Raw genomic sequence first — 111100 nt, forward strand, 5'->3', positions numbered from 1 at the left:
GAAATTCCACAATGGCGTCGCCTTCGACAGTTCGGTCGCCAAGTTCACGCTCGACCGCGCCCGCGGTGCCGACAGCGTCAATCCGCAGAAGCGTTATTTCACCTCGATCGACACGATCGAGACGCCGGATGCCTCGACGCTGGTGCTCAAGCTGAAACATCCGACCGGAAGCCTGCTCTACTGGCTCGGCTGGCCCGCGGCCGTGATGGTGGAGCCTTCGACGGCTGCGGAGAACAAGTCCAACCCGGTGGGTACCGGGCCGTTCACCTTCGGCAGCTGGGCCAAGGGTGTGAAGGTCGACCTGAAGAAGAGTGCCGACTACTGGAACAAGCAGGTTTCGGTGAAGCTGGAGACGGCCTCGTTCCGCTTCATCAACGATCCGCAGGGGCAGTCGGCGGCGCTGACGGCAGGCGACGTCGATGCGTTTCCGGAATTCGGCGCGCCGGAACTCGTCTCCTCCTTCGAGGGCAGCGACAAGCTGGCGACCGTGATCGGCAATACCGAGCTCAAGGTCGTGGCGGGGATGAACAATGCCCGCAAGCCTTTCTCCGACAAGAAGGTTCGCCAGGCGCTGATGATGGCGGTCGACCGGGCGATGGTGGTGGAAGGCGCGTGGTCCGGCCTCGGCACGCCGATCGGCAGTCACTACACGCCGAACGATCGCGGCTACAAGGACCTGACCGGCGTCTACCCCTATGATGCCGAAAAGGCCAAGGCGCTGCTGGCGGAGGCCGGTTATCCCGACGGCTTCTCTTTTACCATCAAGGCGCCGCAGATGGCCTATGCGCAGCGGTCGTCGCAGATCCTGCAGGCGCTGTTTGCCGAGATCGGCGTGACGATGGACATCCAGACCACCGAGTTTCCGGCGAAATGGGTGGCGGACGTGCTGAAGGCGGCCGATTACGACATGACCATCGTCGCCCATGCCGAGCCAATGGACATCGATATCTACGCCCGCGATCCCTACTACTTCAACTACAAGAATCCGGCCTTCAACGAAGTGCTGGAAAAGGTCGAGGCGACGGCCGACCCGGCGGAGCAGGACAAGCTCTACGGCGAGGCACAGACCATTCTCGCCGACGACGTGCCGGCGCTGTTCCTGTTCGTCATGCCGAAGCTCGGCATATGGGACAAGAAGCTGAAGGGTCTGTGGGAAAACGAACCGATCCCGTCGAACGTGCTGACCGAGGTGCATTGGGAAGAGTGAGGGCGTTGGCTTCATTCACGTCTGCCAGCCGGCGGATGAGGGGCAGGGGCATGTCGGAAGTTGCTGCGCAAGCTTTTCAATGGCTGAAAGGAACTGATGTCGGCGCGGCATACCGATCTCCCCCCTTGTGGGGGAGATGCCCGGCAGGGCAGAGGGGGGTGTCGCCTCATACTCGCACGCCGAATTCGCTGGACCACCCCCCTCTGTCGGCTCTGCCGACATCTCCCCCACAAGGGGGGAGATCGGGAGTGCGCGTTTTATGATCTCCATCCTCATCCGCCGCATCGTCAGCCTTGTCGTCACGCTGCTCGTCGTGTCGCTCATGATCTTTTCCGTCATGAACCTTCTGCCCGGTGATCCGGCGGCGATCATGCTGGGGACCTCGGCGACGCCGGAGACGTTGGCGGCGTTGAGGGCGCAGATGGGGCTCGATGAGCCGATCGTCGTGCGATATGTCGCGTGGCTCACGGGCATGGCGCAGGGCGATCTCGGGCAGTCCTATACCTATGGCGTGCCGGTGGCCGGCCTGATCGCCGAACGGCTGGTCGTGACGCTACCGTTGGCCTTGATGGCGGTCGTCATTTCGGTCGGCATCGCTGTGCCGCTCGGCGTTGCGGCTGCGCGGCGGCATAACGGGCTGTTCGACCATATTGCCGGGGCGATTTCCTATGCCTCTATCGCGGTGCCAGCCTTCTGGGTGGGGCTGCTCCTGATCATCGCCTTTTCCACCAATCTCGGCTGGATGCCGGCCGGCGGGTTTCCGGGCTGGGACGCCGGATTGCTCGCCGGGCTGCAGGCATTGCTGATGCCGGCGATTGCGCTGGCGTTGCCGCAGGCAGGCGTGCTGACGCGGGTGGCGCGCAGTGCCGTGCTGGAGGTGATGAACGAGGATTTTGTCCGCACCGCGCGCGCCAAGGGCCTGAGCGAGCGGCTTGCTGTGTGGCGCCATGCGCTGCCCAATGCGCTGGTTCCGGTCGTCACCATGATCGGCCTGCAGTTCACATTCCTGATTGCCGGCGCGGTGCTGGTGGAGAATGTCTTCAACCTGCCGGGGCTCGGACGGCTTGCCTATCAGGCGCTGTCGCAGCGCGACATCATCGTCATGCAGGATGTGGTGCTGTTCTTCTCCGCGCTTGTCATCATCATCAACTTCCTCGTCGACCTTGCCTATCTGGTGATCGACCCGCGGCTGAGGGTGGCGACGTGATGGCAGGCATCTTCCGCCGTCCGGTGCTCGCGATCGGTCTCGTCATCACGCTTTCGCTGGTTGCCGTGGCGTTGCTCTCGCTCGTCTGGACGCCGTCGCTGCCCTCGAAGATGAACATCGTGCAGCGGCTGAAACCGCCGCTTGGGCCGGGAGGGCTGCTCGGCACCGACCAGTTCGGCCGCGATGTCATGTCCATGCTGATGGTGGGCGCGTGGAATTCGTTGTCCACCTCGTTCCTGGCGGTGGCGCTCGGGGCGACGGTCGGCTCGGCGATCGGGGTGCTTGTCGCGATGAAGCGCGGCTGGCTGGAGCTCATCACGATGCGCGGCTGCGACATCATCTTCGCCGTGCCGCCCATCCTTTCGGCGATGATGCTCGGGGCCTTTCTCGGCTCCGGCCGGTTTACCGCCGTCATCGCGATTGCCGTCTTCATGGTGCCGGTCTTCGCACGCCTGACGCTTGCCGCCGCCAAGCAGATCTGGGCGCGCGACTATGTGATGGCGGCGATCGGCATCGGCCGGTCGAACGGCAGGATCACGCTGGTCCACATCCTGCCGAATATTTCCAACCAGATCATCGTGCAGGTGGCGATCCAGCTTGGTCTCGCAATTCTCACCGAAGCAGGTTTGTCCTTCCTCGGGCTCGGCATGCCGCCGCCGGCGCCAACATGGGGGCGGATGCTTGCGGACAGCCAGACTTTCTTTGCGCAGGCGCCCTGGCTTGCGATCCTGCCGGGCCTTGCGATCGCGCTTGCCGTGCTTGGCCTCAACATGCTGGGCGACGGTCTGCGCGACGTGCTCGACCCGCGCACGAGGACCTGATTACAGACAAAAAATACTCCGGGAACATTGCCATGCACGAGCTTTTGAAACTGAGCATTCGAGATGTCCTCGCCCTATATCGCGGGCGCAAGCTCTCGCCCTCGGAATATTGGGAGGTGGTGGAGGCACGCGTCGCGGCTTTCGAGCCGGACGTCAGGGCGCTCTATCTCTACGATCCGGAAAGCGCACGCGTCCAGGCAAAGGCTTCGACCGAACGCTGGATGAAGGGTGCGACCCTCGGCGTGCTGGACGGCATTCCCGTCACCATCAAGGAACTGATCGCCACCAAGGGCGATCCGGTGCCGATGGGGACGGCGGCGGTCGAGCTGAAGCCGGCCGAGGTGGATGCGCCGATCACGACGCGGCTGAAGGAAGACGGCGCGGTGATCTTCGCCAAGACGACATGTCCGGACTACGGCATGCTGAGCTCGGGCCTGTCGAGTTTTCATCCGCTCAGCCGCAACCCCTGGGACCTGACGCAGAATCCGGGCGGATCGAGCGCCGGCGCTGCGGCTGCCGCCGCGGCGAGTTTCGGGTCGCTGCATATCGGTACGGATATCGGCGGATCCGTGCGCCTGCCGGCAGGCTGGACGGGTATTTTCGGCTTCAAGCCGAGCCATGGGCGCATTCCGGTCGATCCCTATTTCGTCGGCCGCTGCGCCGGGCCGATGACGCGCACCGTCGAGGATTCGGCGATCGCGATGGCGACGCTCTCGCGCACTGATCTGCGCGACGGCACCTGCATGGAGCCCAACGCGCTCGACTGGCTGGATTTCGACATCGACGTGAAGGGCATGAAGATCGGGTTGATGCTCGATGCCGGCGTCGGCCTGCCGCTCGACGACGAGGTGCGCGGCGCGGTGGTCGCTGCAGCCAAGCGTTTCGAGGAGGCCGGGGCCGAAATCATTCCAGTTGCGCCGGTCATGACGCGGGCGATGCTCGACGGGCTCGACAATTTCTGGCGCGCGCGCTTCTGGGGCGATATCGAGAACCTGCCGGGAGAGCGGATGGCGCTGATCCTCCCTTATATTTTCGAATGGGCGAAAGGCGGCGCCCATGTCTCCGGCGTCGATGCGGTGCGGGGCTTCAATCAGACGATCGAGATGCGCAAGGCCTGCGGCAAGCTATTCTCCACTGTGGATGCAGTGATTTCGCCGACCAACCCGATCGTCTCCTATCCGGCCGACTGGGCATCGCCCACCAACGACCCGGCGCGGCCATTCGAACATATCGGTTTCACCGTGCCGTGGAACATGTCGGAACAGCCGGCCACCTCGATCAATTGCGGTTTCTCGCGCTCCGGCATGCCGATCGGCCTGCAGATCGTCGGGCCGCGTTTCAACGACCTGCGGGTGCTGAAACTGTCGCGCGCCTTCGAGCAATGGATCGGTGGCGTGGCGAATTGGCCGGAGCCTTGCGGTCGAGCCTAAATGGGCTCCTACCGCTAATATAAAATACTCTCAGATGGGAACAATCGCGGTATCGCCGCGTTCCCCGGATGCAGCCGAATTATCGGTCATCGGGCGCTGCATCGAGTTGCGCGCCGCACAAGGAGACGAAGAATGAGAGGCATCCTTTTGTGGGCCGTGGGAGTTCCGATCCCCATCATCCTTCTTCTCTACGTATTCCACTGGATTTGACCCTTCGCAAAGCCGAGGGTCCGCAAGTTCGCAACAATCATTCGACCAATCAGGAGATCGTTATGCCCGCAACGTCATCGACCACCGAATTTTCCCGCACCGGCAACGGCTCTTCCTCTGCCTCGACCAAAGATATCGAAGTGCAGCTGCAGCAGCTGCGTGAAGACATTTCCGCGCTCGCCAAGACCGTTGCCGCCGTCGGCAACGAGAAGGCGACCGAAGTGAAGGGCAAGGCAAAGCGCGCCGCAGCCGACGCCACCGACGCGTCCTATCAGATGGTTGAAGCCGCCAAGAGCCAGGCTGTCAGCCTCGAGCGTGACCTTGAGCGCCAGATCCGCGCCAACCCGATCCAGTCGGTCGCCATTGCCGCCGGCGCCGGCTTCCTCTTCGCGCTTCTGTCCCGCCGCTAATGCTGACGGCACTGGGACCGCTGCTGGCATCCTTCATAGCGACGGATGTGGCGGCGATGAAGCGGAAGTTCAGGCGCAACGCGATCCTTTACGGGATCGCGCTCGTGCTTTTCCTGACGACCTACGTGCTGCTGGTCGCAGCGCTTGCCGTCTATCTCGGCACGTTGTGGGGTACGCTTGCAGCACTTCTCGTGATGGCGGGCGGTGCTCTGCTGCTGGGGCTGATCATGCTGATCAGCGTGGCGATCGCCAACAGCGCCGAGGAAAAGCGCCGGCGCGAGGCTGCGGCCGCCAACAGCAACCGGGCACTCGTAATGACCGCTGCCGTTTCCGCACTGCCCATCCTGATGAAGTCGAAACCCCTGCTGCTGCTTGCCGCAGTGGGCGGGCTCGGTTTCCTGGCGATGAAGGGAACGGGATCCAAGCAAGGTCCGCCGCCTGCGGAGTGATCAGGTGGGAAACCGAGCCTGCCGAAATGATAGGAAAGCCGCCTCAACGGGCGGCTTTTTCATTGGGCGGAAGGGCTACTCGGTCTCGTCCCAGAAATCCCAATTGTCGTTTGCCGGTTCTTCGGTGTCCGACTGAGCGGAAGAAGGTGCGTCCGTCTTCACCACCCTAGAGGGTGTGCGAAGGATGGGGCGGCTGTTTTCGGGTACGTTCTTCACCCCTTCCTTGGGGCGCTGGCGATAGGTTCGCCTACATGATCGAAGCGTGTTTATCCTGCGTCTGCCCATGTCTTGCCCTCAAGTGTGGGGCAGTTGTCCGATGCCAGGTGAGCGACGGCAAGCGAATGCTTACCAGGTGGTTATGAGGTAAGGTTAATGGGGCTTCAGGCGTGCCACGCTGATACGCAAAGGGAAGGCTGTGCCACTGCGTGCAACAAAAAGGCCGCGGAAACCGCGGCCTTTTCGAATTTTCATGAATCGGAGATCAGCTGCCGAAAGCGCGGGCAGTGATGGCGGCGTCGCCGGCATCGGGGCCGTAATCGCCTTCGCCGGAAACGCCCAGCACTTCCTGCAGGCGGCTGCGGGCGCGGGAGACACGGCTCTTGATCGTGCCGACGGCGCATCCGCAGATCTCGGCGGCCTCCTCATAGGCAAAGCCCGCGGCACCGACTAGGATGATCGCTTCGCGCTGGTCATCCGGCAGCTTGTCAAGCGCCTTGCGGAAGTCCTGAAGGTCGAGGCGGCCATACTGTTCCGGATGAACCGAGAACCGTTCCGAGAAGAGGCCGTCCGTATCCTGCACCTCACGGCCGCGCTTGCGCATCTGGCTGTAGAACTCGTTGCGCAGGATCGTGAACAGCCAGGCCCGCATGTTGGTGCCGGCGGTGAAGCTCTTCTGGTTTGCCCAGGCCTTCATGATCGTGTCCTGAACCAGATCGTCAGCCTTGTCGTGGCGTCCGGTCAGGGACACCGCGAAAGCGCGCAGGTTCGGCAACGATGCAAGAAGGTCGCGCTTGAAAACGCGATCGTCAGTCTCTTGCTGGGTGCTCATTTTGCATCCACCGCCTTGGCTGCGCTGGCCTTGTGCGCATTTTCGGCTTCTTCGAGACGTTCGAGCAGGTCCAGAAAGCGATCCGGGATGCCTTCTTCCTGTACGGCTTCATAGAATTCCTTGAGCTTCCGAGAGATAGAAGCATTCGGGGCCAAGGATCCTGGCTTTATCTGAGGGGTCTGGGCTGTGGTCATATCATGCTTTTTTCTGGTCTCGTCACTCATCACGCGGGCGCCTGCTTGCAATTCGTCGGGAGGAAAATGCTCGAGACGAAAAAAAGTTCCGTCTTGCGGAACTTATTTTGCACCCCCACGTTAATGACAGGTCAATTGCCCGTTGGGCCTAGGGGAGAATTTGTATGTCACTCACCACACGCGTTGCGTCTCACCTTCCGTATCTGCGGCGGTATGCTCGTGCAGTAACCGGATCGCAGACGTCAGGAGACGCATATGTGGCGGCAGTTCTGGAAGCGCTAATCGCGGATGTTTCCATATTTCCGGAATCGTCCAAGGATCGCGTTTCGCTTTATAAACTCTTTGTCGCAATTTTTGGTTCCACCGCCATCGAGATTCGTCCGATCGAATCGCCGTTCGCGTGGGAACAGCGAGCCGCCGCCAACCTGTCGTCCATCCCCTCGCAGGCGCGCCATGCGTTCCTTCTGGTCTCGGTCGAAGGCTTCACCGTCGATGAAGCCGCTGAAGTGCTGGATGTCAGTGTTTCCGACGTGAACCGTCTGCTGGACGAGGCGTCGCGTGAAATCTCCCGCCAGGTCGCGACCGATATCATGATCATCGAGGACGAGCCGCTGATCGCGCTCGACATCGAGCAGATGGTTCAGGATCTCGGCCACCGCGTGACCGGCATTGCCCGCACCCACAAGGAAGCGGTGTCGCTGTTCCAGTCTTCCAAGCCGAAGATGGTTCTGGCCGACATCCAGCTTGCCGATGGCAGCTCGGGCATCGACGCCGTCAACGAGATCCTGAAGGCTTCCAGCGTTCCGGTGATCTTCATCACCGCGTTCCCTGAAAGGCTGCTGACCGGCGAGCGGCCGGAGCCGGCATTCCTGGTCACGAAGCCGTTCAACCCGGATATGGTCAAGGCGTTGATCAGCCAGGCGCTGTTCTTCAACGAAGCGGTCAAGGCGGCAGCGTGAGCTGCCCCTTGTCGTGGCGTTTTTCTGGAACATATTCATCGAGGCGGGGTTCTGCCGTGACCGTGAAAGCGGCACGCAGGCTCTCGTCTCAAACCTTTGTATTCTATCCCTTGATGATGGTCTGAGGTTGCGGGAATGGGCGTCATGAGGCGCCGCCCGGCGTGTTCGGTACTCCCTGAAGGGTATCGGTAGCGCGAAGGCATCGGACCGCCCCGGTTGTCGACACGGCCGGGGGAAAATTGTAAGGGCATGAGCATCCGGCGCTGCCATCGGGGCGCCACGATGGGCCGGTAGATGGAGTGGCTAAATTGGCGCATCCGCTGACATGGCAGCAAGCTGGTCAGAGTGATGACAAGCTGCGGGAGTTTTTCATGCCCGCGCTTATCGACCTCGGCGCCAGCATCATCATCCAGGACCAGAATCTGAACTATCTCTATCTCGCCAATCTTCCGGAGGCCTGGGCCTGCGGCGAGATCAGCGCGCCGACCGACGCGACGCTTTTCGGCGAGGAAGTTGCGGCCAAGCTGACGACGGTCAAGAGCTCCATGACCGAGAGCGGCAAGAAGGGTCATATCGAGGTTACCGTCGGCTCCGACCAGGTATTCGAATTTCGCGTCCAGGCGGTGCAGTTCGAGGCCGGCGGCATTCACCTCGTCACGACGATCATCGACCGCTCGGAAGAGCGGCATCGCGAGCGATTGCTGCGCGCGCTGCTGCGGGAAGTAAGCCACCGGTCGAAGAACCTGCTCGCGATCATTCAGAGCATCGCGCTGCAGACGGCCCGCTATTCCGGTTCGCTCGACCTTTTCCTGCACAAGTTTCGCGGCAGGCTCTATTCGCTGTCGCAGTCCCAGGACCTGATCACCGATTCCAGCTGGCGCGGCGCCTATTTCTACGATCTCGTGCGCCAGCAGACGGAAAAGTACCTGCCGGACAATACGCATTTGGTGAAAGTGTCGGGCGACAACATGCTCCTCACCCCGAATGCGTCGCTGCATCTTGGGCTGGCGCTGCACGAGCTGATCGTCAACGCGGTCAGCCACGGCTCGCTGTTGCGCGGCGTTCGGCCGGTCGAGGTGACCTGCACGCGCATTCATCTGGATGGTCACGACTGGCTGGAAATGCATTGGCACGAAAAGCTCAGCAACCGCGCCGGTGACGATTCGACCGAGGACAGCCTGAAAGCGCATTTCGGCAGCACGGTTTTGGAACGCGTCGTGCCTGCCTCGGTGAACGGCAAGGCAAAATACATAATCTCCAACGAAGAGATCAGCTACGAGCTGCGGTTCCCGCTCGATATCGGCGACTGACGCCATCCAAGTGGCCGAAGTGACGGCCTAGCATGGTCGATGCAGGTGAAGATCTTGGCCCGGCAGGTGCCGATGCGGTCTTGTGGGGTTTTCAGATGCCCAAAACAGACCCGGGTCGGTTCCTGATGGAACCGACCCGGCTCGTCTCTTCGAGGGGGATTGAAGAGTTGTCCGAAGGCTCTTGTAGGGCGGGGGACGGGGGGTCGCCTTCAGACACTCGAATAACGGACGGCCGGAAATTAAGTTCCGAACTTTTTCGAATTTTTTTCAAGATTCCTTTGAATGGCTTCTTCGAGCAGAAGCCCGCCGTCCGGAAGGTTCTTCGGCACCTTGATCGGCACGGGCCTTTCGCCTGCCGATGCGACGTAGCCCTTCACGCCCGCCCTCAAGAGGTCGCCGGCTTCGTCCTCGCCGCGCATCGACGATGCGATGGAGCGGGTGATGAGATCGAGCGCATCGGCCGGCGGCAATGTCGTCAACCTGTCGCGTGCGGCCTTGAACCATGGCCATGTGACCGCAAACGGGTAGCCTGTCTCAACCAGACTCTCGAGCTGCAGCAGCATGCTCTTGTTGACGCCCGGCTGGAACAGCGGGCTGACACCAAGCGCTGCCGCCTCATAGATGGACGCAAGACCGGGCGTCAGGATCTGGAAGCGGGAGCATCGCAGCAGTTCCATATAGCTGCGCCGCCCGACGCCGCCTGCGGCGTGGACGCGCGCGTCGCCGAGCGCGTTGACGATTGCCGCAAGGTTGGGGCTTCCGCCGACGATGCAGAGGGGGAAGGCCTCCGGCGTGTCTTTCAGCGCCGACAGGATCTGCGACAGAAGCCAGCGCGCATGGCTGTCTCCGGCGGTCGGATCGCCGGCGATCGCCATTCCTCCAAGACCGATGACCGTACCGATAGCATCGAGCCGGTTGGCGCTGGAGAGCGCGGAAGGGGTCACGATGGGGCGGATCACGATTGCGCCAGGAGCCCGTGCCTTGCCGTTTTCCTTGCCGAAATAATACTGGACGAGATGCAGATCGACCTGGTCGATCCCCTCGGGATAGGCCGGCCACATCCAGTCCAGCTGATCGACGAGATGGACGCTGTAGCCCCGCTGCGCGGCATAGGCGGCGAAACCGGGATTGGAGAAGGTGACGAGCGGGGCATCAGCCGGTACGAAATTGGAAAGCTGCGGCCAGATGGATCTGTCGAAACCGTTGAACGGGATGAGGTCTATTTCCGGCCGCTCCTTCTTGATGTAGGCCGCGGCATTGCCCGCCGCCAGAACATGCCATCGATAGCGATGCGCGAATTTCTCGGTAATATCCAGGAAACCGCAGGCCGGGCCGAACCCGAAATCATGCACTTCAACAAATACGTCCGTGGTCATCCAACCATCCTCACACTGCTGAGAGAGGTCTCGGACGATAGTGCCGCGTCAGCGGGGCGGGATTTCAGGAAGAGGTGTTGAGGCTACAGCCGTAACGATGCCGCACTTGGATGAGGATCCGGCGGGTTGCCCGCCGGATCCGGTCTCCTATCAGCGCTTGACGGCGCGGGGGTCGAGCGCGTCACGGATGGCGTCGCCCATGTAGTTGACGCTGAGCACCGTCAGCGAGATGGCAAGTCCCGGCCACAACACGCGCGAAGGCGTGAGCGTCATGAAATTCGCGCCGTCGAACAGAAGGCGGCCCCAGGTCGGGAAGTCCGATGGGAAGCCCAGGCCAAGGAAGCTCAGCGACGATTCCGTAATGATGGCGGAAGCAATGCCGAGCGTCGCCGAGACCATGATCGAGGACAGGACGTTGGGCAGGATATGCCTGAGCACGATGCGATATTCCATCATGCCGCTCGATTTGGCCGCCAGCACGAATTCCTGGCTCTTCACCGCCAGCACGTCGCCGCGGACGATGCGGGCCGTGTGCATCCAACTGGTGATGCCGATGACGAAGACGATCAGGATGAAGATGCCGGTCTCCGGGCCGAAGGCGGCGCGCAGGCTGTCGCGGAACAGCAGGATGATGACGAGCAGCAGCGGCAGCAGCGGCAGCGCCAGGAACAGGTCGGTGAGGCGCATCAGCGGTCCGTCGAGGCGACGGAAATAGCCCGAGAGCACGCCGACCAGCGTTCCGAGGAAAAGCGCCAGCAGCATGGCGGTGATGCCGACGGCGAGCGATATGCGTCCTCCGGCCAGAACCTGCGCCAGCATGTCCTTGCCGAGATTGTCGGTGCCGAAGGGATGGGCGAGCGACGGCCACTGGTTCTTGGCGCGGATATCGAGCTTGTTCGGCGCCACGGTGTGGATCAGCGGGCCGACATAGACGGCAAGCACGATGAAGGTGAAGACGACAAGCCCGGCGACGCCGCCCTTGTGAGCGCGAAACTGGTGCCACATGTCGCTGAGGGCCGAACGTGTCGGGGTCGAGGCGACGGCGGGAGGAGCGGTTGTCATGGTCGCATCAGTCATAACGGATCCTCGGGTCAAGAAGGCCGTAAAGCACGTCGGCGATCAGGTTGAAGAGGACGATCAGCACCGCGAAGATGAAGGTGAGCGTCTGGATGAGCGGGATATCCGCACCCTGGACGGCGGTGATGAGCAGCTGGCCGAGGCCGTTCACGCGGAAGACCTGTTCGGTGATGATGGCGCCGGAGAAGACCGTCGGGACACCAAGCGCAATCACGGTGACGACCGGGATCAGGCTGTTGCGCAGGACGTGGACGAGCAGCACGACCTTTTCCTTGACGCCCTTGGCGCGGGCGGTGCGGACATAATCCTGATGCAGGTTGTCGAGCATGGAGGCGCGCACGAAGCGGGCGATCTGGGATGCGTTGTAGAGCGCCAGAACCGCGACGGGCAGGGCCATCTGCTTGATCTGCGCGACGAAGGTCGCAAAGTCGGTCACCCTGAGATTGGTGTCATAAACCGACGGGAACCATTGCAGGTAGGACGAGAAGATGACGATCAGCAGCACGCCGGTGAAGAAGGTCGGGACCGAATAGCCGACCATCGAGACGAAGGTGCCGATCTGGTCGAAGATCGAATACTGCTTGTAGGCGGAGATGACGCCGATCGGGATGGCGATGAGGATGCCGAAGACATAGGCGAGACCGACGACCCAGAGCGTCTGCGGCAGGCGCTGGACGATGAGGTCGACGACCGGACTACGGGTGGCCCAGGAGAGCACGCGCATGCGCTCTCCGTCGCCGAACTGCCAGCCGGTCAGGCTTTCGAGGATGTTCAGCGGCTCGTTGACGAAAAACTGGTTGAGCCATGCCAGGTAGCGGATGAAGAAGGGTTGATCGAGGCCGAGCGAGGCGCGGATCTGCTCGCGCACTTCAGGCGGGATGGTCAGCGGCAGGTCGCCGGTCGGATCGTTGGGCGCCAGGTCGAGCAGCGCGAAAATGACGAAGCTGATGATCAGCAGCGTCGGAATTGCGAAGAACAATCGTCGCAACGTATAGGTGAACATATAGGAACTCTCCGGGCTACGCGCTCGTGCGCCACGGCTGCAGCACGGCGACGATGACGTAGGATTCTCGATGTCTATGTCATTTGAACCGCCACAATATCGCCGGGCGGGTCGCGATGCTGTCGGGAAGCGATGAGGGTGCCGGGCCGCCGTTCATGCGGCCCGGCGACCGGCATTACTTCTTGCGGGACCAGTCGGCGATGTTCCAGACCTGGCTATCCCACGAGTTCATCCTCACGCCTTCCAGCGTGACCGCGAAGGAAGACTGATCGCCGCGATGGACGAGCGGGATATGGGCGCCTTCCTCGGTCAGCATGTCGTTGAGCTGCTTGGAAAGCTCGGCGCGCTTTTCGAGATCGGCGGTCTTGGAGAGCTCGCCGACGAGCTTGTCATAGGCCGGGTTGCAGTAACGCGGGATGTTCTGGCCCTGCCAGCCGTTCTTCGGTCCCGGCATCTTGTCGCAAAGCCATTCCGCCAGGTACTTTTCCGGGTCCGTGCCGTCGAAGTTGTTGGTATACATCAGGACGTCGGCATAGAATTTCTGGAACGTGTCCGGGCTTGCCGGATCGCCACCGAAGAAGACGGAGGCAGAGGCGTTACGCAGTTCGGCATCGACGCCGATTTCCGCCCACATGGCCTTGACCAGTTCCTGGGTCGCCTGACGAACCGAGTTGGTGGAGGTGGAGTAGAGGAAGGATAGCTTTACGCCATCCTTGGCGCGGATGCCGTCTCCGCCCTTCACCCAGCCGGCGTCGTCGAGCAGCTTGTTGGCGCCTTCGATATCCTGCTTCAGGCACCAGCTGTCGTTCTTGGTGGATGCGACGGCTTCCGGGGCCGGCACGATGTTGCAGGTGGGCTTGCCCGACTGGCCGTAGCCGGCTTCAACGATGATGTCGCGGTCGATTGCAAGCGACAGAGCGCGGCGGACGGCCGGGTCCTTCAGCGCCGGATGCGGACCGGCTTCGGTGGTGGAGCGCTTGTCGCCCAGTGCCGGGTCCGGGTTGGTCCAGTTGAGGTTGATACGCTCGGTCTGGGTACCGAAGGAGATTTCTAGACGGCCCTTGCCGGCGGCCATCATGGTCTGCAGCACTTCCGGCTCGACCTGGGCGTTCCAGGCATAGTCGTATTCGCCGGTTTCGAGCACGGCGCGCGCAGCAGACGCAGCGTCACCGCCGCCCTTCAGCGTGATCGAGGCGAAGGCGGGCTTGGCGGCATCGCGATAGTTCGGGTTGGCCGCGAAGGTGATGACGTCGTTCGGCTTGAAATCCTTGACGACGAAAGAGCCGGTGCCGATCGGGCCGAAATTGGCCGCTGTGCAGCCCGGAGCCTTGGCACCGACGCAATCCTTGAACTGGGCAGCCTGGATGATCGGCGACTGGGGGCCGACGAAGGCGGAATAGGGATAGGGCTTCGGCTCTTCGAAGGTGATCTTGACCGTGTGCGGGTCGATCGCCTCGACATTCTTGACGCCCTCATACTGGGCAGCCTGGGCGCAGCCGCCATCCGGCGCAGTGCAGTATTTCCAGGTGAAGATCACGTCCTCGGCGGTAAAATCCGTGCCGTCGGACCACTTGACGTCCGGCTTCAGCTTCCAGGTCATGCTCAGCAGATCCTTGGCGACGCCGCCGTTTTCCAGCGTCGGGATCTCAGTCACCAGCCACGGCACCAGCTCGCCCTTTTCGTCGGTGCGCGCCAGGGGCTCGATGACGATTGAGGATGCCAGAACTTCCTTCGTACCACCCGAAAGATACGGGTTCATAGTGGAGACGGCCTGCCAGAACAGGATCTTCAAGTCTCCGTCCGTACCGCGCTCCGCGTGCGCCGCCGGGCCCGAAAGCGCCAGCGCGGCCGCGGTGCCGGCCAAAAGAAGTTTCAGTTTGTGCATGCTGCTGTTCCCCTTTGTGGTTCTCTTGACGAGTTGTTGTGATTGGTTCGGGCAGGCTCCGGTCGGATTTCCCAAGCTGCGACTTTGCGTCTGTCAGCTCCTCCGCCGGGCGTGATTATCGGTGCCCGTGATCCTTGTGTTCAGTCGCTCTAAGACACGTCCATCCCTTCACGTCAGGCGTGTGTGACCAAATTTTGAGCCATCTAAGCATAGGCCTATTTTTCGTTCAAGAGACAAAATTGAAGCTTGCAAAAGGGGACCAATGCGTCGCAATATCCCCCTACGCCAGAGTGGGAAACATAGAAAAAACAATGGGGTGCCTTAATGCCGGTTATCAATCGCGTCGCAGAAATGCAGGAACAGGTGGCCGAGTGGCGTCGCCACATCCACCAGAATCCGGAACTGCTCTACGACGTTCATGAAACCTCCAGTTTCGTTGCCGAGAAGCTTCGCTCCTTCGGCTGCGACGTGGTCGAGACCGGTGTCGGGCGCACGGGCGTCGTCGGCATCATCAAGGGGCGTCACGGCGACGGCCCGGTGATCGGCTTCCGCGCCGACATGGATGCGCTTCCGATCTACGAGACGAGCGGCAAGCCCTGGGCATCGAAGACGCCGGGCAAGGCGCATTCCTGCGGTCACGACGGTCACACGGCGATGCTGCTGGGTGCCGCGCAATACCTTGCCGAGACCCGTAACTTCAAAGGCTCGATCGCGGTGATCTTCCAGCCGGCGGAAGAGGGGGGCGCGGGCGCGCTCGCGATGATCAACGACGGCATGATGGACAAGTTCGCCATCAAGGAAGTCTATGGCATGCATAACGAGCCGCGGCTTCCGGTCGGCAATTTCGCCATCCGCAAGGGCGGCATCATGGCGGCGGCCGACGTGTTCGAGATCACCGTAAACGGTCGAGGCAGCCATGCAGCCCAGCCGCACAACTCGATCGATCCGGTTCTGACCGCCTCGCATATCGTCGTGGCGCTGCAGTCGATCGTGTCGCGCGAGATGGATCCGCTGAAGTCGCTGGTGGTGACGGTCGCTTCCATTCATGGCGGCGATGCGAACAACGTCATTCCAGGGTCGGTAAAGCTGGCCGGCACGGTGCGCACGCTTCTGCCGGAAACCCGTGATTTCGCCGAGAAGCGGGTGAAGGAAGTCGCCGAGGCGACGGCGAGTATCCATGGCGCCACCGTGGATGTCCTCTATCGCCGCGGTTATCCCGTGACCATGAACCACGAGGACGAGACGGACTTCGCCATCGAGATCGCCTCCAAGGTCGCCGGGCCGAAGCAGGTCAATGGCGTCGTGCAGCCGCATATGGGTGCGGAAGACTTTTCCTACATGCTGGAGAAGCGTCCCGGAGCCTTCATCTTCATCGGCAATGGCGACACCGCGAGCCTGCACAATGCGGCGTATGACTTCAACGACGAGGCGATCCCCTATGGCATCAGCTACTGGGTAACGCTTGCAGAAACCGCACTCGCCGCCCAGGATCTGGCCGCGTAACGATAGGATAGATCGATGCTGCTTTCCGGAACTGCAATGGAACAGACGGGAGGATCGGTTTCTCCCATTCTCTCGGTCAAGAACCTCTCGACCTCCTTCCGCGTCAACGACGAGTGGAAGACCGTGGTGCGCAACATGTCCTTCGACATCGCCCCGCGGGAAACCGTCGCCATCGTCGGTGAATCGGGCTCGGGCAAGTCCGTCACCTCGCTCTCGATCATGCGGCTCCTGCCGAAGCGGACGAGCCGGATCGAGGGCCAGGTCTTCCTCGACGGCAGGGAGCTGATGGCGCTGCCGGAAGAGCAGATGCGGCAGGTGCGCGGCAACGAGATCTCGATGATCTTCCAGGAGCCGATGACCTCGCTCAACCCGATCTTCCCGATCGGCAAGCAGATCGCCGAGGCGCTGACCGTTCACAAGAACATTTCCAAGGCCGAGGCGAAGGCGGAGGTCATCCGCCTGCTGGAAAAGGTCCGCATCCCGAACGCAAAGGGGCGGTTCGACGAATATCCGCACCAGTTTTCCGGCGGCATGCGCCAGCGCGTGATGATCGCCATGGCGCTTGCGTCGAAGCCTAAGCTTCTGATCGCCGACGAGCCGACGACCGCTCTCGACGTGACGATCCAGGGCCAGATCCTCGACCTGATCAAGACGCTCCAGGAAGAGGAGGGCATGTCGGTCCTGTTCATCACCCACGACATGGGCGTGGTGGCTGAGGTGGCCGACCGGACGATCGTGATGTTCCGCGGCGATCAGGTGGAGACCGGGCCAACCGACGACATTTTTCATCGCGGCCAGCATCCCTATACGCGGGCACTGCTTTCGGCCGTGCCTCGGCTCGGCTCGATGGGCGATCGCAAGCTGCCGCTGCGCTTCCCGAGCATCGACATCAAGACCGGCGAACAGCAGGTTCTGGCCGACGTGAAGGACACGGTTGCCAAGGGCAAGACGCCGATCCTCGATGTGAAGGACCTGACGACTCGCTTCGACATTCATTCCGGCCTGTTCGGCCGCAAGACCGGCGCTGTCCATGCCGTCGAGAAAGTTTCGTTCGACCTTTTCGAAGGCGAGACGTTGTCGCTGGTGGGCGAATCAGGTTGCGGCAAGTCGACGACCGGCCGCTCGGTGACGCGGCTGATCAATCCGACGAGCGGCAAGGTGCAGCTCGATGGTTATGACGTGATGAGCCTCGACCAGCCGACGCTGCGCAAGATGCGCCGGTCGATCCAGATGGTGTTCCAGGATCCGTTCGCATCGCTCAATCCGCGCATGAGCATCGGTTCCGCGGTGATGGAGCCTTTCGTCGAGCACGGGCTCGGCACCAAGGCGCAGGCGCGGGAGAAGACGGCCGAGCTGCTCGACAAGGTCGGCCTCTCCGCGGACATGATGAAGCGGTTCCCGCACGAGTTTTCCGGCGGCCAGCGGCAGCGTATCGCGATTGCGCGTGCGCTGATGCTCGACCCGAAGGTGATCGTGGCGGACGAGGCGGTATCGGCGCTCGACGTGTCGATCAAGGCACAGGTCTGCAACCTGCTGCTTGACCTGCAGCAGAGCCTGAAGCTCGCCTTCCTGTTCATCTCCCACGACATGGCGGTGGTCGAGCGCGTCAGCCATCGCGTGGCGGTCATGTATCTCGGCGAGATCGTGGAGATCGGCCCGCGCGCGGCAGTGTTCGAAAATCCGCAGCATCCCTATACGAAGAAGCTGATGTCGGCCGTGCCGGTACCGGATCCGTCGCGCCGCTCGATCAAGCGCAACATGTCGACCGACGAGATCAAAAGCCCGATCCGCCCGGCCGATTACGTGCCGCCGGTGAGGGAATATCGCGAGGTGTCCGCCGGGCATATCGTCCAGGTGGCGTGAGGCTTTTTCAGCCTCTCGCATTTGCTGAATATCCGCGTTTCTGGTAGTTTCGAAGGCTGCCGGGGACGCGGATTTTTCGTCTTTCCGGCATCTCATGGAAGGCAGGCGATGAGCGACAAGGACCTGATTCGGCAGCGCACACTCGAGGCAGCGCATCTGCAGGCGATCGAGAGCAATCCGCTTGATGCGGAGCAGGTGGCGATGTTCGAAATGTTCGACCGCAAGGGCTGGCCGGAAGAAAAGCAGCTTGCCTATATACTCGAACGCGCCCGTGCCCAGGCATCCGACGCCGCAGAATGAACGGTGATCCTTACGTCTATCCGGGAAGCCATGTGCTGAGAAACAAGCTCGGCATTCAGGACGCCGAGAAATTCGACTATCACGAGCGCGAAATTGTCGTCTTTCGCAGCCGTCAGGGCATTCCCATTGGGAATTTCGATCTAAAACATCTCCGCGCCATTCATCGCCATCTTTTCCAGGATATTTTCGATTGGGCCGGTGAGATCCGCACCGTCGAGATCTCGAAGGGCGGCAGCCAGTTCCAGTTCCATCAATATATCGAAATCGGCATGGCCGACGTGCACCGACGCCTGATGTTCGATGGATTTTCTGCGTGGCTTGAATTGCGAAGAATTTGCCGTGAAGGCCGCGTCGATCATGGGGGACGTGAACTACGTACACCCTTTTCGCGAGGGAAACGGACGGACGCAATTGCAGTATTTCAAGCTGCTCTGTGAGCATGCGCGGCACCCGCTCGACCTGACGAAAATTGTGGCTGCAGACTGGATGAAAGCCTTGATTGCAGCGCATCGCGGGGATTATGACGGCATGGCCGGAGTGATTGCGGCGGCGCTGAAATCCGACTGAGCAGCGTGCAGCCTGCTGATGGCAGCCGCATTTTTCATCGTTTGACAGACCCTCGGAAAAAATGTCAGCAAATTGCCAGAGGAGATTTCTGCATGGCAAAACGGTCTGACACCCAGGGGCGGCTGGATGATGCGGCGAGAGCTGGATGGCTCTACTATGTCGCGGGCCGGACGCAGGACGAGATCGCGTCCGCCATGGGGATCTCCAGGCAATCGGCGCAGCGCCTCGTGTCGCTTGCCGTTGCCGAGCGGCTGATCAAGGTCAGGCTCGACCATCCGATCGCTGCCTGCCTGGAGCTTGCCGAACGGCTCAAGGAAAAATATGGGCTGAAGCAGGCCGAAGTGGTGCCGAGCGATCCGGAGGGCGGATCTTCCACGACCGGCATCGCGGAAGCGGCGGCGGCGGAAATCGAGCGCTGGCTGAAGCGGCCGGATCCGATCATCATCGCCGTTGGCACGGGCAGGACCCTGAAGGCCGCCGTCGACCAGCTGCCGCCGATGGAATGCCCGCAGCACCGGATCGTGTCGCTCACGGGCAATATCGGGCCGGACGGCTCGGCCGCCTTCTACAACGTCATCTTCTCCATGGCCGATGCGATCAAGGCGCGGCATTTCCCGATGCCGCTTCCGGTCCTCTGTTCATCCGCGGAGGAGCGCGAGACCCTGCACGACCAGGCGCTGGTGCGCTCGACCCTGGCGCTTGCCGCGCAGGCGGACGCCACCTTCGTCGGGATCGGCGAGCTTGGCGTGGAAGCGCCGCTCTGCGTCGACGGGTTCCTCGACCGGGAAGAAATGCTGCGTCTGGTCGAAAGCGGTGCCACGGGCGAGATATGCGGCTGGATCTACGACCGGGACGGACGGCTGATCGACAATGCCGTCAACGAGCGCGTGGCCAGCGTGCCGATCCCGTCGCGGCAGACCAGCGCGGTCGTCGGCATAGCCCAGGGGAAGCGCAAGATCCCGGCCATGGCCGCTGCGCTCAAGGGTGGCCTGATCAATGGCGTGATCACCGACGAAGCATCCGCTGAGCAGCTGCTCTCCCTGTGAGCAAAAAATTATTATAATAAAATCAATATATTAAAACGTTTTAACCGCAGTGCAGCGACGAATCTGTGTTGACTTCTGAGGGGCGTTGGTAAGTAATTGCCCATGAGCAAAGCGAATGCTCGCCAACATCTTCTCGGGAGGAAGATATGACATTGAAGACCTTTTTGCTGGGCGCCTGCTCGGCCATGGCTTTTGTTGCCAACGCGGCTTCTGCCGAAACCCTCACCATCGCCACCGTCAACAATTCCGACATGATCCGCATGCAGGGTCTGACGTCTGAATTCACGAAGGCCAACCCGGATATCCAGGTCAACTGGGTCACGCTCGAAGAAAACGTTCTTCGCGAGCGCGTCACGACCGATATCGCTGCCAATGGCGGCCAGTACGACATCGTCACCATCGGCAACTACGAAGTTCCGATCTGGGCCAAGCAGCAGTGGCTGCTGCCGCTCGACGGTCTTGGCGACAATTACGACATGGACGACCTGCTGCCGGCGATCCGCGGTGGCCTCTCCGTCGACAGCAAGCTTTATGCTGCACCGTTCTACGGCGAATCCGCGATGATCATGTATCGCACCGACCTTCTCGAAAAGGCCGGCCTGAAGATGCCTGAAAACCCGACCTGGGAATTCATTGCCGATGCGGCCAAGAAGATGACCGACCGCGGCAACGACATCAACGGCATCTGCCTGCGCGGCAAGGCCGGCTGGGGCGAGAACATGGCGTTCCTTTCGGCGCTCAACAACTCCTTCGGCGGCCGCTGGTTCGACGAAAACTGGAAGCCGCAGTTCGACCAGCCGGAGTGGAAGGAAGCGCTCACGTTCTATGCCGACCTGATGAAGGAAGCCGGTCCGGCCGGTGCGTCCTCCAACGGCTTCAACGAAAACCTGACGCTGTTCCAGCAGGGCAAGTGCGGCATGTGGATGGATGCCACCGTGGCAGCCTCCATGGTCTCCAACCCGAAGGAATCGACGGTCGCCGACAAGGTCAACTACGCGATCTTCCCGTCCAAGGAAGGCGTCAACAATCACGGCAACTGGCTGTGGTCGTGGAACCTTGCCGTTCCGGCCTCTTCGCAGAAGGCTGAAGCCGCGCAGAAGTTCATCGCCTGGGCAACCAGCAAGGAATATACCGCGCTCGTCGCTTCCAAGGAAGGCTGGGCCAACGTTCCTCCGGGCACGCGCACCTCGCTCTACGAAAACGCGGATTACAAGAAGGCTGCAGCCTTTGCCGAGCCGACGCTCGCTGCCATGACTGCTGCCGACATCACCAAGCCGACCGTCAAGCCGGTGCCCTACACGGGCGGCCAGTTCGTCGCGATCCCTGAATTCCAGGCTCTCGGCACCACGGTCGGTCAGCTGTTCTCGGCTGTCATCGCCGGCCAGTCCACGGTCGACGACGCGCTTGCCGCCGCCCAGGCGACGGCAACCCGCGACATGACCCGCGCCGGCTACATCAAGTAACCTCCCAAGAAGAAACTGCCCGGTCGCCGATGCGGCCGGGCAGTCTACCTGACGGGAACATTCCGCCTGCGCACATCTCGTCGTGTTCGCCGGCTACCCTATAAAAACAAGATCATGCTCCCGCGCCGCGGTTCCCGCCCGAACACAAGGCACGGCAATTAGAGCTGAAATGGCTCCGGGGAGGGTCGCTCAAGATGGCAACGCAAAACACCAAGACGTTGGCTCGCCTGATGATGGCGCCCTCCGTCATCGTTCTTCTCGTCTGGATGGTCGTACCGCTCGCAATGACGCTGTACTATTCGTTCCAGAACTACAACCTGCTGACGCCGATGAACGTCTCGTTCGCAGGCTTCTTCAATTACCAGTATTTCTACACCGATCCGGCCTTCTTCCAGTCGATCTGGAACACGCTGGTCCTGGTGCTCGGCGTGCTCGCCATCACCGTCATCGGCGGTACCGCGATCGCACTGCTGATCGACCAGCCGATCTTCGGCCAGGGGATCGTGCGCATCCTCGTCATCTCGCCCTTCTTCGTCATGCCGCCGGTGGCAGCGCTGATCTGGAAGAACATGATCATGCATCCCGGCTACGGCGTGTTTGCCGATATCGCCAAGTTCTTCGGCATGCAGCCGATCGACTGGTTCGCGCAATATCCGCTGTTCTCGGTCATCATCATCGTTGCCTGGCAGTGGTTGCCGTTTGCGACGCTCATCCTGCTCACCGCGCTCCAGTCGCTCGACAGCGAGCAGAAGGAAGCCGCAGAGATGGACGGCGCGAACTTCATCAACCGCTTCATCTACCTGACGATCCCGCATCTTTCGCGCGCCGTCACGGTCGTCATCCTGATCCAGACGATCTTCCTGCTCGGCATCTATGCGGAAATCCTCGTCACCACCAATGGCGGCCCGGGTTACGCGTCCACCAACCTCACCTTCCTCATCTACCGCACGGCACGTCTCGGCTATGACGTCGGCGGCGGGGCTGCAGGTGGCATCATCGCCGTCGTTCTCGCCAATATCGTTGCCATCTTCCTGATGCGCGCCGTTGGCAAGAACCTGGACAAGTAGGAGAGAAGATCATGGCTCGCAAAGTTACCACCGGAGCTAAGATCGGCTGGACCATCGCCGCCTGGGTCGTGGCGCTGTTGATCTTCTTCCCGATCCTCTACGCTCTGATCACCAGCCTCAAGACGGAGCAGGAAGCCATTGCCGGCTTCTCGCTCATCCCGTCGGGCACGTTCGAGAACTATGTCACGGTGCAGACGCAGCGCGACTATTTCAAGCCGTTCATGAACTCGGTGATCCTGTCGCTCGGCTCGACCATCCTGGCGCTGATCATCGCGATCCCGTCCGCCTGGGCGATGGCGTTCGCGCCGACCAAGCGGACCAAGGACATCCTGATGTGGATGCTTTCGACCAAGATGATGCCGTCAGTGGCCGTGCTGCTGCCGATCTTCATCATCTTCCGCACCTTTGGCCTGCTCGACAGCCGCGTCGGCCTCACCGTCATGTTGACGCTGATCAACCTGCCAATCGTGGTGTGGATGCTCTACACCTATTTCCGCGAAATTCCGGGCGAGATCCTGGAAGCGGCGCGGATGGACGGAGCGAGCCTCTGGAAAGAGATCGTCTACGTGCTGACGCCGATGGCCGTGCCGGGCATCGCCTCGACGCTGCTCCTGAACATCATCCTTGCCTGGAACGAAGCGTTCTGGACCATTCAGCTGACGACGACCAATGCGGCGCCGCTGACGGCCTTCATCGCCTCGTTCTCGTCACCGCAGGGGCTGTTCTGGGCAAAGCTTTCGGCGGCCTCGACCATGGCGATCGCACCCATCCTCATCCTCGGCTGGTTCAGCCAGAAGCAACTCGTTCGCGGCCTCACGTTTGGCGCGGTTAAGTAAGGAATTCGTCTCATGGGCAGCATTACCCTCAAGAACGTGCAGAAGACCTTCGGCGAAGCCAAGGTCATTCCATCCGTCGATCTCGAAATCAAGGATGGCGAATTCGTCGTCTTCGTCGGTCCGTCGGGCAGCGGCAAGTCGACGCTGCTGCGGCTGATCGCCGGTCTCGAAGACGTCACCGGCGGTTCGATCACCATCGACGGCAAGGACGTGACCGAGGCTGCACCGGCTGCCCGCGGGCTTGCCATGGTGTTCCAGTCCTACGCGCTCTATCCGCATATGAGCGTGCGCAAGAACATCGCCTTCCCGTTGAAGATGGCGAAGATGGAGCAGGCGAAGATCGACAAGAAGGTCGAGGATGCGGCCCGCGTGCTTAATCTCACCGACTATCTGGAGCGCCGCCCGTCGCAGCTTTCCGGCGGCCAGCGCCAGCGCGTGGCGATCGGCCGTGCGATCGTGCGCGAACCTTCGGCCTTCCTGTTCGACGAGCCGCTGTCCAATCTGGACGCCGCTCTGCGCGGCACGATGCGTCTCGAAATCAGCGACCTCCACAACCAGCTCAAGACGACGATGATCTACGTCACGCACGACCAGATCGAAGCCATGACCATGGCCGATAAAATCGTCGTGCTCAATCGCGGCAATATCGAGCAGGTCGGTTCGCCGATGGAACTCTACAACACGCCGCGCAACCTGTTCGTCGCCGGCTTCATCGGCTCGCCGCGGATGAACATGATCACCGGCGCCTATGCCCAGTCCAAGGGTGCCGCCACAGCCGGCATCCGTCCCGAGCACCTGACGCTGTCGAAGGAAAGCGGCACCTGGAAAGGCACCGTCTCGGTCGCCGAGCATCTCGGCGCCGACACGTTCCTGCATCTCGACGTCGAGGGCATCGGACAGATGACCGCGCGTGCCGGCGGCGAGTTCGGCGCCCGTCACGGCGATACGGTCTACCTGACGCCGGATGAGAGCAGACTGCACCGTTTCGACGACAAGGGCCTTGCCATCAAGGCCTGATTATCCAATCGGCCTGGGAGTTCAGGCCAACCGGAGTATGAGAAAATGACTGTGAAGCTTTCGTTGGCAAGCCTCAAGGATGCCGCTGCAACCGCTGCTGTGCCGGCCTACGACCCGAAGAGCCTGAAGCCGGGCATCATCCATTTCGGCGTCGGCAACTTTCACCGTGCCCATCAGGCGATCTATCTCGATGACCTGTTCAACACCGGCAAGGGCCACGACTGGGCGATCATCGGTGCCGGCGTCATGCCGTCGGATGCCGCCATGCGCGACAAGTTGAAGACGCAGGACTACCTGACGACCGTCGTCGAGCAGGATAATAACAAGACCGGCGCGCGCGTCACGGCACCGATGATCGATATCATCGGGCCGGACCAGAAGGATGTGCTGGTCGAGAAGCTGGCCGATCCGGCGATCCGCATCGTTTCGATGACGATCACCGAAGGCGGTTATTTCATCGACGCGGCCGGCCATTTCAATCCGGCGCATCCGGCAATGGTCGAAGACGGCAAGAACCCGACGGCGCCGAAGACGGTGTTCGGCCTGATCCTCGCCGGTCTCAAGCTTCGCCGCGAGCGCGGCGTGCCGCCGTTCACGATCATGTCCTGCGACAACATTCCCGGCAACGGCCACGTGACGGAAAACACCGTCATCGGCCTCGCCAAGATGTCCGACCCGGCGTTCGCCACCTGGATCCATGAAAACGTCGCCTTCCCGAATTCCATGGTCGACCGCATCACGCCGGCAACCGGCCAGCGCGAAGTCGACATCCTGAAGAACGACTTCAACATCGACGACAACTGGCCGGTGTTCTGCGAAGAGTTCAAGCAGTGGGTGATGGAAGACAATTTCCCGGCCGGCCGTCCGCGCCTGGAAGAGGTCGGCGTGCAGTTCGTGCCCGATGTCGCGCCCTATGAGCTGATGAAGATCCGCATCCTCAACGGCGGCCATGCGACGATCGCCTATCCGGGCGAGCTGCTCGACATACACTTCGTCCACGAGGCGATGGAACATCCGCTGATCCGCGCCTTCCTCGCCAAGCTCGAGAAGGAAGAGATCATCCCGATCGTGCCGCCGGTGCCGGATACCAATCTCGATGAATATTTCGACCTGATCGAGCGTCGTTTCCTCAACCCGAAGATCGGCGACACCATTCCGCGCCTGGCGCAGGACGGTTCCAACCGCCAGCCGAAATTCATCCTGCCGTCGACGCGCGATCGTCTGGCCAAGGGCGACGACATTATCGGCCTGTCGCTGGTTTCCGCACTCTGGTGCCGCTACTTCGCCGGCACATCGGACTCGGGCCGCAAGATCGTGTTCAACGACACGAGCGCCGAGAAGCTGCAGGCGGCAGCCTTGAAGGCCAAGGACGATCCGGATGCCTTCCTGGTGTTCGACGAGATCTTCGGCGAAGTGTCGAAGAACGAGCTGTTCCGCAAGCGTTTTGCGCATGCGCTGAAGACGCTGTGGAGCGAGGGCACGGCGAAGACGCTGCAGCTCTATCTTGACGACAAGCTTGTTCAGGAATGAGGTGACACGTGGCTGACCATGCCGGACCATTGGTGATCTTCGACTGCGACGGCGTTCTCGTCGATAGCGAGCCGCTTTCGGTTCGCGTCCTTGTCGAAGCTCTTAACCGGCATGGCGTCGACATGGCCGAGGAGGAAGCCTATCGCCGCTTCCTCGGCCGCAGCCTCGCCACGATGAAGCAGGTGATGGACGAGGAATACGGGTTCCATACGGGCCCGGAATTCCTCGAGGCCATGCGGCTCGATCTCTACAGCCGTTTCAAGAAGGAACTGCAGCCGATACCCGGCATTGCCGAGACGCTCGATCGACTCCAGACGCCGCGCTGCGTGGCCTCGTCCAGCAATCCCGACCGTATTCGTCTTTCCCTGACGATCACCGGGCTGATCGACAAGCTGGAACCGCATATCTTCAGCGCCACGATGGTCAAGAACGGCAAGCCGGCGCCGGACCTGTTCCTGCATGCGGCAAGCCAGATGGGGATGGATCCGAAGGACTGCATCGTCATCGAGGACAGTCCCGCCGGGATCGAAGCGGCCCAGCGCGCCGGCATGACGGTCTTCGGCTTTGCCGGCGGATCTCACGCCGCCGTTCCCGGTTATCGGGAGCGGATCGACGCGCTTTCCCCGGATGTGGTGTTTGACGCCATGCCTGATTTGCTCCACCTTGTGCAAAACTATATGGAGGGCCGCGGCGGCCCGATGTCCCGGCAAGCGCTCTGATTGCGCGTCGGGGATCGGCCGCAGCGAGCGACACAGGGACAGGAAACAGATCCGGATGCGTGATCACATCGTTGCGGTCGATATCGGCACGACCAGTGCGCGTGCCGGCGTCTTCGACCGCGAGGGGCGATTGCTCGCCAAGGCAAAGCATCCGATCCTGATGTTCCGTCCCCGGGACAACCACGCCGAACACGATTCCGAAGACATATGGGCCGCGACCTGCATTGCCGTGAAGGCGGCGATGGCAGAGGCCGGTCTCGTCACATCACGCATCGCCGCGATCGGCTTCGACGCGACCTGCTCGCTCGTCGTGCGCGATACCGAGGGGAAGCCGCTCAGCGTGTCTACGACCGGCGAGGCTCGGCAGGACACGATCGTCTGGCTCGATCATCGGGCGATCCGGCAGGCCGGAGAGCTTTCCGCCACCGGCCATGCGGTGCTGCAATATTCCGGCGGTTCGCTGTCTCCAGAAATGGAGATGCCGAAGCTGAAGTGGCTGAAGGAGAAGCTGCCGCAGAGCTGGGCAAAGGCCGGCTTCATTTTCGATCTTGCGGACTTTCTCACCTGGAAGGCGACGGGCTCGACGGCGCGGTCGCGCTGTACGGTGACGGCCAAGTGGAATTACGTGGCGCATGAGATGCCGGGCTGGAAGAGCGATTATCTGGCGCTTGCCGGCCTCGACGACCTGATGGAGCGGGCAGGGCTGCCGGACGAGACCGCGCCGGTCGGAACGAGCCTGGGACGGCTGACGGCTGAGGCGGCGCAGGCGCTGGGGTTGGACGAGGGCGTCGAAGTGGCGCCCGGCCTGATCGATGCTTATGCCGGTGCCTTCGGGGCGCTCGGCAGTGCCGCCAGCGGATCGCGGCTGGAAACGAGCGTGGCGCTGATCGGCGGCACGTCGAGCTGCATCGTTGCCCTGACCAAGGACGAGAAGCCCGGCCGCAGCCTCTGGGGACCCTATTACGAGGCGGTGTTGCCCGATCACTGGCTGGTGGAGGGCGGGCAGTCAGCCGCCGGCGCGCTGCTTGACCATATCGTGCGCATGCATGCGGCGGGTGGCGAGCCGACGTCGGAGCTTCATGGCCGCATCATCGACCGGATCGGCCAATTGCGCGCCGAACCGGGAGAGGACGAGGCGCATGATATCGGCGCGAACCTTCACATCCTGCCGGACTTCCACGGCAACCGTTCGCCGCTTGCCGATCCCCATGCCACCGGCGTTATCAGCGGCCTGACGCTCGACACGTCCTTCGACGGGCTCTGCCGGCTCTATTGGCGTGCCTGCGTGGCGATCGCGCTCGGCATTCGCCACATCCTCGATGCGATGGCCGGTTTCGGCTACCGGTTCGAAACGCTGCATGTCACCGGCGGGCATGTGAACAACCCGCTTTTGATCGAGCTTTATGCCGATGTCACCGGCTGCAGGGTGGTGCTGCCGGAAATGCGCGATGCCGTGTTGCTCGGCACGGCGATGACCGCTGCGGTTGCCGGCGGCCTGCACGGCTCGCTGTTCGATGCGGGCAAGGCGATGGATGCGGGCGGCGAGGAGCGTATGCCGGATCCGTCCCGCAAGGTCGGTTACGACCGCGATTACCGTGTTTTCCTGACGATGATCAGGCATCGGGAAGAGTTGAAGGGAACGGAGTAGGCCGTCCCTCGTCGGTAATCAGATGCGCTCTACGGCTGCTGGTCGAAGAAGAGGTAGACCGCTTCGATCTTTCCGTCCCGCGCCACGATGATATCCGTTCCCGCATAGGCCGGCGGCTCTCCCGGCCGGCCGGAGACCCACTGGATCCTGCCCGCCGTTTCATGCAGCTGTTCCGGCGGGCGCACGACCGTATAGCGGAAATCCGGATGGGTGTTGCGGATGATGCCGGCGATATTGGCAATCTCGTCCCTGCCGCGATGAATGCTGTCCTGTTCGTAGAAGACCGCCTCCTCGGCAAAGATTTCATCAATTGCCTTTCGCCGGCGATCGGCATCCCCCTCGCCGAACACGTCATGCAGGTTGCGCGTCATCAATGTCGTTATGTCATGGGCCATGTGTGTCTCCGCAGTCCGTTGCGGGCGTGAACAGACATGATCCCGCATGCGGCTGTCTTGTCGGAATTTTCGGCTGTCGGGGGGAGGCGTGTGGTGCTGCCGATCCGATATCTAAGCCTGGTCGGCTGCGGCAAGCGAGCCGTTCAGCTCGAAGTGCAGGCCCTCGGGCTGGTAGTCCGTCTCGGCCCTGCCACGGAAGTAGGAGGCGACGATCTGGTTGTTCAGCCGTGAACCGAAGCCCGTGCGGGATGGTACTGAGACTGCCGGGCCGCCGCTTTCGCGCCACTTGAAGCGAAGCGCCTTTTTCTCGTCGATGGTCCAGCGGATTGCGACATGGCCCTGCTCGACGGAAAGGGCGCCATATTTCAACGCATTGGTCGCCAGCTCATAGATGGCCAGCGACATGCCGGTCGCCTGCTCGGATGTCAGTTCTGCTGCAGGCCCGGAAATCGTGGCGCGTTCATCCCTGTCGAGATGGGGCGCAAGCGCGTTGACCACCACATCATGCAGGAGGACGCCGTCGTCCGACGCGGAGATGAGGTTCTGGGCTTTTCCGAGTGCGTCGATGCGCCGGGTGATGGTGTCGCGTGCTTCGGCGAGGTTTGTCGCATGGCGCATGGAGGCGCTGACGACCGCGTTGGTGACGGCCATGGTATTCTTGACCCGATGGACGAGTTCGCGACGCAAGACGTCCTGGATCTGCTTTGCGCGCACCGTGTCGGTGGTCTCGATGACCGTATCGACCATGCCGGCGACCTTGCCCTCATCGTCGCGCAGGGGGCTGTAGCAGAAGGTGAAATGGGCGAGCTCATCGAAACTCTTGCGTCTTATCCGCAACGGAAAGTTCTCGATATAGGTCGGTTCTCCCGTATAGGCCTTTTCGGCGATCGGACCGATCTCGCTCCAGGCTTCCGCCCAGACATCGGCAAATGAGCGTCCGATTGCCAGCGGCTTGTTGCCGAGAATGGGCAGGAAGGCGTCGTTGTGAATGGTGATGAATTCAGGTCCCCAGATGACCGCCTGGGGGAATTTAGAACTGAGCGTCACGTCGACGATGGTCTTCAGTGAAGTCGGCCAGCTCTCGATCGGGCCAAGCGGGTTCTTCGACCAGTCGAATTCCGCGACGATGCGGCCCATCCGGCTTTCGGCCCAAGTCAATTCACTCAACCGCACGCGCCTCTCCATCAATACCGCCACCGCTGAATTCCGCTGCAGGCTGTTTCCTCATCCTCGACGGCAGAACTTGCGCATTTGCGAAATAATATGGATCGCAGTCCTGTAAAGGCCAGTGCTTGCATGCACTCTGCCGCGGAGATGATGCGCTGGCTTCACCATGCAATTTCCCGCGTCCATGAAAGTGCTGGACACCGAATGAATTGCTCGATACATGGCAGGTAATGTTATTACGTAACTTAAGCTATGATGAACCTGCCCCACATATTCCCGCTTGGCCGCACCGCCTGCAATGCCGACCTTCCGCTTGACGCCCGTGGTCTGTTCAGCCTAACTGCGAGCCGATGGTTCCCCGATGATGACTCGGAAGGGATTAATAGGGAACACGGTGAGGCCGATTTGGCCGAGGCCGTGGCTGCCCCCGCAACTGTAGGCGGATTGCCGTCCATCCCTGGGTGCCGAGAGGCGCCATGCCACTGTGCGAGACCGCACGGGAAGGCAGATGGAAGGCAGACATTCGCGAGCCAGGAGACCTGCCATCATAGACCATCCAATCAGCCGGGCGGGGATGCCCGGGAAGGAACAGACATGATTGACCTGCACCTCGGCCGAAAGGCTTTCCTCCGTCTCGATTGGGCTCTCCGCCGCTAGCATCCGTTCGCCGGTGCCTGCGCCGCCGACGATGCCTGCTCTTCTTCCTCCAGATCGAGATTTTTCATGCGTCAAATTCTTACCAGCATTGCCTTTGCATTCGGGGTGGCCGGCCTTGCCGCACCCGCTTTTTCAGCCACGCAATATCCCCTGACGATCGAAAATTGCGGCCAGTCGGTGACCTTCGACAAGGCGCCGGAAAAGATCGTGTCGATCGGCCAGGGCATGACCGAGATCCTGTTCTCGCTCGGCCTTGCCGACAAAATAGCCGGCACGGGCGTCTGGGTCGGTCCGGTCCTGCCGCAATATGCAGAGGCGAATGCCGGGATCAAACGTCTATCCGACAACGATCCGAGCTTCGAATCCGTCGTCGGCGAAGAGCCCGATCTGGTGGCGGCCGAATTCGAATGGCATGTCGGCACGCAAGGTTCGGTCGGCAAGCGCGAGCAGTTTTCCGGGTTGGGCATCAACACATATGTCTCGCCGGCCGATTGCGTCGCCAAGATCAACGCCGATGGCGGTGACGGCGTTCGCAAGGAGCTTTTCACCATGGAGCTCGTCTACCAGGAGATCGAAGAACTTGCGCAGATCTTCGACATCAAGGATCGCGGCGACGCCCTGGTTGCCGACCTGAAGAAGCGCGAGGCCGAGGCCGTGGCATCCGTCTCGGGCGCTGCGGCCAAGAACCTGCCGATCGTCTTCTGGTTTTCCAGCAAGGAAGTGAAGGGCGATGCCTTCATTGCCGGCAAGAACAGCGCGCCGGCCTATATTCTGAAGACGCTCGGCGCGAAGAACGTCGTGACCACCGAGGAAGAATGGCCGCTGGTCGGTTGGGAGACGATCTCGCAGTCCAATCCCTCAGTCATCGTCATCGCCACCATGGATCGCCGCCGTTATGCCGCCGACGATCCGGAAGTGAAGATCGATTTCCTCAAGACCGATCCGGTGACCAGGGAACTCGATGCGGTCAAGAACGAGCGCTTCGTGATGATGGACGCCCAGTCGATGAACCCGACGATCCGCACGATCGACGGCATCGAGACGCTGGCCAAGGGCATCAAGTCCTTCGGGCTGTCGCAGTGAACCAGGCATATCCGATACGTCCGGCATGGTGGGCGCTGTCCGCGCTCACCATTGCCGCAATCGTCATACTCGCGGTGATGGTCAGCCTCGCCGTATCGATCGGCGAGATCGCCATACCGGTGGCCACCACGGCGAAGGCTGTCGCCAACCGGCTGTTCGGCGCGGAATTCGAACTGAGCCGCATCCACCAGGGCATCGTCTGGGACTATCGCCTCAGCCGGGCGCTGGTCGCGGCCAGTGCCGGCGCGTCGCTTGCGCTCTGCGGCGCGATCCTGCAGGCACTGCTGCGCAATCCGCTGGCCGAACCCTATGTGCTCGGCATATCGGCCGGCGCCTCGACGGGCGCCGTCGCCGTGATGGTGCTGGGCCTCGGTTACGGGGTGCTGACGCTGTCCGGTGGCACCTTCATCGGCGCGGTCGTCGCCTTCCTGCTGGTCGGCGTGCTTGCCGCGGGCACCGGCGGCACGAGCGAGCGCATCATTCTGTGCGGCGTGGCGATCTCGCAGCTGTTCAACGCGCTGACCTCCTATGTGGTCACTACCTCTGCCAATGCCGAACAGGCGCGCGGCGTGCTGTTCTGGCTGCTCGGGTCGCTGAGCGGCGTGCGCTGGCCGGATGTCTATCTGTCGGCGCCGATTACGCTTGCGGGCTTCCTCATCTGCCTCGCCCATGTGCGGGCGCTCGATGCCTTCGCCTTCGGTATGGATGCTGCAGCCTCGCTCGGCATTGCGGTGCGGCGCACCCAGATCGTGCTGCTTGCCACGACGGCTGCGATGACGGCGGGTGTCGTCTCCATGGTCGGTTCGATCGGTTTCGTCGGTCTCGTCATTCCGCATGCAGCGCGCTTCATTGTCGGACCCGGCCATGCGCGGCTGCTGCCGGCCGTGGCGCTCGGCGGCGCGATCTTCATGGTCGGCGCGGATATCGTCTCGCGCATCATCGTGCCGCAGCAGATCCTGCCGATCGGCGTGGTGACGGCGCTGTTCGGCGCACCGGCCTTCGCGATCATCCTCTATCGGGCGCGGAGGACGGCATGAGCATCGCGATCGACAATGTCAGTTATGCCGCCGGCGAGACTCTGATCGTCAACGGCGTCAGCCTCTCGGTCGGGAAAGGCAGGATCCTCGGACTGCTCGGCCCCAACGGATCGGGAAAATCCAGCCTGCTCAGGCTGATCTGCCGCCTGAGGAAAGTGAAGAGCGGCGTCATCCGGCTCGGCGACGACGATATCGCCGCCATTCCGCGCGCAGCACTTGCAAGGCGCATCGCCTTCGTTGAGCAGCAATCGACCACCGATACGCAATTGACGGTGCGGGACGTGGTGCGGCTTGGCCGCACGCCGCATCGCGGGCTGTTGTCGACCTGGAATGCGGGCGACGAGGCGGCGATCGACGAGGCGCTTGGCCGTGTGGATATGCGCGAGCGGGCCGACCAGTTGTGGCAGACGCTGTCCGGCGGCGAAAGGCAACGGGTGCATATTGCCCGCGCGCTGGCGCAGGCGCCGAGCGAGCTTCTGCTCGACGAGCCGACCAACCATCTCGATATCCAGCATCAGCTCGACATTCTCTCGCTGGTTTCGAAGCTCGGCGTGACCTCGGTCGTGGCGCTGCACGACCTCAATCTCGCGGCGATGTTCTGCGACAGCCTGGCGGTGATGCGCAAGGGCGAGATCGTTGCCGCGGGCGCGCCGGAAGAGGTGCTGACGGAAGCCCTGATCGGCGACGTGTTCGGCGTCAACGCGCATATCGAACGGTCTGCGGTGCATGGCCGCTTCAACATCCAGTATAGGATGGCTTGAGCGATGGATGGCAGCAGACATGACGGGGCTAATTTCGACCTGAAGGAAGAGATCCGCGCCTACTGGTCGAAACGGTCGGAGACCTTCGATCTCGCTTTCGGCCATCGCATTCCGGCGGGTCCGGAGGCCGATGCATGGCAGGCGCCGATCCGGGCGCTTCTAGGCGACGAGCCGAAGCGGGTGCTGGAGCTTGCCTGCGGCACCGGCGAGGTGACGCGGCTGATTCACGATCTCGGCCATGACGTCACCGCGCTCGATTTTTCCGAGGCGATGCTCAAGGTCGCGCGGGCAAAGCATGCCGGCAAACAGCGGCTGCGCTTCATCTTGGCCGATGCCGAAAACACGATGGAGCCGGACGGGCTTTACGATGCGATCATCTGCCGGCATCTGGTCTGGACGCTGACTGCGCCGCAGCAGGCATTCGCCGACTGGCACCGGGTGCTGAAGCCGGGCGGCAGGGTGCTCTTCTTCGACGGCGACTGGGCCGAGCCGAAACCCTCCGGGCGGATCGCGCGACTGCTGATCTCCTGGATCGATCAGCTGGTCGGCGCGGACGGAAATTACGACGGCGCCCTGAGCGAGCGGCATGGCCGGATCATGCAGGCACTGCCCTTCGGCAAGGGGCTTCGCCCGGAGATGGTGATGCCGCTACTGAAAGATGCAGGCTTTGCCGATATCGCCATTCATCCGCACGGGCCGATCTCCCGCGCGCAGCGCAGGCAGGCCGATTTCAGGAACCGGCTGCGCACCTTCGTCTACCGGCGCTTCGTCATGACGTGTGGGAAGGTGTAGTCGCCGCGCGGGAGCGCTTGTTCCGGGGGGCATCATTGCCTAAATGTCTCCCGCCAACCGCCGGAGACCTTTCATGATCCTCGACGCCGCCCGCCTTGCGCTCGTCAATCTCTTTGCCCCCGAGACACGTTCCGCCTTCTGGAAGATGCTGGGGCTGACACTGCTCATTCTCGCCGGGCTCTGGTTCACGCTGAGAGAAGCCTTCGCCTATTACGTCTGGCCATGGTTTGCGGCGTTTCTTCCCGCAATGCCGGAATGGACGGGCTGGCTGACGCTGATTGCGGCGGTTGCAGCCAGCATCGGTCTTGCGCTCGGGTTGGCGCTGCTGATCGCGCCGATCACGGCGCTCATCGCCGGCCTGTTTCTCGACGATGTCGCGGCGGTGGTGGAAAAGCGGGATTATCCAAACGACCCGCCGGGCCGTGAACTGCCGCTCGGCCAGGCGATCATGGGCTCGATCCAGTTCCTCGGCGTCGTCATCGTCGGCAATTTCATCGCGCTGCTTCTCTTGTTCATTCCGGGCGTCAACCTGATCGCCTTCTTCATGGTCAACGGCTACCTGCTCGGCCGGGAATTCTTCGAGTTCGCCGCGATGCGCTCTCGCCCGCCGGCAGAGGCCCGCGCGTTCCGGGCGAAACACGGCTCGACCGTGATGCTTGCCGGCATGGTGATCGCCGGTTTCCTGGCGATCCCCTTCGTCAACCTCCTGACCCCGCTCTTCGCCGCCGGCCTGATGGTGCATCTGCACAAGGCGATCTCGAAGCGGGATCCGGGTTTCACGATCTAATCCGGCAGGGCCGAGGCGTCGTACATCGCGGCAAACTCGGCACTCGGCGGGATCGGCTTGATGATGTCGATCAGCACGCCGTTCGGGTCGGCGGTGATGAAATGCCGCTGGCCGAAATCCTCGTCCCTCAGATCGAGCCGGATCGGCAGGCCGGCGGCCTTCAGCCGGTCGTAGATCGCATCGACATCCTCCACCTCGAAATTGAGGAGCAGGCCGGCAACCGTGCCGCGGCCCGATGCCGGGATCGTGCCGTGGCTGCCGTCAAGGATAGCAAGCGTCACATGCTGGTTGTCGCGCGACTGCAGATGGACATACCAATCTGCCGAGAACAGCGCCTCGAAGCCGAAATGCTCGATATAGAAGGCCGCCGTGCCGGTGACGTTGTCCGTCATGATAACGGGATAGTAGCTGGTGACTTTCATCGCTTTCACTCCTCCAACTAATCAGATACGTTCAGGCTGTATGTATTTATATAGATACATTCTGTCTGTATGTAAATGAGAGGAATGCGATGCCGCGCAGCAATCGCGAGCGGACAGATCTGACCCGCACGGCGCTACTGGACGCTGCGCGAGCGCTGTTCATCGAGAAGGGTTATGCCGAGACGGCGACGCCGGAGATCGTCGCTGAAGCGCAGGTGACACGAGGGGCGCTCTATCACCACTTTGCCGACAAGCAGGCGCTGTTCCGGGCAGTGATCGAGCGCGAGGCGGAACATGTCGCCGCCGATATCGATGCGCACTCGGCGGAGGCCTCATCAGCACGCGAAGCGCTGCTGCAGGGGGCATCGGCCTATTTCGACGCGATGGCCGTGCCGGGGCGAACGCGGCTGCTTTTGAAGGAGGCGCCGGCGCAGTTTGCCGGCGACAGCGGCGAAGGCGGGGACCCGGCGGAAGAGGGGCTCAAGGTTGGGCTTTCGCATCTGCTTGCGGGGTCGGGCCATCTGGCGCTGCTCGATCCGCTGACGGCGCTCATCTCCTCGGCTTTCGAGCGCGCGGCGATCGCGATCGACTGCGGCGGCAGGCGGGAGGATTACGAGGCAGCGATCGCGGTTCTGCTGGACGGTCTTACTGCGCAGCCGCGCCGATAATCTGCGGTGGCAGTTCGACCAGCGGCGCCGGGATGTCAAAAGTCTTTTCCGGCGAGCGACAGAGATCGGCGATGACGCAATGCTCGCATTCGGGCTTGCGCGCCTTGCAGGTATAGCGACCGTGCAGGATCAGCCAGTGATGGGCATGATAGAGATACTGCTCAGGGATGACCTTGAGGAACTGTTCCTCGACCTCATCCGGCGTCTTGCCCGGCGCCATGAGACAGCGGTTGCCGATGCGGAAGACATGGGTGTCGACCGCGAGCGTCGGAATGCCGAAGGCCATGGACATCACGACATTCGCCGTCTTGCGGCCCACACCCGGCAGGCGTACCAGTTCTTCGCGGGTCTTCGGAACCTCGGAGCCGAATTCGTCGATCAGCATGCGACAGAGGGCGATGACGTTCTTCGCCTTGTTGCGGTAAAGCCCGATCGTCTTGATATGCGCGATCACACCTTCCTCGCCGAGCGCCAGCATCTTTTCCGGCGTGTCGGCGATCCTGAACAGCGCGCGGGTCGCCTTGTTGACGCCGGCATCGGTTGCCTGCGCAGACAGCGCCACTGCGACGACCAGCGTGAAGGGGTTCACATGCTCGAGCTCGCCTTTCGGCTCCGGCCGCTGGATGGAGAAGCGGCGAAATATCTCGACCATTTCCTCTTTCGAATAGGCGGGCTTGAAGCGCTTCGGCTTGCGCGGAGCGGCGGTCTTCGTGGCGGTGCTGGATTTGATTTTCGGATTGGCCATCAGACTGTATAGTCACGCCCGATGACGGAAATCAACGCGCAGATAGTGGACGACCAGCCGGTCTTTGCCGCCGAACTGACGCCCTACCGATCACTCGGCAGGACAGGGTTTCGGGTCGTGCTCATGCTTTCGGGGATCGTCTGCCTGTTCTACGGCATTTTCTTCATGGTGACCGGCGCGTGGCCGATCGGACTGTTTCTCGGCCTCGACTTTCTCGGCCTCTATGTGGCGCTGAAACTGAGCTATCGTTCGGGCCGGCAGCGAGAAGAAGTCACCGTCTCGCGCAGCAACGTGTCGATCCGAAAATTCTCGCCCGCGGGGCGCATGGTGGAGCATCGGTTCAATCCGTTCTGGGCACGATTTAAGGTCAATCGTCACGCGGAATTCGGGATCACCTCCATGCATGTGTCGGGAGAGGGCCGGGGCACGGATGTCGGCTCCTTCCTCAATCCCGATGACCGGGAGAGTTTTGCCAAGGCGTTTCGGGGCGCGCTGGCAAGTGTGACACGCAGGCTCTAGCGAGATCGTTCCAATGGTCAAGAAACGGGTGGTTTCAGCAATGCGAAAGAGGCACATATGAGCGAAAGGAGACAGACCATGAACGCTCTCGCTCAGTTTTCCACGCCCGCCACCGACGTGACGCCGGAAGGCTCCGATTACGAAACCGTACGCCGGGTGATCGAGATGATCACACTCGACTATCGCGACCAGCCGTCGCTGGAGGCGATCGCTGCCGAGATCGGCCAGTCGCCGACGCAGCTGCAGAAGCTGTTCACCCGCTGGGCGGGCCTGTCGCCGAAAGCTTTCCTGCAGGCGGTGACGATCGATCATGCCAAGCGGTTGCTCGGGCAGGAAGGCCTGCCGCTGCTCGAAACCTCCTATGAGGTTGGGCTGTCCGGCCCGGGGCGTCTGCATGATCTCTTCGTCACCCACGAGGCGATGTCGCCGGGCGAATGGAAGGCGAAGGGCGGCGGGCTGACGATCCGCTATGGTTTCCACCGCTCACCCTTTGGGATTGCGCTCGTGATGGCGACCGATCGCGGGCTCGCGGGTCTTGCCTTCGCGGATGAGGCGGGCGAGGCAGATGCGCTTGAAGACATGACGCGACGCTGGCCGAATGCGACCTATGTGGAAGACCGGGAGGCGACACTGCCCTATGTCGGCCGGGTCTTCGATCGGTCGAAATGGCAGTGCGACCGCCCGCTGCGCGTCGTGTTGATCGGCACGGATTTCCAGGTGAAGGTCTGGCAGAGCCTGTTGAAGATCCCCTATGGCAAGGCCGTCACCTATTCCCACGTCGCCAACGATATCGGCCAGCCGACCGCAAGTCGGGCGGTCGGGGCGGCTGTCGGCGCCAACCCGATCTCCTTCGTCGTTCCCTGCCACCGGGCCGTTGCCAAGAATGGCGCATTGACCGGCTATCACTGGGGGCTGACCCGCAAGCGCGCGATGCTGGGCTGGGAGACGGGCGGCTGACGCCCGATCTGCCGGAGCAGAACAGCGCATTCTTTCCCATTCAGGTGCGTGTCAGCTTGAAAAGCGATCCGTGAACTGAGGCAGGCGTGACCTGTCTGGTTTTTTCGGGCGGATCGACATGCTGACAATCACGCGAATGAAGAAGTGGTTTCGTAACGGCGCAGCCGCCATTGGTCTCGGTGTGCTCACGGTCGGAGCCTATCTCGGCTTCCTGCAGCTTTCCGGCAATTTTCACACAGTAATCCCCGGAGAGCTTTATCGCTCGGCGCAGCCGACGGCCGGGCAGATCGAGGACTATGCCCGCCGTTACGGCATCCAGACGATCGTCAACCTGAGGGGCGCCTCGGACGATGCGAGCTGGTACGCGGATGAGGTCGCGACGGCCAGGCGGCTCGGCATCAATCACATGGATTTCCGCATGCTCGCTTCCAGGCAACTGACGGCGCAGGAGGCCGAGGCGCTCGTTGCGATGCTGCGGGATGCGCCGAAGCCGATTCTCATCCATTGCCGTGGCGGGGCCGACCGCACTGGCCTTGCTTCGGTGCTCTACAGCCAGCGCATCGCCGGTATTCCGACGAGTAAGGCCGAGCAGCAGCTGTCGCTCTATTTCGGCCATGTCGGAGTGCCGATGCTTTCGGCCGCATACGCCATGGACCTGACCTGGGAAATGCTGGAACGGCACTACGGGCTGGAGCAGGCCCGAGGTGATCTCAAACAGGCACAACCGGCCGTCGAGGGCTAGGCGCCCTCGGCAAGCCGCAGCAATTCCTTTGCCGCCGTCTCGTCGGTGATCAGCGTGTTGCAGCCGATGCGGCGGATGGTGGCGCGGATGGCGGTGGCGCGGTGAGCTCCGCCTGACGAAAGCACGATGTGCTTTGCCTTCTTCAGCGTATCGAGATCGACCGACATGACGCGGTCATTGAGGGCCGTGTCGACGGAACGGCCTGCCTCGTCCAGGAAGTTGAACATCGTATCGCAGACGCAGCCCGAGGCGATCAGCCGCTCCAGTTCCGTCTTCGAGATGAAACCCTCCGACAGCGACGTCGAGTGCGGTCCGATGTCGCCGCAGCTGACGACCGCGAGGTCCAGGTTTTCGGCGAGATCATAGATCGTGTTCAGGCCGCATTTGTCGATCAGCGCCCGCTTGGTGGCGACGGTATCGACAAGCAGCGGTGCGAGGAACATGAAACATTCGGCGCCGAGCTGACCGGCGAAGCGCCAGGTGAAGTCGATCGGATTGGTCTGGTGGACGGCCACGATGCCGCCGAGCAGCGAGACGACCTTGCAGTTTTCCCGGCGCGGCGGGCGGAAGCTCGCAAGCGACGCCGTCATGGTGCGGCCCCATCCTACGCCGATCGTCATTTCGTCCTGGATGACATCGGAGAGGAACCGGCCGAGTGCCAGGCCGACGGCACCCGCCAGCGCATCGGCACTGCCGTCGCGCGGGGCGGGCACGACCACGGCCTCGTCCAGCCCATAGGCCTTTTCCAGCCCGATCGCCAGTTCGACGCAGGCGTCGACACCTTCGGAGATCCAGATCTGCACCTCGGAGCGTTTCATCGCCTCGTCGAGCATGCGGATGACCGTCGAGCGACTGACGCCGAGTTTTTCGGCGACATCCTTTTGCGTCAGGCCCTGATTGTAATACAGCCAGGCGGCGCGCAGCCGGATCGAGGCCGCGTCTGAATAGCTTATATGGGTTTCGCGTCTCAGTCTCGCCAACGGCCCTCATCCTCCCGGCGGCTAAAACATCCAATCTTCCGACCGCCTGCCATGATATTGTCGCGGTTGAAACATATGTCAATTCCGAAGGACAAATGTCTTGACTTCTTTACCATCCAGGGATGTTATCTAGATAACATGCCAGAGGAGCAAAATCGGCGCCGGGGGCGTTGATCAGCAAATAGCGAGGAACATTCGGATGACGTCGAAACTAGAGCAACTTCGTTCCATGACCACTGTCGTCGCCGATACCGGCGATATCGAAGCGGTGGCTCGTCTGAAGCCGGTCGATTGCACGACCAACCCGTCCATCGTCCTGAAGGCCCTCGGTACCGACGCTTTTGCCGACAAGGTGAAGGAAGCAATCGCCTGGGGCCGCAAGCAGGGTGGCCAGGACGACGCTGTCGTCGCTGCCGTTGCCGACCGTATGGCGATCGACGTGGGTGCTGCGCTTTCCGCGCTGGTTCCGGGCCGCGTCTCGACCGAGGTCGACGCCGACCTTTCCTTCGATACGGAAGCCTCCATCGCCAAGGCCCGCCAGATCATCGCCGCCTACAAGGAGCGTGGCATCGAGCGTGACCGCATCCTGATCAAGCTTGCCTCCACCTGGGAAGGCATCAAGGCAGCCGAAGTGCTGCAGGCCGAAGGCGTCGACTGCAACCTGACGCTGCTGTTCAGCCACGCCCAGGCCGTCGCCTGCGCCGATGCCAAGGCATTCCTGATCTCGCCCTTCGTCGGCCGCATCCTCGACTGGTACAAGAAGTCGACCGGCCAGGACTACACGGCCGAGACCGATCCGGGCGTCGTATCGGTCCGCGCGATCTACAATTACTACAAGGCCAACGGTATCAACACGATCGTCATGGGTGCCTCGTTCCGCAATATCGGCGAGATCGAAGCCCTTGCCGGTTGCGACCGCCTGACGATCGCGCCGAACCTGCTCGACGAGCTGGACAAGGCAGACGGCAAGCTGGAGCGCAAGCTTTCGCCGGAGAAGTTCGAGGCTGCCGCCCCGATCAAGATGGACGAAAAGACCTTCCGCTGGATGCTGAACGAAGACCAGATGGCAACCGAGAAGTTGTCGGACGGCATCCGTGCATTCGCCAAGGACCTGGCGACGCTGCGCGCTAACGTCAAGAAGGAACTGCAGCTCGCTGCCGCGTAACTTCGCGCTTCATTGCTTAGGAAGGGCCCGCCATCGGCGGGCTTTTCTTTGCCTATTCATTTAAGAGAATTAGGCCTTGCTAAATCTATTAGTGATTGAGTTTAGCGGATTTCTTATTTAACTAAAACTTTAACATGACTGGATAATCTTCGCGCTAATCATTTCAGAGCTGGAGATTACTATGGTCGGCATTCCCTTCGGCCACATTCAGTCCAATGCTTCGCTGGTCGAAGCGTTGAATCGTTCGCAAGCCATTATCGAATTCAATCTCGACGGCACGATCCTCACGGCCAACGAAAACTTCTGCAAGACGGTCGGCTATTCGCTCTCCGAAATCGTCGGCAAGCATCACTGCATCTTCGTCGACCCGGCAGAAGCCGCGTCGCGGGACTATGCGGATTTCTGGGCACGGCTCGCCAAGGGCACGTTCGACCAGGGCAAGTACAAGCGCTTCGGCAAAGGTGGCCGCGAGGTCTGGATCGAGGCGAGTTACAACCCGCTCATGCGTCGCGGTAAGCCCTACAAGGTGGTCAAGCTTGCAACCGATATTACCGAGGCGCGCAAGGTGGCGCTGGAAAACCGCGGCAAGCTGGACGCGCTGTCGCGAGCCCAGGCGGTGATCGAGTTCACGCCCAACGGCGAGATCATCACCGCCAACGAGAATTTCCTGGCCGGGCTCGGCTATTCGCTCGGTGAGATCGTCGGCAAGCATCATGCGATGTTCTGCGAGCCGGACTATGCGCGCTCGGCCGAATACCGGCAGTTCTGGGCCGATCTGTCCGCTGGTCAATTTTCAGCGGGGCAATATACCCGCATCACCAAGAGCGGTGCGCCGATCTATATCCAGGCCTCCTACAATCCGATCATCGATGACAGCGGCAAGGTGTTCAAGGTCGTGAAATTCGCGACCGACGTTTCGGACCGCGTCAAGGTTGTCAACGAGCTTGGTGCCGGCCTCGGGCGGCTTGCCCAGTGCAATATCCGCCAGACGATCGATACTCCGTTCGGAGCGGAGTTCGAGCCGCTGCGGCGGGATTTCAACGCGTCGATCGGCGCTTTCCAGGAGACGCTGGTCGGCGTCCTGCAGCAGACCACCGTGCTGAACGGTTCCAGCCAGGAAATGCACGAGGCGGCCGATCAGATGTCGGTCCGCACCAAGGAGCAGGCTGCCTCTTTGGAAGAAACGTCGGCGGCGCTGGAAGAGGTGACGTCGACCGTTCAGGCATCGACGGCCAATACGGAAGAGACGCGCAAGCTGGTGAAGAACGCGCTGGAGGCGGCGACCAACTCATCCTCCGTCGTGCGCGAGACGATTACCGCGATGAAGCGCATCGAGGGAGCTTCGACGGAGATCACCAAGATCATCGGCGTGATTGACGAGATCGCTTTCCAGACCAATCTTTTGGCGCTGAATGCCGGCGTCGAGGCTGCCCGCGCCGGCGAGGCAGGCAAGGGCTTTGCGGTCGTCGCGCAGGAAGTGCGCGAGCTTGCCCAGCGCTCGGCCAATGCGGCAAAGGAAATCAAGGCGCTGATCGACAATTCGGGCCGCGAGGTGACGGAAGGCGTGCGTCTCGTCGACGAGACGGGCGCGGCGCTGCACGAGATCGAAGCTTTCGTCGCCTCGATCGACCAGAATGTCCAGTCGCTGGCAACGGCGGCGCAGGAACAGTCGGTCGGCCTGTCGGAAATCAACAACACGGTGGCACAGCTCGACCGGATGACGCAGCAGAACGCGGCCATGGTGGAGAACACGACCCAGGTCAGCCAGGCGTTGGCGAGCGGGGCGGCGCGGCTTGCCGAACTGGTGCAGCAGTTCAAGCTGAACCGGCGCACACAGATCCGCGAGCCGGAAGTTCCCGCAGCAGGTGGTCACTCCGCACCGAGACGGGCGGCCTGATCCCTCGCGATCAGCGTCTGCCCGCCGGCGCCGACATAATCTGAAACAAAGCTGAAAACACCGGTGCAAAACCCGCGCGTAGTTTCGATCCGATCAAGACGGATTGGAGACAGAGACAATGGACGCTTTTCACACCTATGCCGGCATGCTCAACGCGGTTGCCATGGCGCTGCTGCTGGTGATTATCGCAGGCTTCTACCTGAGCCTGACGATGGAGGCTTTCCGGGGCGCAAGCGACAGTCGCGCGTCCACCGGCGGGCTGCGTCGTGGTGGTGCCGGCACCGACTGCCGATCGGATGAGGACGACGTCAGGCCGACGGCAAGGCGGGGCCGCCGGAACCGGGCCTTATCAGTAGCGTGACGGTCATCGTGCCGGCCTTCGGATCAGGGCTTCCAGCCGAGATTGGTGCTGATCGCGCGGGTCGTGTCGAGAAGCGCCGGAAGGTGCTCCTGCAGGTCCTCGATGTTCACCCGTGACCTGAACGAGGTGATCGAGACTGCACCCACCGCCGCGTTGGCATGGTCACGCACCGGTGCCGCGATACAGTTGGACAGGGAATCGTATTCCCCGTCGTCGAAGGCCCAGCCGCGCGCCCTGACGTCGTCGAGCACCCGCTCATAAGCGTCGATATCGGTGATGGTGCGATCGGTGTAGCGCTCGAAGCTCGCGCGCTGCAGAATCGGGGTTCTTTCGGCATCCGGCAGGAAGGCCAAAATCGCCTTGGCAACGCCGGCCGTATTGACCACCACATCGCCGCCGATGATCGTGTTCAGCACGATCGATTCCTTCGGCTCGACCTTGTCGACATAGGTGATCCGGTCGCGATTGGGCACGGCGAACTGGATCGTCAGGCGAAGGTCGCCGCCAAGGGCTGCAAGATGCGGATGGGCGATGGAACGCAGGTCGAAGTGTTCCATGGCCGAACGTGCGAGTGCGGCCAGCCGGAAGCCGGTGCCGAAGACGCCCGGCGACGTCTGCCGGACGAAGCCGGCATCCTGCAGCGTCAGAAGTGTTCTCAGTATGGTGGTGCGATGAACACCAAGAACGGCGGCAATATCTGCCGCCGTACGCGGGCTTGCACTGCAGAGTTCGAGAATTTCGATGGCGCGTGAAACAGTGGTGCTCATACGCCTTCTTTAGCTTCTCTTCAGGGACGCGTCACCCCGACGCGCAGGATGGCATTGGCAAATCTGCGCGTGTCCCCGGTGACGATGCAGAGCGCCACGTCGGCGGAGCGCGTGAGCGCCACGAAGGCGGCACGGTCCACGGCGGAGCGCTCGATACCTTCCGGCAGGAGCGAGGCGACTTCGTCAGCGACGGCACAGAGCGATGGTTCGCTCGGGCTCATCGCCGTCACCGCCTCGATCGCGATGGTGCGGGAGATCAGATCCACGACTTCCGGCACCAGCGGCGTTTCCGGCCGCAGTGCCGCGTGAACCACGGTTGCTCCCTTCGCGATATTGGTTGCCGCCGCGAAATGGGCATCCGCGACGACGATGAGTGACTTGTGTCCCGCCGATGCCAGCGCGGACAGGACCTGGGGGTGGATGATGGGAACGCGCAACATCAGCTGAAATGCTGTCCGCCATTGATGTCGATCACCACACCGGTGATGAAGGACGCACCGGGGGAGGCGAGCCAGGTCACGGAGGAGGCGACATCGGCCGGATTACCCGCCCGGCCGAGCGGGATGGTGGCGATCGTCTGCTGCTTGGATTGTTCCGTGGTGAACGTGTCGTGGAAGGGCGTCGCCTCGATGAAGCCCGGTGCCACGGCATTGACCGTGATGCGCCGGTCGGCGACCTCCTTCGACAGTCCACGGGTGAAGCCGAACAGGGCAGCTTTTGCGGTGGCATAGGCCGTCGCGCCGGCGTGACCGCCGGAGCGGCCGGCAAGCGAGGCGACGATGACGATGCGCCCGTCATCGGACAGGATCGGAAGTATGCGCTTGGTGACGAGGAAGACACTATCGACATTGAGTGTCTGGACCCTGCGGAACAGGTCGTAGGGCATGTCCTCGATCTTGGAGCGCTCGATCAGGCCGCCGGCATTGTGGACCAATATGTCCACCTTGCCGACCTGTCGCTCGACTTCCGCGCCGAACTTTTCCACTTCCGCCTCGAGTGTCAGGTCAACGGGAAGGGCGATCGCGTCCCGGCCATCGGCGGATCGGAGGCGGTCAAGCGCCTCGCTGGAGGGCTCGTGGCTGCGATAGGTGACGATCACCCGCGCGCCGCGCGATGCGAGGCTCTCGGCAATGCCCGCGCCGATGCCGACGCCTCCGCCCGTGACGATCGCAACCTTGCCCGTCAAATCCTGATCCGACATCAAATCATTTCCTTTCGCTTTTCTGCAGTTCTTACGAGAGAGGTGTTTCCCTCCGGGCGGCGGCCGGCATAGACGAAGGTGACGAACGCGGTGATCGCGAGCGACGCCGAGAGGAAAATCAGCCCGGCCTTGGTCGAGCCGGTCGTGTCCGTCAGCCAGCCGACCACGAAGGGCGACACGAAGCCGCCGACATTGCCGATGGCATTGACGAGGCCGATGCCTGCCGCGGCGGCTGCGCCCTTGAACAGGCTTGCCGGCATGGAGAGCATCGGGCCGATCGCGGTGAAGATGCCGACTGCTGCGAGCGACAGCAGGGCAAGCGCGAGCACCGGATTGATGGTGAGCGTATAGCCGGCGCCGAGCAGGCCGATCGCGGCGAGTGCGAGGCTGACCGCCACATGGGCTGCGCGCTTGCCGGTGCGGTCGGCCCTACGGCTCCACCAGATGATGAAGCAGCTCGCGACCAGATAGGGGACGGCGACGATCAGGCCACGATGGAAGTCGCTGAAATGGCCCATCTCGTCGACGATGGTGGGCAACCAGAAGCCGAGCCCGTAGATGCCGAGCACCATGCCGAAATTGAGGAACGAGTAGGCGAGCGCCGCCGGGTCCTTCAAGGTGCTGAGGAAGGAATGCTCCCGGTTGCTGGTGATGACCGTGTCGTCATGATCGATGGCTGTCTGCAGGACCTGCTTTTCCTCTGCCGTCAGCCACTTCGCTTCCGACGGACGGTCGGTCAGCAGGAAGGGCGTCAGGACGCCGAGAATGACTGCCGGCAGGCCCTCGATCAGATAGAGCCACTGCCAACCGTCCAAGCCGCCGATGCCGTGCATTTCGAGAATGAGACCGCTCAGCGGGGCGCCGAGCATATTGGCCACCGGCTGCGACAGGACGAAGATGCCGAGCATAGCGGCGCGCTGCCGGGCCGGGAACCAGAGGGTGAAATAGAAGACGACGGCCGGGAAGAAGCCTGCCTCGGCAAAGCCGAGCAGGAAGCGGACCGTATAGAACGACGCCGTTCCCGTGACGAAGGCCATGCCCATGGCGAGCAGGCCCCATGGGATCAGGATGCGGGCGATCCAGCGCCGCGCGCCGAAGCGATACATGCCGGCATTGCTGGGTATCTCGAACAGGGTGTAGCCGATGAAGAAGAGACCGGCACCGAGCCCGAAGACCTGGGCTGAGAAGCCTAGATCGGCGCTCATCTGGTCCTTGGCGAAGGCGACATTGTTCCGGTCGAGATAGGCGATGAAATAGAGAAGGACGATGAGCGGCAATATCCGCCAGCGAACCTTCGAGAGCGCCTGCTCCAGAACGAGCGCGCTGTTTTGAACCTGCTGCAACATGAACCTCCCCTTCACTGCATGCGAATACCGCCATTAAAGTAAGTCGCAATATGTGCACATCAAGTGCAATAAATGCACAAAACCGTGAGGGGAGGATTGGAGAATATCATTGTGCTCCGAGGCGAGACCCGGAGCACAAGCGTCAGGCGGCCTGCGGCACCATGGTGGCGGAGCCCGGCTTCTTCAGCAGCATTACGGCGATTGCCGCGATCATGCACATGACGCCGGCGATCTGCAGGGCGGGCATGTAGGTGTCGAAATCGCTCTTGAAGAAACCGGCGCCGAAGGCGGCGGTGGCGGCGCCCAGCTGATGGCCGGCAAAGACCCAGCCGAAGACGAGGCCGGCCTTCTCACGGCCAAAGTTTTCGGCGGCGAGCTTGACCGTCGGCGGCACGGTCGCGACCCAGTCGAGGCCGTAGAAGACGGCGAAGACGGAAAGTTCGACGAAGCTGAAACCGGAGAAAGACAGGTAGATCAGCGACAGTCCGCGCAGTCCGTAGAACCAGAAAAGCAGGACGCGGTTGTCGAACCGGTCCGAGAGCCAGCCTGCGAAGATCGTGCCGAAGAAATCGAATATGCCGATGACGGCGAGCGTGCTTGCGGCGGTAACCGCAGCCATGCCGAAATCGCCGCAGATCGAGATCCAGTGGGTCTGGATCAGGCCGTTGGTGGAGAGGCCGCAGACGAAGAAGGTGCCGAACAGGACCCAGAAGACCGGATTGCCGGAGACACTTTTCAGCGTGACGAGCGGCGAGACAAGCGTGGCAAGCAGCTTGTGGTCCTGCTTCGGCGGCCTGGACACCACCGTCTCGCCATAGGCGGGAAGGCCGACATCGGCCGGGTGGTCGCGCATCAGCAGGAAGACGAGTGCGAAGGCCGCGGCGAGCACGGCAACCGTCAGGGTCAGCGCCGTGCGCCAGCCATAGGCTTCGGTAAGGCTTGCGAGGATCGGCAGGAAGATCAATTGGCCGGTGGCATTGCTGGCCGTCATCAGGCCGACGACAAGGCCGCGGCGCTTGGTGAACCAGCGGCTGGCGACAGTGGCGCCGAGCACCAGCGCGGTCATGCCGGTGCCGACGCCGATGACGAGGCCCCAGAGCAGCAGCAATTGCCAGACCTCGGTCATGAACAGCGAGGCGACGATGCCGGACATAATCATGGCGAGCGCGGTGGAGACGACCTGCCGGACGCCGAAATGGTTCATGAAGGCGGCGGCAAAGGGGCCGAGCAGGCCGAAGAGCACGAGACGCACGGCCATGGCGGTGGAAATGTCGGCGATATCCCAGCCGAATTCCTGGTGCAGCGGCTGGATCATCACGCCGGCAGAGCCCATCGAGCCGGCCGTTGCGAGCATGGTGAGGAAGGTGGTCGCGGCAACCACCCAGCCGTAGTGCAGGTTTCTCTTCGCCATCCAGGCGGCGACGCCATTGGAGATCATGCTTTGGTCCTCTTTCGTCGCCCGTTCCATGGGCCGGGTCTGCCTAAAATGTGCGGGTATATGCCCGTATATGGTTCAAAAGATCACAGGGCTGCGAGCAGTTCCTGCAGCTGTCTCGCCTTGCCGGCGCCAAGGCGGGCATCGATCTCGTCCTGAACACCATCCCAGAGGGGGGCGCCCTTTTCGAGAACCTCATGACCCTTCGGCGCTATGGTCAGGACAGCCTCACGCTGGTCTTCCCCATGGCCGATCTCGACCAGTTCCATTCGGGCCAGAACCTTGGCATTACGCCCGACGGTAGAGCGGTCGAGATCCAGCCGATGCGCGAGATCGGTGAGCGATACCGGTTCCGTGCGGCGGATGTTTCTCAACATGCTGAACTGGCCGATATTGACGCCAAGCGGAGCCAGCGCCTCGTCATAATAGGACGAGACCTTGCGGGTCGCCTTGCGCAGCAGGACACAGTGACATGCATCGTTCGACATTGTCGTGGGTATATACCCGGATCCGGCAAAAGACAAGCGGGCATATGCCCGCTTGTTCAGGTCGGCTGTCTCAGGTGGTGGCGCGTCTGGCCTGCAGCATGGTGCGGATGAAGGTTACGATGAAGGTCGCGGTCATCAGCAGCACGATGGTGGGAGCAGGGGCGCTGTCGAGGAAGAAGGCGATATAGATGCCGGCGAGCGAGCAGCCGAACGCCACGGCGATGGCAGTCAGCATCATCGCAGTGAAGCGGCGGGTGAGCAGGAAGGCGATCGCGCCGGGGGCAACGAGAAGCGCCACCGACAGGATGATGCCGATCGCCTTCAACGCGCCGACCACGGTCAGCGACAGGACGGTCAGCAGCCCGTAATGGAGGATGCGGGTCGGTAGGCCGATCGCCTTCGCATGCTGCTCGTCGAAGGCGTGCACCAGCAGGTCCTTGCGGAAGATGACGAGGAAGATCGTCGAGGCGAGCGCGATCAGCCCGGTCTCGATCAGGTCCGATGGAAGAATGCCGAGCATGTCGCCGAACAGGATGTGGTCGAGATGCACGTCAGCCTGGACGTTGACGTAAAGCACCAGACCGAGACCGAACATGCCGGAGAAGACGATGCCGAGCACGGTGTCTTCCTTGATGCGGCTGTTCTCCTTGAGGAAGCCGGTCGCGAGCGCGCAGAACATGCCGGCGACGAAGGCGCCGATGGAGAATGGGATCGCCAGCATATAGGCGATGACGACGCCCGGCAGCACGGCGTGGGAGACCGCGTCGCCCATCAGCGACCAGCCCTTGAGCACCAGGAAGCAGGAGAGGATCGCCATCGGCAGCGCGATCATCAGCGTCACCAGAAAAGCGGTCCGCATGAAGTCGATCTGGAAGGGGAAGAGGAGGAGATCGATCGTATCGCTCATGCGGCGCTCTCCTGTGGCGTGGCCTCGGGCGCGGTCTCTTCCAGCGATGCCTTGAGCCGGCGGCGGGAGGCGAGCATGCCGTGCTTGGGGGCGAAGACGAAGGCTGTCAGGAAGATCGCCGTCTGCAGCACGACAATGATGCCGCCGGTGGCGCCGTCGAGGAAATAGCTCAGGTATGCGCCGAGAAAACTGGTCGCAGCGCCGATGCCGAGGCCCATCAGGATGACGCGCTGGAAGCGGTCGGTCAGCAGATAGGCGGTGGCTCCAGGCGTCACCACCATGGCGATGACGAGGAAGGCGCCGACGGTCTGCATAGCGGCGACGGTGGAGGCGGCGAGCAGGGCGAAGAACATCACCTTCAGGGCATCGGGTTTCAGGCCGATGGTGCGGGCGTGGTTCTCGTCGAAGAAGGCGACCATCAGGTCCTTCCACTTGAGCGCCAGCACGACGAGGCTGACGCCGCCGATGATGACAAGCTGCAGCGTATCGGCCGGCGAGATGGCGAGGATGTTGCCGAGCACGATGGTCTGAATATCGACTGCGGTCGGCGACAGCGACACCATGAACAGGCCGAGGCCGAAGAAGGAGGTGAAGATCAGGCCGATTATCGCGTCTTCCTTCAGCCGTGTGCGCTGGTTGAGGAAGAGCATGGCGAGTGCCGCGAGACCGCCTGACATGAAGGCGCCGATGGAAAAGGGCAGGCCCAGCATATAGGCGCCGGCAACGCCCGGCACGATGGAGTGGGACAGCGCGTCGCCGATCAGCGACCAGCCCTTCAGCATCAGATAGGCGGAGAGAAAGCCGCAGACGCCGCCGACCAGGGCCGAGACCCAGATGGCGTTCAGCATGTAGCCGTAGGTGAAAGGCTCAAGAAGCGTCTGGAGCATCGACGCTTTCCTTCTTCTTGTCCGTGCCGCCATTGCCATAGGTGACGAAGGGGCGCTCGTCGTCGGTGAAGACCTTCACATGGCGTGGATCTTCGTCGTCATGCAGGTCGCGGCCGCCGAGGATGAAGTGGCGCAGCACGCCGCCGAAGGCCTTTTCGAGATTGGCTTCGTTGAACGTGTCCTCGGTCTTGCCATAGGCCAGGACCGTGCCCTTGACGAACACGGTGCGGTCGCAGAAATCCGGCACGCTGCCCAGATTGTGGGTGGAGACCAGCATAACGCGGCCTTCGTCGCGCAGAGCCTTAAGGAGCGCGATGATCTGCTCCTCGGTCGTGACATCGACCCCGGTAAAGGGCTCGTCGAGCAGGATGACCTGGCCTTCCTGGGCCAGTGCGCGGGCAAGGAAGACGCGCTTGCGCTGGCCGCCGGAAAGCTCGCCGATCTGGCGCTTGCGGTATTCCAGCATGTTGACCCGCTTCAGCGCCTCGGTGACCATCTCATGATCGCGGCGGGACGGGATGCGCAGGAAATTCATGTGGCCGTAACGGCCCATCATCACAACGTCCTCGACGAGGACGGGGAAATTCCAGTCGACCTCTTCCGACTGCGGCACATAGGCGACGAGGTTCTTCTTCAGCGCCTCGCGGGCGGGAAGGCCGAGGATCTCGACCGAGCCTTCGTTCAGCGTGACGAAGCCCATGATCGCCTTGAACAGCGTCGACTTGCCGGCGCCGTTGACGCCCACGAGTGCGGTGATCGTGCCCTTCGGCACTTCGAAGCTCGCATGTTTCAGCGCCGTGTGGCCGTTGCGATAGGCGACGCTGACATTGTCCAGCTTCAGTCCGGCGCTAACCGGTTTCGTCTTGCCCATCATCATTGTGCGAGACCTTTCGCGATGGTTTCGCTGGTGACGCGCAGGAGGTCGAGATAGGTCGGAACCGGACCGTCCGCTTCGCTGAGCGAATCCACGTAGAGGAGGCCGCCATAGGATGCGCCGGTTTCCGACGCGACCTGCTTTGCCGGCTTGTCGGAGACGGTGCTTTCGGAAAAGATCACCTTCACGTCATGCTCGCGCATGGCGTCGATGACGGCGCGCACCTGCTGCGGCGTTCCCTGGCTGTCGGCATTGACCGGCCAAAGATAGAGTTCCTTCAGGCCGAAATCGCGGGCGAGATAGGAAAAGGCGCCTTCGCTCGTCACCAGCCAGCGATGGGCTTCCGGCAGTTTTGCGAGTTCGTCGCGGATAGGCTGTACCTCGGCGCGGATCTTGTCCGTATAGGCCTTGGCATTGGCGGCATAGGTCTCGGCATTGATCGGGTCGATCTCGGTCAGGCCCTTGCGAATGTTCTCCACGTAGATGATCGCGTTTTCCGGCGACATCCACGCATGCGGGTTCGGCCGCCCCTGATAGGCGCCGCCGGCGATCGCCATCGGCGCGACGCCATCGGAGACGGTGACATTCTTCACGTCGCCGAGATTCTGCAAGAAACGCTCGAACCAGAGTTCTAGGTTGAGGCCGTTGCGCAGCACGAGATCGGCATCGCGGGCACGCAGAAGGTCGCGCGGCGTCGGCTGGTAGTTATGGATCTCGGCGCCGGGCTTGGTGATGCTTTCCACCGTCGCGGCATCGCCTGCAACATTCTTCGCCATGTCGGCGATGATGGTGAAGGTGGTGACGACCTTGGGCTTTTCGACGGACGATCCTTGGGCCTGGGCCGTTAGCGGCAGGGCGACCAGACAGGTCGCGAGACCGGTCACAAGGCATGCAATTCTCAAAAGGGACATGAGTAGCCATTTCTGCTGTTGCAAGTCATTTGCAATCTAACCTAGCGAGAAAAATGACGCTGTCAACGCTATTGCAAATCATTCGCAACAAGATTCGTTTCGAGATGGCACTGGCTAGCAAGGTCAGGGAGAGGCGAGCTGTATCCGCCAGCCGGTCCCGCTTAAAGCTTCCTCAATAGGATTGGACGATAGTGCTTCCCGGTATTCCATGACTTGTATTGTGTGAGTGGAGTTGAGCATGCCGGGTTGCGGCGAATGAAGATCCGGCTGTCGAAGAAATTCGTGCTCATCCTGGGCGGTGGGCTGCTTTTGTGCGGCGCAAGCGGCGCGGCTGCCGTGCTGATCGGCGCCGACCGTATCCTCGGGCCCTCCTATCGCGATCTGAACGGGCTTTCCTGCACCACGCTTCAGACGGTCAAGAGCAAGAAGGACCAGCGCTACTGGGTGCGCAAATACGTGACCAGCAACGAGGCGGGCGACGGGATGTCCCGCATCCGGACCGCGTTGCGTGTCGCGCGCGCCGTCCAGGCCAAGGAAAAGGCCGATCTCGTGCAGATCGCCATGGTCGACAAGGCAGGTCCGAAGGACCGCGCCGCGATGCGCGGCCGGATGATCGCCGCGCAGGTCGTGTATATTCCTGATCTCGCTAAGGTGCCGGAAGGGGCTGCCGCCGTAAACTATTCCGCCTATTATCTCGATGGCGCGCCCACCGCCAAGGGCGAGTATTTCGGCATGCGTGTCGATCTTCCGCTGGAGGATGTCGAGCATCTGGAAGCCAAGCTGACCGACAAGGCCGATTGCATCGATCTCGAGCCGGCCGAAGGCGCACATCCGGTGACCAAGAGCGGCCACGGTGTTCGCAAGCCGGCCGAACATGGCGAGGCTGCCGGCGGTCACGGCGAAGCGCCGGCAGGCCATGGCGAGGCACCGGAGCACGGTGAGACGCCTGTCGCAGAAGGGCAAGAAGCTGCGCCGGCCGAAGGGCATGGCGAAGAAGTGGCTGCGAAAGAAAGCGGCGGCTTCCTGAGTTCGGTTACCGGGATGATCTTCGGATCGAAAGAAGAGCCGAAGGCGGAACACGGCGCCGCGAAACCGACCGCCGGGGAACATGGTGCTGCGGCAGAGGCGGGTCATGCGGCCCCCGACGCAAAGGCCAATGCTTCGCATGATGCGCCGAAGACTTCGGAACCGGCTGCGGAGGGACATGCGACAGCCGCCGAGACCAGTGACGATCACGGCGAGCAGGCTGCCAAGCCCGCGGAGGCCGAAAAAACGGCAGACGCCGCACATGCCGAGACAGCAGCAGACGCGGAAAAGCCGGCCGAGGAGCAGGGTTTTCTCGATCAGGTCAAGGGCATGATCTTTGGCGGTTCGTCCGACAAGGCCGATGGCGCCTCGCATGAGGAAGCCAAGGCCGATGCCGGCCACGAGGCCAAGCAGGCCAGCGAACAGGCGCATGAGCCCGCGCCGGAGCCGAGAACCTCAGCCGAAGGCGGCAAGCGCTGGTCGAATTCCGACGAGAAGGACGAGATCCGGTCCGAGGATACTGCAGGCCATGATACATCCGAAGCCAAGCCGGAGGACGAGCACGCGGAGGCGAAGGCTGATGGCCCGAACGAGGCCGATGCGGCCGGTGCCGCTTGGCTGGAGAAGTTCAGAGCTCAACAGGCTGAGCCCGAATCGGAAGGTGCCGATCATTGATATCCGATTTGACGGATATCGCGCGTAGGCGAGCGGGATTTTTATCCCTCGCTGAAACCGCGGCACTCGTCGAGAAGGGTGTTGTTGTCCTCGATCCGTGCTCTACGCTGATTTCCCCAGACGTCATCCTGTCCACCGGGGTAACCATCTGGCCATCGGTCGTCATTGAAATCCATGATGGCGCTCATGTCGCCATCGGTGAAGGCACGCAGCTCTTTTGGGCACGCGGATCGTTGCCGGAGGCGGAAAAATTATCGTCGGCAGGGATGCGGAAATAGGCGAAGAGGGCGGGTTTACCATCAAGGCCGAATGCAAGGCCTGCGTAACCGAGATCGGTGAAAGTGCGAGACTGCTTGGCGGAGGATCGCTCACGCTCGACAATACGATCGGTAGCGGTGCTCAGGTTCTCGGCCCGATCCGAATGCAGAACTGCAGGCTCGGAGCGGGCGGCACATACAGAGAGCCGGATCCCGATCTGCGCGGCGCGGTTCTCAAGGGAAGCGGGGTCGCGCGCAATATCGACCTTGCTGCCGGCAAGGTCATCCAGGCTTTCGGCCTATTCGCGGAAGCCGTGGTTCGCGACCAATCTTATTTTCATCCGAAACCGGCTTAGTTTCCTGAATGCCCGAATAGAAAATGCCGCCGAGGTCGATCGGCGGCATTTTTTGTGTCATTCGATATGCTCAATCCGCCTTGGCCTTGCGGGCCGGGAACAGAATGACGTCGCGGATCGACGGGGCGTTGGTCAGAAGCATGGTCAGACGGTCGACGCCGATGCCGAGGCCGCCGGCCGGCGGCATGCCCTGGTCGATTGCGTCCAAAAACTCGTCGTCCAGCTGCTTGTCCTTTTCGCCGCGGGCATGGGCCTGTTCCAGCTGCTCGACCATGCGCTTGCGCTGTTCTTCCGGATCGTTCAGTTCGGAGAAGGCATTGCCCAGTTCCCAGGCGTTGCAATAGGTCTCGAAACGCTCGACAAGGCGCGGCTCGCCCGGAACTTCCTTGGCGAAGGGCGAGATGTCCTTCGGGAAATGCGTGACATGGCTCGGCTGGATCAGCGTGCCCTCGACCTTTTCCTCGAAGATGAAGGCAAGGCATTCGCCCCAGGTCCAGTCCTTCTCGACTTCGAAACCGGCAGCCTTGGCGGCGGTGCGGGCTTCCTCGTCGGTCTTCATGGCGAGGAAATCGATGCCGGTGACTTCCTTGACGGCGTCGGGCATGGGCACACGCTTGAACGGACCCTTGAAGGACATTTCCTTGTCGCCGTACATGAACTCGGTCGAGCCGTGGATCTTCATTGCCAGTTCGGCGAACAGGCGCTCGACGAGGTCCATAATGTCCTCGTAATCGGCATAGGCCCAGTAGCATTCCATCATGGTGAATTCAGGATTGTGCCGGGTGGAGACGCCTTCGTTTCGGAAGTTACGGTTGATCTCGAACACCTTGTCGGTGAGGCCCGAGACCAGCGTGCGCTTCAGGAACAGTTCCGGCGCGATGCGCAGGTACATGTCCTGCTTCAGCGTGTTGTGGTGGGTCTTGAACGGATCGGCCGTGGCGCCGCCATAGACGGAATGCAGCATCGGCGTCTCGACTTCCATGAAGCCATCTTCTTCCATGAAGCGGCGGATTCCGGAGACGATCTTCGAACGCTGCTGGAAGCGCAGCTTGGATTCCTCGTTGCTGAGGATGTCGAGGTGGCGCTTGCGATACCGGATCTCGACATCGGCAATGCCGTTCCACTTCTCAGGCATGGGGAGAAGCGACTTGGTCAGCATGGTGATTTCGCGGGCGCTGATCGACAGTTCGCCGCGCTTGGTGCGGCGAACGATGCCGGTGACGCCGATGATGTCGCCGAGATCGATCATCGGCAGCATGTTGCGGGCTTCTTCCGGGGTGACGTCCTTGTGGGAAAAGATCTGGATTTTGCCGGATGCATCATGGATGTCCATGAACATGCCAGAATTGCGCGAGGAATAGACTCGGCCTGCGACGGTGACGACATCGGTGGTCTCGACGTCGGCCTCCAGATCCTTGTATTTTTCGGCCAGTTCCGCATTGGTCATGGTGCGGTGGAAATGCGCCGGATAGACGTCGCCGATGGTTTCTCGCAGCTTGGCAAGCTTCTGGGCGCGCACTTCGGTGGCGTCGGAGGAGAGGGCGGTTTCGGTCTTGGTGTCGGTCATCGTGTTCGCCTTTAAGGGCAGAGGTTGCCTTGGTTCACCCCCCTCTGTCACTTTCGTGACATATCCCCCACAAGGGGGGAGATCATTGGGAATTTGCCGCTCCGCCACTTGCCGATCTCCCCCCTTGTTGGGGAGATGCCCGGCAGGGCAGAGGGGGGTATCCTGAATTTCGACCTTCAATATGAAGGCATTTCAATCTTACTTCCCGTCGCCCACCATGGAGGCGACGACCGTTGCTGCGATCTTCAGACGCTGGCGTACGACCGAACGGCCGAGGATTGCCATCGAGTCGAACAGCGGCAGCGAACGCTGCGAGCCAGACATGGCGATGAAGAGTGGTGGGGTGACGACGCGCAGTTTCTTCTCCAGCTTGTCGGCAACGGCGCGCAGTTCGGCGTCGATCGCTTCCACGTTCCACTCGATCATCTTTTCGATGTCGGCCTGGACCATGTTGATGATCGCAAGCGTTTCTTCCGGCGAGGTCTTTAGGCCCGCGAACGAAGCCGGTGTCAGGTTGACGTCGGCGGCGAGCAGGAAGCCCGCGAGGTTCGGCAGGTCGCCGAGCTTGGAGACGCGGCTCTGCGAATGTTTCAGGCCTTCGGTCAGGCGGCTGTTTTCCATCGCCCATTCCAGCGTGCGGGCAATGAATTCTTCCGGCGTGAGTTTTTCGCGCAGCCAGCGGCCGTTCAGCCAGTCGAGTTTCTGCAGGTCGAAGATCGCGCCGGCCTTGGAGAGTGCTTCGGGATCGAATTTTTCCGTCAGCTCTTCCATGGTCAGAAGCTCTTCGCCTTCGGCGATCTGGACGAAGAACAGGCCGAGGAAGTTCATCAGCGCTTCCGGCAGGTAACCGAGCGCCGAGTAATAGCTGATCGAGGTCGGGTTCTTGCGCTTCGACAGCTTGGACTTGTCTGCATTGCGCATCAGCGACAGGTGCATCCAGACGGGCGCTTCCCAGCCGAAATAGCGATAGAGCAGGATGTGCTTCGGCACCGATGCGAGCCACTCCTCGCCGCGGGCGACGTGGGTGATCTTCATCAGGTGGTCGTCGATGACATTGGCCATGTGATAGGTCGGCATGCCGTCGCCCTTGATGAGCACCTGCATGTCAACCGAATCCCACGGGATCGACACATCGCCGTAGACGCCGTCGGTGAAATCGCAGGATCCTTCGGTCGGGATCTTCATGCGCACGACGGAGCTTTCGCCGGCCGCCATTTTGGAGGTGACTTCTTCAGCCGTCAGGTGCAGGCAGAGACCGTCATATTTCGGCGGCTTGCCGGCGGCGCGCTGGCCTTCGCGCATCTGCTCGAGCCGCTCGGGCGTGCAGAAGCAGCGGAAGGCGTGGCCCTTGTCGAGCAGGTCCTGCGCGAAAGGCTGGTACATGTCCTTGCGCTCGGACTGGCGGTACGGACCGTAGGGGCCGCCGACATCCGGGCCTTCCGCCCAGGTGAGGCCGGTCCATTTCAGCGCATCCAGAACGCGCTCCTCGAATTCCAGCGTCGAGCGGGTGGCATCGGTATCCTCGATGCGCAGGATGAACTCGCCGCCATGCTTCTTGGCAAAGAGATAGTTGAAAAGCGCGATATAGGCGGTGCCGACATGGGGCTCGCCGGTCGGCGACGGGGCGATGCGGACGCGTGGGGTCGGATTGATCATCTTGAACTGCTCTTTTTCACGGCGCGCATAGCTGCGCCAAGCCTGTGCCTGCGTATAGGGATTGGCGCAGGCTTAGGCCATATTCAGGCTAAAGCGTCAAGGTTTTTGGGCGCAACCCTAGCTCACCGGCCAGACATAGAGCAGCGCCGGAATGCTGACGAGGATAATGAGGAAGGAAAGCGGCAGGCCGAGCCTCGGATAATCGGAGAACTTATAGCCGCCCGGACCGAAGACCAGCGTGTTGCACTGGTGGCCGACGGGGGTGAGGAAATCGCAGCCGGCGCCGATCGCAACCGCCATCAAAAAGGCTTCCGGCTTGAAGCCGAGATTGGTGGCGAAGCTTGCCGCGATCGGCCCCATGACGAGCACGGTCGCGGCATTGTTGAGGAAGGGCGTGACGGCCATGGCGGTGACGAGGATCAGGCCGAGCGCGCCCCAGGCGGGCAGTGTTGCGGCGACATTACCAAGCCAGCCGGCGATCAGATCGCTGCCGCCGGTGGTGCGCAAGCTGTCCGAAACCGGGATCAGCGCTGCCAGCATGACGAGGATCGGTCCATCGACCGACTTGTAGAAATCGGTCAGCGGGATGCAGCGGAAGACGACCATGCCGAGGGCGGCGGCAAAGAAGGCGACCGGAACCGGCGCCCAGCCGACGGCGGTGGCGGCCATTGCGAGCGCCAGGATGACCAGCGGTATGAAGGCGCGCCTACGGGTGCCAAGCAGGACTTCGCGCTGGGCAAGCGGCAGGAGGGAAAAGTCCTGCATCACGGTCGGCATGGTTTTGCGGGACCCCTGCAGCACCAGCACGTCGCCGGCCGCGAGCGTCAGGCTGCCGAGGCGCTCGCGCACCCTTTCGCCGTGACGGCTGATCGCCAGCAGGTTGACGCCGCGGGTGTAGGACAGCGCCAGTTCCTTGGCGGAAAGACCGCGCAGGGGCGAATCCTGGCCGATGATCGCCTCGATAGAAATGACGTCGCCCTGAGCCTGTTCGCCGGTCAGCGGCTTGCCGGAGAGTTTGAGCTTTGCACCGGAGATGATCCGGTCGAGCGCAGCAGACGGACCTTCGAGCAGAACCACGTCACCTTCGCGCAGCTTCAGGTCCGGAAAGGGCGACATGCGGCGGGCACCACGCAGGACCGCGGTGGCGATGACTTCGCCATCACCGAGCTTCAAAAGGTCACCAATCGATTTCTCGAGGACCGTCGATTCTGCGACCACCGATGCTTCTGACGTATAGTTCTTGATTTCGACCGCTTCCTCGATCGAGCTGGTCTCCTTCGTCCGGCTCGGCACCAACCAGTGGAAGAACAGCAGGAAGGTGATGCCGACGACGCAGAGGATGACGCCCATCGGGGTGAAGTCGAACATGGTGAAGGACTGGCCGGTCAGCTCTTCGCGGATGCGCGAGACGACGATGTTCGGCGATGTGCCGATCTGCGTCATCAATCCGCCGAGCAGGGCGGAAAAGGCCATCGGCATCAGGTATTTCGACGGCGAGGCGCCGGATTTCTTGGCGAACTGAAAGGCGACCGGCATCATGATCGCCAGCGCGCCGATATTCTTGATGAAGGCCGAGAGCACGGCCACGACGATCATCAGCAGCGCAAGCTGGGTGTGCAGCGTGTTGAGGTTGGGAAAGAACTTCTTGATCGCCATGTCTACGATGCCGGAGCGGGCGACGCCGGCCGACACGATGAGCGCGCTTCCGACGATGATGACGATATCGTCGGAGAAGCCGGAGAATGCCTGGTCCGTCGGTACCACGCCGAGCACAACCGCCAGCACGAGCGCGCAGCAGGCGACGACGTCGTAGCGGAAACGGTCCCAGATAAAGACGGCCATCATCGCAGCGATGACGGCAAAAGAGAGGATCTGCGGGGTGGTCATGCTGCTCCGGCGGGATGTGAGAATGCGTATGGTGGGCGCCTGCGGAAATTATGCCGCTCTGGCGCGGCGTATCAATCCCGATCGCGGCACAAAGTTCCTAAAGCGGCATCATGACTGGACAATCTCGATGCCGGGAATAGGGTTGCCGCCTGCCATAATCATTCCGGAGACAGACCGATGACCGACATTCTGACCATTCCCGTCACCCGTACCGACGGGCAACAGACCACGCTTGCCGAACACAAGGGCAAGGTGATGCTGGTCGTCAATGTCGCCTCCAAATGCGGCCTGACCAAGCAGTATGAGGGGCTTGAAAAACTCTACGAGGACAAGCGCGAGCATGGCTTCGTCATTGCCGCCTTCCCGGCCAATGATTTCATGGGGCAGGAGCCGGGTACGGATGCGGAGATCGTCGAGTTCTGCCAACTGACCTATGACGTGAAATTCCCGATCTACTCGAAGATTTCGGTAAAGGGCGACACCAAGCATCCGCTCTATACGGAATTGACCGGCGCAGCGGTGCCGACGACCGGTGACGGTCCGATGAAGGAAAGACTGAAGGCCTATGGCGTCGAGGTTCCCGCCGGCGAGATCGTGTGGAATTTCGAGAAGTTTCTAATTGGCCGGGACGGCAAGGTCGTCGCCCGCTTCGCACCGGACGTAACGGCAGAGGACGGCCGCCTGGTCGAGGCAGTGGACCGGGAGCTGGCGAAGGCCTAGTGCCGCTGCGAGGTTGTCGTTGCATAGCGAAAATGCTATATATCGTAAATGAGATGGATCGTCGAGACGCATGATGCTGCAGATCCCGAGATCGAGGCTTTGCCGCCCGGTCTGCAGGCGCGTCTGATCCGTCTATTGGAAGCCATAGAGAGCGTTGGCTTGGACAGTCTTCGCGAGCCGCATGTGAAGCATCTTGAAGGCAAGCTTTGGGAGCTTCGCGCCAAAGCCAGCGAAGGAATCGCCCGAGGAGTCTACGTGACAATGACTGGCCGCAGAGTGATCGTGCTGCACGTCTTCGTCAAAAAGAGCCAGAAGACGCCAGCCCGCGCGCTCGAAATTGCCAGGCAACGGATGAAGGAGATCAAGCCATGACCCGCATTGCGGCCCTGAAAAAGAAGCTCATGGAAAGTCCCGAGTTTCGGGTCGAGTATGAAAAGGCGGACGCCGAGTTCAGTTTGATCGAGGCGCTGGTTCAAGCCAGGACGAAGGCCAATCTCTCTCAAACAGAGCTGGCGCAAAGGATCGGCACCACTCAGTCGGCGATCGCCAGATTGGAGGGAGGTGGTGTATCTCCTTCGGTTTCGACGTTGCGCCGCTATGCCGAGGCAACGGGGGCAAGGCTGGAAATCAATCTCGTATCGCAATGAAAAGAAAAGGGCGCCAGAGGCGCCCTTTGTTTTGATTAGTGCAGCGTATCGCCGCCGCCCTTGGCCTTGTTCTTGGCCTTGGCGTTGCGCGAGAACATGTTGAGCGCCTCGACGAGTGCCGAGAAGGCCATGGCGGCGTAGATGTAGCCCTTCGGCACGTGGACGCCGAAGCCTTCGGCGATCAGCGTCGCGCCGATCATCAGCAGGAAGCCGAGCGCCAGCATGACGATCGTCGGGTTGCGCTCAATGAAGTTGGCGAGCGGGGTGGCTGCCAGCAGCATGACGGTGACGGCCGCGACGACGGCGACGATCATGATCGGCAGGTGCGGGGTCATGCCGACGGCGGTGATGATCGAGTCGATCGAGAAGACAAGGTCGAGGACCAGGATCTGGCCGATCGCTGCGGCGAAGCTCATCTGAACGACCTTGCTGCCGGCACCGACCATGTCTTCCTTGTGGTCGACGATATCAACCGAATGGTGAATTTCCTTGGTCGCCTTGTAGACGAGGAACAGACCACCGGCGATGAGGATCAGGTCCTTCCAGGAGAAGGGATGACCGAAGGCTTCGAAGATCGGATTAGTGAGCTGGACGATCCAGGCGATGGTGCCGAGCAGGCCGAGGCGCATGATCAGTGCGAGGCCGATGCCGATCTTGCGGGCTTTTTCCCGATGCTCGGGCGGCAGCTTGTTGGTCAGGATGGAAATGAAGATCAGGTTGTCGATGCCGAGAACGACTTCCATGACCACGAGTGTAACGAGCGCTACCCAGGCCCCCGGGTCTGCTAACAGCGCTGCAATGTCCATCCATCTCTCCTGTTTTCAATCAAAGGGCGCAAAATGCCCGCCCGATGTAAGGACAACGGCGTCAAAGACAAGATCAGGTTGAATAAGCTGGAGAGAATTTTGGCCGGATCAAGGCATTTTTTCGATCACGGATTTGTTATGACAACCATAGGCCGCCATGAAGACATAGACTGCACCATTAATGACGCGGTCGACCTCCTCGCGTGACGGGGCATCCTCGATCGTGCCGAACAGGCGGAGCTTGAAATAACCGCCGCTGACGAGATCGATATATTGGCCGGCTGCCAATTCGATATCGTCGATCCGCAGCACGCCAACATCTACCTTCAGCGTCAGGAAGTCGCGCATGACGGTGCGCAGGTTTTCCGGCCCCTTGAAGAACCGGCGACACAGGTCGGGCATGCGCTCGCGAACTCCGAGCACCGTGCGCATGGCGTTGATGACCTTTTCCTCGGTCATGTGGGTGAGGAAGGAGACGCCGAAATCATAGAGGCTCTTCTCGATGTCATCGCCGGTAGCGAGAACCGAGCGGATGGTCGCGAGGAATATGGCGCGCTCCTGCTCGACCATTGCGGCGAACAGGTCTTCCTTGTTCTGGAAATAGACGTAGATCGTGCCCTTCGAGACACCGGCCTCGCGGGTGATGTCGTTCATGCTCGCGGCATCGAAGCCGAGCCGCATGAAGACGCGCTTGGCGCCATCGAGAATCTGCTCGCGCTTGGCCGGGTCTTCTCCGGCCGCGAACCGTCCTGCAGTCCTTGATGCCGTGGCCCGGGATTCCTCCTTCTCCGAGACCTTGTTTAACCCTTTTAACGTCATTTTCTAATTTTCCGATCTTTTTCGAACCGATCGGTTCGATGAGTACTTGATATGTTATATGGAACTCGTTATGTCAACGCTTCGAACTGATCGGTTCGATTGGTTCCAGTCTTTCTTCAACAGTGGTTACGACGATGACGGCATCACAGAACACCGGCGCTTTGCGCGCAGTGACGAACGACGACGCCCTTAAGGATGAAGCGAAGGCAAGCGAAGCCGAAGCCCGCAAGGGCGAACCGGCCGAAGCGCCCGCCGCTCCCGAACAGGCACCCGCGCAACCCGGTCCCACTCCGCCAGCAGCAGCTCCGGCTGCCGCCGCTCCGACGAAAAAGAAGCGCGGCGTCATCCTGCCGATCGTTCTGCTCGGCCTTCTCGCCGGTGGCGCATGGTACGGTTATGAATGGTGGACGACCGGCCGTTTCATGGTTTCGACCGACGATGCCTATATCGAAGGTGACATCGCCACGATCACGCCGAAGGTCACCGCCTTCGTCTCCAAGGTCAATGTCGTTGCCAACCAGCAGGTCAAGGCCGGCGACGTGCTGATCACGCTCGACAATGGCGACTACCAGAACGCTCTCGACCAGGCCAATGCCCAGATCGAGACGGAAAAGCTGGCTCTTTCCCGCATTGATGCCCAGGTCGAAGGTGCGCAGGCAAGTCTTGCCCAGTCGCAGGCTTCCAAGGTGGCCCTGCAGGCCGCCGTCCGCGGCGCCGAGATCACCCAGAAGCGCCAGACGGAACTTGCCGCGAAATCGGTCGGCACGGCCGCCGATCTCGACAGCGCAGATGTTGCGCTCGACCAGGCCAAGGCAAATCTTGCCGGCGGCGACGCGTCGATCAAGTCGGCGCAGGCCAATATCACCATTCTCGAAGCGCAGCGTCGGGAGGCAGAGGGCCAGGTCCGCACGCTGGAAATCCAGCGCGACAAGGCTGCCCGCGACCTGTCCTTCACGGTTCTGAAGGCTCCCTATGACGGTATCGTCGGCAATCGCTCGGTGCAGGAAGGTGATCTCGTATCGCCCGGTCAGCGGCTGATGGCGATCGTGCCTACCCGCCAGCTTTATATCGACGCCAACTTCAAGGAGACGCAGATCCAGCATCTGGTGCCCGGCTCCAAGGTGAAGGTGCATGTCGACGCCTATGACGACCATGCGATCGAAGGCACGGTGGAATCGCTGTCGCCGGCTTCCGGCTCGGTCTTTTCGCTGCTGCCGCCGGAAAACGCGACGGGCAACTTCACCAAGATCATCCAGCGCGTGCCGGTGCGCATCGCGCTGCCGCAGGATGCGCTCGATACCGGTCGTCTGCGGGCGGGCCTGAGCGTCGTCGTCGACGTCGACACCCGCACGGCACCGAACAACTAACCCTATACCGGCCCTCCTATCGAGAGGGCCGGACGTCCCATTTGGCCCTCATGGCAGGGCGGAGGTGGTCCCCATGGCCGGGAGCGCAACAACCACAGCAGGATCGATCCCTTCCGCGCCTTCCCAGGCGACGGACAGCATGGACCCGCGCCGGCTCATCGCCTTCTTCGCGATGGTGCTCGGCATGTTCATGTCGATCCTCGACATCCAGATCGTCTCGGCATCGCTTGCCGAGATCCAGGCTGGTCTTTCCGCCGGCTCGGACGAGATCGGCTGGGTGCAGACATCCTACCTGATCGCCGAAGTCATCATGATCCCGCTCTCGGGAACGCTGGCGCGCGTCGTCTCTACCCGTTACCTGTTTGCCTTCTCGGCTGCCGGGTTCACGGCGGCGAGCGCGCTTGCCGCGACGGCGTCGAATATCGACCAGATGATCGTCTACCGCGCCATCCAGGGTTTTATCGGCGGCGGCATGATCCCGTCGGTCTTCGCAGCCGCCTTCACCATCTTCCCGCCGTCGAAACGCGCCATCGTCTCGCCGATCATCGGCCTGATCGCGACGCTGGCGCCGACCATCGGCCCGACCGTCGGCGGTTATCTCTCCAATGCGTTTTCCTGGCACTGGCTTTTTCTCGTCAACATCATTCCCGGCATCATCGTCACGATCGTCACCTGGAATTTCATCGACTTCGACAAGCCGGAATTCTCGCTGATCAAAAAATTCGACTGGTGGGGACTGCTCTCCATGGGCGTGTTTCTCGGCGCGCTGGAATATGTGCTCGAAGAGGGCAATTCCAACGACTGGTTCAACGACCACCTCATCGTCATTGGTGCGATCGCTTCGGCTCTCGGTGCCATCGTCTTCTTCTACCGGGCGTTTACCGCGGAATTCCCGATCGTTGACCTGACTGCCTTTACGAACAGAAACTTCGCCTTCGGGTCGATTTTCTCTTTCGTCATGGGGATCGGGCTCTATGGGCTCACCTATATCTATCCCGTCTATCTCAGCCGCATCCGCGGTTACGACAGTCTGATGATCGGCGAGACGATGTTCGTCTCGGGCCTGGCGATGTTCTTCACCGCGCCGATCGCCGGCAAGCTGTCGACCATCATGGATCTGAGGGCAATGATGGTGCTCGGCTTTATCAGCTTTGCATCCGGCACCTATATCATGACTGGGATTACCGCCGACTGGGACTTTTACGAATTGTTCCTGCCGCAGATCCTGCGCGGTTTCGGCCTGATGATGTGCATGGTGCCGATCAACAATATCGCGCTGGGCACTCTGCCGCCGGCGCGCATCCGCGGCGCATCCGGCCTGTTCAACCTGACTCGTAACCTCGGTGGGGCGGTCGGTCTTGCGGTCATCAGCACGCTTCTGTCCAATCGGCAGGACGTGCATTACGAGCGGATCCGCGAAGGTCTCGACTGGGGCAATCCGATGGCGCTCGACCAGTTGAACAATATGGCGTCCAATCTCAATTCCTACGGCCTCGACGGCACGACCGGCGCCATCCGCCGCATGGTCAACATGGTCACCCAGCAGGCCGTGGTGATGTCTTTCAGCGACGTCTTCCTGATGCTGACCGTATTGTTCGGCCTGATGATATTGGGCGTTGCCATGATCCAGAAACCCGCCCCGCAGGGCGGAGGGGGCGGTGGCGGAGGCCACTGATCCCCGAATACGAGAACCACCGCCGAAAGGGGTCGTCACTTGGGTGGCGGCCCTTTTTCGTATCCGGCAAGATGCGAAAAATTCTGATTTACGTACCTCAGAATGTGGGCTACGAAATTCCTCGGAGGAATTGATGAAGCCCACCGTTCATGACATTGCGCGCAGCGCAGGCGTCAGCCTCGCGACGGTCGATCGCGTCCTCAACGGCCGGCCGGGCGTGCGCCACATCACCCGCGAGCGGGTGGAGCAGGCGATCTCCAATCTGGGTTACGTGCGCGACGTTGCGGCCGCGAACCTTGCCAAGAGCCGCACCTATTCCTTCGTCTTCCTGCTGCCCAGCAACGACAATTCCTTCATGATCGGCCTGCGCGAGGAAGTGCGGGAGGCGGTGCTGCGGTCCGGTGCGGAGCGCACGACGATCCGTGTCGTCGACGTGCCGCCATTCGATGCGGACGCACTTGCTCAGGCACTCGATGATGTCGCTGATGGCCAGCCGGACGGCGTCGCCTTCGTGGCGGTAGAGAGCGAAGCGGTGCAGGCGGCGGTGGCGCGGTTGCGCGAGGCCGGCATTGCCGTCGTGACCCTGGTTTCCGACCTGCCGGGCTCCGAGCGCGAGCATTTTGCCGGTATCGACAATCATGCGGCCGGGCGCACCTCCGCTAACCTTCTCGGCCGCTTTCTCAACGGACGCGATGGCCGAGTGGCGGTGGTGGCCGGTTCCATGCTGGTGCGCGATCACCGCGAACGGCTGGAAGGTTTTCTTTCCGTCATGGCCGAGGATTTTACCCGGCTCGCCGTTCTGCCCGTCATGGAGGCGCTGGACGATCCGGCGCTGGCGGCCGATCTCGTCTCCGCGACCTTAGGGCGTTACCCGGATGTCGTCGGGCTCTACAGCCTCGGCGCCGGCAATCGCGGCGTGGTGCGGGCGCTGAAGGATGTGAAGCCGGAAAAGCGGCCAATGGTCGTTGCTCATGAATTGACGCAGACGACGCGCGCGGGCCTTTCCGAAGGGCTGATCGATGCCGTGCTCAACCAGGATGCGGGCCATGAGGTGCGCAGCGCCATCCGTGTGCTGAAGGCCAAGGTCGAGGGCCTGCCGGTCATCGCGGCGCAGGAGCGCATTCGTATCGACATATTCCTGAAGGACAACCTGCCCTAACTCTTGCCGCAAGCGGCATGTCTCATGGGTGGGCAGGTTCGAAACAAACAGGCCGCAGCAGAATGCGGCGCATAAGGAGAAGACAGCATGTATCTCGGTCTCGATCTCGGCACATCCGGCGTCAAGGCGATGCTGATCGATGGCGATCAGAAGGTCATCGGCTCGGCGAGCGGCGCGCTCGACGTGTCGCGCCCGCATTCCGGCTGGTCGGAACAGGACCCGGCCCACTGGATCCGCGCCACGGAAGAGGCGATCGCCGGCCTGAAAGCCGCGCATCCGGCAGAGCTTTCTGCCGTGAAGGGCATCGGTCTTTCCGGCCAGATGCACGGCGCGACGCTGCTCGATGCCGACGACAAGGTGCTGCGTCCCTGCATTCTCTGGAATGATACCCGATCCCATGTGGAGGCGGCGGCGCTCGACGCCGATCCGCGCTTCCGCAAGATCACCGGCAATATCGTTTTCCCGGGCTTCACCGCGCCGAAGCTCGCATGGGTGAAGAAGAACGAACCGGACATCTTTGCGAAGGTCGCCAAGGTTCTGCTGCCGAAGGATTATCTTCGCCTGTGGCTGACCGGCGAGCACATTTCGGAAATGTCCGACTCCGCCGGCACCTCCTGGCTCGACACCGGTGCGCGCAAATGGTCGTCGGAGCTTCTGGCCGCGACCGACCTTTCCGAAGCGCAGATGCCGTCGCTGGTCGAAGGCACCGAGGAGGCCGGCAGGCTGCGCGTTGAACTCAAGTCGCAATGGGGTATTGCCGGGGATGTGGTCGTCGCCGGTGGGGCAGGGGACAATGCAGCCTCGGCCTGCGGCATGGGTACGGTGAAGGAAGGCGAGGCCTTCGTGTCACTCGGCACGTCCGGTGTTCTGTTCGCCGCCAACGGCTCGTATCTGCCGAAGCCCGAGAGCGCCGTGCATGCCTTCTGCCATGCGCTGCCGAAGACCTGGCACCAGATGGGCGTCATCCTGTCTGCCGCCGATGCGATCAACTGGCATGCGAAGGTGATGGGCAAGCCGGCGGCGGAGCTTTCCGGCGAACTCGGCGAAACCCTGAAGGCGCCGACCGGCGTCACCTTCCTGCCCTATCTTTCCGGCGAGCGCACGCCGCATAACGATGCGGTCATCCGTGGTGCCTTCCTCGGGCTCGAGCATGAATCGAGCCGGGTGGTGCTGACCCAGGCGGTGCTCGAGGGCGTGACTTTCGCCATTCGCGACAATCTGGAAGCGCTGAAATCGGCGGGCACGTCGATCTCCCGCGTCACCGCCATCGGCGGCGGTTCGCGGTCGCGCTACTGGCTGTCGTCGATCGCCACCTCGCTCGGCGTGCCGGTGGATATCCCGGCGGACGGCGATTTCGGCGCGGCCTTCGGTGCGGCCCGTCTCGGCCTGATCGCAGCGACCGGTGCCGATCCGATTTCCGTCTGCACGGCGCCGAAGACGGACGCGACGGTCGAGCCGGTGTCGGCGCTGTCGGAAGCATATGAGGGTGCATATCAGCGTTATCGGAAGGCCTATCCGGCGATCCGTGCGATTGCCGGGTGATATTTTCGGGGCGTTGCTGGTTGTGGCATGCCCTTCAGCCAGAGCGCCGCAAGCTGCGCTTGACCTCTCCCCGTAAACGGGGTGAGGGGACGCAGAAGTTGCGATTTGCATCTCTCTCCCCATCATCACGGGGAGAAAGTGCCTGAAGGTGGATGAGGGGCAGCGCCGTGGCTGCTATCAGGAGCGCCGACGGTGGTGGCTCGAAATATATTGAGGTACGTACATCATTATCTGATTTACGTACCTCAAGAATGATGCAAGAGTTTGATGACCAAATCTCAAGGAGGAGATACCAAAATGAGCACAGGCTTTTTCGGCGATATTTCGAAGATCAAGTATGAGGGGCCGGACAGCACCAATCCGCTGGCCTTCCGTTTCTACAATCCCGACGAGGTCGTCGCAGGCAAGCGGATGGAAGACCATCTGCGCTTCGCCATCGCCTATTGGCACTCGTTCACCTGGCCGGGCGGCGATCCCTTCGGTGGCCAGACTTTTCTGCGCCCCTGGTTCTCCGACACGATGGAAGCGGCGAAGCTGAAGGCCGATGTCGCCTTCGAATTCTTCTCGCTGCTCGGCGCGCCCTTCTATGCCTTCCACGATGCGGACGTTCGCCCGGAGGGCAATAACTTTGCCGAGAACACGAAGAACCTCAACGAGATCGTCGATTATTTCGAGAAGAAGCAGGCCGAGACGGGCGTGAAGCTGCTCTGGGGCACGGCCAACATGTTCTCCAATCGGCGCTACATGTCGGGTGCTGCCACCAATCCGGATCCTGATGTGTTTGCGTTTGCCGCAGCGACGGTGAAGACCTGCCTCGATGCGACTAAGAAGCTCGGTGGCGACAACTACGTGCTGTGGGGCGGTCGCGAGGGGTACGAGACGATCCTCAACACCGACTTTTCGCGCGAGCTCGACCAGATGGGCCGCTTCCTCAACCTCGTCGTCGAATACAAGTACAAGATCGGTTTCAAGGGCACGATCCTGATCGAGCCGAAGCCGCAGGAGCCGACCAAGCACCAGTACGACTACGATGTCTCGACGGTCTACGCCTTCCTCCAGAAGCACGGGCTGGAAAAGGAAGTGAAGCTCAATATCGAGCAAGGCCATGCGATCCTCGCCGGCCATTCCTTCGAGCACGAGTTGGCCATGGCCAATTCCTTCGGCCTGTTCGGCTCGATCGACATGAACCGCAACGACTACCAGTCCGGCTGGGATACCGACCAGTTCCCCAACAACGTGCCGGAAATGGCGCTTGCCTATTACCAGGTTCTGCAGGCGGGTGGCTTCACCACCGGCGGCACGAATTTCGACGCGAAACTGCGCCGCCAGTCGCTCGATCCGGAAGACCTGCTGATCGGCCATATCGGCGGCATGGATTGCTGCGCCCGCGGCCTGAAGGCTGCGGCCAAGATGGTCGAGGATGAGGCTCTGTCCAAGCCGCTGCGCGCCCGGTACGAGAAGTGGGACAGCCCGGAGGCGCAGAAGATGCTGCGCGGGGAATACAAGCTCGACGACATCGCCGCCATAGTGGAGCGCGAGAACATCAACCCCGAGCCGGTTTCGGGCCGCCAGGAATATCTCGAAAACGTCGTTAACCGCTACGTTTGACGAGCGATCCGCCGGAGGGTTTTCCTCCGGCGGATACTTTTGGGCTTACGGAATGAGCCGGTCGGCGCGCAGTTGTTCGAACAGCGCGTAGAAGGCGTCGTCGGTCGGCTGATAGTCGAGAAATCCGAGGCGTCGGCTTTTCGACATGTCGGTGACGACCTCGATCGGGCGGCCGAGATCGGCGTCCGTATGCCAGGGCGAGACGAGCCGGTCGATATCCGGCTCCGCCAGTCCGAGACGCTCGGCGATCTCACGCCAGATCGCGGCATCCCCGGCCATCTGCTGCTCGAGCGGCCGGGCGGTTCCGTCGAACGGCGCCGGCTCGATGCCGAACCATTCGGCGATGCGGCTCCACATCCACTTCCAGCGGAAGACGTCGCCGTTGACGACGTTGAACCCCTGGTTCGCTGCTGCCGGCGTGGTGGAGGCCCATAACAGATGGCGGGCAAGCAGCGCGGCATCGGTCATGTCGGTCAGGCCATCCCACTGCATGCCAACGCCTGGGAAGCGGAACGGCCGGCCCGTCTGCTTGCAGATCGACGCGTAGACGGCAAGCGTGGTGCCCATGTTCATCGCGTTTCCGACCGCCTTGCCGACGATCGTGTGGGGACGGTGGATGCTCCAGGTGAAGCCGTCCCGCGCGGCGGCGGCAAAAACCTCGTCTTCCTGCGCGTAGTAGAAGTTGTCGATGTCAAGGCGGCCCTGTTCCTCGCGGAACGGCGTCTGCGGCAGCGCGCCTTTTCCATAGGCCTCGAACGGCCCGAGATAGTGCTTGAGCCCGGTCACCAGCGCCACATGCTGTACCGAGCCTGCCGGTGACAGGGCGTCTAGCAGGTTGCGCACCATGGCGGAATTGACGCGGATGTTTTCCGCTTCCGTCGGCTGCCGCAGCCAGCTCGATATGAACACATGCGACGGAGCGACGCCGGAAAGGGCGGAGGCGAGCGACGCGGGATCGAGGAGATCAGCCGCAACCGGCGTCACGTTTTCCTGTTGCTGCGGCTTGCGGGCGAGGCCCCAGACCTGCCAGCCTTCATCGCCAAGGACTTTGGCCGTCGCGCTGCCGACGATGCCGCTCGCGCCCACGATCAATGCTTTCTTCGTCATGACTTCTCCTGTCGTTTCGTGGCTCATCTAGTCTTTTGCGGGTAGGCGTGCCAGAAGGCACCCGAACGGGACATAGACACCCTGACGTAACCACCCGGAGAATGAAGATGCAGCCCGGATCACCGGATCATGAATGGCGTGAGGACTGTGCGCCGCGACGCGTGCTGGAGATATTTTCCTCCAAGTGGACAAGCATGATCCTGCATGTGCTGCACACGCGGCTTGATGGCTGTGCGCGCACCGGCGTGCTGCTGCGCAGCCTGCCCGGAATTTCCAAGAAGATGCTGACCCAGACCCTGCGCGACATGGAGGCCGCAGGTCTCGTTACCCGCCGGGTCTACGGCACGGTGCCGCCGGCCGTCGATTACAGCCTCACACCTCTCGGTACGCGCTTCGTCGAGCCGATCGATCTTCTTTATAGTTGGGCGCGCGACAATGCCGATGCACTTGATGCGCTGGTGGGCAAAAACCGCGTCTGAAGCGGGTGGTTTTTCTGTCGCGCGTCAAGTTACCACGGTGAATGCGGTAGATTTTTACAATTCAAATCAAGCAAGGCATGATTGTAAGACTGACGAAGCTTGAGTGGCCGATACCGGCATTGTGGGAACGACGCTTTCCCGATCGGCTTCAAGGAGTAGACCATGAGACATCTGTTAGCGGTTTTCATCGCCATCGCGGCCCTCGCACCGGCGGCACATGCCGTGACGATCGACCCAATTCCCGGCAGTCTCGTCTATCCCACGCAACCGAAAACCAAGCTCAGGAAAGCGCCCGTCGGCAGTATCGTCCAGCACAATTTCTACAGCAATGGCGTCAACTACAACGAAACCTACAGGGTGCTGCCTGACCGGCGGCTGAAGCTTCTCAACCGCCGCCCGATCATCAGGGAATAGTCCCTGCGGAGATGGGCGTGCGGAGAGAGAAAAACTGCCCACGCCATCATGACGCGAAGTTGAGGCCGAAAGCTGCTTTACGTACCTCAGAATCTTCGATAGCCTGAAATCCAGGGAGGACTTCAGGTGCACCACATCGCTTGCGAGGAGGCAGGCGTTGGGGGCAAGCCGCATAGCGGCAGCTTCACGACGCTTATCATTTTCAGGCGCGCGGCATGATCGCGGCGTCCAATTCATCTGCCGTGCCGCTTCTCGATGCGCGCGGCCTTTCCAAGACATTCGGGATCGTCGAAGTCCTCAAGGATATCAGCCTCACGGTCAGGCCCGGCGAAGTGCATGCCATCATCGGCGAAAACGGCGCCGGCAAGTCGACGCTGATGAAGATCCTCGCCGGCAATCACCAGCCGACGCGTGGCGAGTTGCTGATCGACGGCCAGCCGATGAGCTTTTCCGGTCCGGTGGATGCGGAAAAACACGGCATCGTGCTGGTGCATCAGGAAATCCTGCTGGCCCCGGACCTGACGGTGGCGCAGAACATCTATCTCGGCCGGGAGCTGGGCAAGGGGCTTACAGTCGACGACCGGACGATGAACGAGGGCGCCGCCAAGGCGATCCGCGATCTCGGCGCCGACATCGACCCGAACGCGATCGTCTCGCGGCTCTCCATCGCGCAAAGGCAGCTGGTGCAGATCGCTCGCGTCCTGCTCGTGCCCCATCGCGTCGTCATCTTCGATGAGCCGACCGCATCGCTGACGCCGCATGAGACGGAAGCGCTGCTGAAGGTTATCACTGATATCCGCGCCAAGGGTGTCGGCGTGCTCTACATCTCGCACCGCCTGCCGGAGGTGAAGGAGATTGCGGACCGTGTCACCGTTCTGCGGGACGGCCGGCTGGTTGCCTCGCATGAGACGACCGAGCTGGAGCCTGCCGACATGGCGCGGCTGATGGTTGGTCGTGATGTGGCAAAGCTCTATCCCGACCGCCATGCGGCCGAAGCGCGCGAGACGGTGCTCGAGGTCGAAGGCTTCGACGTGCCGGGCTATGCGCGGGACGCGGCCTTCGCCCTGCGGAAGGGGGAGATCCTCGGTTTTGCCGGGCTGATCGGCGCGGGGCGCACCGAACTGATGGAAGGTCTGGTGGGCCTGCGCACGGCCAAGGGCAATGTGCGGTTCAACGGCCGGCCGGTTCATTTCACCGACGTGCATTCCAGCCTCAAGGCGGGTGTCGCCTATCTGTCGGAAGATCGCAAGGGCAAGGGCCTGCTGCTCACCAAGGACCTGCGCGTCAACCTGACGCTCGCCTCGCTCGGCAAGTTCATCCGCGGCCTGCAGATCGACCGCAAGCGGGAAGGCGAGGCGCTGGACAAGGCGATCCGCGATTTCGACATCCGCACCGGCACCAAGGAAATCCTTGCCGGCCAGCTGTCAGGCGGCAACCAGCAGAAGCTGTTGCTCGCCAAGATGATGCTGCTCGACCCGCAGGTCGTCATCATCGACGAGCCGACGCGCGGCATCGATATCGGCAACAAGGAACAGATCTACAAATTCATCGCCAGCCTGGCTGCGGAAGGACGCTCGATCATCGTCGTCTCCTCCGAAATGCCTGAGCTGATCGGCATCTGCGACCGCATCCTGGTGATGCGCGGCGGCCGCATCGTCGGCGAGGTTCAGGGAGAACACATGACCGAAAACGAGATCGTCCAGCTTGCGACCGGCGTCAATGCGGGTTCGGGAGAGGCGGCATGAACGCGGCGGTAACGGACACGTCCAAGGCGCCGAAGACGTCCAAGGACTGGGACATGGCTGCGATCGCGCCCTTCGTGGCGCTGGCGCTGCTTCTGGTGCTCGGCTATTTCGCCAATCCTAATTTCGTCTCGCTTGCGAACCTGACCAATGTCATCACCCGCAGCGCCTTCATCGCCATTATTGCGCTCGGCGCGACCTATGTGATCTCGTCGGGCGGGCTCGATCTGTCGGTCGGCTCGATGGTGGCCTTCGTCGCGAGCCTGATGATCATGTTCATGAATTCCGGCGCCATCGCCGACCCGATGATGATGCTGGTTGCGGGCATGCTGGTGGCGCTGGCACTCGGTGCCGCCTGCGGGCTCGCCAACGGGCTGATCACCACGGTCGGCAAGATCGAGCCCTTCATCGCCACGCTCGGCACGATGGGCATTTATCGCGGCCTAACAACATGGCTGTCCCAAGGCGGGTCCATCACGCTTCGGGATCGCGAGTTGCAGCAGCTTTATCGCCCGGTCTATTTCGGCGACGTGTTCGGCGTCCCGATCCCGATCATCGTCATCTTCGTCACCGCAGCACTCGCCGCCTTCGTGCTCTACCGCACACGCTACGGCCGACATCTGATCGCCGTCGGTTCGAACGAGGAAGTGGCGCGCTATTCGGGCATATCCGTCCAGCGCGTTCGGACCATCGCCTATGTCGTGCAGGGGCTCTGCGTCGCCGTCGCGGTCCTGATCTATGTGCCGCGTCTCGGTTCGACCTCGGCCACGACCGGCATTCTGTGGGAGCTGCAGGCGATCACGGCGGTCGTCGTCGGCGGCACGGCGTTGAGGGGCGGCGTCGGCCGCATATGGGGCACGGTCTGCGGCGCCTTCATCCTGGAGATCGTCGGCAACATCATGCTGCTGTCCAACTTCGTCAGCGAATATCTGATCGGCGCGATCCAGGGGGCGATCATCATCATCGCCATGCTGGTGCAGCGGACGCTGATGCGGAAGTAAGAGGCATACAGGCAATTCCGGGAAAAACGTGGAGCGGCTTTCCGGAATGCGCCTGATTAAAGAGATCGACCGGGCATCTGGGGTGCGCCCGGTCAGGAGGAGAGACCCCTTGAACCTTGGGAGAGAGAGAACATGCGTAGAAGAACATTCGGTCTCGGCGTCGCCGGGCTTGCGGCATCCGTTGCCGCCGCCCCGAGCCTCGGCCTTGCTCAGGAAGGGAAGAAGGTGACGATCGGCGTTTCCATTCCGGCAGCCGACCACGGCTGGACGGCGGGCGTCGTCTATCACGCCGAACGCGTCGCCAAGCTTCTGATGGCCGAGCACAAGGGCCTCAACGTCATCGTCAAGACGTCGGCCGATCCGGCAAGCCAGGCAAATGCGGTGCAGGACCTTGCCGTGCAGGGCATCGATGCGCTCGTCATCCTGCCGACCGATCCGGACCAGCTCGTCTCGGCCATCCAGCAGGTGAAGGATGACGGCAAGTTCGTGGCGCTTGTCGACCGCGCACCTTCCGTCAACGACAACACGATCCGCAATCTCTATGTCGCCGGCAACAACCCGGCACTTGGTGAAGTCGCCGGCAAGTATATTGCCGAGACGACGCCGGAAGCCGAAGTCGTCATCATCCGCGGCCTGCCGATCCCGATCGACCAGCAGCGCCAGGACGGTTTCGACAAGGGCATCGAAGGATCCAAGGTCAAGGTTCTGGATCGCCAATACGGCAACTGGAGCCGCGACGACGCCTTCCGCGTCATGCAGGATTATCTGACCAAATATCCGAAGATCGACGTGGTCTGGTGCCAGGACGACGACATGGCGGTCGGCGTGCTGGAAGCAATCGAACAGGCCAAGCGTACCGATATCCAGTATGTCGTGGCCGGTGCCGGTTCCAAGGACATGATCAAGCGCGTCATGGATGGCGACAAGATGATCCCGGTCGACGTGCTTTATCCGCCGGCGATGGTGGCGACCGCCATGCAGCTCACGGCCGGCAGCTTCTACGACCAGGTTCCGGTCAGCGGCGAATACATTCTCGACGCGACGCTGGTGACCAAGGACAACGCGGAGAGCTTCTACTTCCCAGACTCGCCGTTCTGATCGGCCTTTTCGGGCGCGTGCGGTTGTCGTCGTGCGCGCCCGTTCCATGTTCCGATACATAAAACTGGAGGTATTTCATGAAGACGATCAAGGGCCCTGGCCTGTTTCTCGGGCAGTTTGCGGGCGATGCGGCGCCGTTCAATACCTGGGACGGCATTACCAAATGGGCGGCGGAAAAGGGCTATATCGGCGTGCAGGTGCCGACCTGGGCGAGCCAGCTGATCGATCTCAAGAAAGCCGCCGAATCCAAAGACTATTGCGATGAATTTGCCGGCGTGGCGCGACAGAACGGCGTCGAGGTGACGGAGCTTTCAACCCATCTGCAGGGCCAGCTGGTGGCGGTGCATCCCGCTTATGACGAAGCTTTCGACGGATTTGCCGTGCCCGAGGTGCGTGGCAACCCGAAGGCGCGGCAGGAATGGGCCGTCAATCAGGTGAAGATGGCGCTGACCGCCTCGAAACATCTCGGCATCAAGGCGCATGCGACCTTCTCGGGCGCGCTCGCCTGGCCGTTCATCTATCCCTGGCCGCAACGGCCGGCCGGCCTTGTCGAGACCGCCTTCGAGGAACTGGCCCGGCGCTGGACGCCGATCCTCGACCATGCCGACGAAAACGGCGTCGACATCTGCTATGAAATCCATCCGGGCGAAGACCTGCATGACGGCATCACCTTCGAGATGTTCCTGGAGCGGGTGAAGAACCATCCGCGTGCCAACATGCTCTATGATCCGTCGCATTATGTGCTGCAATGCCTCGACTATCTCGACAATATCGACATCTACAAGGACCGGATCAAGATGTTCCACGTCAAGGACGCGGAATTCAATCCGACCGGGCGGCAGGGTGTCTATGGTGGTTATCAGGGCTGGGTGGAACGCGCCGGTCGCTTCCGCTCGCTCGGCGACGGGCAGGTGGATTTCGGCGCCGTCTTCTCCAAGATGACGGCCAATGATTTCGATGGCTGGGCTGTGGTCGAATGGGAATGCGCGCTGAAGCATCCGGAAGACGGCGCCCGCGAAGGAGCCGAATTCGTCAAGGCGCATATCATCCGCGTCACCGAGCACGCCTTCGATGACTTCGCCTCCAGCGGCACGGATGAGGCGGCCAACCGGCGCATGCTGGGACTTTAAGGAGATTTTTTCATGGCAATCGAAGGCAAACAGGCCGAGGCGCGTGAGCCGCGGATCCGGCTCGGCATGGTGGGCGGCGGTTCCGGCGCCTTCATCGGCGCGGTGCATCGCATGGCGGCGCGGCTGGACGACCAGTTCGAACTCGTGGCCGGAGCGCTCTCCTCGACGCCGGAAAAGGCGCTGGCTTCGGGGCGCGAACTGGGTCTCGACAGCGCGCGTACATACGGCTCCTACAAGGACATGGCGATCCGCGAGGCACGACTGAAGGATGGTATCGAAGCGGTGTCGATCGTCACGCCGAACCATGTGCATTTCGAAGCGGCGCGCGAGTTCCTGAAGCGCGGCATCCATGTGATTTGCGACAAGCCGCTGACCTCGAACCTTGCGGACGCGAAGAAGCTGAAGAAGGCGGCGGATGACAGCAAGGCGCTGTTCATCCTCACCCACAATTACACCGGCTATCCGATGGTGCGGCAGGCGCGCGAAATGATCGCCAATGGCGAACTCGGCAAGATCCGTGTCGTGCAGGTCGAATATGCGCAGGACTGGCTGACGGAAGCCGCCGAACAGACCGGCGCCAAGCAGGCCGTGTGGCGCACCGATCCGGCGCAGTCCGGTGCCGGCGGCTCGACCGGCGATATCGGCACGCATGCCTATAATCTCGCGTCCTTCGTCACCGGGTTGACGCTGGAAAGTCTTGCTGCCGATCTCGACAGTTTCGTTCCCGGCCGCCGGCTGGATGACAATGCCCATGTGATGCTGCGCTTTGCAGAAGGGGCCAAGGGCATGCTCTGGTGCAGCCAGGTGGCGCCGGGCAACGAGAACGGCTTGAAACTGCGGGTCTATGGCGAAAAGGGCGGGCTCGAATGGGCGCAGGAGAACCCGAACTATCTTTGGTTCACGCCTTTCGGCGAACCGAAGCGGCTGATCACCCGTAACGGTGCGGGGGCAGGGGAGGCTGCGGCGCGCGTCAGCCGCATTCCCGGCGGTCACCCGGAAGGTTATCTTGAAGCCTTCGCGACGATCTATACCGAGGCTGCACGGGCGATCCATGCCCACAAGGCCGGCAAGGCGGTGGACAAGGCCGTGATCTATCCGACCGTCGACGATGGGGTTAAGGGCGTCGCCTTCGTCGAAGCCTGCGTCGCTTCGTCGAAGAAGAACGGCGCCTGGGTGAAGCTTTAAAAACAGAAAACCCGGAGCGTCGCCGCTCCGGGTTGCCTGTCTTGGGAATGCTGAGTGGCAGATCAGGCGAATGCCGCCTGCTTGCCCTTCATCTTGGCGTCGACGCTGACCGGGCCAGGGCCGGCTGCGAAGATGTAGAGGAAGATGAAGCAGAACAGGATGGAGGCGACCCCGCCATTCTGTGCTGGGTAGAAGCCGCGCGGAAAATGGCCGATGAAATAAGCGAATGCCATCAGGCCCGACAGGATGAAGGCGGCGGGACGGGTCTTGAAGCCGATCAGCACGCAAAAGCCGAGAATGAGTTCGAACAGGCCTGCGATCCAAGGCAGAGTTCCGACTGCCGGTACCTTCTCCGCGAAGGGAAAGTGAAGGATCTTCTGGGTGCCGTAGCTGAAGAGCACCAACGCCGAGACGGCGCGCAGAAGGCTGAGAAGATAGGGCTGGGATCTGTCGAGGTTTTGCAGCATGAGCGCTTCCATGTGATGAGTGGAATTGCCTCATCCGTTGCACCATGCTGCAGTGCAATACAATTTCAGTTGAAACATGCGTGATCGGCGGCAGCGGTCGTGTTGGCCTGTGGAAAGCCCCTGAGGAAAAGGGCATGTGATCTATCCAACGCCCTGCCGGGTCGTTTTTTTGGTGTCCGTCGCTCTTGCCCGCGAATGAAGCGTCTCAGCCGAAGAGCGATCCGAGCCGCAGGACCAGCTTGCGGTCAAACAGGTTGTTCTGGTCGTACATCCAGTTGATCGCCTCGCTGCTCGACCAGGCCTTCTTGTAGGGGCGAACGCTGGTCAGAGCATCGAACACATCGCAGACGGTGCAGATGCGCACCGCCAGGCTGATTTCGTCGTCCCGCAATCTGAGCGGATAGCCGCTGCCGTCGAGCGCTTCATGGTGGAGGCGGCAGACGTCGAGGATGAGATCGGACGTCTCGCCCAACTCCAGAAGACGCTGGTAGCCAAGTACGGGGTGGCTGCGGATGACGCGCCATTCCGCCTTGTCCAGCTTGCCGGGCTTATTGAGGATGGCGTTGGGAATGAGAAGCTTGCCCAGATCGTGCAGGATGCCGGCCCTGCCGATTTCCTCGACCATCGCGTCATCCATGTCGAGCTGTTCGGCCAGACGGCCCATGAGGCCGGCCACCGCGACGGAATGAAGGTAGGTTTCCTCGTGCTTCTCCTTCAGTCGCGACACTTCGAGAAACAGGTCAGGCGCGGTTTCGAGGCTTCGGCGCGCTGCAAGAGCGGCAGCGCCGGCCTTGCCCATATCCAGGGTGCCGGACATCAATCCCTCGACGCTTTCCCGCATCGACTGCATCGCGTCGTCGATGGCGGCAATCGTGTCGGCCTTCAAGGATCGCTGGGTCGGCGTCGGCTGAACATATCCGCTAGGAGCTCGCCGTATGAGGGCGGCGACGTCGATCCGGCTTTTCGTTTGGCTGACCATCAGTTCGACAGCCGATGACGACATGATTGCGTTTAAATCATCCTGCGTTTCAAGCATGAAACGACGACGGGAGAATTCGAAGCTCGGGCAGTCGACAGATTCGACATAGATCCCGGTTTGGGCAAGATTTTTTGGCAAGCGAACGATCACGGTGATCAGACCCCTAAAAACTAGGGGTATTTCAACCTGTAAGAATAAAATAAATACTTAATCTGCTGATCGGGTTTTCTGGAATACGCTTATTTTATATTGCTTTGGTACTATACCGTACGCAATACTCGTAAATATTTCATTCTTTATTTCGTTTTCTAGATTTATTCATTATCGCTAAATCAATTGCTGGTGGTTTTTTGTTCGCCATACGTTTGACGGCGTAATCGCCCCGCCGTCATGAACGGCGGGGCGAAATTTATCAGTGGTGTGTTGCCAGGTCGCGAACGGCCTTGACGTCTGCTGCCGAGACTGCCGGAGCCTTGTTGGTCCAACCTTCGCGAAGGAAGGTAGCAAGCGCTGCGATCTCTTCGTCGGAGAGACGCTTGTCGTAGCCCTGCATGCGGACCTTCATCGGACGGTCTGCCGTCGAAGGCAGTTCCGCGCCGTGAAGAATGACGCTGATCAGACCCTTCGGAGACTTCGCGGTGACGAGCGAGTTGCCGTCGAGTTCCGGGAAGATTTCTGCGGCACCCTTGCCGTTGACGAAGTGGCAGCCACCGCAGCTGTCGAGATAGAGGCGGGGGCCGAGAGGCATGTCCGCCTTGGCTTCCGTCAGCATCTTTTCTGTTTCGGTGACGACCGGTTCAGCCGGGGTCGCCGCAGCGTTTGCCGGGCCGGTGCCGATCTTCTTGAGGTAGGCGGCGATCGCCGTGTTGTCCTCATGGGAAAGGTACTGCAGCGAGTCACGCACGACGAGCATCATTTCGCCGGTTGCCGTGGAGTGGGCGTTACGGGCAGTCGCGAGATAAGCTGCGGTCTGCTCGGTGGTCCACTTCTGCGGGCCGCTTTCCGGACCACGAAGGTCGGGGGCGGTGTAGCCGTCGATCTCGCCGCCGGTCAGGAAGGCCTTGGACGTATCGTCGATGCCGTCCTGCGCCATGAACAGGTTGCGCGGGCTGTGGCAGGCGGCGCAGTGGCCGGCGCCTTCAACGAGATACTTGCCGCGGTTGAACTGCTCGTCCTGGCCTTGCGCCGGCTTGAAGCCAGGCTCGTAGCTGGCAGCCAGCCAGTTCCAGGCGCGCAGGCCGAAGCGCAGGTTGAACGGGAAGCCAAGCTTGGTCTCTTCGACCTTGTTGGAGACCGGTTCTACCTCATGCATGAAGTAGTCGTAGAGGGCGACAATGTCCTCTTCCGACATCTTGCGATAGTTCTCGTACGGCATGGCCGGGTAGAGATGCGTGCCGTTCGGGGTTACGCCATCGTAGAGGGCCGCGCGAAAGTCGTCGAGCGTCCAGTTGCCGATGCCGGTCTCCTTGTCGGGCGTGATGTTGGTGGTCCAGATCGTGCCCATCGGGCTCTGGATGGCACGGCCGCCCGCGAAGGGCTTGCCGCCCTCGTTGGTGTGGCAGGCCAGACAGTCGCCGGCACGCATGATGTATTCACCTTCGCCCTTGGCCGGCTTGTAGTCGGCCGCGAGTTGGGTGACCGGGCCGGTGCGCTGCACCGGTACGAAGATGAAGGCGAGGAGGGCGACGACGCCCAGAACGACGAGTGCGCCGAGAACGCGAATGAGCTTTTTCATCTATGTTCTCCTCACACCAGCGGCCGCGGGTTACGCAGGTAATCCGTGCGGATGGCGTGGGCGGCCCAATAGGCGAGACCGCCGACCATGCCGGTCGGGTTGTACTGGGTGTTCTGCGGGAAGGCGCCGGCGCCGAGCACGAAGATGTTGTGCTTGTCCCAGGCCTGCAGATAGCGGTTGACCGCCGACGTCTTGGGATCGGCACCCATGACGGAGCCGCCGACATTGTGGGTCGTCTGGTACGGACGTACGTCGTACATCGCACCTTCCTTCTTGAAGCCTTCCTGCATCGAGGTCGGGTTCAGGGCCTGAGCGATCGGCTCGATCTTGGACTTCATGAACTGCGTCATGCGGATGTCGTTGTTGTTCCAGTTGAACGTCATACGCATCAGCGGACGGCCATGGCGGTCCTTGTAGGTCGGGTCGAGGTCGAGGTGGTTGCCGCGGTAGGCCATGTGCGAACCGTGCGAACCGATCGACATCGAGTGGCCGTACCATTCGCCGATGCCTTCCTTCCAGCCGGCACCCCAGGACGGCGTACCCTTGGGCAGAGCCATCGAGCGGATCGGCTGGCCGTTGGACTGGCCGGCAGAAATGTAGGCGCCGCCGATAAAGCCTTCCTTGCCGAAGTCGATATTGTCGATGCCGAAGTCGTCGATGGTCATGCCGTTGGCACCGGTGCCGATGAACGGGTTGAACACCTCGTCCTTGAAGAACAGCGTGTAGCCGCCGTTCATCTGGTAGGCATAGTTACGGCCGGTGACGCCTTCGCCCGTTGCCGGGTCGTAGGGCTGGCCGATGCCCGACAGCAGCATCAGGTGCACGTTGTGCAGCTGATAGGCGGCAAGGATGACGAGGTCGGCCGGCTGGAAGACTTCTTCCTGCGTCTTTTCGTCGAAATAGGTGACGCCGGTCGCCGTCTTGCCGTCGGCTGCCATTTCCACGCGCAGAACTTCCGCATGGGTGCGGTATTCAAAGTTCGGCTTGCGCTTCAGGGCATCGAGGATGGCCGTCTGCGGCGAGGACTTGGAGTAGTTGTAGCAGCCGAAGCGCTCGCAGAAACCGCAGTGGTTGCACGGGCCCATCTGCATGCCGTATTCGTTGACATAGGCCTGCGAGGCGATGCCGCCCGGACGCGGGAAGGGATGGTAACCCATCGACTTCGTCACTTCGCCGAACTTGGCGCCGTCCCAGGTCGAAGGCATTGCCGGCATCGGGTAGTCGCGCGAGCGCGGCGCCTCGAACGGATTGCCGCCTTCGACGATCTGTCCCTTGATGTTGCCGGCCTTGCCGGAAATGCCGGCGACATGCTCGAAGCGGTCGAAGAAGGGCTCCAGCTCGTCATAGGTAACCGGATAGTCCTGAAGGTTCATGTCTTCCGGAATGATGCCGGCGCCCCAGCGTTCTTCGACATAGGAGCGCAGACGGTATTCCGACAGCATCGGACGCCAGTTGAGGCCGTTCCAGTGGGTGCCGGCACCACCGACGCCATTGCCCGGCAGGAAGGAGCCGAGGCTGCGATAAGGCAGGGCGGTTTCGCTGTCGCTGCGGCGGATGGTGACGGTCGAGTTGCGCGGCTTCTGCATCATGCCGAGGCGGACGCCGTATTTCAGCTCGTCGATCATGTTCGGAAACTGGAAATCCGGAACGGTGTTCTGGTCGTGACCGCGCTCGAGAGCGACGATTTCCAGACCGTCCTGCGCCAGTTCCATGCCGAGGATGGAGCCGGTCCAGCCGAGGCCGACGATGACCACGTCTTTTTTCTTTTCAGTGCGTGCCATGGTACTTACGCCCTTTCGCCGGAGATTGAGACAGGGCCGAGCGGGTACTTGACGTTGTGCTTCAAGACCCACTCCTTGTAGGAACCGCGGGCGCCGGGGAAGCCGATATACTTCCAGGCCTGCATGCCGTGGTTGCCGCCATACATCGGGTCGGCGAAATAGCCTTCCTTCGTGTTGCCGAGCAGGATGGTGAAGAAGTCACGCAGTTCCGGCTTGATCTTCATCTCGTCCTTCTGGAGCGAGGTGAGAGCCTTGTCCTGGGTCTCGGCATCCAGTTCGGCGAAGATCTTGCCGTGGGTCGCCTTGCACCATTCATCGAAGACCGGGATGGCCTGCTGGTAGATTTCCAGCGGGGTGAGCGGAGTCTGCCAGCCGCGCAACGGGCTTGCGTCCGCCTCGTGCGGGCCCTGCATGTACCAGTCGGCTGCCTTGCCGTAGTCGCCGGCGAGCTGCATGTCGATGAAGACCGGTACGCGTGCCTCGATCGCGCCGGGGCCATCGCCTTCCGACGGGATCAGTCTTGCCACGGCTGCCATGACGAAGGCCCACTCCGTGGGCTTAAGACAGTCCGGCTTGTATTCGGTGAGTGCCACCGGTTCTGGTTTCTGCTCGGCTTTCGCGTTCGTCACGATGCCGGCGACTGCCGCAGTCGCCGCAGATGCTTTCAGGAAGCTTCTGCGGGACGGCAAGCCCGGAAGATCTCTCATTGTTAGCTCCTTGGTGGCTGCGCAGGGGCAGCCCTTGAAATCTGCTTGAAACCCCCAAAAATCTAGGGAGCGTCAATCTGACACCTGCGCTGTATCGCCGCGCCTCAGGGCTTTCAAGGGCGGAAAGGCTAATTTCGGTTCTATTTTGGCGGGATATTAGAATTTATTTTCCTAATATGTTGATCTAGCGCATAAATTGTATTCATATAGAGTTGTAAAATGGCGTGTTCGCCGGAAAAATGGGCCAAATACAACCCTTGGGAGAGCGTGAATCGGGCCGAAAGATGGTTGAAACGCCTTGAATTAGGCGGAAAGGCGTCTGGGGTGCGGCGACAGTGGGATGGCCGATTGTGGAAGAGATCTTTGATATTGCTTTGCAACCGGAGTCGTAACCGTCTAAACCGCGGTCGGCAGTGTGGCTCCCGCGCATAGGACAGTTGACATGACCGATCCCAAGGCTTTCGCGGCACGTTTTCCCGGTGACTTCCTTTTTGGCGTTGCAACCGCCGCCTTCCAGATCGAAGGGGCGACCAAGACCGATGGCCGCAGGCCTTCCATATGGGATGCATTCGCCAACATGCCGGGCCGTGTGCTGAACCGCGACAATGGGGATGTCGCATGCGATCACTACAATCGGCTCGAGGACGATCTCGACCTGATCAGGGAGATGGGCGTCGAGGCCTATCGCTTCTCGATCGCCTGGCCGCGCATCATTCCCGAAGGAACCGGGCGGATCAACGAGAAGGGGCTCGATTTCTACGATCGTCTCGTCGATGGCTGCAAGGCACGTGGCATCAAGACATTCGCGACGCTCTACCATTGGGACCTGCCGCTGACGCTGATGGGCGACGGCGGCTGGACCGCGCGGTCGACGGCCTATGCGTTCCAGCGTTATGCCAAGGTGGTGATGGCGCGGCTCGGCGACCGGCTGGATGCGGTCGCGACCTTCAACGAGCCGTGGTGCTCGGTCTGGCTTTCCCATCTGTATGGCGAGCACGCGCCGGGCGAGCGCAACATGGAGGCCGCACTTGCCGCCATGCACACGACCAATCTCGCGCACGGGCTCGCCGTCGAGGCGATCCGCCATGTAACACCGAACGTGCCGGTCGGCCTCGTGCTGAACGCCCATTCGGTCATTCCCGGCTCCGACAGCGACGAAGACAAGGCTGCAGCCGAACGTGCCTTCGATTTCCACAACGGTGCCTTCTTCGGCCCGGTGTTCAAGGGTGAATATCCGGCTTCTCTCATCGAAGCGCTTGGCGACAGGATGCCGAAGGTGGAGGAGGGGGATCTCGCGGTCATCAGCCAGAAGCTCGACTGGTGGGGTCTCAACTACTACACGCCAATGCGTGTTCTGGACGACGCGTCGGAGAGCGCGGAATATCCGGCAACGAGGCCCGCTCCCTTCGTCGGAAAGACCGTGACGGATATCGGCTGGGAGGTCTATTCGCCGGCGATGAAGTCACTCGTCGAGGATCTCTATCGTCGCTATGAACTGCCGGATTGCTACGTCTCCGAAAACGGTGCCGCCTACAACATGACGCCTGCCGGCGGAGAGATCGATGACCAGCCGCGGCTCGACTACTATGTCGACCATCTTTCGGTCGTCGCCGATCTCGCGGCGGACGGCTATCCGATGAAGGGCTATTTCGCCTGGAGCCTGATGGACAATTTCGAATGGGCCTGGGGCTACAGCATGCGGTTCGGGCTGGTCCATGTCGATTACGAGACCCAGGAGCGCACGGTCAAGAAAAGCGGCAAATGGTACCGCGAACTGGCATCGCAGTTTCCCGGCGGCAATCACAAGCCGGGCTGATCAGGAGGGAATGTGGACATGGGGCGGAAGAATTTTTCCGCATTGGCGGATAATTGAAATTCCATCCCTATGAATTGCGGCAGAGCCGGGGCATTGATCTGCCACCGAAAAGGCCGTAGGGCCTGCAGAGAAAGCCGAACGATATGCTCCGGAAAGTCACCTGTCATCGAATGTGCCGCCTGGGTGCATGATTGCGCGGCAATTTCGCCGTTGAGATGACCTGACTAACTGTGAGTTCAAAATGACCATCCCCAATGCTGCGGCCAGCGTAGCCCCGTCCGCGAGTGCGCAGACCAAGCCGATGGTGTCCTTCGAAGGCGTGATCAAGCGCTTCGGCGGCACTGGCGGTCAGCCGGCATTTACCGCCCTCGATGGTATCGATTTCAGCGTCTCCCATGGCGCGATCGCCGGCATTATCGGCCGTTCAGGCGCCGGGAAATCCACTCTCATCCGCCTGGTGAACGGGCTTGAAAAGGCGACGTCCGGCAAGGTCGTGGTCGACGGCATCGAAGTCGGCGGACTGTCCGAGACCGGGCTCAGGGACCTGCGCCGCCAGATCGGCATGATCTTCCAGCACTTCAACCTCCTGACCTCGCGCACCGCCTTCGACAACGTTGCACTGCCGCTCGAAATCGCCGGCGTCGACAGCCAGTCGATCAAGGCCAAGGTCGGGCCGCTGCTCGATCTCGTCGGTCTTGGCGACAAGGCGAATCGTTATCCGTCCGAGCTTTCCGGCGGTCAGAAACAGCGCGTCGGCATTGCCCGCGCTTTGGCGACCGATCCCAAGCTCCTGCTCTCCGACGAAGCGACATCGGCGCTCGATCCGGAAACCACGCAGTCGATCCTCGAACTCCTGAAGCGCATCAATGCCGAACTCGGCCTGACCGTGCTTCTCATCACCCACGAGATGGAAGTGGTGAAGACGATTGCGACCGACGTCGCGGTCATCGACAAGGGCCGTATCGTCGAGGCCGGCAGCACGTTCGACGTCTATGCAAACCCGGCGCATGAGACGACGCGCACGCTGCTCGCCTCCGCGCTCGCGCTTCCCGAATGGCTGCGGAGCGGCATCAAGCGCTCGCCATCCGCTGGCGACCGCGCGCTGGTGCGTCTCGTCTTCTTCGGCGAGACCGCCTTCCAGCCGCTGACCGGCCGGCTCGTCGCCGAACTCGGCGCTGACGTCAACATCCTGGCCGGCGGCATCGAGGAGATCGGCGGCAAGCCGTTCGGTTCGCTCGTCGTGTCCTATTCCGCCGATCCCGCCGTCATCGCGCGGGCGGAGAAATTCTATGCCGAAACCGGCCTGAAGACGGAGGTGCTCGGCTATGTCGCCTGATATGCTCTTTAACCTGCTCCTGAAGGCTCTGCTTCAGACGCTGCACATGGTAGCGGTTGCCGGCATCATCGGCTCGCTGATCGGCCTGCCGATCGGCATCTTCCTTGCCACCAGCGGCAAGGGCGAGCTGTTCCCGGCCCCGACCGTCAACCGCATTCTCGGCCTTGTCGTCAACGCGGCGCGTTCGACGCCATTCATCATCCTGGTCGTGGCGATCATTCCGTTCACCCGGCTTATCACCGGCACTTCGATCGGCACCAGCGCCGCCATCGTGCCGCTGACGATCGCGACCATTCCCTTCTTCGCCCGTCTCGTCGAAGCCGCGATCCGGGAGATCGACAAGGGCCTGATCGAGGCGGCGCGCGCCATGGGGGCAACGCCGACCCAGATCGTCTTCAAGGTTTTGCTGGCTGAAGCCCGTCCGTCGCTGATGGCGGCGCTGACGATGACCATGGTCAGCCTGATCGGCTATTCGGCGATGGTGGGTGCCGTCGGCGGCGGTGGTCTCGGCGACCTCGGCATTCGCTACGGCTACCAGCGCTTCATGCCGGAAATGATGCTTGCCGTGGTCGTGGTGCTGATCGTGCTGGTGCAGCTCGTGCAGAGCGCCGGCGACGCACTCGCCCGCCGCTTCGACAAACGCAATCGCAAGAACTGATTTTCTAGAGGGGTAAGACCATGAAGAAACTGATCATCGCGGCGACGCTCGCCGCCCTGTTTTCCACCGGCGCGGCTCTGGCCGAAACGAAGAAGGTCGGCGTCACGCCCGGCCCGCATGCCCAGATCGTCGAGAAGGTCAAGGAAGTCGCGGCCAAGAAGGGTCTCGAGCTCGATGTCGTCGAGTTCTCCGACTATGTCGTGCCGAACCAGGCGCTGGCCGATGGCGATATCGACATCAACTCCTTCCAGCACCAGCCCTATCTCGACAACCAGGTGAAGGAACGCGGCCTTGATCTGGTCAGCGTGGCGCAGTCGGTGAACTTCCCGATGGCCGGCTATTCCAAGAAGATCAAGGCGCTTTCCGAACTGAAGGATGGCGCTTCGGTGGCCATCCCGAACGACCCGAGCAACGGCGCCCGTGCGCTCCTGCTGCTGGCCGACCAGAAGCTGATCACGCTGAAGGACGGCATCGGCGTCAAGGCTTCGGTCGCCGACATCGTCGAGAACCCGAAGAACCTCAATATCGTCGAGCTCGACGCCGCGCAGCTGCCGCGCTCGCTCGATGATGTCGATCTCGCCGCGATCACCACCAACTACGCGCTTGCCGCCGGTCTCAACCCCAAGTCGGACGGCATCTTCCAGGAAAGCACCAAGGCGCCTTACGTCGGCGTCATCGCCGTGCGCGCCAAGGACAAGGATGCCGACTGGGTCAAGACCTTCGTCGAAAGCTATCACAGCCCCGAAGTCTCGGCCTACATCGAGGAAACCTTCAAGGGTGCGATCACGCCGACCTGGTAAGCCCCGCCATTTCCGTCGCCGGCCAACGCAGATCACAAGGCCGGCGACGGCAACCAACCCATAAAAAACCGTGAGGAAACACCCATGAAGAGACTTCTTATCGCTGCCGCCGTAGCACTTGCCGCTGCCGGTTCCGCTCTCGCGGAAGACATCAAGATCGGCGTCACGCCGGGCGAACATGCCCAGATCATGGAAAAGGTCGCCGAGATCGCCAAGACCAAGGGCCTCAACATCGAGATCCTCGAATTTTCCGACTATGTCGTGCCGAACCAGGCGCTGAATGACGGCGACATCCAGGCCAACTCGTTCCAGCACCAGCCCTATCTCGACAACCAGATCGCCGACCGCAAGTTCGACCTGGTCAGCGTAGCTAAGACGATCACCACCCCGATGGGCGTCTATTCCAAGAAGGTGAAGAGCCTCGACGAACTGAAGGACGGCGCTTCGGTCGCCATCCCGAACGATCCGACCAATGGCGGCCGCGCGCTGCTCGTTCTCGCCTCCAAGGGCCTGATCAAGTTCAAGGACGACACGAACCTGAAGGTCACGCCGGCCGATATCATCGAGAACCCGAAGAACATCGAATTCTCGGAACTCGACGCCGCCCAGCTGCCGCGCTCGCTGGATGACGTCAATGCCGCCGTCATCAACACCAACTACGCAATGGAAGCCGGTCTGCATCCGAAGACCGACGCGATCGCTATCGAAGGCGAGAAGTCGCCCTATGCCAACGTCATTGCCGTGCGCACCGCCGACAAGGACCAGCCTTGGGTGAAGACGCTGGTGGAATCCTACAACAACGACACCATCCGCGACTTCATCAACACGGAATTCAAGGGCGCCCTGATCCCGTCCTGGTAAGATCGGGTTAGCTATCGCTTTTACTGCAAACGCCGCGTGTCTCACGCGGCGTTTTTCATTTCAGTTATCGCTTACGTTTTGCGCGCCGCTTAACCCTATCTGAAGGAATACCCGCCATAGCTGTGATGATTGGTGAGGTATTTGATGGGGCTGCTATCCTCAGGTCTGAGACGCCCTGTAAGGGTAGGGCGACGGTCTGCCGTGACCCTGATGCTCGGCCTCTTTGCCGTGGTCGTCGTGCTCGTCACGATCTTCATTTTGACGGCGCTCAACCGCATCGCCGAACAGACCAATAATCTCGACGAGGGGCGTTCCCGCGCAACGACAGCCGGTGCCGTGCGCACCTTCCAGGACCAGCTGCACGCGACACTCAACGACTATGCCGCCTGGGACGATGCGGCCGCCTTCGTCTATGCCTCGGATGGGCGTGACTGGATCGTCAGCAATTTCGGCGACATGACCGCCAATAGCGACCTGTTCGACGTCGCCATCCTTCTCGATACCGATCGCAATGTGCTGATGGCGTATCAGGACGGCAAACCCGTCGCCTGGGTGCCGACCGAATATTTCGACAGCTCCCTCTGGACGCTGTTCGACCAGGTCCGCTCTTCTAGCGCCGACGAAGTGCCGGAAGCGGTGGGCTTTACCGATACCAGGGATGGGGTTGCTGCGACCGGCGTGGCGCTGGTGCGCGAGAAGTCCGGCGCCATCGGCCAGCCGCCGGCAAAACGGCGCTATCTCATATTCGCCCGGCATCTCGACCAACAGAAGATCGCCCAGCTTGCGGAGACCTATGTGGTCGACGGACTGCATTTCCTCGGCGAGGGGGAGACGCTTTCCAATCCGGTGCAGATCCGCAACGTGCATGGCCGGCCGCTCGCCAAGATCGGCTGGACCCCGCGGCTTCCGGGTGATGCCAGTTATCTGGCAGTTCGCCCGCTTGTCTATTGCGCGCTCGTCATGGTCGGTCTGTTCTTCCTGCTGCTCTTTGTCAGCGGTACGAAGACACTGAACCGGCTGAAAGCGGATGAGGCGGCGGCACGCCATCTTGCCATGACCGACCGCCTGAGCGGACTTTTGAACCGCACCGGCCTTTTCCTCGCGCTGGACGGTCTTGTCGAGGAGGCCGCGCAGCAGGCGCAAAGCGTCGTGCTGCTCTATCTCGATCTGGATGGCTTCAAGGAAGTCAACGACGCCTATGGGCATGGCACCGGCGATACGCTGATCCGCAGCGTGGCGGCGGGGCTGAAGATGCTGGTCGGCGACAGCGCCGCGCTGGCGCGCGTGGGCGGCGACGAATTCGCCATCGTTCTGCGGTCCGACGATCCGGCGCCGCTTGCGGTGATGTTCTGCGACCGCATTCTCGGCTTCTTCGACGAGCCCTTTGTGATCGGCGAGCGGGTGGCCAAGATCGGCGCCAGCATCGGCGTCGCCATTTCCCAGCGTGGCACCGTCTGCGGCGGCGAACTGGTGCGCCGCGCCGACATGGCGATGTACCGCGCCAAAGAGGGCGGCCGCTCGCGCTTCGAAGCCTACACGCCTGACATGGATGCCGAGCGCGAGGAGCGCAACCGCCTCGAAGTCGACCTGAAGATCGCCATCGAACGGCGCGAGCTTACCGTCGTCTACCAGCCAGTCGTTTCTTCGGAAGACGGCAGCCTGATCGGTGTCGAGGCGCTGGTGCGGTGGCATCGCAAGGGCTATGGCCAGGTCTCTCCGGATAAGTTCATCCCGATCGCGGAATCCACCGGCCTCATCGACCAGCTCGGCCTCTTCGTGCTGCACAAGGCCTGCGAGACGATCCAGCGTTGGCCGCAGCTCAAGCTCGCCGTCAACATCTCGCCAGGGCAGTTCCGCGATCCGGCCTTTCCGCAGCATGTCGCCTCGGTGTTCCGCAAGACCCAGACGGATACGTCACGCGTCACGCTGGAGATGACCGAAGGCTATTTCATCCAGCATCCCGACCGGGCAAAAACCTCCATCCGGGCGCTGCGGCGGCTCGGCGTTGCCATCGCGCTCGACGATTTCGGCGCGGGCTTTTCCAGCGTCGGTTATCTACGCCAGTTCGGCTTTGACCGGATGAAGATCGACAAGTCGCTGGTGGATGCGCTCAGCCATGGTCCGCGCGCAGTCGACATGCTGCAGGCGACGGTGGCGCTCGCCCGCTCGCTCGACATTCCGGTCACGGCGGAGGGGGTGGAGACGGACGCCCAGGCGATCCAGCTTCGGCTCGCCGGCTGCGACGAGCTTCAGGGCTATCTCTTCGGTCGGCCGATGCCGGCGGAGGATATTGACGGGCTTTATGGCCAGCGTGGGACCGAAGCGACGGCGTGAGCGGGGAATAATTTGCGATGGCCGTCATGCGCGACTGCGCTAGCTTTGTCTTGCCGGCATCTCGTCGATAAAGTCCGTCTCCAGCGACCGCAGGATCATGATTTTCACATATGACATAATGATGCTGCCCTTCGCGCTGGTTCTTACCATCGCCTTGGAGGTGAGTGGTGTTCTGAAACCCGACGCTCCGGTAAGCGTGGAAACAGCTTCCATTTCCTTGCAGGCCGAGGCACTTGCTTCAACAGCCAGTCAGAGCGCGGGTGTTGTCGTTCGGGGGGCGGACGCGCGAATGATCGACCGTTTGCGTTTCGAACGTTCGGATCTCAAGGACAAGGCGGTTTCCGACCTCGTCCGCAAGGACAGCGTATTGATCAACCGGCAGGCTGCGGACCAGTTGAAGCTTCGACGGGGTGAGCTTGTCACGATTGTCCTTCCAGCCGCTACCCTGACGCCGATGGGGCTTACGCCCAAAAGCAAGAGTTATCGCGTGGCGGCAGTGGTCGCACAGAGCGATGCCGACACGATCGCTCCCGTTATCTATCTGGACGGATCTGAGGCAAGAGACTTTATCGGTGTCGATCAGCGGAAACCCTGAACGCTGCTGCCATCCCTCCACTTACAGATACCGCGGCACCTTGGCCTTCAGCAGCTCCACCAAAGCCGGATCCATGAATTCGTAATCGTCCGGAATATTCAGGCAGATCAGCCGGCTATTCTTCATCGCGGCACGGTATTTCGCCTGCAGCTTCGTGCGGTGGGCGCGTTCCATGACGAAGATGATGTCGGCCCATTCCACCAGTTCGTGGGAGAGCGGATTCTCGGCGTCGTTATTGGTCCCGGCTGAGGACGTCTCGATGCCGGGCCAGTCGGCGAAGACCTGTTCGGCGGTCGGGCTACGCAGCCTGTTCTGGCTGCAGACAAACAGGACGTTTTTCATCCTGCTCCGATCTCAGCTGCCGATATGCTTGACGCCACGCTTCTTGGCGAGCGCGATCTGGTGCTGCCGCTGCCGGTAGCGCAGACGGTCTTCCTCGGTGCGGCTGTCGTAGCAGTTGGAGCAGGAGACGCCTTCCTCGTAGAGCGGCGAGGTGATCTCCTCGGCGGTGATCGGGTTGCGGCAGGCGTGGCAGAGCTTGTGGTTGCCTTCCTTCAGGCCATGTTCGACCGAGACGCGTTCGTCGAAAACGAAGCAGGCGCCTTCCCACAGGCTCTCTTCTTCGGGTACTTCCTCGAGATATTTCAGGATGCCGCCCTTGAGGTGATAGACCTCGTCGAAGCCTTGTTCCTTCATGAAGGCGGTGGCCTTCTCGCAGCGGATGCCGCCGGTGCAGTACATGGCAATCTTCGGCTTGTTGTGGAGGCCGGTATTGTTCTTCACCCAGTCGGGAAATTCGCGAAACGTCTTGGTGTTCGGATCAACCGCGCCCTTGAAGATGCCGATCGCCGTCTCGTAGTCGTTGCGCGTATCGATGAGGATGGTTTCCGGATCGGAGATCAGGGCGTTCCAGTCCTTCGGCTCGACATAGGTGCCGACGATCCGGTTGGGGTCAATGTCCTCGACGCCCATCGTGACGATTTCCTTCTTCAGCTTCACCTTCATGCGGATGAAGGGCATTTTCGATGCGCGGCTTTCCTTGTGCTCCAGCTTGGAAAATTCCGGCTGGGCGCGCAGATGGGCGAGCAGTCTGGCAATCGCATCGTCGGTGCCGGCAACGGTGCCGTTGATCCCCTCGCGGGCGATCAGCAGCGTGCCCTTGATGCCGTTCTCATCGCAGAAGGCCTGCAGCGGCGCGCGGAAATCCTCATATCGCTCGAAGCGGGCGAAATGGTAGAGCGCTGCAACAAGAAAGCCGCCGGCGGACCCGACGGTAGCGTCGGCCCGGGATGTGATCTGATTGTCTGTCATGGCGGCTCAAATACAGTGTGATCGCTATCCGTGCAACGCGGTTTCTTCGACGGGCTTTTCTTCCCGCTTGCGGGCCTTCTCCGCGCCATTCCTGCGCTTCGGCTTGTCGCCGGCGCCAGCCGTGGCGGCTCGCTCCCAAAGAAGCCTGATCATGGCGGCTTCGGCCCCGGCATCGTCGGCAAAGACGGATTGCGCCATCGGTAATGCGTCCTGCCGCAGCATCTGCTGACGGGTGATGATCGCGGCAAGCAGGCGTGCCAGCGTCTCGCCGTCGCCGACGATCTCCGGTTCCTCATTGACCAGCTGTGTCAGAACCGAGAGATCATGCTCGTGGCCAAGCAGGTCGACCAGCGCCTTTGCCTCCGCCTGCTTCGCCTTCATCGCGGACGGCCATGCCTCGCGCAGCAACGAGAGATGCATCCAGTAGGTCTGGCCGGACTTGCGCAGCTCGTGGAAGGTCTCGGCCCCCGGTTCCGTCTCACAGGCGGTGAGAGCCGCGCGGGCCTTCCTTGCCTGCTTTCGCCACGCCTTGCCGAGCCGCCTTGCCGTCTTTCGCGGTGCGTCGGGAAGTTCAAGCGCCTCCAGCGCGTCGATCGCTTTGCGGCAGTTCTCGACCGCGGCGGCCATCTTTGCCGGCAGGTCATGCTCCTCCTCGGCGATATGGTTGCGCCGGGCGGTCAGGGCATCACGTGCGGTCTTGAGTGCGGCTTCCTCTTCCGGTGACGCCGCAAAATCCAGAAGATAGCCGACCGTCTCAACGAGCGCCGTCGCATCGCGCACGGCTGAAAGGGAGCGGGCGGTCTCCCTGATCCTGGCATTTTCACGGGCGCGGAAATCCGGCGCATCCGGCTGGACGAGGCGGTAGAGCGCACGGACCCGCTTGAAGCGCTTTCGTGCGTCGTGGACCGCTTCGTGCTCGCCGTCCGGATGATCCTCGAGATAGCCGATCGCTTTTTTGAGCTGGTCCTCGGAAACGGCGCGAAACTCGGCGGTAAAGGGTTTAGACGACCTTAATCGATAGGCCATTCACCAACTCCTCGCTGAGATCCTCGGTTGCCATGACCGCGTTGGAATAGCGCCGGTCTCCGGTGATTTCCTGTCCGATCCAGCCGGGAACGACGGGCTGGACCTTCTCGTCCGCCATCTCGACCTCGGCGACGACAAGGCCCGCATAGGTGCCGGCATAGACATCAACTTCCCAGATATGCCCTTCGAACGGCACCTTGTAGCGGGTCTTTTCCAACACCACGCCCAGTGCCTGCCGGCTCATCTCCTCGGCATCGGCCAGCGGAATATCGTATTCGAATTCATCACGGGCGAAGAGATCGCGTCCGACCTTGATCGTCAGTTTCGCCCGCTCGCCATCCATGATGCGGATGCGCACCGAACGGTCCTTGCCGGTCGCGATATAGGCCTGCAGAAACGCCGAGGAGGATGAGGCGACTGAGCGCCAGCTCTCGTCCTTTACCAGGTATTTCCGCTCGATTTCCTTCGCCATACTACCCACGCCTGTCCTGGAACATTTCTACAAGGTAGTGCAAAGGACGGCGGGGGAAAATGCTTCGGGCGGTCGCAGCCGGTTTTTTCTCGACAAGGCCGATTGCGGGCGATATCTCCAGCCTCGCGTTTTCAATCGCCAAAGGGAGATCATCGCCATGGCCGGCAAGACCGAAAAGCTGCTTTCCATCCTGAAACTGCAGCCGGTTGTTCCGGTGCTGATCGTCGACGACGCCAAGTCGGCCGTCGGCCTTGCCAGGGCGCTTGTCGCCGGCGGCCTGAAGGCGATCGAGATCACCATGCGCACCCCGGCAGCCCTCGATGCCGTCAAGGCGGTGGCCGAGGAAGTGGAAGGCGCCAATGTCGGCGCCGGTACGATCCTCAACGCCAAAGACTGGGATGCCGCCGTCAAGGCCGGCTCGACCTTTATCGTTTCTCCGGGTGTGACGCCGGGCGTATTGGCTGCAGCCAAGGGCTCCGACGTGCCGCTGCTTCCGGGTGCTGCGACCGCCAGCGAAGTGATGACGCTGCGCGAAGCCGGCTATGACGTGATGAAATTCTTCCCGGCCGAGCAGGCCGGCGGTTCCGCCTACCTGAAGGCACTGTCCTCGCCGCTCGCCGGCACGCTGTTCTGCCCGACGGGCGGCATTTCTCTGAAGAATGCCAATGACTACCTGTCGCTGCCCAACGTCGTCTGCGTCGGCGGCTCCTGGGTCGCGCCGAAGGACCTCGTCGCTGCGGGCGATTGGGCTGGCATCACCAAGCTTGCATCGGAAGCGTTCGCGCTGAAGGCCTGACATTGGCCGCCGGACCATTCTGACAATTTCGTTATCGATCACGCGGGAAAATTGTTTTCCCGCGTTTCCATTCCTATTTCCCGGTCAGCATTCAACCGACAGGAGATATTGATGTTCGATGCGAAGAAGCTTCTCGACCAGTTCCTCGGGTCGCAGGTCTCCGGGGGCTTGGGAGGCGACAAGGCCAGTTCCGCAAAGGGATGGGCCGGACAGGCGACGGACATCGCTCGCAACAATCCGCTGAAGACTGCCGGCATTGCCGCCGCCCTTCTCGGCACCAAGACCGGCCGCAAGATCGCCGGCAACGCGGTGACGGTCGGCGGCATCGCGGCTGTGGCCGGCCTCGGCTATCTCGCCTACAAGAACTACAAGTCCGGCCAATCGCCGCAGACGGCACCGCAACCGACTGCCGCCACCAACGAGCCGATCGCACTGCCGCCGCCGGATTCGGCCTTCAGCCTGCAGTCGCCACAACTCTCCAACGATTTCGCGCTCACGCTCGTGCGCGCCATGATCGCCGCCGCCAAGGCTGACGGCCATATCGACCAGAACGAGCGGGCGAACATCATGGAAAAGATCCATGCCGTCGATCTCGGCTCGGAAGCGGAAGCCTTCATTGCCGAAGAGCTGGCCAATCCCGTCGATATCGACGACCTCGTCGCTGCTGCCCGCACCGAGGAACAGAAGGTCGAACTCTATACGGCAACCCGCATAACCATCGATCCGGATACCCGGGCGGAACGCGGCTATCTCGATCTGCTGGCCGGCCGGCTGCAGCTGCCGGATGCGCTGATCGACCATATCGACGCGACCGTTTCGGCTGCCAAGGTCGGCGCAACGCCGGCCTGACTCGAGTATCGGCTAAGTATATTAGGCGCGTCTTGATTGTATTTCGCCGGGAACAATCGTCCATCCTGATGCTTCTGACAGCATTGAAAGGAGGATGACGATGATTTCTACCGAAAATATTTCGACGGATATCTGGCTGAAAGTCGTATGCTCGATCATGATCAATGCGGTGCTGTTCGGCGTCGGCGCGATCACTGTTCTGTCCGTGCCGGCGCTTGCCGAGCAGGCCAAGTACCTTATCCCCGCGGTGGTCGCGGCGAGCTTCATTGCGGCACCATTGCTGTCGGGTTTCATCGCCCGCCGCATGCGTCTGAGGAACTGGGGTGCCGAACGTTGGCGGCAAGGTGACCTCATCTCAGGATGAGGAGCCGTAGCCGATCGATAGTGCGGAAATCGGCAAGGGCCGGCATTGCGTCCGGCCTTTGTCTCGTTCAGCTATCTGCCCCGCCGATGCGGCGAAGCATGACCTCCAGCCGTCTCCAGAGACTTTCGGGCGCGGGCTCGCCGATCAGGATGCGTCCTTCGCGCGTGAGCGAGATGACTGCGCCCGTGCTCCACTCTCCGCCTTCGTCAATACTGATGAGGCGGCGGCGCCAGGCATCCCGGAAGAAATGCCTGCCTTCAAGCGTTTCGTATTCCTCATCACTCAAACAGAGACGGCCTTCGCTTCCGGCGATCTGGGCAAGGAAGCTCAGGAGCATCGGTTCGATGGCTCGTTTCTGGGGCAGATTTACGGGCATTGGAAAGACTCAAGGAAATCTGACCCATCTAAGTCTATATCCTGCAGGACAACAATATCCCGCTCGCCCAAGAAATAACTGGTGCGAAATGAGAGAAATTTCTACCTGAATGTATTTGCAGATGCTCACCGAAGCCGCAGGTTGAACCACTTGAATTCTTGAAGCCCTTGCGCGTGACGCATCCGCGCGGCCGTTGCCTTTCCCTGACCCCTGGCGTAAGCCACGAGCATCAGGAAGAGGTCATTCATGCGCGATCTGCAGAATTACAAAGTTGCCGCTCCGACACCCGTCACCCTCACGGGCAGGTTCGTCACGCTCGAGCCCTACGACCGCGACAGACACTTGAAGGATCTCTGGGAAGCGCTTGGCGGCGCCGATCAGATCAACGAGCTGATCCGCTATTTTCCCAATGACCACTATGCGAATGCCGAGGAATTCAATGCCTGGATCGAAGGCGCTCGTGCAAACCTCAGCTTCGTGACGCTGGTCGCCCGCGAAAACGCCACGGGCAAGATTGTCGGCATGGCGAGCTACATGCGTCCGGACCCGAAGAACGGCGTTATCGAAGTCGGCTCTGTGGCGCATGGTCTTGCGATGAAACGCTCACCGATGTCGACAGAGCTGCATTACCTGATGGCGAAGCACGTCTTCGACGATCTCGATTATCGCCGCTACGAGTGGAAGTGCCATAACGAGAACGAGCCCAGCAAGGTCACAGCGATCCGCTATGGCTTCACCTTCGAGGGTGTGTTCCGCCAGCATGTCATTTCCCGCGGCGCGAACCGCGATACGGCCTGGTTCTCGATGATCGATAGCGAATGGCCAGTCATCAAGGCTGCCTTCGAAGCCTGGCTGTCGCCCGACAATTTCGATGCGGATGGAAAGCAGAAGCAAAAGCTCGAGGATATCCGCGCCGAGATCGTCAAGGGCGCTACGGCTTGAGGAGAATGCGATGACGCCCGAAGCGAAATCCCAGGCGATGGCGGCCGCCGCCATTCTCATCGGCGCGGTCGTCGTCATCTATTTCCTGCCGACGCTGGTGCTCTGGATCGGGCAATATTCGCCGGTCCTCGCCTTCGTCGTGGGGGCGGCGCTTCTGCTCGGCTTCTTCTGGATCTTCTGGCTGAGAGCGCGGTATCAGCGCAAAAAGCGCGGCGAGTGATCGCCGCGCTTTTCGTCAACAGGTGAGTTCGCTCAGGCGGCCTTGGCGATGCCTTCCAGTTCGGCAATTGCGTCGTCGGGAAGGATGAGGTCTGCCACTGCCAGGTTTTCCGCCAGATGGCCGCGCGAGGATGTGCCCGGAATGAGCAGGATGTTCGGCGCGCGGTGCAGAAGCCAGGCAAGTGCCACCTGCATCGGCGTCACGCCGAGCCGTGCCGCCACATCCGACAATGTCGAAGACTGCAGCGGCGAAAAGCCGCCGAGGGGGAAGAAGGGCACATAGGCGGTGCCTTCTCTCGCCAGCTGGTCGATCAGCGCGTCGTCGCTGCGGTGGGCGAGGTTATACTGGTTCTGGACGCAGACGATCTCGGTGATCTTGCGACCATCCTCGATCTGCTTGCGGGTGGCGTTCGACAGGCCGATATGCTTGACGAGACCCTGTTGCTGCAGTTCGGCGAGCACGGTGAGCGGCTCTTCCATCGAACCTTCGGCCGGGCCGTGTGCATCGAACATCGAACGAAGGTTGACCACTTCCATCGCATCCAGCTTGAGGTTTCTCAGGTTGTCATGGATGGCCTTGGTCAGGTCTTCCCTGGAGAAGGCCGGATTCCATGAAGCATCCGAACCGCGTACCGCGCCGACCTTGGTGACGATGACGAGATCGTTCTTGTAGGGGTGCAGGGCTTCGCGGATGATTTCGTTGGTGACGTGAGGACCGTAATAATCGCTGGTGTCGATGTGGTTGACGCCGGCCTCGATCGCGGCTCGCAGAACGGCGACGGCCTCGTTGCGATCCTTCGGCGGGCCGAACACGCCCTTGCCGGCAAGCTGCATGGCGCCGTAGCCGAGGCGGTTGACGTTGCGGTCACCCAGCTTGAACGTTCCGGATTTTTCGATGCTGGTCATCTTAGCTCTCCTTGTTTCGGTCGAAACGATCAGGTTTCAACTGAAACGAAGATAAGCTCGGTTGGTTCGCTCGAAAATAGATGGTAATCCGTACGGGCTGTACGGAGAGGCGGACAATGCAATTCGATATAGGCGAACTGGGTTCCTTCATCGCAGTTGCCCGTGCCGGCGGTTTTCGCCAGGCGGCGCGGCAGACGGGTGGCAGTGCATCGGGCCTCAGTGACGCAGTGCGGCGGCTGGAGGCGCAGATCGGCGTCCGGCTGCTCAACCGAACGACACGCAGTGTCGTGCCGACTGAAGCCGGCCGCGCGCTGATGGAACGGCTCGGGCCGGCAATCGCGGAAATGGAGGCTGCTCTCGACGTCGCCGGCGGTTTTCGCGACCGGCCGGCGGGCCAGTTGCGCCTCAACGTGCCGGTCAGTGCCGCACGACTTGTGCTGCCGGATATCATTCCCGCCTTTCTCGCTGCCTATCCGGATATCCGCCTGGAAATCGTCACCGACGAGAGTTTCGTCGATATCATCGCCGCCGGCTGCGATGCCGGTATCCGGTACGATGAGCGGCTGGAGCAGGACATGATCGCGGTGCCGATCGGCCCGCGTGTTCAGCGCTTCGCCTTCGCTGCCTCGCCCGCCTATCTCGGCAGGCGCGGGCGGCCGGAACATCCGCGCGACCTGCTCACCCATTCCTGCATCCGCGCGCGCTTTTCCGGCCGGGCCGTGTCGCCCTGGGAGTTCGAGCGGAAAGGCGAAACGATCGTCGTTGATCCGCCGTCGCAGCTTATCGTGCAGGCCGGTGGTGGTTCGGATCTCGGGGTCGACGCCGCAATATCCGGCGTCGGTATTATAGCGCTGTTCGAGGACTGGCTGCGGCCGCATTTCGAGAGTGGCGCGCTGGAGCCGGTGCTTCCGGAATGGTGGGAGAGTTTTCCCGGCCCATTCCTCTACTATCCCGGCCGCCGGCTCGTGCCGGCTCCGCTGCGCGCCTTCGTCGATTTCATCAAGGCGCATCGAGGGGAGGGGAAGGGGTGACGCTATGCGATTCAGATGAAATCTATGAAATAGCCAAGCATGAAGCCAAAAAAAGCTGCACCGATCATCGTGGCTATGGGCCTGTCTGCCGCACCGCGATATTGCGCGGCAACGACTGCGATCAGGACGATGACTGCTGCAGTTGCGAGCAAGATGATGAAGGAGCCCAGTGACATCAGTGCAAGCAGGATTATTCCCACGAATATAGCCACAGGCACGATGGCGCCGGCTTCCGCACGGCGATAATCCTGCTTGCTTCGTTCTCCGATCCAGCGCTTACGAATCCGGGAACGCATTCGCCACCATGGCCGATACAGACTGATTTTTGGGAGCTTGAGACGTTGCCCAACTGCTTGGAAGCCGAGCCAGAGAAAAATGCCGCCTGCCTGCAGGCCAAAAATGCCCAAGCCTGACTCTGCCACGAGATTTTCGTCGGTGGGGATGTGGCCGGCGAGACGGCCACCAAGGACAAACGCGGTGGTGAGGGCCAGATCTACGGCCAGCATCGTCACAAGGCGCCAGCGAAAAGAATGGTGCTGCTTGTCTGCAGTGTCGGAGATCGTCATGTAGGCCCTTCGTCTCTTGAGCCTAGAAAATGTCGCTCACCATACGAAAGTCGAGTCCGTTAGGCCTGCAGCGAAGCCCCTAGCAACGAAAGCCCGATCAGCAGGATGAACAGGGCGCCGCCAATCTCGATTGCATGGCCGATGCGGCGGCCGGTGCGCGAGCCGGGGCCGGAGACCTTGAGGGCCAGGTCCTTGGCGCCGACGGCGAGCGTGGCGAGGATCGTCACGGTGATTGCCGTTCCGAGCGACATGGCGAGTACGGACAGGATGCCGCCGAGATAAAGGCTGTTGAGCAGCGAGAAGCTCATCACCAGGATGGCGCCGGAGCAGGGGCGCAGGCCGACTGCGATGATCGCCGACCATGCTTCCCTGAGATTGAAATCCTTGGCGCCGAGCATTTTCGGGTCAGGCATATGGCTGACGCCACAGGCCTCGCAATAATCGCCTTCGCCTTCATAATCGTGGTCGATCTCGATCGCCTGGAAACTCAAGCCGGTCGAGTTGCGTGCGGCGGACGGGCCGTCGAAGAGGCCTGCCGTTGCGGGGGCGGCTTCCGGCACGCGCACGACGCGCATGTTGAGCCCGCGGATCTTCTTGATCAGCAGCCAGGCACCGAAGAGGGTGACCATGGCAAAGCTCGCGACTTCCATCGCCCAGGTGGCCTTGGTCATGGTGATGCCCGAACCGCGCAGCAGGACGAAGGCGACGCCGACGACGAGGATGGCGACCAAGCCCTGCAGCAGTGCCGAGATGAAGGAGATCGTCACGCCGCGGCGAAGTTCCACCTCGTTGGCGATCATGTAGGAGGAGATCACCGCCTTGCCGTGGCCAGGGCCTGCTGCGTGGAAAACGCCATAGGCAAAAGACAGGCCGATCAGGCCGGAAAGCGCGTAAGGGTCTTCGCGCATCGCCCGCAGCGCGCCGGTCAGCGCTCTATAGAATGACTGCTGGTAATAGTTGATCCAGTTGAAGAACGGACCGAGCGGGCCACCGATCGAGAAGGACGGTTCGGCAGAACCTACCCCGAGCGGCGACTGCGCATGGGCTACGCCTGCCAGACACAGGGCTGCGATGGCGGCCGCCGCAAGGGCCGCCGCGCCGTTCATCTGCCTGCGTTTCAGCATGTCAGCTCCAGACGGGTCGCGAACATTTTCGACATGTCGGTTCCGGTCGGATCGTTGAAGAATGCGTCGGTCAGCGTGGCGCTGTTCTGGGACAGGACCTCGTCGGGATCGGGCCGCACGACTTGGTGCTTGCAATGGCTGAAGCCGGCACCTTCGGCCACCAGGTCCTTGTCGGTCGGGAAATCGATCGCCGTATACATGGTCGGGTCGTAGATGCCGAAGGTCAACCGGCCCTTGAGCGGCATCGGCTTGTCCGGCTTCACCGAGAAGAAGACGAGGATCTGGTTGTCCTTGTAGGTGACGTGAATGACATCAGGCTTCTGAACGCCGATCGGCGCGCCGTTCACTGTCAGCGTGGTGAAATAGTGGTAGTCGCCGAGCGATGTTCGCATCGTCTCGCCGAGTTCGGCCAGTTCTTCCTCGTCGAGCTTCAGGTCGGTGTTCTTGTCGAAATCGAGGATGACGCTGGAGGAGAAAACCTCGTCGAAGCGCCAGACATTGCGCAGTTCGGAGACGTTACCGTCCGCACCGGCCACCACTTCCAGCCGCGATTCGACGAAGATATGCGGGTGGGCGAAGGCGGGCAGGGGGAGTGCCAGGGCTGCCAGGGCAGTGGTGATCGCAATCCTGTTTCGCATTCGCGCTGGCATCCCTTGTTCGCCCCGTCTGGCCGGCATTGGTGCTGTGCCGCGAAAATGGGACGGAATTTCGACTCGAGTGTTACAGAGTTACTCGTTCATCGCGCCTGGCGGAACCAGTTGGCGAGAAAATCGACGAAGCTTCTCACCTTGGCCGGCAGGTAACGGCGATGGGGATAGACGGCGTAGATGCCGCGGTCCTTGATGATGTAGTCGTCGAACAGCGTCACCAGTTCGCCGGACTGGATCGACGCATTGGCGATAAAATCGGGAATGATGGCGACGCCGAGGCCGGCGCGCGCGGCGCGCAGCGTCGCCAGCGGGCTGTTGACCTCGATCGGGCCGGTGACGCCGACCGAGATGGTCGAGCCGTCCTTCTCGATGAAACGGATATTGTTGTGCCAGCGCGAATTGGTGTCGATGATGAAAGGCACGCCGTTCAACTGCTGCGGATGGTCGAGCGGGCCGTATTGCGCCACGAGATCGGCGGTCGCCACGGCATGCACGCGAAAGTCGTTGAGCTTTTTGGCGATCATGCCGGAATCTTCCAGCCGCGTGATGCGGATGGCGAGGTCGAAATTCTCCTCGATCAGATCGACGAAACGGTCGTCGGCGACGATCTCAAGCTGCACGTCCGGATGCGCCTTGGCGAAATCGATCATGCACTGGCCGATCTCGGCATCGATGAAGGTGCGCGGCGCCGAAACGCGCAGCCGACCCTTGAGGTCCGCATTACCCTCGCGCACGAGATCGGCAAGGTTGTCGATCTCCTTCAGGATGTCGGAGGCGCTGCGATAATAGGTATGTCCGGCCTCGGTCAGCGAGAACTGGCGGGTGGTGCGGTTAAGCAGCAACGCGCCGAGATCGTCCTCAAGTTCGCGCACGTATTTCGACAGAAGCGCCTTGGAGCGGCCGGTGCGCCGCGCGGCGGCCGAAAATCCTTCCGCCTCGACCACGTCGATGAAGGCGCGCATGCGGGTGAGTGTGTCCATTTACGTCTTCCGGCCGGTTCTGAGACTGCGATCGAAAACCCATGGCAAATAGAAGCGCGAGGTTCAACCGGGACGGCTGCCGCCTGTGATGTTTTCTCCTTTCGGCCACTATCGAGGAGCCTTGGGCGCAGGATAAAAATTCCCGCAAAATGCCCTCGAAAATGCCTCATCATCGTCAATTTGCTCGACTGTAACTTAGGTGCCGTTTTCGTGTCGGCCCGGCATTCCGGAGCAGGTTGTAGAATTTTCGCCAGGGTGCAAAAAATCTCTTGATTATGACGGCGAATATTCTTATCTCCCGGCTTGCCCAAAGTCGCACGTGCCTGTGGGTGTCCGCCGACCCTCGAACTGAGATTATTCTCTAAGGTGAGGTCATCGGTAAGGTACCTGGAACTAACCGCTCCAGTCGCTATTCCGGCCAACCGGGAAATGCGAGGACATCTTGAAGCAACGACGGTGCGGGCCTTTCTAGTCTCTGCATGCTTTCCATCAGCATGCAATTCTGAAGAGGCACACCTGAATTGCCGGAAGTGCGGTAGGGACAACCCTCCAATCCAAGGCAGACAAAGCCGGATCAAAGCCCGTGGCAGGGCGTTGGTCCACTGTTCGCGCGGTAGAGCGTGTCTTGCGTCCCGGGGTCTCCATCGGCCGGGCCTTGCGCATTCTCATCCGTCCTTTGTCCTCCGGTTCGCAGCCGGAGCTTTGAGATTTTGAAGGGACTGACCGATGACCACTGCTCGTATCCTCGACTTCATCAAGACCCGCCGCCCGGAAGGTCCGTGCCTGGTTGTTGATCTCGACGTCGTGCGCGACAATTTCCACGCTTTCCGTCATGCCCTGCCGGACAGCGCGATCTATTACGCGGTCAAGGCAAACCCGGAACCGGCAATCCTCAAGCTGCTCGCCTCCCTCGGCTCGAGCTTCGATTGCGCATCGGTCGCCGAAATCCAGATGGCGCTCGATGCCGGTGCAACCGCCGACCGCATCTCCTTCGGCAACACGATCAAGAAGGAGCGCGACATTGCGCGTGCCTTCGCGCTCGGCGTCAACCTCTTCGCCGTCGACAGCCATGAGGAAGTCGAAAAGATTTCCCGTGCCGCTCCGGGTGCGAAGGTATTCTGCCGCGTGCTCACCGATGGCGAAGGCGCCGAATGGCCGCTGTCGCGCAAGTTCGGCTGCGTGCCGCAGATGGCCGTCGACGTTCTCGTCTACGCTCACCAGCTGGGCCTGGAAAGCTACGGCGTATCCTTCCACGTCGGCTCGCAGATGACTAAGGTCGATGCCTGGGATTCGGCTCTCGCCGATGCCAAGCGCGTCTTCGCACAGCTGGCCAAGCAGGGCATCGTCCTGCAGATGGTCAACATGGGCGGTGGCTTCCCGACCAAGTACCTGCGCGACGTGCCGAAGGCTGAGGAATACGGCCAGGCGATCTTCGCTTCGCTGCGCAAGCACTTCGGCAACAATCTGCCGAAGACGATCATCGAGCCGGGTCGCGGCATGGTCGGCAATGCCGGCGTCATCAAGACCGAGGTCGTTCTCATCTCGCGCAAGTCGGACAACGACAACCACCGCTGGGTCTTCCTCGACATCGGCAAGTTCGGCGGTCTCGCCGAAACCATGGACGAGGCCATCCGCTACCCGATCCGCACCGAGCGTGACGGCGACGAGATGGAGCCTTGCGTTCTGGCCGGCCCGACCTGCGATTCTGCCGACGTGATGTACGAGAAGAACATGTATCCGCTGCCGCTCACCCTTTCGATCGGCGACGAAGTTCTGATCGAAGGCACCGGTGCCTACACGACGACCTACTCGGCCGTCGCCTTCAACGGCTTCGAGCCGCTCAAGGCCTACGTTATCTAAGGCTGGCGTCATCTAACGACGTCTGCCCCATGACTTCGCGGTTCCCGTACCTCCAGGCGGGAGCCGCAAATCCACAATGATCGTCCGATACCGTTTGAAACGGTTTTGAGTTCGGGAGGCCAAGATGGCCACTGTTCTTGATTCTGTCCGCGCTCTTTTTGCGCCTGCATCCACCTTCACCATCGACGCCGAAACCCCGGCTGACGTGGTCGCCCGCGAAACCCTGCTCGATCGCGCCATGGGTGCCGATCGTCGCCGGAAGTCGTCGGAAAAGATCCGTCGCAACCGCGTGCCGGCCGAAGGCCTGGCGCTGGTCGTGCGTGACCGCGACGGCCATGTCATCGGCACGGTGCGGCTATGGAACATCGAGGCCGGCATTTCGCCGGAAGGCAACGCCATCGATGCGCTGCTGCTTGGCCCGCTGGCGGTCGACGCAGCCCATGAGGGCAAGGGTATCGGCGGCGCGCTGATGCGTGCGGCGGTCGCCGAGGCGCATCGCCGCGATCACGGTGCCGTCCTTCTGGTCGGCGATGCCGCCTATTATGAGAGATTCGGCTTCTTTGCCGAAAAGACTGCGCACCTCGTCATGCCGGGGCCGTTCCAACGTGACCGTTTTCTGGCACTGGAACTCAAGGCAGGCTGGCTCGAGGGTGCTGCGGGCATGATCGTCGCGAGCGGACGTAAGCTGGCCTAAAATACTGTTCAGCAAAACAAAGGCCTCGCGGCCGCTCCGATCTGCCCGAAACCCCGCCTCCATATCCCCCAGGAGGCGGGGTTTGCTTTTGTGCACTGCGTCATATCGGCAACAGCTCTGCCGAACGGCCAACCGGTTGATCTCGATCAACTCTCCCCGTTGCCGGCGCGCCTAGACCTCTCCCCGCAAGCAAGAACATGCGGACTGAAGGAGAGCTTTCATGACTATCAATGGCGGGGGCCGTTTGCGTTGGGTCGCGGGTATCGGCGCAGCTTTTTTTTCATTCGGGGCGGGTATCCCGGTTTACGGCGCGGATCTGACGCCCGCCCAGGTCGCCCCGGTGGCGGACGAGACGATCGCGGCGCAGAGCCCATGGCAGATCCGCGTCCGCGCACTCGGCGTCATCACCAATGATTCCGGCTCGGTGAATGGTGTTCCGGGCTCCGACCTGTCCTACTCGGATACGGTCATCCCCGAACTCGACATCAGCTATTTCTTCACCGACAACATCGCGGCCGAACTCGTACTCGGCACGACCTATGCGAAGATCGACGGTGCGGGTGTGCTTGGTGGCACTCCGGTCGGAAAGACATGGCTGTTGCCGCCGACACTGACCCTTCAGTATCACTTCACCGATCTCGGCGCTTTCAAGCCCTATGTCGGTGCCGGCGTGAACTACTCGCTGTTCTACAGCCAGTCGGAAAAGGGTGATTTCAAAAACCTCGACGTGAAGAACGACTTCGGCTGGGCTCTGCAGGCCGGTTTCGACTACATGATCGACCAGCACTGGGGTGTGAACTTCGACGTGAAGAAGATCTTCCTGGAAACCAAGTGGTCGGTCGACGACAGCCCGCTCGGTGGCCCGGCCTCCGGCAAGGCCAAGATCGATCCCTGGCTGATCGGTGCGGGTGTCACCTACCGCTTCTAAAAGCAAGAATACGGGGTGGAGGTCACGGCGCGGCTCATGGGGCCGCGCCGTTTTGTGTTGCAGGCGCCTGTGCCGTCAGCGATCAGAACTCTTCCCAGTCTGCCTGGGCTGCGGTCGATGCGCCGAAGGCGGAGCTCAGCTTGGCGCCAAGTGCCCTTGCGGGTGACGTCGCTGCCGGTCGGTGGGAGGGCGATGCGACGGAAAGAGCCGGGCGTGGAGCAGGGGCCGACGGCGCTGGGGCGGATGCCCTCCTGGGCGCAGTTGTGGCGCCATCGCCTACGTTGAAATGGCCAAGAAGGGCCGTCAGCGAGGCGGCTTCGGTGGCAAGCCCGTGGCTTGCGGCGGTCGATTCCTCGACCATTGCCGCGTTCTGCTGCGTGCCCTGGTCCATCGTGTTGACGGCGGTGTTGATCTCCTGAAGTCCGACAGACTGCTCTCTGGCTGCCTCTACGATGGCGACGACGTGACGGTTGATCTCCTGGACCTCCGTCACGATCGTCTGCAACGCGGTTCCGGTCTGACCGACGAGCGAGACGCCGCTGCGAACCTGGTCACCGGAGGCGGTGATCAGCGTCTTGATCTCCTTGGCGGCATTGGCTGATCGCTGGGCGAGTTCGCGCACTTCCTGGGCAACGACGGCAAAACCCTTGCCGGCCTCGCCCGCACGAGCCGCCTCGACCCCGGCGTTCAGAGCCAGAAGGTTGGTCTGGAAGGCGATGTCGTCGATGACGCCGATGATGTTGGAAATCTCGGAGGAGGACTTTTCGATCTCCTCCATCGCGGCGACGGCGTTGTCGACAACCTTGCCGGAGGCCTGGGCCGTTTCGCGGGCGCGGGCCACCAATATGCCGGCTTCTTCGGCGCGGCGGGTGGAATCCTTGACCGTGGTGGTGATCTCTTCGAGGGCGGCCGCCGTCTGCTCGACCGATGCCGCCTGCTGTTCCGTGCGCTTGGAAAGGTCGTCGGCCGCGCCGCGGATCTCGTTGGCGCCGGCGTCGATGGCCCGGGCGTTCTGGCCCACTGCCGTCAGCGTGTCCTGCAGCGTCTTCATCGAGGCGTTGAAGTTCGTCCGCAGCTGGTCGAGTTCGGCGACGAAAGCCCTGTCGATGCGATAGCTGACATTGCCCTCGGCGAGAGCCTGCAGGCCGGTGCCCAGCGCATCGACCGCGGCCTTGATCTCGGCTGCCTCGCGGGCCTTCTGCGCCTCCCGATCAGCCTTTTCCCGTTCCGAGAGGCTGCGGTTCGCATTCGCTTCCTCTTCCAGCCGGATACGCTCGATGGCGTTGTCGCGGAAGACCGAAACGGCGGATGCCATGCTGCCGATCTCGTCCCCACGGCCGAGACCGTAGACCGGTGCTTCCGTTTCGCCGTCGGCAAGCGAACGCATGCGGGCCTGAAGTGCGGCCAGCGGCTCGCTGATCTCGCGGCGATTGATGAAGAGCGACAGGGCGATGCCGAGCGCGAACAGCGTCGCGAGTGCCACGAGCGAATAGAGGATGGTCTGGTTAGTATGCTGCTGCAGTGCTGCGGCCTTGGTGTCGATCGCATCGCTCGAGGTGTTGATCCAGCCGCGCATCTCGTCGAGGACCGTCACCATCCGGTGTTCCACCTCGAAGAGTGCTGCCTTGGCCGCATCCCGATTTCCGCTGTCGCTTGCGGCTACGGCCTGATCGAGCAGGGTGGCGATCGCAGTCGAGCCTTCTTCGAAGGAACGGATCGTGGGGGCTGCTGCGGGATAGGCCGCCTCTGCATCCCGGAACAGGCCGAACAGCCGCTCCTTGCTGGCGACGAAATCTTCCTTGGCCTTCTTGTAGCTCTCGTCGGCCGGGTCGTGCAGATAGAGCTGCTGGGCGTCATAGGCGATCGCGACAAGCCGCTGGCTGGCAATCGCCACATTGATTTCCGCCCGCGCATTCTTCGAGATGAAGTCTGAATATTCGCTATCGGCCATCTTGTAGTTGCTGGACACGTAACCGACACCTGCAATGCCGATCAGACAGGTGGGCACCAGAAGGCAGAGGATCTTCGTGCGGATGCGGAAGTGCTGCAGAAATGACATGACGTCCTCGGAATGGAATTGAAGGCTACTGCCCTTGGGCGCGTCCCCCCACCCGTGCAGCAACTGCCGGTCGCACCGACGGGCTAAATATTGCCGCGAAATTTTAACACTGCGTAAAGATTATTGGGAGTTGCGTTAGTTTAAACTTAGTCGCCGTCAAGTGGTGTGCTGAGTAACGTGATTTTTATCTGCCGTGTTCAGGTGGATTTAGGCCATGCGCTACAATCGTCCCGTGTTTCTCGCAGAAATTCTGAAAAATAAGTTCGAATATTGCTGATGGATACTTTTATCCGGGGCTTTTTCGGCTGTTTCGATCTCTGTTGATCTGCATGAAAGGTGATTTGTTGTCGTCTTTATTCCGGTGGGTATAGGGCGCGAATCGCGAAAGGCCCGCCATTACGGCGGGCCTTCCTTGTGTCATTTGCGCGGCGCAGTCAGGCGTCGCTGCGGGCGCGATAGGCATCCGGAATCACGAAGATCTCGTCGGCGCGGCCATAACCGCCGTCCTTTACTTCCTCGATCAGCACCATGGTGTGAGGCCGGGCGGCCTCGGTGAGATAGTCGACCAGCATGGCGGTCGTGCGATGTACGATTTCTTCCTTCTGCGCGCTGGTCAGTGCGCCTTCCGGCGTCTTGATATTGACGAAGGGCATATCGGGCCTCCTGGCTGTCGTGTTGTCTAGATCAGTCCGCCATTGACGCGCAACGTCTGGCCGTTCACCCAGCCGCCATCAGGCCCCGCGAGGAAGGATACGACCGAAGCGATGTCCTCCGGCTGGCCCAGGCGCCCGAGCGGAATATTCTTGACGATCGTCTGGACCAGTTCGTCCGACTTGCCGTTCATGAACAGGTCGGTTTCGACCGGACCGGGGGCAACCGTGTTGACCGTGATCTTGCGGCGAGCGAGTTCGCGCGATGCGACAAGGGTCATGGCTTCGACGCCTGCCTTGCTGGCGACATAGGGCCCATAGGCCGGGCCCAGAACCCGGACGGTGCTGGACGAGAAGTTGATGATCCGTCCACCGTCACGCAACCGCCTGCCGCCTTCGCGAATGCCGTAGAAGGTGCCGGTCAGGTTGAGGCCGATCTGGCGCTCGAAGTCGGCGTCGGTCATTTCGGTCAGCGGCGCAAGCTTCATCATGCCCGCATTGTTGGCGATGACGTCGGTTCCGCCGAAGTTTTCCTCGGCGGCGTCGAACAGTGTGGTAACGCCCGCCGATGTTCCGATATCGGCCTTGACCGCAATCGCCTTGCCGCCTGCGCTCTCGATCTCGCTAACGACTTCTTCCGCCGCGCCCTGGCTGGAAGAATAGTTGACGATAACGGCCATGCCGTCCTTGGCGAGGCGTACGGCGATTGCCCGGCCGATGCCCTTCGACGCGCCGGTCACGATGGCGACCTGTTGTGCTCTATCAGTCATTTCAGCTCTCCTTTATTCCTGCCGATGAAAATAATCGGGCATAGAAAAAGAACAATGCCGACGAATTGACATGACAATTTTCCTGTGATGAACAATTGCCATGGACAAACTCATGCGTATGCAGCTCTTCGTCCGCGTCGTAGAGCGCGGCAGTTTTCTTGCCGCTGCGGCGGATCTCGGGCTCGCCCGCTCGACCGCCACCCAGGCGATCAAAGCGCTGGAAGCAGATGTCGGTTCGCGCCTGCTGGAGCGCACCACCCGTCATGTCGCGGTCACGCTCGACGGCCGTGCATTCTACCAGCGCTGCCTGTCGATCCTTGCCGACGTGGACGAGGCCGAGGCGATATTTCGCGATGCCAAGCCCCAGGGTATCCTGCGGATCGACGCCCACCCGATCATGACGCAGACCTTCCTGCTGCCCAACCTCAATGCGTTTCTC

112 protein-coding genes and 1 riboswitch (2 of these 113 cut by a window edge) are annotated in these 111100 nt (G+C 61.7%); of the genes, 67 read left to right on the top strand and 45 right to left on the bottom strand.

The features are described from left to right. From BM216_RS11265 to BM216_RS11290, 6 genes are all read left to right on the top strand, one after another. On the top strand, positions 1 to 1207 hold the 3' portion of the coding sequence (locus BM216_RS11265; protein ID WP_092999094.1) for an ABC transporter substrate-binding protein. It extends 329 nt beyond the left edge of the window; only the last 1207 of its 1536 coding nucleotides appear in the window; its start codon lies beyond the left edge, outside the window; its stop codon occupies positions 1205 to 1207. Between the two features lie 259 nt (positions 1208 to 1466). Continuing rightward, complete coding sequence (locus tag BM216_RS11270) at positions 1467 to 2414, top strand: ABC transporter permease (RefSeq protein ID WP_092999096.1); 948 nt, start codon at positions 1467 to 1469, stop codon at positions 2412 to 2414. Beyond that, positions 2414 to 3235, top strand: coding sequence for an ABC transporter permease (locus tag BM216_RS11275; RefSeq protein WP_092999098.1), 822 nt, complete (start codon positions 2414 to 2416; stop codon positions 3233 to 3235). Before BM216_RS11270 ends, BM216_RS11275 begins: the two co-directional genes overlap by 1 nt. 32 nt (positions 3236 to 3267) lie before the next feature. Further along, positions 3268 to 4665: an amidase gene (locus BM216_RS11280; RefSeq protein ID WP_092999100.1), complete on the top strand. Its 1398-nt coding sequence runs from the start codon at positions 3268 to 3270 to the stop codon at positions 4663 to 4665. A gap of 272 nt (positions 4666 to 4937) precedes the next feature. Beyond that, complete coding sequence (locus BM216_RS11285; RefSeq protein ID WP_092999102.1) at positions 4938 to 5285, top strand: ElaB/YgaM/YqjD family protein; 348 nt, start codon at positions 4938 to 4940, stop codon at positions 5283 to 5285. A gap of 56 nt (positions 5286 to 5341) precedes the next feature. After that, the gene (locus BM216_RS11290; protein ID WP_143102765.1) at positions 5342 to 5734 is read left to right on the top strand and encodes a hypothetical protein; all 393 of its coding nucleotides are present in this window, start codon (positions 5342 to 5344) and stop codon (positions 5732 to 5734) included. Between the two features lie 481 nt (positions 5735 to 6215). Here the strand turns inward: BM216_RS11290 and BM216_RS11295 are convergent, their stop codons facing one another. Further along, the gene (locus BM216_RS11295; RefSeq protein ID WP_092999106.1) at positions 6216 to 6782 is read right to left on the bottom strand and encodes an RNA polymerase sigma factor; all 567 of its coding nucleotides are present in this window, start codon (positions 6780 to 6782) and stop codon (positions 6216 to 6218) included. After that, on the bottom strand, positions 6779 to 6976 hold the full coding sequence (locus BM216_RS11300; RefSeq protein ID WP_092999108.1) for a NepR family anti-sigma factor: 198 nt from the start codon (positions 6974 to 6976) through the stop codon (positions 6779 to 6781). Before BM216_RS11300 ends, BM216_RS11295 begins: the two co-directional genes overlap by 4 nt. Before the next feature lie 164 nt (positions 6977 to 7140). Here BM216_RS11300 and BM216_RS11305 point away from each other — a divergent pair, with 164 nt between their 5' ends. After that, positions 7141 to 7935, top strand: a complete 795-nt coding sequence (locus BM216_RS11305) for a response regulator (RefSeq protein ID WP_092999110.1) — start codon at positions 7141 to 7143, stop codon at positions 7933 to 7935. Between the two features lie 371 nt (positions 7936 to 8306). Further along, complete coding sequence (locus tag BM216_RS11310) at positions 8307 to 9245, top strand: sensor histidine kinase (RefSeq protein ID WP_092999397.1); 939 nt, start codon at positions 8307 to 8309, stop codon at positions 9243 to 9245. Positions 9246 to 9484: 239 nt separating this feature from the next. Here the strand turns inward: BM216_RS11310 and BM216_RS11315 are convergent, their stop codons facing one another. The 4 genes from BM216_RS11315 to BM216_RS11330 all read right to left on the bottom strand — a co-directional run bounded on the left by BM216_RS11315 (position 9485) and on the right by BM216_RS11330 (position 14586). After that, positions 9485 to 10621, bottom strand: a complete 1137-nt coding sequence (locus BM216_RS11315; protein ID WP_092999112.1) for a hypothetical protein — start codon at positions 10619 to 10621, stop codon at positions 9485 to 9487. Positions 10622 to 10771: 150 nt separating this feature from the next. Then, entirely contained in the window at positions 10772 to 11698 is a 927-nt protein-coding gene (locus BM216_RS11320) for an ABC transporter permease (RefSeq protein WP_092999114.1), read from the bottom strand. Next, entirely contained in the window at positions 11691 to 12701 is a 1011-nt protein-coding gene (locus tag BM216_RS11325; protein ID WP_092999116.1) for an ABC transporter permease, read from the bottom strand. The genes BM216_RS11320 and BM216_RS11325 overlap by 8 nt, the downstream gene beginning before the upstream one ends. A 175-nt stretch (positions 12702 to 12876) precedes the next feature. Further along, on the bottom strand, positions 12877 to 14586 hold the full coding sequence (locus BM216_RS11330) for a peptide ABC transporter substrate-binding protein (protein WP_092999118.1): 1710 nt from the start codon (positions 14584 to 14586) through the stop codon (positions 12877 to 12879). Positions 14587 to 14910: 324 nt separating this feature from the next. Between BM216_RS11330 and BM216_RS11335 the strand changes: the two genes are divergently transcribed. From BM216_RS11335 to BM216_RS11390, 13 genes are all read left to right on the top strand, one after another. Then, the gene (locus tag BM216_RS11335; protein WP_177230761.1) at positions 14911 to 16089 is read left to right on the top strand and encodes a M20 aminoacylase family protein; all 1179 of its coding nucleotides are present in this window, start codon (positions 14911 to 14913) and stop codon (positions 16087 to 16089) included. A 15-nt stretch (positions 16090 to 16104) separates the two neighbouring features. Further along, positions 16105 to 17952 (top strand): ABC transporter ATP-binding protein, encoded by a 1848-nt coding sequence (locus BM216_RS11340; RefSeq protein WP_092999120.1) that lies wholly within the window; start codon positions 16105 to 16107, stop codon positions 17950 to 17952. A gap of 108 nt (positions 17953 to 18060) precedes the next feature. Beyond that, positions 18061 to 18252 carry a hypothetical protein gene (locus BM216_RS11345; protein ID WP_092999122.1) on the top strand — a complete coding sequence of 64 codons (192 nt, stop codon included), beginning with the start codon at positions 18061 to 18063 and terminating at the stop codon, positions 18250 to 18252. Continuing rightward, entirely contained in the window at positions 18249 to 18689 is a 441-nt protein-coding gene (locus tag BM216_RS34615) for a Fic/DOC family protein (protein WP_280141676.1), read from the top strand. Before BM216_RS11345 ends, BM216_RS34615 begins: the two co-directional genes overlap by 4 nt. Next, positions 18610 to 18819 (top strand): hypothetical protein, encoded by a 210-nt coding sequence (locus tag BM216_RS34620; protein WP_280141677.1) that lies wholly within the window; start codon positions 18610 to 18612, stop codon positions 18817 to 18819. Before BM216_RS34615 ends, BM216_RS34620 begins: the two co-directional genes overlap by 80 nt. Positions 18820 to 18911: 92 nt before the next feature. Then, on the top strand, positions 18912 to 19865 hold the full coding sequence (locus BM216_RS11355; RefSeq protein ID WP_092999124.1) for a sugar-binding transcriptional regulator: 954 nt from the start codon (positions 18912 to 18914) through the stop codon (positions 19863 to 19865). Positions 19866 to 20011: 146 nt separating this feature from the next. After that, positions 20012 to 21328 (top strand): ABC transporter substrate-binding protein, encoded by a 1317-nt coding sequence (locus tag BM216_RS11360; protein WP_092999126.1) that lies wholly within the window; start codon positions 20012 to 20014, stop codon positions 21326 to 21328. 194 nt (positions 21329 to 21522) lie between these two features. Further along, a complete protein-coding gene (locus BM216_RS11365) occupies positions 21523 to 22395 on the top strand; it encodes a carbohydrate ABC transporter permease (protein WP_092999128.1) in 873 nt (290 codons plus the stop codon). A gap of 11 nt (positions 22396 to 22406) precedes the next feature. Beyond that, positions 22407 to 23231: a carbohydrate ABC transporter permease gene (locus BM216_RS11370; RefSeq protein ID WP_092999130.1), complete on the top strand. Its 825-nt coding sequence runs from the start codon at positions 22407 to 22409 to the stop codon at positions 23229 to 23231. A 12-nt stretch (positions 23232 to 23243) separates the two neighbouring features. Further along, positions 23244 to 24248 (top strand): ABC transporter ATP-binding protein, encoded by a 1005-nt coding sequence (locus tag BM216_RS11375; protein ID WP_092999132.1) that lies wholly within the window; start codon positions 23244 to 23246, stop codon positions 24246 to 24248. Between the two features lie 45 nt (positions 24249 to 24293). Further along, a complete protein-coding gene (locus BM216_RS11380) occupies positions 24294 to 25778 on the top strand; it encodes a mannitol dehydrogenase family protein (RefSeq protein ID WP_092999134.1) in 1485 nt (494 codons plus the stop codon). Between the two features lie 8 nt (positions 25779 to 25786). After that, complete coding sequence (locus BM216_RS11385; protein ID WP_092999136.1) at positions 25787 to 26497, top strand: HAD family hydrolase; 711 nt, start codon at positions 25787 to 25789, stop codon at positions 26495 to 26497. Positions 26498 to 26552: 55 nt separating this feature from the next. Beyond that, positions 26553 to 28145 (top strand): FGGY-family carbohydrate kinase, encoded by a 1593-nt coding sequence (locus BM216_RS11390; protein WP_092999138.1) that lies wholly within the window; start codon positions 26553 to 26555, stop codon positions 28143 to 28145. 29 nt (positions 28146 to 28174) lie between these two features. On the opposite strand, the gene BM216_RS11395 is transcribed toward BM216_RS11390, so the two are convergent. Then, positions 28175 to 28540 (bottom strand): nuclear transport factor 2 family protein, encoded by a 366-nt coding sequence (locus BM216_RS11395; protein ID WP_092999140.1) that lies wholly within the window; start codon positions 28538 to 28540, stop codon positions 28175 to 28177. Between the two features lie 111 nt (positions 28541 to 28651). Next, the gene (locus BM216_RS11400) at positions 28652 to 29707 is read right to left on the bottom strand and encodes a PAS domain-containing sensor histidine kinase (RefSeq protein ID WP_244530150.1); all 1056 of its coding nucleotides are present in this window, start codon (positions 29705 to 29707) and stop codon (positions 28652 to 28654) included. A gap of 334 nt (positions 29708 to 30041) precedes the next feature. After that, positions 30042 to 30269: riboswitch (cobalamin riboswitch) on the top strand. A gap of 161 nt (positions 30270 to 30430) precedes the next feature. On the opposite strand from BM216_RS11400, the gene BM216_RS11405 reads away from it, so the two are divergent. The 5 genes from BM216_RS11405 (at position 30431) to BM216_RS11425 (ending at position 34824) form a co-directional block, all read left to right on the top strand. Beyond that, positions 30431 to 31447: an ABC transporter substrate-binding protein gene (locus BM216_RS11405; RefSeq protein ID WP_092999144.1), complete on the top strand. Its 1017-nt coding sequence runs from the start codon at positions 30431 to 30433 to the stop codon at positions 31445 to 31447. Further along, positions 31444 to 32484 (top strand): FecCD family ABC transporter permease, encoded by a 1041-nt coding sequence (locus BM216_RS11410; protein ID WP_244530151.1) that lies wholly within the window; start codon positions 31444 to 31446, stop codon positions 32482 to 32484. Before BM216_RS11405 ends, BM216_RS11410 begins: the two co-directional genes overlap by 4 nt. After that, positions 32481 to 33245, top strand: coding sequence for an ABC transporter ATP-binding protein (locus BM216_RS11415; protein WP_092999146.1), 765 nt, complete (start codon positions 32481 to 32483; stop codon positions 33243 to 33245). Before BM216_RS11410 ends, BM216_RS11415 begins: the two co-directional genes overlap by 4 nt. Positions 33246 to 33248: 3 nt before the next feature. Continuing rightward, positions 33249 to 34037, top strand: coding sequence for a class I SAM-dependent methyltransferase (locus tag BM216_RS11420; protein WP_092999148.1), 789 nt, complete (start codon positions 33249 to 33251; stop codon positions 34035 to 34037). Positions 34038 to 34110: 73 nt separating this feature from the next. Further along, entirely contained in the window at positions 34111 to 34824 is a 714-nt protein-coding gene (locus BM216_RS11425) for a sulfate transporter family protein (RefSeq protein WP_092999149.1), read from the top strand. Here the strand turns inward: BM216_RS11425 and BM216_RS11430 are convergent. Further along, the gene (locus BM216_RS11430; protein WP_092999151.1) at positions 34821 to 35246 is read right to left on the bottom strand and encodes a VOC family protein; all 426 of its coding nucleotides are present in this window, start codon (positions 35244 to 35246) and stop codon (positions 34821 to 34823) included. The genes BM216_RS11425 and BM216_RS11430 overlap by 4 nt on opposite strands. A gap of 89 nt (positions 35247 to 35335) precedes the next feature. On the opposite strand from BM216_RS11430, the gene BM216_RS11435 reads away from it, so the two are divergent. Further along, complete coding sequence (locus BM216_RS11435; RefSeq protein WP_092999153.1) at positions 35336 to 35914, top strand: TetR/AcrR family transcriptional regulator; 579 nt, start codon at positions 35336 to 35338, stop codon at positions 35912 to 35914. Here BM216_RS11435 and nth read toward each other — a convergent pair. Next, positions 35892 to 36659: an endonuclease III gene (gene nth, locus BM216_RS11440; protein ID WP_092999155.1), complete on the bottom strand. Its 768-nt coding sequence runs from the start codon at positions 36657 to 36659 to the stop codon at positions 35892 to 35894. The genes BM216_RS11435 and nth overlap by 23 nt on opposite strands. 21 nt (positions 36660 to 36680) lie before the next feature. Here nth and BM216_RS11445 point away from each other — a divergent pair, with 21 nt between their 5' ends. The 3 genes from BM216_RS11445 (at position 36681) to BM216_RS11455 (ending at position 38877) form a co-directional block, all read left to right on the top strand. Further along, positions 36681 to 37178, top strand: coding sequence for a DUF2244 domain-containing protein (locus tag BM216_RS11445; RefSeq protein ID WP_092999157.1), 498 nt, complete (start codon positions 36681 to 36683; stop codon positions 37176 to 37178). Between the two features lie 78 nt (positions 37179 to 37256). Next, positions 37257 to 38135, top strand: coding sequence for a methylated-DNA--[protein]-cysteine S-methyltransferase (locus BM216_RS11450; RefSeq protein ID WP_092999159.1), 879 nt, complete (start codon positions 37257 to 37259; stop codon positions 38133 to 38135). A gap of 136 nt (positions 38136 to 38271) precedes the next feature. Continuing rightward, positions 38272 to 38877: a tyrosine-protein phosphatase gene (locus BM216_RS11455; protein ID WP_092999403.1), complete on the top strand. Its 606-nt coding sequence runs from the start codon at positions 38272 to 38274 to the stop codon at positions 38875 to 38877. On the opposite strand, the gene BM216_RS11460 is transcribed toward BM216_RS11455, so the two are convergent. Further along, complete coding sequence (locus BM216_RS11460) at positions 38874 to 39857, bottom strand: sugar-binding transcriptional regulator (protein ID WP_092999161.1); 984 nt, start codon at positions 39855 to 39857, stop codon at positions 38874 to 38876. The two genes, BM216_RS11455 and BM216_RS11460, sit on opposite strands and share 4 nt — an antisense overlap. Before the next feature lie 199 nt (positions 39858 to 40056). On the opposite strand from BM216_RS11460, the gene tal reads away from it, so the two are divergent. From tal to BM216_RS11475, 3 genes are all read left to right on the top strand, one after another. Beyond that, positions 40057 to 41022, top strand: coding sequence for a transaldolase (gene tal / locus BM216_RS11465; protein ID WP_092999163.1), 966 nt, complete (start codon positions 40057 to 40059; stop codon positions 41020 to 41022). A 181-nt stretch (positions 41023 to 41203) separates the two neighbouring features. Then, complete coding sequence (locus BM216_RS11470; RefSeq protein ID WP_092999165.1) at positions 41204 to 42919, top strand: methyl-accepting chemotaxis protein; 1716 nt, start codon at positions 41204 to 41206, stop codon at positions 42917 to 42919. 118 nt (positions 42920 to 43037) lie between these two features. Then, positions 43038 to 43280, top strand: a complete 243-nt coding sequence (locus BM216_RS11475; RefSeq protein ID WP_092999167.1) for a hypothetical protein — start codon at positions 43038 to 43040, stop codon at positions 43278 to 43280. A gap of 23 nt (positions 43281 to 43303) precedes the next feature. Here the strand turns inward: BM216_RS11475 and BM216_RS11480 are convergent, their stop codons facing one another. The 10 genes from BM216_RS11480 to BM216_RS11525 all read right to left on the bottom strand — a co-directional run bounded on the left by BM216_RS11480 (position 43304) and on the right by BM216_RS11525 (position 52096). Continuing rightward, on the bottom strand, positions 43304 to 44047 hold the full coding sequence (locus BM216_RS11480; RefSeq protein WP_092999169.1) for an IclR family transcriptional regulator: 744 nt from the start codon (positions 44045 to 44047) through the stop codon (positions 43304 to 43306). A gap of 20 nt (positions 44048 to 44067) precedes the next feature. Then, positions 44068 to 44487: an RbsD/FucU domain-containing protein gene (locus tag BM216_RS11485; RefSeq protein ID WP_092999171.1), complete on the bottom strand. Its 420-nt coding sequence runs from the start codon at positions 44485 to 44487 to the stop codon at positions 44068 to 44070. Beyond that, positions 44487 to 45248 (bottom strand): SDR family NAD(P)-dependent oxidoreductase, encoded by a 762-nt coding sequence (locus BM216_RS11490; RefSeq protein WP_092999173.1) that lies wholly within the window; start codon positions 45246 to 45248, stop codon positions 44487 to 44489. The genes BM216_RS11485 and BM216_RS11490 overlap by 1 nt, the downstream gene beginning before the upstream one ends. Further along, positions 45248 to 46594: an MFS transporter gene (locus BM216_RS11495; protein ID WP_092999175.1), complete on the bottom strand. Its 1347-nt coding sequence runs from the start codon at positions 46592 to 46594 to the stop codon at positions 45248 to 45250. Before BM216_RS11495 ends, BM216_RS11490 begins: the two co-directional genes overlap by 1 nt. A 142-nt stretch (positions 46595 to 46736) precedes the next feature. Beyond that, the gene (locus BM216_RS11500) at positions 46737 to 48032 is read right to left on the bottom strand and encodes an MFS transporter (RefSeq protein ID WP_092999405.1); all 1296 of its coding nucleotides are present in this window, start codon (positions 48030 to 48032) and stop codon (positions 46737 to 46739) included. Positions 48033 to 48115: 83 nt separating this feature from the next. Beyond that, positions 48116 to 48517, bottom strand: coding sequence for a MarR family winged helix-turn-helix transcriptional regulator (locus BM216_RS11505; protein ID WP_092999177.1), 402 nt, complete (start codon positions 48515 to 48517; stop codon positions 48116 to 48118). Between the two features lie 70 nt (positions 48518 to 48587). Further along, complete coding sequence (locus BM216_RS11510) at positions 48588 to 49424, bottom strand: metal ABC transporter permease (protein ID WP_092999179.1); 837 nt, start codon at positions 49422 to 49424, stop codon at positions 48588 to 48590. Then, positions 49421 to 50311 carry a metal ABC transporter permease gene (locus tag BM216_RS11515; protein ID WP_092999181.1) on the bottom strand — a complete coding sequence of 297 codons (891 nt, stop codon included), beginning with the start codon at positions 50309 to 50311 and terminating at the stop codon, positions 49421 to 49423. The genes BM216_RS11510 and BM216_RS11515 overlap by 4 nt, the downstream gene beginning before the upstream one ends. Further along, complete coding sequence (locus BM216_RS11520; RefSeq protein ID WP_092999407.1) at positions 50292 to 51182, bottom strand: manganese/iron ABC transporter ATP-binding protein; 891 nt, start codon at positions 51180 to 51182, stop codon at positions 50292 to 50294. The genes BM216_RS11515 and BM216_RS11520 overlap by 20 nt, the downstream gene beginning before the upstream one ends. 2 nt (positions 51183 to 51184) lie before the next feature. Next, the gene (locus tag BM216_RS11525) at positions 51185 to 52096 is read right to left on the bottom strand and encodes a metal ABC transporter substrate-binding protein (protein ID WP_092999183.1); all 912 of its coding nucleotides are present in this window, start codon (positions 52094 to 52096) and stop codon (positions 51185 to 51187) included. A 255-nt stretch (positions 52097 to 52351) separates the two neighbouring features. Here BM216_RS11525 and BM216_RS11530 point away from each other — a divergent pair, with 255 nt between their 5' ends. Next, on the top strand, positions 52352 to 53797 hold the full coding sequence (locus BM216_RS11530; protein WP_092999185.1) for a hypothetical protein: 1446 nt from the start codon (positions 52352 to 52354) through the stop codon (positions 53795 to 53797). A gap of 217 nt (positions 53798 to 54014) precedes the next feature. Further along, positions 54015 to 54410, top strand: coding sequence for an LbetaH domain-containing protein (locus tag BM216_RS34625; RefSeq protein ID WP_244530152.1), 396 nt, complete (start codon positions 54015 to 54017; stop codon positions 54408 to 54410). A 70-nt stretch (positions 54411 to 54480) separates the two neighbouring features. Here the strand turns inward: BM216_RS34625 and lysS are convergent, their stop codons facing one another. The 3 genes from lysS to BM216_RS11550 form a co-directional block, all read right to left on the bottom strand. After that, on the bottom strand, positions 54481 to 55977 hold the full coding sequence (lysS, locus tag BM216_RS11540) for a lysine--tRNA ligase (RefSeq protein ID WP_092999187.1): 1497 nt from the start codon (positions 55975 to 55977) through the stop codon (positions 54481 to 54483). A gap of 198 nt (positions 55978 to 56175) precedes the next feature. Then, a complete protein-coding gene (gltX, locus tag BM216_RS11545; RefSeq protein ID WP_092999189.1) occupies positions 56176 to 57633 on the bottom strand; it encodes a glutamate--tRNA ligase in 1458 nt (485 codons plus the stop codon). A 117-nt stretch (positions 57634 to 57750) separates the two neighbouring features. After that, positions 57751 to 59520 (bottom strand): SLC13 family permease, encoded by a 1770-nt coding sequence (locus BM216_RS11550; protein ID WP_092999191.1) that lies wholly within the window; start codon positions 59518 to 59520, stop codon positions 57751 to 57753. Between the two features lie 177 nt (positions 59521 to 59697). Here BM216_RS11550 and BM216_RS11555 point away from each other — a divergent pair, with 177 nt between their 5' ends. From BM216_RS11555 to BM216_RS11565, 3 genes are read left to right on the top strand one after another with little or no spacing between them, the layout of a single operon-like run. Further along, positions 59698 to 60240, top strand: coding sequence for a glutathione peroxidase (locus tag BM216_RS11555; RefSeq protein ID WP_092999193.1), 543 nt, complete (start codon positions 59698 to 59700; stop codon positions 60238 to 60240). Positions 60241 to 60288: 48 nt separating this feature from the next. After that, on the top strand, positions 60289 to 60612 hold the full coding sequence (locus BM216_RS11560) for a type II toxin-antitoxin system RelE/ParE family toxin (RefSeq protein WP_092999195.1): 324 nt from the start codon (positions 60289 to 60291) through the stop codon (positions 60610 to 60612). Beyond that, positions 60609 to 60887, top strand: a complete 279-nt coding sequence (locus BM216_RS11565; protein WP_092999197.1) for a helix-turn-helix domain-containing protein — start codon at positions 60609 to 60611, stop codon at positions 60885 to 60887. Before BM216_RS11560 ends, BM216_RS11565 begins: the two co-directional genes overlap by 4 nt. A 35-nt stretch (positions 60888 to 60922) precedes the next feature. Here BM216_RS11565 and BM216_RS11570 read toward each other — a convergent pair whose 3' ends face one another. Then, positions 60923 to 61693: a TerC family protein gene (locus BM216_RS11570; protein ID WP_092999199.1), complete on the bottom strand. Its 771-nt coding sequence runs from the start codon at positions 61691 to 61693 to the stop codon at positions 60923 to 60925. Positions 61694 to 61801: 108 nt separating this feature from the next. Beyond that, entirely contained in the window at positions 61802 to 62512 is a 711-nt protein-coding gene (locus BM216_RS11575; RefSeq protein ID WP_092999201.1) for a TetR/AcrR family transcriptional regulator, read from the bottom strand. A 134-nt stretch (positions 62513 to 62646) separates the two neighbouring features. Here BM216_RS11575 and BM216_RS11580 point away from each other — a divergent pair, with 134 nt between their 5' ends. The 5 genes from BM216_RS11580 to xylA all read left to right on the top strand — a co-directional run bounded on the left by BM216_RS11580 (position 62647) and on the right by xylA (position 69863). Then, complete coding sequence (locus BM216_RS11580) at positions 62647 to 63879, top strand: HlyD family secretion protein (protein ID WP_092999203.1); 1233 nt, start codon at positions 62647 to 62649, stop codon at positions 63877 to 63879. Positions 63880 to 63952: 73 nt separating this feature from the next. Then, the gene (locus BM216_RS11585) at positions 63953 to 65554 is read left to right on the top strand and encodes a DHA2 family efflux MFS transporter permease subunit (RefSeq protein WP_092999205.1); all 1602 of its coding nucleotides are present in this window, start codon (positions 63953 to 63955) and stop codon (positions 65552 to 65554) included. A gap of 133 nt (positions 65555 to 65687) precedes the next feature. Further along, the gene (locus BM216_RS11590) at positions 65688 to 66713 is read left to right on the top strand and encodes a LacI family DNA-binding transcriptional regulator (RefSeq protein ID WP_092999207.1); all 1026 of its coding nucleotides are present in this window, start codon (positions 65688 to 65690) and stop codon (positions 66711 to 66713) included. An 87-nt stretch (positions 66714 to 66800) separates the two neighbouring features. Continuing rightward, a complete protein-coding gene (xylB, locus tag BM216_RS11595) occupies positions 66801 to 68255 on the top strand; it encodes a xylulokinase (RefSeq protein ID WP_092999209.1) in 1455 nt (484 codons plus the stop codon). A 297-nt stretch (positions 68256 to 68552) separates the two neighbouring features. Further along, positions 68553 to 69863, top strand: a complete 1311-nt coding sequence (gene xylA / locus BM216_RS11600; RefSeq protein WP_092999211.1) for a xylose isomerase — start codon at positions 68553 to 68555, stop codon at positions 69861 to 69863. A 45-nt stretch (positions 69864 to 69908) separates the two neighbouring features. Here xylA and BM216_RS11605 read toward each other — a convergent pair whose 3' ends face one another. Further along, the gene (locus BM216_RS11605; RefSeq protein ID WP_092999213.1) at positions 69909 to 70970 is read right to left on the bottom strand and encodes an SDR family oxidoreductase; all 1062 of its coding nucleotides are present in this window, start codon (positions 70968 to 70970) and stop codon (positions 69909 to 69911) included. A gap of 107 nt (positions 70971 to 71077) precedes the next feature. Between BM216_RS11605 and BM216_RS11610 the strand changes: the two genes are divergently transcribed. The 7 genes from BM216_RS11610 (at position 71078) to BM216_RS11640 (ending at position 78019) form a co-directional block, all read left to right on the top strand. After that, positions 71078 to 71449 carry a winged helix-turn-helix transcriptional regulator gene (locus BM216_RS11610; RefSeq protein ID WP_092999215.1) on the top strand — a complete coding sequence of 124 codons (372 nt, stop codon included), beginning with the start codon at positions 71078 to 71080 and terminating at the stop codon, positions 71447 to 71449. Positions 71450 to 71611: 162 nt separating this feature from the next. Continuing rightward, positions 71612 to 71863: a hypothetical protein gene (locus tag BM216_RS11615; RefSeq protein ID WP_092999217.1), complete on the top strand. Its 252-nt coding sequence runs from the start codon at positions 71612 to 71614 to the stop codon at positions 71861 to 71863. 215 nt (positions 71864 to 72078) lie between these two features. Further along, entirely contained in the window at positions 72079 to 73608 is a 1530-nt protein-coding gene (locus BM216_RS11620) for a sugar ABC transporter ATP-binding protein (RefSeq protein WP_092999219.1), read from the top strand. Further along, the gene (locus BM216_RS11625) at positions 73605 to 74606 is read left to right on the top strand and encodes an ABC transporter permease (protein ID WP_092999221.1); all 1002 of its coding nucleotides are present in this window, start codon (positions 73605 to 73607) and stop codon (positions 74604 to 74606) included. Before BM216_RS11620 ends, BM216_RS11625 begins: the two co-directional genes overlap by 4 nt. A 132-nt stretch (positions 74607 to 74738) precedes the next feature. Beyond that, positions 74739 to 75704: a substrate-binding domain-containing protein gene (locus tag BM216_RS11630; protein ID WP_092999223.1), complete on the top strand. Its 966-nt coding sequence runs from the start codon at positions 74739 to 74741 to the stop codon at positions 75702 to 75704. Between the two features lie 77 nt (positions 75705 to 75781). Continuing rightward, positions 75782 to 76834, top strand: a complete 1053-nt coding sequence (locus tag BM216_RS11635) for a sugar phosphate isomerase/epimerase family protein (protein ID WP_092999225.1) — start codon at positions 75782 to 75784, stop codon at positions 76832 to 76834. A 12-nt stretch (positions 76835 to 76846) separates the two neighbouring features. After that, positions 76847 to 78019, top strand: a complete 1173-nt coding sequence (locus BM216_RS11640; protein ID WP_092999227.1) for a Gfo/Idh/MocA family protein — start codon at positions 76847 to 76849, stop codon at positions 78017 to 78019. A 62-nt stretch (positions 78020 to 78081) separates the two neighbouring features. On the opposite strand, the gene BM216_RS11645 is transcribed toward BM216_RS11640, so the two are convergent. From BM216_RS11645 to BM216_RS11665, 5 genes are all read right to left on the bottom strand, one after another. Further along, positions 78082 to 78486, bottom strand: a complete 405-nt coding sequence (locus BM216_RS11645) for a DoxX family protein (RefSeq protein WP_092999409.1) — start codon at positions 78484 to 78486, stop codon at positions 78082 to 78084. 205 nt (positions 78487 to 78691) lie between these two features. After that, the gene (locus BM216_RS11650) at positions 78692 to 79489 is read right to left on the bottom strand and encodes an HD-GYP domain-containing protein (RefSeq protein WP_177230763.1); all 798 of its coding nucleotides are present in this window, start codon (positions 79487 to 79489) and stop codon (positions 78692 to 78694) included. Positions 79490 to 79877: 388 nt separating this feature from the next. After that, the gene (locus tag BM216_RS11655; RefSeq protein WP_092999231.1) at positions 79878 to 81200 is read right to left on the bottom strand and encodes a c-type cytochrome; all 1323 of its coding nucleotides are present in this window, start codon (positions 81198 to 81200) and stop codon (positions 79878 to 79880) included. Between the two features lie 11 nt (positions 81201 to 81211). Continuing rightward, positions 81212 to 82981: a GMC family oxidoreductase gene (locus tag BM216_RS11660; protein ID WP_092999233.1), complete on the bottom strand. Its 1770-nt coding sequence runs from the start codon at positions 82979 to 82981 to the stop codon at positions 81212 to 81214. Positions 82982 to 82986: 5 nt separating this feature from the next. Then, entirely contained in the window at positions 82987 to 83688 is a 702-nt protein-coding gene (locus BM216_RS11665; RefSeq protein ID WP_092999235.1) for a gluconate 2-dehydrogenase subunit 3 family protein, read from the bottom strand. Positions 83689 to 84130: 442 nt separating this feature from the next. On the opposite strand from BM216_RS11665, the gene BM216_RS11670 reads away from it, so the two are divergent. From BM216_RS11670 to BM216_RS11700, 7 genes are all read left to right on the top strand, one after another. Continuing rightward, the gene (locus tag BM216_RS11670; RefSeq protein WP_092999237.1) at positions 84131 to 85504 is read left to right on the top strand and encodes a GH1 family beta-glucosidase; all 1374 of its coding nucleotides are present in this window, start codon (positions 84131 to 84133) and stop codon (positions 85502 to 85504) included. Between the two features lie 301 nt (positions 85505 to 85805). Further along, positions 85806 to 86840 carry a methionine ABC transporter ATP-binding protein gene (locus BM216_RS11675; protein WP_092999411.1) on the top strand — a complete coding sequence of 345 codons (1035 nt, stop codon included), beginning with the start codon at positions 85806 to 85808 and terminating at the stop codon, positions 86838 to 86840. Beyond that, complete coding sequence (locus BM216_RS11680) at positions 86830 to 87498, top strand: methionine ABC transporter permease (RefSeq protein WP_092999239.1); 669 nt, start codon at positions 86830 to 86832, stop codon at positions 87496 to 87498. Before BM216_RS11675 ends, BM216_RS11680 begins: the two co-directional genes overlap by 11 nt. A 20-nt stretch (positions 87499 to 87518) precedes the next feature. Then, positions 87519 to 88298 carry a MetQ/NlpA family ABC transporter substrate-binding protein gene (locus BM216_RS11685; protein WP_092999241.1) on the top strand — a complete coding sequence of 260 codons (780 nt, stop codon included), beginning with the start codon at positions 87519 to 87521 and terminating at the stop codon, positions 88296 to 88298. 84 nt (positions 88299 to 88382) lie between these two features. Then, complete coding sequence (locus tag BM216_RS11690; RefSeq protein ID WP_092999243.1) at positions 88383 to 89159, top strand: MetQ/NlpA family ABC transporter substrate-binding protein; 777 nt, start codon at positions 88383 to 88385, stop codon at positions 89157 to 89159. 210 nt (positions 89160 to 89369) lie between these two features. Next, complete coding sequence (locus BM216_RS11695; protein WP_244530158.1) at positions 89370 to 91493, top strand: bifunctional diguanylate cyclase/phosphodiesterase; 2124 nt, start codon at positions 89370 to 89372, stop codon at positions 91491 to 91493. A gap of 121 nt (positions 91494 to 91614) precedes the next feature. After that, a complete protein-coding gene (locus BM216_RS11700) occupies positions 91615 to 92088 on the top strand; it encodes a hypothetical protein (RefSeq protein ID WP_143102766.1) in 474 nt (157 codons plus the stop codon). 21 nt (positions 92089 to 92109) lie between these two features. Here the strand turns inward: BM216_RS11700 and BM216_RS11705 are convergent, their stop codons facing one another. From BM216_RS11705 to BM216_RS11720, 4 genes are read right to left on the bottom strand one after another with little or no spacing between them, the layout of a single operon-like run. Further along, positions 92110 to 92430 (bottom strand): low molecular weight protein tyrosine phosphatase family protein, encoded by a 321-nt coding sequence (locus BM216_RS11705; RefSeq protein WP_092999249.1) that lies wholly within the window; start codon positions 92428 to 92430, stop codon positions 92110 to 92112. A 12-nt stretch (positions 92431 to 92442) separates the two neighbouring features. Next, a complete protein-coding gene (locus BM216_RS11710; RefSeq protein ID WP_092999251.1) occupies positions 92443 to 93399 on the bottom strand; it encodes an oxygen-dependent tRNA uridine(34) hydroxylase TrhO in 957 nt (318 codons plus the stop codon). Between the two features lie 24 nt (positions 93400 to 93423). Then, positions 93424 to 94425: a CHAD domain-containing protein gene (locus BM216_RS11715; protein ID WP_092999253.1), complete on the bottom strand. Its 1002-nt coding sequence runs from the start codon at positions 94423 to 94425 to the stop codon at positions 93424 to 93426. Continuing rightward, positions 94400 to 94897 carry a CYTH domain-containing protein gene (locus tag BM216_RS11720; protein WP_092999255.1) on the bottom strand — a complete coding sequence of 166 codons (498 nt, stop codon included), beginning with the start codon at positions 94895 to 94897 and terminating at the stop codon, positions 94400 to 94402. Before BM216_RS11720 ends, BM216_RS11715 begins: the two co-directional genes overlap by 26 nt. 157 nt (positions 94898 to 95054) lie before the next feature. Between BM216_RS11720 and BM216_RS11725 the strand changes: the two genes are divergently transcribed. From BM216_RS11725 to BM216_RS11735, 3 genes are all read left to right on the top strand, one after another. Next, the gene (locus BM216_RS11725) at positions 95055 to 95693 is read left to right on the top strand and encodes a 2-dehydro-3-deoxy-phosphogluconate aldolase (protein WP_092999412.1); all 639 of its coding nucleotides are present in this window, start codon (positions 95055 to 95057) and stop codon (positions 95691 to 95693) included. Positions 95694 to 95804: 111 nt separating this feature from the next. Then, positions 95805 to 96542: a tellurite resistance TerB family protein gene (locus tag BM216_RS11730; RefSeq protein WP_092999257.1), complete on the top strand. Its 738-nt coding sequence runs from the start codon at positions 95805 to 95807 to the stop codon at positions 96540 to 96542. A 100-nt stretch (positions 96543 to 96642) separates the two neighbouring features. Next, positions 96643 to 96906: a hypothetical protein gene (locus BM216_RS11735; RefSeq protein ID WP_092999413.1), complete on the top strand. Its 264-nt coding sequence runs from the start codon at positions 96643 to 96645 to the stop codon at positions 96904 to 96906. Positions 96907 to 96973: 67 nt separating this feature from the next. Here the strand turns inward: BM216_RS11735 and BM216_RS11740 are convergent, their stop codons facing one another. Further along, positions 96974 to 97243: a hypothetical protein gene (locus BM216_RS11740; RefSeq protein ID WP_143102767.1), complete on the bottom strand. Its 270-nt coding sequence runs from the start codon at positions 97241 to 97243 to the stop codon at positions 96974 to 96976. Between the two features lie 285 nt (positions 97244 to 97528). Here BM216_RS11740 and BM216_RS11745 point away from each other — a divergent pair, with 285 nt between their 5' ends. Both BM216_RS11745 and BM216_RS11750 read left to right on the top strand, forming a co-directional pair. Continuing rightward, entirely contained in the window at positions 97529 to 98224 is a 696-nt protein-coding gene (locus BM216_RS11745) for a GNAT family N-acetyltransferase (protein ID WP_092999261.1), read from the top strand. 10 nt (positions 98225 to 98234) lie between these two features. Further along, positions 98235 to 98444, top strand: a complete 210-nt coding sequence (locus BM216_RS11750; RefSeq protein ID WP_092999263.1) for a hypothetical protein — start codon at positions 98235 to 98237, stop codon at positions 98442 to 98444. Between the two features lie 32 nt (positions 98445 to 98476). On the opposite strand, the gene BM216_RS11755 is transcribed toward BM216_RS11750, so the two are convergent. Further along, positions 98477 to 99349: an aldo/keto reductase family oxidoreductase gene (locus BM216_RS11755; RefSeq protein ID WP_092999265.1), complete on the bottom strand. Its 873-nt coding sequence runs from the start codon at positions 99347 to 99349 to the stop codon at positions 98477 to 98479. 116 nt (positions 99350 to 99465) lie between these two features. On the opposite strand from BM216_RS11755, the gene BM216_RS11760 reads away from it, so the two are divergent. Next, complete coding sequence (locus BM216_RS11760) at positions 99466 to 100380, top strand: LysR family transcriptional regulator (RefSeq protein WP_092999267.1); 915 nt, start codon at positions 99466 to 99468, stop codon at positions 100378 to 100380. An 11-nt stretch (positions 100381 to 100391) separates the two neighbouring features. Here BM216_RS11760 and BM216_RS11765 read toward each other — a convergent pair whose 3' ends face one another. The 4 genes from BM216_RS11765 to BM216_RS11780 form a co-directional block, all read right to left on the bottom strand. Further along, a complete protein-coding gene (locus BM216_RS11765; RefSeq protein ID WP_092999269.1) occupies positions 100392 to 100946 on the bottom strand; it encodes a hypothetical protein in 555 nt (184 codons plus the stop codon). 59 nt (positions 100947 to 101005) lie between these two features. After that, entirely contained in the window at positions 101006 to 102070 is a 1065-nt protein-coding gene (locus BM216_RS11770) for a nickel/cobalt transporter (RefSeq protein WP_092999271.1), read from the bottom strand. Further along, positions 102064 to 102708 (bottom strand): DUF1007 family protein, encoded by a 645-nt coding sequence (locus BM216_RS11775; protein WP_092999273.1) that lies wholly within the window; start codon positions 102706 to 102708, stop codon positions 102064 to 102066. Before BM216_RS11775 ends, BM216_RS11770 begins: the two co-directional genes overlap by 7 nt. Before the next feature lie 98 nt (positions 102709 to 102806). Continuing rightward, positions 102807 to 103700, bottom strand: coding sequence for a LysR family transcriptional regulator (locus BM216_RS11780; protein ID WP_092999275.1), 894 nt, complete (start codon positions 103698 to 103700; stop codon positions 102807 to 102809). A 726-nt stretch (positions 103701 to 104426) separates the two neighbouring features. On the opposite strand from BM216_RS11780, the gene odc2 reads away from it, so the two are divergent. The 3 genes from odc2 (at position 104427) to BM216_RS11795 (ending at position 107182) form a co-directional block, all read left to right on the top strand. Further along, positions 104427 to 105560, top strand: coding sequence for an ornithine/lysine decarboxylase (odc2, locus tag BM216_RS11785; RefSeq protein WP_092999277.1), 1134 nt, complete (start codon positions 104427 to 104429; stop codon positions 105558 to 105560). Between the two features lie 124 nt (positions 105561 to 105684). Next, positions 105685 to 106254 (top strand): GNAT family N-acetyltransferase, encoded by a 570-nt coding sequence (locus tag BM216_RS11790; RefSeq protein ID WP_092999279.1) that lies wholly within the window; start codon positions 105685 to 105687, stop codon positions 106252 to 106254. Positions 106255 to 106474: 220 nt separating this feature from the next. Next, positions 106475 to 107182: an OmpW/AlkL family protein gene (locus tag BM216_RS11795; protein WP_092999281.1), complete on the top strand. Its 708-nt coding sequence runs from the start codon at positions 106475 to 106477 to the stop codon at positions 107180 to 107182. An 82-nt stretch (positions 107183 to 107264) separates the two neighbouring features. Here the strand turns inward: BM216_RS11795 and BM216_RS11800 are convergent, their stop codons facing one another. From BM216_RS11800 to BM216_RS11810, 3 genes are all read right to left on the bottom strand, one after another. Further along, positions 107265 to 109241 carry a methyl-accepting chemotaxis protein gene (locus BM216_RS11800; RefSeq protein ID WP_092999284.1) on the bottom strand — a complete coding sequence of 659 codons (1977 nt, stop codon included), beginning with the start codon at positions 109239 to 109241 and terminating at the stop codon, positions 107265 to 107267. 434 nt (positions 109242 to 109675) lie between these two features. Continuing rightward, complete coding sequence (locus BM216_RS11805; protein WP_092999286.1) at positions 109676 to 109894, bottom strand: tautomerase family protein; 219 nt, start codon at positions 109892 to 109894, stop codon at positions 109676 to 109678. Positions 109895 to 109920: 26 nt separating this feature from the next. Beyond that, positions 109921 to 110661 (bottom strand): SDR family oxidoreductase, encoded by a 741-nt coding sequence (locus tag BM216_RS11810; RefSeq protein ID WP_092999288.1) that lies wholly within the window; start codon positions 110659 to 110661, stop codon positions 109921 to 109923. A gap of 100 nt (positions 110662 to 110761) precedes the next feature. Here BM216_RS11810 and BM216_RS11815 point away from each other — a divergent pair, with 100 nt between their 5' ends. Beyond that, positions 110762 to 111100, top strand: partial view of a LysR substrate-binding domain-containing protein gene (locus tag BM216_RS11815; RefSeq protein ID WP_092999290.1) — the start only. The gene runs 555 nt beyond the window's last position; 339 of the gene's 894 nt are visible here — the first part of the coding sequence; its start codon is at positions 110762 to 110764; the stop codon falls past the right edge of the window.

The sequence above is a fragment of the Rhizobium sp. NFR07 genome (assembly GCF_900111905.1).
In the GTDB taxonomy this organism is placed as follows: Bacteria; Pseudomonadota; Alphaproteobacteria; order Rhizobiales; family Rhizobiaceae; genus Neorhizobium.

What these genes read in the sequence shown, in the direction of transcription:
- BM216_RS11305 (WP_092999110.1), top strand. Translation starts at nt 7,141, where the DNA reads ATGTCACTCACCACACGCGTTGCGTCTCACCTTCCGTATCTGCGGCGG.
- BM216_RS11660 (WP_092999233.1), bottom strand. Translation starts at nt 82,981, where the DNA reads ATGGCACGCACTGAAAAGAAAAAAGACGTGGTCATCGTCGGCCTCGGC.
- BM216_RS11770 (WP_092999271.1), bottom strand. Translation starts at nt 102,070, where the DNA reads ATGCTGAAACGCAGGCAGATGAACGGCGCGGCGGCCCTTGCGGCGGCC.
- BM216_RS11585 (WP_092999205.1), top strand. Translation starts at nt 63,953, where the DNA reads ATGGCCGGGAGCGCAACAACCACAGCAGGATCGATCCCTTCCGCGCCT.
- BM216_RS11270 (WP_092999096.1), top strand. Translation starts at nt 1,467, where the DNA reads ATGATCTCCATCCTCATCCGCCGCATCGTCAGCCTTGTCGTCACGCTG.
- BM216_RS11775 (WP_092999273.1), bottom strand. Translation starts at nt 102,708, where the DNA reads ATGCGAAACAGGATTGCGATCACCACTGCCCTGGCAGCCCTGGCACTC.
- BM216_RS11715 (WP_092999253.1), bottom strand. Translation starts at nt 94,425, where the DNA reads ATGGCCTATCGATTAAGGTCGTCTAAACCCTTTACCGCCGAGTTTCGC.
- BM216_RS11805 (WP_092999286.1), bottom strand. Translation starts at nt 109,894, where the DNA reads ATGCCCTTCGTCAATATCAAGACGCCGGAAGGCGCACTGACCAGCGCG.
- nth (WP_092999155.1), bottom strand. Translation starts at nt 36,659, where the DNA reads ATGGCCAATCCGAAAATCAAATCCAGCACCGCCACGAAGACCGCCGCT.
- BM216_RS11300 (WP_092999108.1), bottom strand. Translation starts at nt 6,976, where the DNA reads ATGACCACAGCCCAGACCCCTCAGATAAAGCCAGGATCCTTGGCCCCG.
- gltX (WP_092999189.1), bottom strand. Translation starts at nt 57,633, where the DNA reads ATGATCAATCCGACCCCACGCGTCCGCATCGCCCCGTCGCCGACCGGC.
- BM216_RS11690 (WP_092999243.1), top strand. Translation starts at nt 88,383, where the DNA reads ATGAAGAGACTTCTTATCGCTGCCGCCGTAGCACTTGCCGCTGCCGGT.
- BM216_RS11650 (WP_177230763.1), bottom strand. Translation starts at nt 79,489, where the DNA reads ATGTCGTCATCGGCTGTCGAACTGATGGTCAGCCAAACGAAAAGCCGG.
- BM216_RS11625 (WP_092999221.1), top strand. Translation starts at nt 73,605, where the DNA reads ATGAACGCGGCGGTAACGGACACGTCCAAGGCGCCGAAGACGTCCAAG.
- BM216_RS11390 (WP_092999138.1), top strand. Translation starts at nt 26,553, where the DNA reads ATGCGTGATCACATCGTTGCGGTCGATATCGGCACGACCAGTGCGCGT.
- lysS (WP_092999187.1), bottom strand. Translation starts at nt 55,977, where the DNA reads ATGACCGACACCAAGACCGAAACCGCCCTCTCCTCCGACGCCACCGAA.
- BM216_RS11560 (WP_092999195.1), top strand. Translation starts at nt 60,289, where the DNA reads ATGAGATGGATCGTCGAGACGCATGATGCTGCAGATCCCGAGATCGAG.
- BM216_RS11275 (WP_092999098.1), top strand. Translation starts at nt 2,414, where the DNA reads ATGGCAGGCATCTTCCGCCGTCCGGTGCTCGCGATCGGTCTCGTCATC.
- BM216_RS11760 (WP_092999267.1), top strand. Translation starts at nt 99,466, where the DNA reads ATGCAATTCGATATAGGCGAACTGGGTTCCTTCATCGCAGTTGCCCGT.
- BM216_RS11445 (WP_092999157.1), top strand. Translation starts at nt 36,681, where the DNA reads ATGACGGAAATCAACGCGCAGATAGTGGACGACCAGCCGGTCTTTGCC.
- BM216_RS11635 (WP_092999225.1), top strand. Translation starts at nt 75,782, where the DNA reads ATGAAGACGATCAAGGGCCCTGGCCTGTTTCTCGGGCAGTTTGCGGGC.
- BM216_RS11320 (WP_092999114.1), bottom strand. Translation starts at nt 11,698, where the DNA reads ATGACTGATGCGACCATGACAACCGCTCCTCCCGCCGTCGCCTCGACC.
- BM216_RS11310 (WP_092999397.1), top strand. Translation starts at nt 8,307, where the DNA reads ATGCCCGCGCTTATCGACCTCGGCGCCAGCATCATCATCCAGGACCAG.
- BM216_RS11630 (WP_092999223.1), top strand. Translation starts at nt 74,739, where the DNA reads ATGCGTAGAAGAACATTCGGTCTCGGCGTCGCCGGGCTTGCGGCATCC.
- BM216_RS11645 (WP_092999409.1), bottom strand. Translation starts at nt 78,486, where the DNA reads ATGCTGCAAAACCTCGACAGATCCCAGCCCTATCTTCTCAGCCTTCTG.
- BM216_RS11790 (WP_092999279.1), top strand. Translation starts at nt 105,685, where the DNA reads ATGGCCACTGTTCTTGATTCTGTCCGCGCTCTTTTTGCGCCTGCATCC.
- BM216_RS11810 (WP_092999288.1), bottom strand. Translation starts at nt 110,661, where the DNA reads ATGACTGATAGAGCACAACAGGTCGCCATCGTGACCGGCGCGTCGAAG.
- BM216_RS11370 (WP_092999130.1), top strand. Translation starts at nt 22,407, where the DNA reads ATGGCTCGCAAAGTTACCACCGGAGCTAAGATCGGCTGGACCATCGCC.
- BM216_RS11640 (WP_092999227.1), top strand. Translation starts at nt 76,847, where the DNA reads ATGGCAATCGAAGGCAAACAGGCCGAGGCGCGTGAGCCGCGGATCCGG.
- BM216_RS11580 (WP_092999203.1), top strand. Translation starts at nt 62,647, where the DNA reads ATGACGGCATCACAGAACACCGGCGCTTTGCGCGCAGTGACGAACGAC.
- BM216_RS11360 (WP_092999126.1), top strand. Translation starts at nt 20,012, where the DNA reads ATGACATTGAAGACCTTTTTGCTGGGCGCCTGCTCGGCCATGGCTTTT.
- BM216_RS11685 (WP_092999241.1), top strand. Translation starts at nt 87,519, where the DNA reads ATGAAGAAACTGATCATCGCGGCGACGCTCGCCGCCCTGTTTTCCACC.
- BM216_RS11430 (WP_092999151.1), bottom strand. Translation starts at nt 35,246, where the DNA reads ATGAAAGTCACCAGCTACTATCCCGTTATCATGACGGACAACGTCACC.
- BM216_RS11740 (WP_143102767.1), bottom strand. Translation starts at nt 97,243, where the DNA reads ATGCTCCTGAGCTTCCTTGCCCAGATCGCCGGAAGCGAAGGCCGTCTC.
- BM216_RS11615 (WP_092999217.1), top strand. Translation starts at nt 71,612, where the DNA reads ATGAGACATCTGTTAGCGGTTTTCATCGCCATCGCGGCCCTCGCACCG.
- BM216_RS11675 (WP_092999411.1), top strand. Translation starts at nt 85,806, where the DNA reads ATGGTGTCCTTCGAAGGCGTGATCAAGCGCTTCGGCGGCACTGGCGGT.
- BM216_RS11330 (WP_092999118.1), bottom strand. Translation starts at nt 14,586, where the DNA reads ATGCACAAACTGAAACTTCTTTTGGCCGGCACCGCGGCCGCGCTGGCG.
- BM216_RS11345 (WP_092999122.1), top strand. Translation starts at nt 18,061, where the DNA reads ATGAGCGACAAGGACCTGATTCGGCAGCGCACACTCGAGGCAGCGCAT.
- BM216_RS11620 (WP_092999219.1), top strand. Translation starts at nt 72,079, where the DNA reads ATGATCGCGGCGTCCAATTCATCTGCCGTGCCGCTTCTCGATGCGCGC.
- BM216_RS11405 (WP_092999144.1), top strand. Translation starts at nt 30,431, where the DNA reads ATGCGTCAAATTCTTACCAGCATTGCCTTTGCATTCGGGGTGGCCGGC.
- BM216_RS11575 (WP_092999201.1), bottom strand. Translation starts at nt 62,512, where the DNA reads ATGACGTTAAAAGGGTTAAACAAGGTCTCGGAGAAGGAGGAATCCCGG.
- BM216_RS11550 (WP_092999191.1), bottom strand. Translation starts at nt 59,520, where the DNA reads ATGACCACCCCGCAGATCCTCTCTTTTGCCGTCATCGCTGCGATGATG.
- BM216_RS11720 (WP_092999255.1), bottom strand. Translation starts at nt 94,897, where the DNA reads ATGGCGAAGGAAATCGAGCGGAAATACCTGGTAAAGGACGAGAGCTGG.
- BM216_RS11750 (WP_092999263.1), top strand. Translation starts at nt 98,235, where the DNA reads ATGACGCCCGAAGCGAAATCCCAGGCGATGGCGGCCGCCGCCATTCTC.
- BM216_RS11395 (WP_092999140.1), bottom strand. Translation starts at nt 28,540, where the DNA reads ATGGCCCATGACATAACGACATTGATGACGCGCAACCTGCATGACGTG.
- BM216_RS11510 (WP_092999179.1), bottom strand. Translation starts at nt 49,424, where the DNA reads ATGAGCGATACGATCGATCTCCTCCTCTTCCCCTTCCAGATCGACTTC.
- BM216_RS34620 (WP_280141677.1), top strand. Translation starts at nt 18,610, where the DNA reads ATGGGGGACGTGAACTACGTACACCCTTTTCGCGAGGGAAACGGACGG.
- BM216_RS11700 (WP_143102766.1), top strand. Translation starts at nt 91,615, where the DNA reads ATGCTGCCCTTCGCGCTGGTTCTTACCATCGCCTTGGAGGTGAGTGGT.
- tal (WP_092999163.1), top strand. Translation starts at nt 40,057, where the DNA reads ATGACGTCGAAACTAGAGCAACTTCGTTCCATGACCACTGTCGTCGCC.
- BM216_RS11500 (WP_092999405.1), bottom strand. Translation starts at nt 48,032, where the DNA reads ATGATCTCCAATGGCGTCGCCGCCTGGATGGCGAAGAGAAACCTGCAC.
- BM216_RS11520 (WP_092999407.1), bottom strand. Translation starts at nt 51,182, where the DNA reads ATGGGCAAGACGAAACCGGTTAGCGCCGGACTGAAGCTGGACAATGTC.
- BM216_RS11730 (WP_092999257.1), top strand. Translation starts at nt 95,805, where the DNA reads ATGTTCGATGCGAAGAAGCTTCTCGACCAGTTCCTCGGGTCGCAGGTC.
- BM216_RS11655 (WP_092999231.1), bottom strand. Translation starts at nt 81,200, where the DNA reads ATGAAAAAGCTCATTCGCGTTCTCGGCGCACTCGTCGTTCTGGGCGTC.
- BM216_RS11420 (WP_092999148.1), top strand. Translation starts at nt 33,249, where the DNA reads ATGGATGGCAGCAGACATGACGGGGCTAATTTCGACCTGAAGGAAGAG.
- BM216_RS11710 (WP_092999251.1), bottom strand. Translation starts at nt 93,399, where the DNA reads ATGACAGACAATCAGATCACATCCCGGGCCGACGCTACCGTCGGGTCC.
- BM216_RS11525 (WP_092999183.1), bottom strand. Translation starts at nt 52,096, where the DNA reads ATGTCCCTTTTGAGAATTGCATGCCTTGTGACCGGTCTCGCGACCTGT.
- BM216_RS11780 (WP_092999275.1), bottom strand. Translation starts at nt 103,700, where the DNA reads ATGGACACACTCACCCGCATGCGCGCCTTCATCGACGTGGTCGAGGCG.
- BM216_RS11455 (WP_092999403.1), top strand. Translation starts at nt 38,272, where the DNA reads ATGAAGAAGTGGTTTCGTAACGGCGCAGCCGCCATTGGTCTCGGTGTG.
- BM216_RS11570 (WP_092999199.1), bottom strand. Translation starts at nt 61,693, where the DNA reads ATGGACATTGCAGCGCTGTTAGCAGACCCGGGGGCCTGGGTAGCGCTC.
- BM216_RS11325 (WP_092999116.1), bottom strand. Translation starts at nt 12,701, where the DNA reads ATGTTCACCTATACGTTGCGACGATTGTTCTTCGCAATTCCGACGCTG.
- BM216_RS11380 (WP_092999134.1), top strand. Translation starts at nt 24,294, where the DNA reads ATGACTGTGAAGCTTTCGTTGGCAAGCCTCAAGGATGCCGCTGCAACC.
- odc2 (WP_092999277.1), top strand. Translation starts at nt 104,427, where the DNA reads ATGACCACTGCTCGTATCCTCGACTTCATCAAGACCCGCCGCCCGGAA.
- BM216_RS11565 (WP_092999197.1), top strand. Translation starts at nt 60,609, where the DNA reads ATGACCCGCATTGCGGCCCTGAAAAAGAAGCTCATGGAAAGTCCCGAG.
- BM216_RS11470 (WP_092999165.1), top strand. Translation starts at nt 41,204, where the DNA reads ATGGTCGGCATTCCCTTCGGCCACATTCAGTCCAATGCTTCGCTGGTC.
- BM216_RS11375 (WP_092999132.1), top strand. Translation starts at nt 23,244, where the DNA reads ATGGGCAGCATTACCCTCAAGAACGTGCAGAAGACCTTCGGCGAAGCC.
- BM216_RS11340 (WP_092999120.1), top strand. Translation starts at nt 16,105, where the DNA reads ATGCTGCTTTCCGGAACTGCAATGGAACAGACGGGAGGATCGGTTTCT.
- BM216_RS11485 (WP_092999171.1), bottom strand. Translation starts at nt 44,487, where the DNA reads ATGTTGCGCGTTCCCATCATCCACCCCCAGGTCCTGTCCGCGCTGGCA.
- BM216_RS11555 (WP_092999193.1), top strand. Translation starts at nt 59,698, where the DNA reads ATGACCGACATTCTGACCATTCCCGTCACCCGTACCGACGGGCAACAG.
- BM216_RS11610 (WP_092999215.1), top strand. Translation starts at nt 71,078, where the DNA reads ATGCAGCCCGGATCACCGGATCATGAATGGCGTGAGGACTGTGCGCCG.
- BM216_RS11795 (WP_092999281.1), top strand. Translation starts at nt 106,475, where the DNA reads ATGACTATCAATGGCGGGGGCCGTTTGCGTTGGGTCGCGGGTATCGGC.
- xylA (WP_092999211.1), top strand. Translation starts at nt 68,553, where the DNA reads ATGAGCACAGGCTTTTTCGGCGATATTTCGAAGATCAAGTATGAGGGG.
- BM216_RS11295 (WP_092999106.1), bottom strand. Translation starts at nt 6,782, where the DNA reads ATGAGCACCCAGCAAGAGACTGACGATCGCGTTTTCAAGCGCGACCTT.
- BM216_RS11530 (WP_092999185.1), top strand. Translation starts at nt 52,352, where the DNA reads ATGAAGATCCGGCTGTCGAAGAAATTCGTGCTCATCCTGGGCGGTGGG.
- BM216_RS11695 (WP_244530158.1), top strand. Translation starts at nt 89,370, where the DNA reads ATGCTCGGCCTCTTTGCCGTGGTCGTCGTGCTCGTCACGATCTTCATT.
- BM216_RS11800 (WP_092999284.1), bottom strand. Translation starts at nt 109,241, where the DNA reads ATGTCATTTCTGCAGCACTTCCGCATCCGCACGAAGATCCTCTGCCTT.
- BM216_RS11315 (WP_092999112.1), bottom strand. Translation starts at nt 10,621, where the DNA reads ATGACCACGGACGTATTTGTTGAAGTGCATGATTTCGGGTTCGGCCCG.
- BM216_RS11285 (WP_092999102.1), top strand. Translation starts at nt 4,938, where the DNA reads ATGCCCGCAACGTCATCGACCACCGAATTTTCCCGCACCGGCAACGGC.
- BM216_RS11280 (WP_092999100.1), top strand. Translation starts at nt 3,268, where the DNA reads ATGCACGAGCTTTTGAAACTGAGCATTCGAGATGTCCTCGCCCTATAT.
- BM216_RS11665 (WP_092999235.1), bottom strand. Translation starts at nt 83,688, where the DNA reads ATGAGAGATCTTCCGGGCTTGCCGTCCCGCAGAAGCTTCCTGAAAGCA.
- BM216_RS11335 (WP_177230761.1), top strand. Translation starts at nt 14,911, where the DNA reads ATGCCGGTTATCAATCGCGTCGCAGAAATGCAGGAACAGGTGGCCGAG.
- BM216_RS11290 (WP_143102765.1), top strand. Translation starts at nt 5,342, where the DNA reads ATGAAGCGGAAGTTCAGGCGCAACGCGATCCTTTACGGGATCGCGCTC.
- BM216_RS11755 (WP_092999265.1), bottom strand. Translation starts at nt 99,349, where the DNA reads ATGACCAGCATCGAAAAATCCGGAACGTTCAAGCTGGGTGACCGCAAC.
- BM216_RS11490 (WP_092999173.1), bottom strand. Translation starts at nt 45,248, where the DNA reads ATGTCGGATCAGGATTTGACGGGCAAGGTTGCGATCGTCACGGGCGGA.
- BM216_RS11495 (WP_092999175.1), bottom strand. Translation starts at nt 46,594, where the DNA reads ATGTTGCAGCAGGTTCAAAACAGCGCGCTCGTTCTGGAGCAGGCGCTC.
- BM216_RS11590 (WP_092999207.1), top strand. Translation starts at nt 65,688, where the DNA reads ATGAAGCCCACCGTTCATGACATTGCGCGCAGCGCAGGCGTCAGCCTC.
- BM216_RS11725 (WP_092999412.1), top strand. Translation starts at nt 95,055, where the DNA reads ATGGCCGGCAAGACCGAAAAGCTGCTTTCCATCCTGAAACTGCAGCCG.
- BM216_RS11765 (WP_092999269.1), bottom strand. Translation starts at nt 100,946, where the DNA reads ATGACGATCTCCGACACTGCAGACAAGCAGCACCATTCTTTTCGCTGG.
- BM216_RS11435 (WP_092999153.1), top strand. Translation starts at nt 35,336, where the DNA reads ATGCCGCGCAGCAATCGCGAGCGGACAGATCTGACCCGCACGGCGCTA.
- BM216_RS11745 (WP_092999261.1), top strand. Translation starts at nt 97,529, where the DNA reads ATGCGCGATCTGCAGAATTACAAAGTTGCCGCTCCGACACCCGTCACC.
- BM216_RS11475 (WP_092999167.1), top strand. Translation starts at nt 43,038, where the DNA reads ATGGACGCTTTTCACACCTATGCCGGCATGCTCAACGCGGTTGCCATG.
- BM216_RS11680 (WP_092999239.1), top strand. Translation starts at nt 86,830, where the DNA reads ATGTCGCCTGATATGCTCTTTAACCTGCTCCTGAAGGCTCTGCTTCAG.
- BM216_RS34615 (WP_280141676.1), top strand. Translation starts at nt 18,249, where the DNA reads ATGAACGGTGATCCTTACGTCTATCCGGGAAGCCATGTGCTGAGAAAC.
- BM216_RS11415 (WP_092999146.1), top strand. Translation starts at nt 32,481, where the DNA reads ATGAGCATCGCGATCGACAATGTCAGTTATGCCGCCGGCGAGACTCTG.
- xylB (WP_092999209.1), top strand. Translation starts at nt 66,801, where the DNA reads ATGTATCTCGGTCTCGATCTCGGCACATCCGGCGTCAAGGCGATGCTG.
- BM216_RS11425 (WP_092999149.1), top strand. Translation starts at nt 34,111, where the DNA reads ATGATCCTCGACGCCGCCCGCCTTGCGCTCGTCAATCTCTTTGCCCCC.
- BM216_RS11505 (WP_092999177.1), bottom strand. Translation starts at nt 48,517, where the DNA reads ATGTCGAACGATGCATGTCACTGTGTCCTGCTGCGCAAGGCGACCCGC.
- BM216_RS11515 (WP_092999181.1), bottom strand. Translation starts at nt 50,311, where the DNA reads ATGCTCCAGACGCTTCTTGAGCCTTTCACCTACGGCTACATGCTGAAC.
- BM216_RS11735 (WP_092999413.1), top strand. Translation starts at nt 96,643, where the DNA reads ATGATTTCTACCGAAAATATTTCGACGGATATCTGGCTGAAAGTCGTA.
- BM216_RS11480 (WP_092999169.1), bottom strand. Translation starts at nt 44,047, where the DNA reads ATGAGCACCACTGTTTCACGCGCCATCGAAATTCTCGAACTCTGCAGT.
- BM216_RS11355 (WP_092999124.1), top strand. Translation starts at nt 18,912, where the DNA reads ATGGCAAAACGGTCTGACACCCAGGGGCGGCTGGATGATGCGGCGAGA.
- BM216_RS11450 (WP_092999159.1), top strand. Translation starts at nt 37,257, where the DNA reads ATGAACGCTCTCGCTCAGTTTTCCACGCCCGCCACCGACGTGACGCCG.
- BM216_RS11670 (WP_092999237.1), top strand. Translation starts at nt 84,131, where the DNA reads ATGACCGATCCCAAGGCTTTCGCGGCACGTTTTCCCGGTGACTTCCTT.
- BM216_RS11605 (WP_092999213.1), bottom strand. Translation starts at nt 70,970, where the DNA reads ATGACGAAGAAAGCATTGATCGTGGGCGCGAGCGGCATCGTCGGCAGC.
- BM216_RS11705 (WP_092999249.1), bottom strand. Translation starts at nt 92,430, where the DNA reads ATGAAAAACGTCCTGTTTGTCTGCAGCCAGAACAGGCTGCGTAGCCCG.
- BM216_RS11365 (WP_092999128.1), top strand. Translation starts at nt 21,523, where the DNA reads ATGGCAACGCAAAACACCAAGACGTTGGCTCGCCTGATGATGGCGCCC.